The organism is Novosphingobium colocasiae, assembly GCF_014652555.1.
GTDB lineage: Bacteria > Pseudomonadota > Alphaproteobacteria > Sphingomonadales > Sphingomonadaceae > Novosphingobium > Novosphingobium colocasiae.
The window spans coordinates 1-83,567 of sequence record NZ_BMZA01000014.1 but is presented as its reverse complement, the minus strand read 5'-3'; the positions used below and the strand labels follow the sequence as shown (position 1 = coordinate 83,567).

Annotated in this window: 68 protein-coding genes; 41 read left to right on the top strand and 27 right to left on the bottom strand. The window is 62.7% G+C overall.

Annotated elements, in window-relative coordinates; genetic code table 11:
- Positions 1 to 187 precede the first annotated feature (187 nt).
- Positions 188 to 754 carry a hypothetical protein gene (locus IE122_RS15175; RefSeq protein ID WP_189622094.1) on the bottom strand — a complete coding sequence of 189 codons (567 nt, stop codon included), beginning with the start codon at positions 752 to 754 and terminating at the stop codon, positions 188 to 190.
- A gap of 221 nt (positions 755 to 975) precedes the next feature.
- Here IE122_RS15175 and IE122_RS15170 point away from each other — a divergent pair, with 221 nt between their 5' ends.
- From IE122_RS15170 to IE122_RS15075, 20 genes are all read left to right on the top strand, one after another.
- Entirely contained in the window at positions 976 to 1,737 is a 762-nt protein-coding gene (locus IE122_RS15170) for a helix-turn-helix transcriptional regulator (RefSeq protein WP_189622093.1), read from the top strand.
- Between the two features lie 16 nt (positions 1,738 to 1,753).
- Complete coding sequence (locus tag IE122_RS15165) at positions 1,754 to 2,497, top strand: LuxR family transcriptional regulator (protein WP_229814239.1); 744 nt, start codon at positions 1,754 to 1,756, stop codon at positions 2,495 to 2,497.
- Positions 2,498 to 2,569: 72 nt separating this feature from the next.
- Positions 2,570 to 3,175 carry an acyl-homoserine-lactone synthase gene (locus IE122_RS15160; protein WP_189622091.1) on the top strand — a complete coding sequence of 202 codons (606 nt, stop codon included), beginning with the start codon at positions 2,570 to 2,572 and terminating at the stop codon, positions 3,173 to 3,175.
- A 10-nt stretch (positions 3,176 to 3,185) separates the two neighbouring features.
- A complete protein-coding gene (locus IE122_RS15155) occupies positions 3,186 to 4,133 on the top strand; it encodes a phytanoyl-CoA dioxygenase family protein (RefSeq protein WP_189622090.1) in 948 nt (315 codons plus the stop codon).
- A 50-nt stretch (positions 4,134 to 4,183) separates the two neighbouring features.
- On the top strand, positions 4,184 to 4,525 hold the full coding sequence (locus IE122_RS15150) for a hypothetical protein (RefSeq protein WP_189622089.1): 342 nt from the start codon (positions 4,184 to 4,186) through the stop codon (positions 4,523 to 4,525).
- The gene (locus IE122_RS15145) at positions 4,522 to 5,190 is read left to right on the top strand and encodes a lytic transglycosylase domain-containing protein (protein ID WP_189622088.1); all 669 of its coding nucleotides are present in this window, start codon (positions 4,522 to 4,524) and stop codon (positions 5,188 to 5,190) included. Before IE122_RS15150 ends, IE122_RS15145 begins: the two co-directional genes overlap by 4 nt.
- On the top strand, positions 5,187 to 5,525 hold the full coding sequence (locus IE122_RS15140) for a TrbC/VirB2 family protein (protein ID WP_189622087.1): 339 nt from the start codon (positions 5,187 to 5,189) through the stop codon (positions 5,523 to 5,525). The genes IE122_RS15145 and IE122_RS15140 overlap by 4 nt, the downstream gene beginning before the upstream one ends.
- Positions 5,522 to 5,872, top strand: a complete 351-nt coding sequence (locus IE122_RS15135) for a VirB3 family type IV secretion system protein (protein WP_189622086.1) — start codon at positions 5,522 to 5,524, stop codon at positions 5,870 to 5,872. The genes IE122_RS15140 and IE122_RS15135 overlap by 4 nt, the downstream gene beginning before the upstream one ends.
- Positions 5,865 to 8,276 (top strand): VirB4 family type IV secretion/conjugal transfer ATPase, encoded by a 2,412-nt coding sequence (locus tag IE122_RS15130; protein ID WP_189622085.1) that lies wholly within the window; start codon positions 5,865 to 5,867, stop codon positions 8,274 to 8,276. The genes IE122_RS15135 and IE122_RS15130 overlap by 8 nt, the downstream gene beginning before the upstream one ends.
- Positions 8,277 to 8,279: 3 nt before the next feature.
- Entirely contained in the window at positions 8,280 to 8,996 is a 717-nt protein-coding gene (locus tag IE122_RS15125; RefSeq protein WP_189622084.1) for a TrbJ/VirB5 family protein, read from the top strand.
- Positions 8,996 to 9,199, top strand: a complete 204-nt coding sequence (locus tag IE122_RS15120; RefSeq protein WP_189622083.1) for an EexN family lipoprotein — start codon at positions 8,996 to 8,998, stop codon at positions 9,197 to 9,199. Before IE122_RS15125 ends, IE122_RS15120 begins: the two co-directional genes overlap by 1 nt.
- Before the next feature lie 17 nt (positions 9,200 to 9,216).
- Positions 9,217 to 10,161 (top strand): TrbL/VirB6 family protein, encoded by a 945-nt coding sequence (locus IE122_RS15115; protein ID WP_189622082.1) that lies wholly within the window; start codon positions 9,217 to 9,219, stop codon positions 10,159 to 10,161.
- 334 nt (positions 10,162 to 10,495) lie between these two features.
- Positions 10,496 to 11,194 carry a VirB8 family type IV secretion system protein gene (locus IE122_RS15110; protein WP_189622081.1) on the top strand — a complete coding sequence of 233 codons (699 nt, stop codon included), beginning with the start codon at positions 10,496 to 10,498 and terminating at the stop codon, positions 11,192 to 11,194.
- Complete coding sequence (virB9, locus tag IE122_RS15105) at positions 11,191 to 12,048, top strand: P-type conjugative transfer protein VirB9 (RefSeq protein WP_189622080.1); 858 nt, start codon at positions 11,191 to 11,193, stop codon at positions 12,046 to 12,048. The genes IE122_RS15110 and virB9 overlap by 4 nt, the downstream gene beginning before the upstream one ends.
- A 3-nt stretch (positions 12,049 to 12,051) precedes the next feature.
- The gene (gene virB10 / locus IE122_RS15100) at positions 12,052 to 13,275 is read left to right on the top strand and encodes a type IV secretion system protein VirB10 (RefSeq protein WP_189622079.1); all 1,224 of its coding nucleotides are present in this window, start codon (positions 12,052 to 12,054) and stop codon (positions 13,273 to 13,275) included.
- Positions 13,276 to 13,278: 3 nt separating this feature from the next.
- Positions 13,279 to 14,283 carry a P-type DNA transfer ATPase VirB11 gene (virB11, locus tag IE122_RS15095; RefSeq protein WP_189622078.1) on the top strand — a complete coding sequence of 335 codons (1,005 nt, stop codon included), beginning with the start codon at positions 13,279 to 13,281 and terminating at the stop codon, positions 14,281 to 14,283.
- Entirely contained in the window at positions 14,267 to 16,228 is a 1,962-nt protein-coding gene (locus IE122_RS15090; protein WP_189622077.1) for a type IV secretory system conjugative DNA transfer family protein, read from the top strand. Before virB11 ends, IE122_RS15090 begins: the two co-directional genes overlap by 17 nt.
- Positions 16,218 to 17,081, top strand: coding sequence for an LPD7 domain-containing protein (locus tag IE122_RS15085; protein WP_189622076.1), 864 nt, complete (start codon positions 16,218 to 16,220; stop codon positions 17,079 to 17,081). Before IE122_RS15090 ends, IE122_RS15085 begins: the two co-directional genes overlap by 11 nt.
- A 45-nt stretch (positions 17,082 to 17,126) precedes the next feature.
- A complete protein-coding gene (locus tag IE122_RS15080; protein ID WP_189622075.1) occupies positions 17,127 to 17,819 on the top strand; it encodes a HEPN domain-containing protein in 693 nt (230 codons plus the stop codon).
- Between the two features lie 3 nt (positions 17,820 to 17,822).
- Entirely contained in the window at positions 17,823 to 18,656 is an 834-nt protein-coding gene (locus IE122_RS15075) for a protein NO VEIN domain-containing protein (protein ID WP_229814237.1), read from the top strand.
- A 36-nt stretch (positions 18,657 to 18,692) separates the two neighbouring features.
- Here the strand turns inward: IE122_RS15075 and IE122_RS15070 are convergent, their stop codons facing one another.
- Positions 18,693 to 19,676: a helix-turn-helix transcriptional regulator gene (locus tag IE122_RS15070; RefSeq protein ID WP_189622074.1), complete on the bottom strand. Its 984-nt coding sequence runs from the start codon at positions 19,674 to 19,676 to the stop codon at positions 18,693 to 18,695.
- A gap of 104 nt (positions 19,677 to 19,780) precedes the next feature.
- On the opposite strand from IE122_RS15070, the gene IE122_RS15065 reads away from it, so the two are divergent.
- The 8 genes from IE122_RS15065 (at position 19,781) to IE122_RS15035 (ending at position 39,827) form a co-directional block, all read left to right on the top strand.
- Positions 19,781 to 23,080, top strand: coding sequence for a TM0106 family RecB-like putative nuclease (locus IE122_RS15065; RefSeq protein WP_189622073.1), 3,300 nt, complete (start codon positions 19,781 to 19,783; stop codon positions 23,078 to 23,080).
- A gap of 3 nt (positions 23,081 to 23,083) precedes the next feature.
- A complete protein-coding gene (locus IE122_RS15060; protein WP_189622072.1) occupies positions 23,084 to 24,193 on the top strand; it encodes a metallophosphoesterase family protein in 1,110 nt (369 codons plus the stop codon).
- Complete coding sequence (locus IE122_RS15055) at positions 24,190 to 26,820, top strand: AAA family ATPase (RefSeq protein WP_189622071.1); 2,631 nt, start codon at positions 24,190 to 24,192, stop codon at positions 26,818 to 26,820. Before IE122_RS15060 ends, IE122_RS15055 begins: the two co-directional genes overlap by 4 nt.
- Before the next feature lie 168 nt (positions 26,821 to 26,988).
- On the top strand, positions 26,989 to 32,103 hold the full coding sequence (locus tag IE122_RS15050) for a DEAD/DEAH box helicase family protein (RefSeq protein ID WP_189622070.1): 5,115 nt from the start codon (positions 26,989 to 26,991) through the stop codon (positions 32,101 to 32,103).
- Positions 32,100 to 34,901: a DEAD/DEAH box helicase gene (locus IE122_RS15045; protein WP_189622069.1), complete on the top strand. Its 2,802-nt coding sequence runs from the start codon at positions 32,100 to 32,102 to the stop codon at positions 34,899 to 34,901. The genes IE122_RS15050 and IE122_RS15045 overlap by 4 nt, the downstream gene beginning before the upstream one ends.
- Positions 34,901 to 38,701, top strand: a complete 3,801-nt coding sequence (locus tag IE122_RS15040) for an Eco57I restriction-modification methylase domain-containing protein (protein ID WP_229814235.1) — start codon at positions 34,901 to 34,903, stop codon at positions 38,699 to 38,701. Before IE122_RS15045 ends, IE122_RS15040 begins: the two co-directional genes overlap by 1 nt.
- A 17-nt stretch (positions 38,702 to 38,718) precedes the next feature.
- Positions 38,719 to 39,030 (top strand): hypothetical protein, encoded by a 312-nt coding sequence (locus IE122_RS18405; protein WP_229814233.1) that lies wholly within the window; start codon positions 38,719 to 38,721, stop codon positions 39,028 to 39,030.
- The gene (locus IE122_RS15035; protein WP_229814231.1) at positions 39,030 to 39,827 is read left to right on the top strand and encodes an HNH endonuclease; all 798 of its coding nucleotides are present in this window, start codon (positions 39,030 to 39,032) and stop codon (positions 39,825 to 39,827) included. The genes IE122_RS18405 and IE122_RS15035 overlap by 1 nt, the downstream gene beginning before the upstream one ends.
- 128 nt (positions 39,828 to 39,955) lie before the next feature.
- Here the strand turns inward: IE122_RS15035 and IE122_RS15030 are convergent, their stop codons facing one another.
- The 8 genes from IE122_RS15030 to IE122_RS14995 form a co-directional block, all read right to left on the bottom strand.
- Positions 39,956 to 41,011 carry a nucleotidyl transferase AbiEii/AbiGii toxin family protein gene (locus tag IE122_RS15030; protein ID WP_189622068.1) on the bottom strand — a complete coding sequence of 352 codons (1,056 nt, stop codon included), beginning with the start codon at positions 41,009 to 41,011 and terminating at the stop codon, positions 39,956 to 39,958.
- Positions 41,004 to 41,609: a DUF6088 family protein gene (locus IE122_RS15025; RefSeq protein ID WP_189622067.1), complete on the bottom strand. Its 606-nt coding sequence runs from the start codon at positions 41,607 to 41,609 to the stop codon at positions 41,004 to 41,006. Before IE122_RS15025 ends, IE122_RS15030 begins: the two co-directional genes overlap by 8 nt.
- 145 nt (positions 41,610 to 41,754) lie before the next feature.
- Entirely contained in the window at positions 41,755 to 42,861 is a 1,107-nt protein-coding gene (locus tag IE122_RS15020; protein ID WP_189622066.1) for a relaxase/mobilization nuclease domain-containing protein, read from the bottom strand.
- The gene (locus IE122_RS15015) at positions 42,854 to 43,390 is read right to left on the bottom strand and encodes a plasmid mobilization protein (protein WP_189622065.1); all 537 of its coding nucleotides are present in this window, start codon (positions 43,388 to 43,390) and stop codon (positions 42,854 to 42,856) included. Before IE122_RS15015 ends, IE122_RS15020 begins: the two co-directional genes overlap by 8 nt.
- A 251-nt stretch (positions 43,391 to 43,641) precedes the next feature.
- Positions 43,642 to 44,574 (bottom strand): ParB/RepB/Spo0J family partition protein, encoded by a 933-nt coding sequence (locus tag IE122_RS15010; RefSeq protein ID WP_189622064.1) that lies wholly within the window; start codon positions 44,572 to 44,574, stop codon positions 43,642 to 43,644.
- The gene (locus IE122_RS15005; protein ID WP_189622063.1) at positions 44,574 to 45,338 is read right to left on the bottom strand and encodes a ParA family protein; all 765 of its coding nucleotides are present in this window, start codon (positions 45,336 to 45,338) and stop codon (positions 44,574 to 44,576) included. Before IE122_RS15005 ends, IE122_RS15010 begins: the two co-directional genes overlap by 1 nt.
- A 13-nt stretch (positions 45,339 to 45,351) precedes the next feature.
- Positions 45,352 to 45,528: a hypothetical protein gene (locus IE122_RS15000; protein WP_020820482.1), complete on the bottom strand. Its 177-nt coding sequence runs from the start codon at positions 45,526 to 45,528 to the stop codon at positions 45,352 to 45,354.
- 186 nt (positions 45,529 to 45,714) lie between these two features.
- Positions 45,715 to 46,107 carry a DUF3768 domain-containing protein gene (locus IE122_RS14995; protein WP_189622062.1) on the bottom strand — a complete coding sequence of 131 codons (393 nt, stop codon included), beginning with the start codon at positions 46,105 to 46,107 and terminating at the stop codon, positions 45,715 to 45,717.
- 506 nt (positions 46,108 to 46,613) lie between these two features.
- Here IE122_RS14995 and IE122_RS14990 point away from each other — a divergent pair.
- From IE122_RS14990 to IE122_RS14970, 5 genes are all read left to right on the top strand, one after another.
- Entirely contained in the window at positions 46,614 to 49,727 is a 3,114-nt protein-coding gene (locus IE122_RS14990; RefSeq protein WP_189622061.1) for an SNF2-related protein, read from the top strand.
- Positions 49,724 to 51,487 (top strand): hypothetical protein, encoded by a 1,764-nt coding sequence (locus IE122_RS14985; protein WP_229814229.1) that lies wholly within the window; start codon positions 49,724 to 49,726, stop codon positions 51,485 to 51,487. The genes IE122_RS14990 and IE122_RS14985 overlap by 4 nt, the downstream gene beginning before the upstream one ends.
- Before the next feature lie 109 nt (positions 51,488 to 51,596).
- Positions 51,597 to 53,156: a hypothetical protein gene (locus tag IE122_RS14980; RefSeq protein WP_229814228.1), complete on the top strand. Its 1,560-nt coding sequence runs from the start codon at positions 51,597 to 51,599 to the stop codon at positions 53,154 to 53,156.
- Complete coding sequence (locus IE122_RS14975) at positions 53,134 to 55,602, top strand: phospholipase D-like domain-containing protein (protein WP_189622060.1); 2,469 nt, start codon at positions 53,134 to 53,136, stop codon at positions 55,600 to 55,602. The genes IE122_RS14980 and IE122_RS14975 overlap by 23 nt, the downstream gene beginning before the upstream one ends.
- A 131-nt stretch (positions 55,603 to 55,733) precedes the next feature.
- A complete protein-coding gene (locus IE122_RS14970; protein ID WP_189622059.1) occupies positions 55,734 to 56,279 on the top strand; it encodes a hypothetical protein in 546 nt (181 codons plus the stop codon).
- Positions 56,280 to 56,385: 106 nt separating this feature from the next.
- Here IE122_RS14970 and IE122_RS14965 read toward each other — a convergent pair whose 3' ends face one another.
- Complete coding sequence (locus IE122_RS14965; RefSeq protein WP_189622058.1) at positions 56,386 to 56,907, bottom strand: hypothetical protein; 522 nt, start codon at positions 56,905 to 56,907, stop codon at positions 56,386 to 56,388.
- A gap of 93 nt (positions 56,908 to 57,000) precedes the next feature.
- Positions 57,001 to 57,165 carry a hypothetical protein gene (locus IE122_RS14960; RefSeq protein ID WP_007682673.1) on the bottom strand — a complete coding sequence of 55 codons (165 nt, stop codon included), beginning with the start codon at positions 57,163 to 57,165 and terminating at the stop codon, positions 57,001 to 57,003.
- Positions 57,166 to 57,471: 306 nt separating this feature from the next.
- Between IE122_RS14960 and IE122_RS14955 the strand changes: the two genes are divergently transcribed.
- Entirely contained in the window at positions 57,472 to 57,906 is a 435-nt protein-coding gene (locus tag IE122_RS14955) for a thermonuclease family protein (RefSeq protein ID WP_189622057.1), read from the top strand.
- Between the two features lie 75 nt (positions 57,907 to 57,981).
- Here IE122_RS14955 and IE122_RS14950 read toward each other — a convergent pair whose 3' ends face one another.
- From IE122_RS14950 to IE122_RS14925, 6 genes are all read right to left on the bottom strand, one after another.
- Positions 57,982 to 58,389, bottom strand: coding sequence for a single-stranded DNA-binding protein (locus IE122_RS14950; protein WP_007682669.1), 408 nt, complete (start codon positions 58,387 to 58,389; stop codon positions 57,982 to 57,984).
- Positions 58,390 to 58,822: 433 nt separating this feature from the next.
- Positions 58,823 to 59,458 (bottom strand): hypothetical protein, encoded by a 636-nt coding sequence (locus tag IE122_RS14945; protein ID WP_189622056.1) that lies wholly within the window; start codon positions 59,456 to 59,458, stop codon positions 58,823 to 58,825.
- 110 nt (positions 59,459 to 59,568) lie between these two features.
- Positions 59,569 to 60,510: a DUF2493 domain-containing protein gene (locus IE122_RS14940; protein WP_189622055.1), complete on the bottom strand. Its 942-nt coding sequence runs from the start codon at positions 60,508 to 60,510 to the stop codon at positions 59,569 to 59,571.
- A 501-nt stretch (positions 60,511 to 61,011) separates the two neighbouring features.
- Entirely contained in the window at positions 61,012 to 61,968 is a 957-nt protein-coding gene (locus IE122_RS14935) for a plasmid partitioning protein RepB C-terminal domain-containing protein (protein ID WP_189622054.1), read from the bottom strand.
- Positions 61,961 to 62,860 (bottom strand): plasmid partitioning protein RepB C-terminal domain-containing protein, encoded by a 900-nt coding sequence (locus IE122_RS14930; RefSeq protein ID WP_189622053.1) that lies wholly within the window; start codon positions 62,858 to 62,860, stop codon positions 61,961 to 61,963. The genes IE122_RS14935 and IE122_RS14930 overlap by 8 nt, the downstream gene beginning before the upstream one ends.
- A complete protein-coding gene (locus tag IE122_RS14925; RefSeq protein WP_268249024.1) occupies positions 62,860 to 64,446 on the bottom strand; it encodes a recombinase family protein in 1,587 nt (528 codons plus the stop codon). The genes IE122_RS14930 and IE122_RS14925 overlap by 1 nt, the downstream gene beginning before the upstream one ends.
- A 103-nt stretch (positions 64,447 to 64,549) precedes the next feature.
- On the opposite strand from IE122_RS14925, the gene IE122_RS14920 reads away from it, so the two are divergent.
- On the top strand, positions 64,550 to 65,167 hold the full coding sequence (locus IE122_RS14920; RefSeq protein WP_189622052.1) for a DeoR family transcriptional regulator: 618 nt from the start codon (positions 64,550 to 64,552) through the stop codon (positions 65,165 to 65,167).
- Between the two features lie 228 nt (positions 65,168 to 65,395).
- Complete coding sequence (locus tag IE122_RS14915) at positions 65,396 to 66,376, top strand: competence protein CoiA family protein (RefSeq protein WP_444544222.1); 981 nt, start codon at positions 65,396 to 65,398, stop codon at positions 66,374 to 66,376.
- Positions 66,377 to 66,428: 52 nt separating this feature from the next.
- Here the strand turns inward: IE122_RS14915 and IE122_RS14910 are convergent, their stop codons facing one another.
- The 6 genes from IE122_RS14910 to IE122_RS14885 form a co-directional block, all read right to left on the bottom strand.
- Positions 66,429 to 67,352 (bottom strand): ArdC family protein, encoded by a 924-nt coding sequence (locus IE122_RS14910; protein ID WP_189622050.1) that lies wholly within the window; start codon positions 67,350 to 67,352, stop codon positions 66,429 to 66,431.
- A gap of 90 nt (positions 67,353 to 67,442) precedes the next feature.
- Positions 67,443 to 69,455, bottom strand: a complete 2,013-nt coding sequence (locus IE122_RS14905) for a ParB/RepB/Spo0J family partition protein (RefSeq protein WP_189622049.1) — start codon at positions 69,453 to 69,455, stop codon at positions 67,443 to 67,445.
- Positions 69,456 to 69,566: 111 nt separating this feature from the next.
- Complete coding sequence (locus IE122_RS14900; protein WP_189622048.1) at positions 69,567 to 73,766, bottom strand: strawberry notch family protein; 4,200 nt, start codon at positions 73,764 to 73,766, stop codon at positions 69,567 to 69,569.
- Between the two features lie 66 nt (positions 73,767 to 73,832).
- Entirely contained in the window at positions 73,833 to 74,699 is an 867-nt protein-coding gene (locus tag IE122_RS14895; protein WP_189622047.1) for a DUF7146 domain-containing protein, read from the bottom strand.
- 62 nt (positions 74,700 to 74,761) lie between these two features.
- A complete protein-coding gene (locus IE122_RS14890; protein ID WP_017183648.1) occupies positions 74,762 to 75,088 on the bottom strand; it encodes a single-stranded DNA-binding protein in 327 nt (108 codons plus the stop codon).
- 372 nt (positions 75,089 to 75,460) lie between these two features.
- The gene (locus IE122_RS14885) at positions 75,461 to 75,601 is read right to left on the bottom strand and encodes a hypothetical protein (RefSeq protein WP_189622046.1); all 141 of its coding nucleotides are present in this window, start codon (positions 75,599 to 75,601) and stop codon (positions 75,461 to 75,463) included.
- A gap of 153 nt (positions 75,602 to 75,754) precedes the next feature.
- Between IE122_RS14885 and IE122_RS14880 the strand changes: the two genes are divergently transcribed.
- From IE122_RS14880 to IE122_RS14865, 4 genes are all read left to right on the top strand, one after another.
- On the top strand, positions 75,755 to 76,843 hold the full coding sequence (locus IE122_RS14880) for a replication initiation protein (protein ID WP_189622095.1): 1,089 nt from the start codon (positions 75,755 to 75,757) through the stop codon (positions 76,841 to 76,843).
- Between the two features lie 194 nt (positions 76,844 to 77,037).
- Entirely contained in the window at positions 77,038 to 78,240 is a 1,203-nt protein-coding gene (locus IE122_RS14875; RefSeq protein ID WP_189622045.1) for an AAA family ATPase, read from the top strand.
- A gap of 47 nt (positions 78,241 to 78,287) precedes the next feature.
- A complete protein-coding gene (locus tag IE122_RS14870; RefSeq protein WP_189622044.1) occupies positions 78,288 to 79,301 on the top strand; it encodes a ParB/RepB/Spo0J family partition protein in 1,014 nt (337 codons plus the stop codon).
- Between the two features lie 64 nt (positions 79,302 to 79,365).
- Entirely contained in the window at positions 79,366 to 79,716 is a 351-nt protein-coding gene (locus IE122_RS14865) for a hypothetical protein (protein WP_189622043.1), read from the top strand.
- A 30-nt stretch (positions 79,717 to 79,746) separates the two neighbouring features.
- On the opposite strand, the gene IE122_RS14860 is transcribed toward IE122_RS14865, so the two are convergent.
- From IE122_RS14860 to IE122_RS14850, 3 genes are read right to left on the bottom strand one after another with little or no spacing between them, the layout of a single operon-like run.
- On the bottom strand, positions 79,747 to 80,430 hold the full coding sequence (locus IE122_RS14860) for an RES family NAD+ phosphorylase (protein ID WP_189622042.1): 684 nt from the start codon (positions 80,428 to 80,430) through the stop codon (positions 79,747 to 79,749).
- A complete protein-coding gene (locus IE122_RS14855) occupies positions 80,430 to 80,828 on the bottom strand; it encodes an MbcA/ParS/Xre antitoxin family protein (RefSeq protein ID WP_189622041.1) in 399 nt (132 codons plus the stop codon). Before IE122_RS14855 ends, IE122_RS14860 begins: the two co-directional genes overlap by 1 nt.
- A gap of 59 nt (positions 80,829 to 80,887) precedes the next feature.
- Positions 80,888 to 82,090: a hypothetical protein gene (locus IE122_RS14850; RefSeq protein ID WP_189622040.1), complete on the bottom strand. Its 1,203-nt coding sequence runs from the start codon at positions 82,088 to 82,090 to the stop codon at positions 80,888 to 80,890.
- A 222-nt stretch (positions 82,091 to 82,312) separates the two neighbouring features.
- On the opposite strand from IE122_RS14850, the gene IE122_RS14845 reads away from it, so the two are divergent.
- Positions 82,313 to 83,473, top strand: a complete 1,161-nt coding sequence (locus IE122_RS14845) for a site-specific integrase (RefSeq protein WP_229814241.1) — start codon at positions 82,313 to 82,315, stop codon at positions 83,471 to 83,473.
- The last annotated feature ends 94 nt before the right edge of the window (positions 83,474 to 83,567 follow it).

Below are 83,567 nucleotides of genomic sequence, written 5' to 3'. Positions count from 1 at the left end.
CGGAGGTCCATCAGCGCCGAGCTTGAATGCCGCAACACGCGGGAAGCCGTACGCTTACCTTCACCTGGATTCGGCTTGCCACGCAGGCGGAGGATCACATGCCGATAATCGACGACATGCCCGTGCGCGTCATTGCTCTTCGAGATTGTATAAGAGGGCAAATGCAGAAGGCTGGATGGAAGTCGGCTTATCCCGTGAACGCGAATTCGCGCTGGACCGGCGCTGTGGGCGCGCGAACCGCTGTACCCAGAAGACGCGCATCCCCAACCAAAGTATAGACGGCGTGGCGCTGTCCGCCGCGGTTCTGGTGGTCGACGCGATAGCCCTGATAGTGGCGGCGCAGGAATCCTGCATTCACGAGTTCGGAAACGGCGCGGCTGAGATTGCTTTTGCCCGCAGTTCGAATGCGCGCACGCATTTCCTCGGTGACCGCCCGCTGTGCATCCTGCGCATCGCGCGGAAGCAGGCCGCTTCTGACGAGGTCTCCATGGACCCGCTCGGCCAAGGCGACGTTACGCGCGCTGCGCTGGGCCATTGGCGTGAGCGCATCGCAAAGCCAGTCGCGCAGCGAAACAAGCTCGTTGTCCCGCTTGATCCACGGACCGGCGCTCCCGTCGGGGCCAGCAACCTGCGCAATCAGGTTGAGCAGCATGAAGGCGTAGCGGGGGCGGCTTGAGACCTGCGCCAATCTCTCGAGCACGGCTGCGATATCGCAGCTGCCGGAAGGCTCGAGAGGCGTGGCGGCATGAAACATAACGAGATTGAATCAAGCACATAAGTGGATCTCTGTGAATCTTAAATCCGTGTGTGGAGCGTCCTTTGTCGCCTGTGACACTCTACCAGCAGGCAAAGTGTCACAGGCGATTCATTCGGCGCAGAATTGTTGCGAATCGTTCTCAACTCATCGCGATAATGGCCGGGCTGGCCGCTTAGCGCTGGACGAGGAGTTGTCTTGGCGACGAGCTTCGACCGTCTATGGCGAACAGAATAGAAGACTGCGGCCGCCTCGACGATCTCACGCGTTTCGCAGAGCAATGCGCGCGTGTTGAAAACCTCGGCGATCTACAAGGCACCATCGATGCGACCGTGCGCGAACTTGGCTTCCGCTGGTTCACGCTGCTCCACAATGTCGATCTTCGGCACGGAGGCGGGCAGCGCCTGTTCCTCACCACCTATCCGCCGGCCTGGCTCGAGGAGGTGCTCGAGGAGCGCCACTATATCGAGGACCCCATCCATGCGGCTTGCGCCCGCACGCCATCGGGGCTCGCCTGGGATCGGGTGGGTGACGTGCTTGAGCTTTCGTCGCGCCAGCGAAGCATCCTGAAACGCGCCAGGGATCATGACCTCGCAGCGGGCTATAGCTTGCCGATCAGGACGCCGGGTGAGCCTGAGGCGATTTTCACCGTCGCCCGACCGCGCGATGAACCGCTGGATGCGGCGGAAATTTTCACCGCCCGGTTGCTGGGTTCGGTCGTCTATGACCGGGCGCGCGAGCTGCTCGGCGAAGAGATGAGGACCTTGGCGTTCGTCTCCCTCAGTCCGCGCCAGGTCGAATGCATCGCACTAGTGGCCCAAGGGAAGAGCGATTGGGAAATTGCCCAGATTCTCGGGCTTAGCCGCGACACCGTACACGAATATGTGGAATCCGCGCGCCGGCGCTACGGCGTTCGGCGCCGAACGCAGCTAGTGCTGCGCGCGGTTCGCGACGGTCATCTCAACATGGACGCGCTCCTTTGATCTCGCTTGGGCCGTGATGATCGGGCTTGGCCAATTTCAGGACTTCTGCGCGGTTGCCGCGACAATCAGGGACAGTCGAGCACTCGCCGGCCTGATGGCCGAGATCACGCGTGAGATGGGTTTTCGGTACTATGCCCTGGTCCACCATATCGACCTCAAGCCAGCGGTGAGCTCTGTCCATATCGTCGATTATCCGCCGGACTGGGTGGAGCGTTTCCAGGCGCATCGCCTCTATGCCAGTGACCCGATCCACCGTGCCAGCCACCGCACGAACGTCGGCTTTGCCTGGTCGGCGGTTCAATCCCTGATCACGCTCAGCGCTGCTGATCGGTCGATCCTGGCGGAGGCACACGATGCCGGGCTGGGCGATGGTTTCACGGTTCCTGCCCACATTCCTGGTGAGGTGAATGGGTCCTGCTCATTCGCCATGGGGTCAGGCGACGTGCTCGATCAACGACAGCTCCCGCTCGTCCAGCTGATCGGCAGCTTCGCATTCGAAGCTGCGCGCAGACTGTCCCGGCAAACTCAAGCTCCATGCGAAGGCCCGAGCCTGACTGAGCGGCAGGCTGAATGTGTGGCGCTGGTCGCGCGCGGGAAGACCGACTGGGAGATCAGCCAGATCCTCGGCATTGGGCAGGAAACGGTGATCCAGCATGTCAAGGATGCGCGTGACCGCTACGGTGTCACGAAGCGCACGCTTCTGGCGATCCGCGCCTTGTTCGATGGACAGATCAGCTTCGCAGATGTTTTCGGCCGATGATCTCCCCAAGACTGGGGATAACCGAAAGGACGCGGGCCTGATCGACTGACCGCCTCATCAAAGGAGGCTGTCATGCATATTGAAACCGGCGCTGCCCGCGCCATGGAAACCCGCCTGTTCCGTTCGATGTTCGAGGAACGCAAACGGGTATTCGTCGATCTTCTGCACTGGGACGTGCCGGTCCTCGCCGGCCGCTATGAAATCGACCAGTTCGACAATGACTCTGCCGTCTACATCGTGATAGCCGACGCTGAAGGCGAGCATCTTGCCTCGGCGCGGCTGCTTCCCACGATCGGTGACCATATTCTCGGCACCATTTTCCCCGAGCTATGTGAACAAGCGCCTCCCCGGGGTGGTGCGATCCTCGAGATCACGCGCTTTTGTCTTGCACGACGATTGCGCGCACGAGAACGCCTGGAGGTGCGCAACCGGTTGGTGTCCGCGCTCGTCGAATATGCGCTGCGCAATCGAATCCAAAGCTACACCGGCGTCGCTGAGTGGCCCTGGTTCCAGCAGATCCTAAGCTTTGGCTGGGCCTGCCGCCCCCTCGGCCTGCCCGGTTCGAAAAACTGCCTTGTCGCCTTGCAGATCGACATCGATGGCCGCACCCGTGAGCAGCTGCAGGCCAGCGGCATCTGGCGCCCGGTCGGCCTCGCCGATTTTGCCAAGGCTGCTTGAGGAGGGCGCTATGACAAATCTCTCCACCTATGGCCATGCTATCGAACCTACGGTCGATGACGATTTGCAGCGGCAAGGCTTCTGCGTGCTGCGGGGCATCGCATCCAAGACAGAGATCGCGGAGATCGATCAGGCCCTCGATCCGCGCTTTGCCGCCACACCCTTTTGCCAGGGCGGCTTCTACGGCCAGCGCACCAAGCGCTTCGGCGGCCTTTTAAAGCGCGTACCCGCTGTCGATAATCTCGTGCGCCATCCCGCGATCATGCGCTTGGTGCAGTCGGTTCTCGACCCTTGGTGCGATACCATCCAGCTCAACCTGACGCAGGCACTCGAACTGCATCCAGGAGCGCCGGCGCAGTTTCCCCACAGGGATGAGGATATGTGGCGCGGCCCGACCGGCGAGATCGAGTATCTCGTCAACGTGATGTGGCCGATTTCCCCGTTCAGGGCTAAAAACGGCGCGACATTGATCTGGCCCGGGAGCCATAATGCCGGCTCCGCGGTCGAGGATGCGCGACCCTTGGCGGTCGAGGCGGATCCGGGCTCGGCGATCCTCTTCCTCGGCTCCACTCTACACGGCGCCGGCGCGAACGTGACCGGCGCGATCCGGCGTGGCATCATCGTCAGCTATTGTTTGGGCTGGCTGAAGCCTTACGAGAATCAATGGCTGACCTATCCGCCCGAAGCGGCCCGAGCGTTCGACCCGGAGCTTGCCGCGCTTGTCGGTTATCAGCAGCACCGCCCCAATCTCGGCAATTATGATGGCCAATGCCCGTCCATCCTGCTCGAGGGTAATCCACCCGAATATTTGGCGGCGATCGACGCGTTGCGGCCCGATCAGGAAGGTGCGCTGGCCGAATTCCTGGACCAGCAAAGAGCAGGCCAACTCCCCCCGGCTGGGGGGATTGCCGAAATCGGGGCCGGGCGGAACAAAAGAGAGGTGAAATCCAACGGATAGCCGACGCCAATTCCCAACGCGGGAGGTGTCTCTCGCGGGGGAATGACCCGATGCAACGTGTGATTCTCAGCCTGGCGGTGCTCGCCATGGGCACCGCCCTTCAACCGACTCCCGCGCAAGCGAATGAGTTGGGCTGCCAGGTTCTCCTGTGCCTTTCCAATCCCGGTGGCGCGACGCAATATGCCCAGTGCGTCGCGCCCATGACCAAGCTGTGGCAGCGCTTGGCCACCGGCGGCTCTTTTCCCGGCTGTAGCGGCGGCGGAGTTGCTCGTACCAAGGTCTACGATCGCGATTCCGCAACGCACCGCCGGGTTGTCATGACCTTCAGCGATGGGAGCCGTGAAACCTACTCGCTGGCCAATATCGAGCGGTTGCAGGACGGCGGTCGATGATCCTCGACGTCGCCAGTCTCCTCGCCCTTGCAGGCTCATGCGCGCCAAGCGTGGCGCCTGAGACGCTGATCTCGATCGTTCACACGGAAAGCCGGTTCAACACGCTGGCGATCGGGGTCAACAGTCCGGGTGCGCGCAAGCCGGCGCCGGCGACGAGGGCACAGGCGATTGCCGCCGCGCGTAGCCTCATTCGTCAAGGCTACAACATCGACTTGGGCTTGGGGCAGATCAACAGCGCCAACCTCGGATGGCTGGGTCTGTCGGTGGAGGATGCCTTCGAGCCGTGCCGCAACCTTGCCGCCGCCGCGCGGGTGTTGACGACCAACTATCAGTCGGTGGCGCATTCCGCCCAGAGTTCGGACCATGCGATCGCAACAGCGCTCTCGCTCTACAATACCGGCGATCGGCGGCGCGGCTTTCGGAATGGTTATGTCGCCCGGGTCTATGCCAGCGCGTCCACCGTCATCCCCCTAATCCGCGGCAGGCGTCCAGCGCCTGTGATGCTAGGGCCTGTCCAGCTTGCCGACGCGGAGATCGCCAAACCGCAACCCTCGGCGCTCGCAGCGCCGCAGCCGGCGGGCTGGAACACCGCCGCAGAGGCCCGGCAAGCCTCGCTCATGGTCTTCGGAGACGGGGCAACTTCTCAGAAAGGACAGCATCCATGACAGCGATCACCGCCCGCCTGGGCTCCCAGCCCCAATGGGCGCGTCTTTTGCTGCGCATCGTCGGCATCGTCGGCCTGGCGGTGCTTCTCTCGTTGCTGCTGAGTGATCCTGCTCATGCGCAAGGCGCGGACGGCATCACCTCGATGGCGGAGAACATCAAGACCTGGCTGACGGGAACCTTTGCCAAGACGATCGCGGTCATCGCTGTCGTCATCGTCGGCTTCATGTTCTTCACCGGACGGGCGAGCCTTGGCCTCTTGGTGACGGTCATCGTCGGCATTTTCATCGTCTTCAGCGCGCAGTGGATCGTCGATACCATCACGGGTGGCGCGTGAAGGAGGCCGCGCCCTCGAACGAGCGGCTGCGCGAGGAAATGCTTTTCCTTGCGGTGACCCGGCCGACGATGTGGCTGGGCGTGCCGCTCGAAGCATCCTTGCCGATCGCACTTGCTGCTTGTCTCACCCTGATCGTCAGCGGCAATCCGCTTTACGCGGGGGCGATCGGTGGCGCGTGCCTCGCGGTGGCGCGCCTCATCGTGCGCCACGACGCCAATGCCTTTCGCCTGCTCTGGTTATGGACTTTGACCAAGGCGCGCTGCCGGAACCGCGGCTGGTGGGGCGGCAGTTCCTATTCGCCGCTGCCGGTCGCGGGGATGAAGCGCAAGGGCTTCGCGCGTGGCTAGCGCCGCCGCCCAGCTGCCGCCGCGCAAGACGCCCTGGCGGGTTCTGGCCCGAGAGGCGGAGCCCGGGCGCTATCTGCCCTATGGCCGCCATGTGACGCCCGATGTGATTGCGCTCGATAGCGGCGATCTCATGATGATGTTCCGTCTCGAAGGGCTGGCTTTCGAGACGGCTGATCCGATCCACCTCAATGATTGGCACGAGAAGCTCAACGGCACTTGGCGCAACATCGCCGACGATCGGCTTGCGATCTGGACCCACATCGTCCGCTCAGCCGTAGGGGACTATCCCGAAGGGCAGTTCCGCTCAAAGTTCGCCGCCGAGCTCGACGGTAAATATCGGGCGCGCGTCACCGCCAAGCGGATGTTCGTCAATGAGCATTATCTGACGCTTCTCATGCGTCCGGCAGTCGGATCGGCCGACCGGACCGGGCTGCTGCTCAAGCGGATCGCGAAAGCCAAGGCCGCAGAGGAGGAGGTCGATCCCGATGAACTGGCGCGCTTCGAGGAGAAGGCGCGCGACATCGAGAAGCTGCTCCGCCGCTGCAGTCCGGCGCGCCTTGCTCTCTACGAGCATAATGGCCTGATCTTCTCCGCCCCGCTTGAGGTGCTCGAGCAAGTGATGATGGGTGCGCGATCCAGGGTTCCGCTCGTCCGCGGTCATCTGGGATCCGCGCTTTATGGCGAGCGCGTGATTTTCGGACGCGAGACGGTCGAGATCCGCGCCCATGACGCAAGCCGCTGGCAAGGTATCTTCGGGATCAGAGAGTATCCCGCGCTGACGCGCCCGGGACAGATGAATGCCTTGCTCGGCCAGGATTTCGCCTTCGTCGTCTCGCAATCCTTCACCTTCATGGGCAAGGCGCGGGCAGCCGAACGTCTACGCCGCCGGCAAAACCAGATGGCCTCGACCGAGGATGCCGCAGCGAGCCAGGCGCTCGATCTCGCCGATGCCGCCGACGATCTGCAAAGCAACCGGTTCGTGCTCGGGGAGCATCATTTCTCGCTGGCGGTCTTCGCCGAGAGCCAAAGGCTGCTTGCCGACAATCTCTCGGCCGCGCGCGCGGCGCTGGCCGATGCTGGTTTGGTGGCGGCGCGCGAAGGACCAGCGCTCGAAGCGGCGTTCTGGGCGCAGCTGCCTGGAAATTTTGCATGGCGGGCGCGGCCGGCGGCGATCACCTCGCGCAATTTTGCTGCCTTGGCGCCGTTCCATACCTATCCCGCAGGCCGGGCCAAGGGGAACCATTGGGGGCCTGCGATCGCTATGATGAAGACGGCCGCGCAATCGCCCTATTATTTCAACTTCCATGTCGGCGATTTGGGCCACACACTGATTATTGGTCCTTCCGGCGCGGGCAAGACCGTCGTCCAGAATTTTCTGATGGCGCAGCTTGAGAAGACGGGCGCGCAGCAGATTTTCATCGATAAGGACCGCGGCGCGGAGATTTATGTCCGGTCCGCGGGCGGGATCTATCTGACGCTGAAGAATGGGGAGCCTACAGGTTTCGCGCCCCTGCGGGCGCTCGACTATGGTCCGCGCAATCTTGTCTTCCTGGGGCGCCTGATCCGGCAGCTGGTGACGCCGGTCGGAGGTCAGCTAGGGGTTACGCAGGAACGCATGATCGACGAGGGGCTAGCCTCGCTCGGGCGCCTCGCGCCGGAGGACCGTTCAATTCTCGCGCTTCGCCAGCTGCTCGGCCAGCGCGACCCGGAAGGCATCGGCGCTCGGCTGGAGAAATGGGCGCGGGGCGGTTCGCTCGGCTGGGTGTTCGACAATGAGATCGACGCTCTATCGCTCGAGGCGGCGTTTGTCGGCTTCGACATGACGGATTTTCTCGATAACCCCGAAGTCCGCACGCCGCTCATGATGTACATGTTTCACCGGATCGACGGTCTCCTCGACGGTCGGCGGCTTGTGATCGACATCGACGAATTCTGGAAGGCCTTGGGTGACGACGCCTTCCGCGCTTTCGCGCAGGACGGCCTTAAGACCTACCGCAAGCAGAATGCCTTTCTTGTCTTCGGCACGCAAAGCCCTGCGGATGCGCTGCGTTCGGACATTTCGCACAGCATCATGGAGCAGGTTGCGACCAAGATATTACTGCCCAACCCCTATGGCCGCGAGACGGACTATGTCGATGGACTGGGTCTGACCCAGGCGGAATTCAAGCTCATCCGCCACGATCTGAATCCGGAATCCCGCCGGTTTCTGGTCAAACAAGGTCACGACTCGATCGTCGTCGAGCTCGATCTTGGCGGTCTCTCCGACGAACTCGCCGTGCTCTCGGGCACCACGGAAACCGTCACGCTGCTCGACGCTATCCGCGCCGAGGTCGGCGACGATCCCGAAAACTGGCTGCCCCTCTTTCACCAGCAGCGTCGGTCTCCATCGAGCAGGAAAGGATGAGCTATGCGTAAAGGCAAAATCGCAGGGATCGGTGCGATTATCCTGGGAACAGCAGGTCCGGCCGCCGCCCAAGGCATACCGGTCTATGACAGCTCTGGCTATTTGCAGGCGCTCGCCACGGTCAAGAACACCCTGTCAATGATCGAGCAGGGCAAGGAGCAGATCGCCGAGGCCAAGCAGCTCTACGGCAGCTTCAATCAGGTCACCGACGTCAACGGCATTGCCCCGTCGCTTTCCACCGACACGATGCGCCATCTGCTGCCGCGCGAGGCCCGCGACCTCGGCAGGTTGATGTCGTCGGACAATGCCAGCCTGGGATCGCTTGGCAGTGCCGCGACCCGGATTCGCGATGCCAACCGCATTGCGCTGCCGGACCTGCGGCCAGGCGCCTCAGCCTATGAGCGCGCGTCGCGCGACACCCTGTTGCGAAATGGCGATCTAGCCGCCCGCGATGCCGCGATCGCGGAGTCAGCCTATGGCGTCTCGGCCCAACGCACAACGGGCTTGGAAGAACTGCGAACCTCGCTCGATACGGCTTCGGACGCGAAACAGGTCATGGACATCCAGGCAAGGGTAGGGGTCGAGAACGCCCACATCCAGAATGATACCCTGCAATTGCAGGCGCTGAGGATGCGCCAGGAGTCAGAACGTCGTCTTCAAATGCAGCGCGACGATGAGCAGGATTTAGCCGACCTGTCTGCAAGTTTGGGAGGCTCGTAATGCTCCGGGCCATTGTCGTAAGCGTTACTTTGGTTGGCTTGCTCGGCTGCAAACCGCCGACCGGAAAAGATGAATATCGCAGTAACACCGATCTGCGGAATCAAACGCTTAGGGACTGCGCGAATGGGACCCATCCAAGTTCCCGCGAGTGCGTAAATGCTCAGGACGTTAAAGATCTCGATGAACTGAAGCGGTCACTTTGACGGCGAGCTGACACACAATGGCGTCTACACTGTTCAACGATTTCTATATGCAGGTCGACAATCAGTTGGACCTGTTCCTCAACGAGCGTCTTCAAAACGTAGTTGAGGTCGTTCGCGGACCACTCGCCGTCGGGCTTGTCATTTATATCGCTTTGTTCGGCTACATGGTGATGCGCGGTATCATTAGCGAACCCTGGGGCGAACTGTTCTACCGGATGGTCAAGCTCTGCCTGCTGTATATTGCCGCAACGACGGTCGCCTATTCCGAGTGGATCACCACACCTCTTTTTCATGGGATGCCGGACGCACTCTCGCAGGCACTCTCCGGGCGGACCATCACCAGCGTGGGCGCCGCATTTGATGACTACTTCAATCAAGCCGACAGCATAGTTCTCATAATTCGCGCCAAAGCTGCGACGTACATTGAAATTAATCCGATGCGCTTGGTGCTGATCGCACTAGCCGTTTGCATATACGCGCTGGCAGGATTATCCGCCGCGATCGGTTTCGCAATTACTATTTTTGCCAAAATAGCGCTGGCCATCGTTATCGCCATCGGGCCAATTTTCATTGCACTTGCATTGTTCGAACCTACGCGCCGCTTCTTTCATGGATGGCTCGGGCAAGTCTTCAACTACATAGTTCTCATGGGAGTGATCATCGCGATTACGACGCTCATTTCTGATTTGGGCAGCATCGCAATCGCAGCTGCCGAATCAAAAGCTGATGTGACAATCGGTGCGGTTCTTTTCGCGGTCTATCTCTTTCTCGGGACCATATTCTTCTTCCAGGCTCCGGCCATCGCCACCGGCATTGCGGGCGGGGCCGCCGCCGGGGTTGGTGCCTTCGCCGGGACCGCCTGGGGGACGATGGCATCTCCCTTCCGACAACGCCGCATTGCGCGCAACAGCCGCAATCTGGAGCGCGCCGCTCGCCGTGGTGGCTCCATCGAAGCGGCATAGCGAGACATGATCATGACTTTGCCCTTTCCACGAAAATCGACGTTCACCATCCGTCCGGTTACGTTCTGTCTGATGGGTGCCCTCCCATTGCTGGGCCTCGCGGCATGCGCATCCGGACCCAAGAAGCTGGCCGTTTGCAACGGGCACCATCTGCGGGACGTGAATATCTATGGGAGCGTCCTGCCCGGATCGCCGGTGCCGGCGACTACAGCGCCGCGCCCTGCGCCGCCCATTCCTCCCTTGTCTCATCCGCAGGTGAGCGATCCACCGCCTCCGCCCGCGGTGCCAGCGCCTCCGGATGATAAGGTTTCCTTTGCGCCAAGGGACATTCGATATGCGAGTTGCTGACGATGGCGCGGAGGCGGTGCCTGCTTCCGGGCTCAAGCGCTATTTCCGGGAAGCGCGAAGCTGGGACCAGGACAGGGTTCGATCGGCATTGCGATCGACGCGTGTGGCGTGGACCGTGGCGGCGGTAACCTCGGTCCTTGCAGCCGCATCCATTTTTGCCGTCGCCGCGCTGGCTCCGCTCAAGACTGTCGCGCCCTATGTCATTCGGGTCAATCAGACGACAGGCGCGGTGGATGTCCAAACGGCGCTGACCCAGCGGCCGATGCGCTATGATGAAGCGGTCACCAAATACTTTCTCGCGCAATATGTGCGCACACGCGAAAGCTGGATACCGGCGGCTGCCGAGGAGAATTTCCGCTTCGTGACAATCCTGTCGCAGCCGGCGGAGCAGCAGCGCTGGGCACGCTTCTTCAGCAACAACAATGCTGCCAGTCCCCAGAACGCCTGGGGGAAAAACGCAGTCGTCCAGGCGCGGGTGCGCAACATCGCCTTCATCAATGATCGGGTTGCCAATGTGCGATTCACACGGATCGTCCAGACCGAGACGGATACGCAGAGCAGCGATTGGATCGCCACGGTCACTTTCGCCTATGCCAACGCGCCGATGGCCGAAGGTGATCGCTATCGGAACCCGCTCGGCTTCCAGGTCGAGAATTACCGCTCCGACCCGGAGGTGGTCCGATGAAAACATTGGTCGCTGCGGTTATCATCGCGTTTGCATCCCCGTCTGCTGCCCATGCGGTCGAGGTCCCGCATGGCGCTGCGTCTGACCCGCGCGTCAAGTTCGTCGATTATGAGGAAGCGCAGGTCTATCGCATCGTCGGGACCTTCCGGACAGCAACCCAGATTGTCCTCAGCGAGGACGAGACGATCCAACACGTAGCGCTGGGCGACACCGTCTCCTGGGAGGTGGCGGTGGCCGGCCACATCCTGTTCCTCAAGCCGCGCGAACGCGCTGGACCGACCAACCTTATCGTCACCACGTCTCGCGGCGGAACCTTAAGAAGCTATGCCTTTGAACTCACGGCTCGCAGTGGTCCGATCACCGGCCGCAACGGCCAGGCCTATTTCCAGGTGCGCTTCCGCTATCCGCGAGATGAGGCGGCGCGGGCCGACCGCCTGAGAGCGGCACAGATCGCGATGCAAGCGGCGGCTCTGGAGGCCCAGGCTGTTCGCGGTGCCCTCGACCATGCGGTGATCGAGGGGTCGCGCAACATGAATTATAAGGTTCAGGGTTCGAGCGATTTGCAGCCATCGGAGGTCTCCGACAATGGCCAATTCACAGTGCTGCGGTTTCCGGCGAACCGGGAAGTTCCTGCCATTTATCTGGTGAGGTCAGACGGGTCCGAAACGCTGGTTCCGTTCGACGTTCGTGACGAATTCGTCGTCGTTCATTTGGTGGCGCGCCAACTGCGCCTGCGCCGGGGCGGCGAGGTGCTGTGCATCTATAACCAGGCGCCCGAACCTTATGGCGTCGATCATGGAACGAATACCGAATCGCCTCACGTCGAGCGCACCATCACCCATCCGCAGGAATGAACCATGGCCGATGAACCGTCCCCTGTCGTGCGCCCGCTGCCAGGTGCCGATCCAACGCCCGAAAGGCACGAAATCCTTCACGAGCGGGGAATCGAGCCGATCGGCGGCACGACGCCCGCGCGGCGCAACACCGCGCTGATCTTCGCCGGCACGGCAATGGTCCTGGGTATTCTCTGGGTGAATTCCGGCACGGGCCAGCAATCCTCGTCTCGTGACCTCACCGCGCCGGCAGGTGCAGCCCGGGAACGACCCGATATCGTCGCTCGGGAAACCGTCGATTATGCTGCGGTCGCGCCTCAACGCCGGCCGCTCGGGGCAGCCGACGCGGATCCCAATGCGCCGGTGCTCAATCCTGCAGCTGGCGTTCCCGGACCTGAAGGCCAAATTGTGCCCGCCATGCAGCCGGGCGCGGCACCGAGCGGGACCAGTGCCGCTCGGCCAACGCTTGCCGAGCAGGCGCGGCGGTCCACGCTGATCGCCTATGGAGGTCGCGATCTTGGCCGCGAGGCTGGCGCGCCCACAGCTGCAGGGGCTGCCGGCGAAGCGCCCGACAACGCTGCCGGAGCGCCAGAGAGCGGCGAGGGCAGGGCGCCCAACGCGCTCGATCTTTTGCGGCAAAGCTCATCGATCGGGGAAGCGCGGGCCTCGATGCTGCCGAACCGCAACTTTCTGATTACGGCGGGCACGTTGATCCCCTGTATCCTGCAAACCGCCATCAATTCCGCGCAGCCCGGTTACACGTCCTGCCTGATCCCGCGAGACGTCTATTCCGAGAATGGCCGGGTCGTACTCATGGAAAAGGGCACGCGCGTTCTCGGCGAATATCGCGGCGGCATCCAGCAAGGGCAAAATCGCCTGTTCGTCCTCTGGACGCGAGCGGTAACGCCCCAGGGCGTGCGGATCGATCTTGCCTCGCCTGGCTCCGATGCCCTCGGCCGAGCCGGGCTTGCAGGCGCGGTCGACAGCTTCTTCTGGGCGCGTTTTGGTGGCGCCCTGCTGCTCTCGCTGGTCGATGATGCCGCCTATATCGCTGGGCAAGCCGCCTCGAGCGGCAATGGCAATTTCAACAATGTGACGCGGGCGCCGAGCGAGGGTGCGGCGATCGCCCTGCAGAACAATATCAATATCCGGCCGGTGCTGAAGAAGAACCAGGGCGAGGAGGTCGGCATTTTCGTCGCCAAGGATTTCAACTTTGCCGATGTCTACAATCTGGAACTGCGGCGGTAAGACATGCGCGATACCGCCGTCCTGCGCCACTATCTCGCGCCGCTCCTCCCGCTTCTGGAACCGGAGGATGTCACGGAGCTGGTGGTCAACCGTCCGGGGGAAGCGGGGATCGAGGACCGCCAAGGGTGGCGCTGGCAGGAGATGCCGGAGCTGGACAGCGACTGGCTGGGGACGCTCGCCGTTGCCGCGGCGAGCTTCACGCACCAGGATATCGATGGTCAGTCTCCGATCTGTTCGACGGTCCTGCCGGGCGGCGAGCGCTGCCAGATCGTCATACCGTCGGTCACCCCAAGCGGTTGCCCTTCCTTCACGATCCGCAAACCGTCGACCGTGACCCTGCCGATCGACCAACTGGCTGGGGCAGGGCTGTTCCGGATGACGCGCGCCAGCGCCAAGGGTCTCACCGATGTCGATGCGCGGTTAGTGGCGCTGCGCGACGCGGGCGACTGGCCGGAATTCTTCAAGGTCGCCGTTCCGGCACGCAAGAACATTCTGGTCAGTGGCGCCACGGGTTCGGGAAAGACGACCCTCGCGAAAGCGCTCATCCAGCTTATCCCACCGGAGGAGCGGTTGCTCACCATCGAAGACACCCGTGAGCTGGTCGTGCCTCATCGCAATGTCGTCCATATGGTCTATTCGAGCGAGGGGCAGGGCCTGGCCAAGGTTGGCGCCAAGCAGCTGCTCGAAAGCGCGCTGCGCATGCGGCCCGACCGCATCCTGCTCCAGGAGCTGCGTGACGGCACCGCATTCTTCTATCTGAGGAACGTCAATTCCGGGCATCCCGGATCGATCACGACCGTCCACGCCGGTTCACCCGCCGGCGCGTTCGAACAGCTGACGCTGCTCGTCAAGGAATCGGAAGGCGGCCGCGATCTCGCCCGCGACGATATTCGCGGACTCCTTCGCATGCTCGTCGACGTCGTTGTGCAGACACGCCGTCACGGCGGGCGGTTTGAGGTCGACGAGATCTATTTCGAGCCGAGGATGGGCGATGCTGGCGCAGCGTAGTCCCTGGGCGATTGGCCTGTGCGTGATCGGCGCAATTCTGTTGTGGGCTGTCATTACCCTGTTCGTTGCCTTGTTCGGGCTCGGGCAGATCGGACCTAATATCGATCTCGGCACTCTGCCGGCTTGGCTCTGGTATTATCGTGGTGATCCGCTGCTCGGGGATTGGATCAAGCGGGGTGCGATGGCCGGCGCAGCCGTGGTCGCGCTTCTTGTCCTGACGATCCTGCGGCGAGGCCCATCCTTGCACGGCAGGGCTCGGTTTGCACGCGAGGGCGAAATCCGACGCGAGGGGCTGCGTGCCCCGTCTGGCATTGTCGTTGGACGCAAAGCAGGGCGTTTCCTCATTTTCGGCGGAAACGAGCATGTCCTGCTCGAAGCGCCGACGCGCGCCGGGAAGGGCGTCGGTGTTGTCATCCCCAATCTGCTGACCTGGCCGGATTCGGTCGTCGTGCTCGATGTGAAGCGGGAGAATTGGAGTACCAGCGCCGGTTATCGCCAACGTGCCGGTCAATCGGTTTACCTCTTCGATCCGTTGGACCCTGAAGGGCGGACGGCACGGTACAATCCCCTGGCGCATATCCGGCGAGCCGATGACACCGAAGTCGTCAACGAGCTTCAGAAAATCGCAGTCATGCTCTTCCCCGCGCCGGAACGATCGGACCCGTTTTGGGCCGAAGCGGCGCGGGCGGCCTTCATCGGCGTCGGCGTGCTCGTTGCTGCCAATCCTGGCATGCCCTTCACGATCGGCGAGATCTATCGACGGCTCACTACTGGCGATCCCAAGAGCGATCTTCCCAAGGCCCTGGAAGAAGCGAGGGCGGCGGGACAGCGGCTAAGTCAGGCATGCGTCTCGGCAATCCAGGATTTCGCCTCGGCTTCGGACAACACCTTTTCCGGGATTAAGCAGACGATCACTGCGCGCCTCAATCTCTGGCTCAACCCCGTCGTCGATGCGGCGACATCGGCAAGCGATCTCGATCTGCGCGAAGTCCGTGCGCGGCGGATGTCGATCTATCTCGGTGTCTCGCCCGACAATATCGACCGGATCGCGCCAGTTTATAGCCTCTTCCTACAGCAGCTGGTGGATCTCAACACGCGCGATTTGCCCGATGCTGCCAGCAATGTCCCTGTCCTGATCTTGCTCGATGAATTCGCAAGGCTCGGGAAGGCCTCGGTCATCGCGGGCGGCTTTTCCTATGTCGCCGGATACGGCTTGCGCCTGCTGCCAGTGATCCAGAGCCGGGCGCAACTGCGGGCCATTTATGGTCCCGATGTTACCGACGAAATCATCGCCAATTGCGGCCTTGAGGTGGTGTTTACGCCCAAGGAGCTGAAGGTCGCGAACGAGCTTTCGGAGCGGCTCGGCTTCTTCACGATGAACGTGAAATCGCGCAGCCGAACGATTCATGGGCTGCTGGCCAATCGCAGCGTATCGGAATCCGATCAGCGCCGCGCCCTCCTGCTGCCGCAGGAGCTGATGCAGATGCCCAAGACCGAGCTCTTGTTGCTGCGCGGCGGGATCGCGCCGGTTCGTGGCAGGAAGATCGCCTTTTATCGAATGCCGCGCTTCACACGGCGCGTTTTGTCGCCACCTGTTCTGCCGTCGCGGCCTATCCCCGCCGCTGCGTCCCCAACTGTTCTGCCGCCAGGCAAGCATCAGGTGGTGTCCCCTTACAATGACGCGGAGGGACCAACGGCGAAGAGCACGGGCGGGGCCTTGCTGGAGGAGACCAAGATGCGGGAAATGACCGATGGTGAACTGGCGGGCGCGGCCGAGATTACCGATGACATGCTGGTCCTGGGCGACCTGACCGACTTGCCGCCGCCTGGCGATGAGGCAGCCGCTATCGCTTTCGTGTCGGCGATGATCGAGCGGGCGCTCGTGCAGACGGAAGGGGCGTCATCTTCATCCCTCATCCAGGAAAGGGCAGATCATGGCCGCTGAAAAACCTCTGACGCCACGTGGTATGGGCAAGCGTAGCAATACAATTGCGCAGGACTCGGGAGCCAGGTCGGCGAACGCGGCGCAACCGTCGCCCGAACCAGCCAAGAAGGGGAAGTCGTTTGATCCGTCCGTTCTTCAAGCGGCGTCGCCCGGTGACATTCCCGATGCCTTGCGAAAGCGCTATTTCTCCACGACGAGCAAATGGTCGGGCGAGCCGGCATATTTCACGACAGCGCAGGCCAAGGAACCGGCGTTCCGTGACCAGGGCAGACGGCTCATCACCTCCAGCGAGAGCGACGAGGTTGTGCGCGATCTCGTTGCTATCGCTCGCCATCGCGGATGGTCGCACGTCCATGTTACCGGCAGCGAGACGTTCCGAAGGGCCGCGTGGCTCGAAGCCAGTCGCCAAGGTTTGGAAGTACGGGGATATCGGCCGAGCGAACGGGATTTGCAGGAGCTGGACCGAGTGCGGCGCGATGCTAGTCGTAACAGCATCGCCCCTGCCGTCGCCGCGCCGGTGTCGCGCGAACCTGGGCGGGATCGACGCCAGGCTGATGAGGTGTCTAGGCAAACGCTGTCCGAACAAAGCCGGGAGAAGAATGCGCGCGCGGCACAGAGCCAGCTTCGCGTGATCGAGACAGTGGTGCGCTCGGCATTATTCGACAATCCCGATGCCGTTGCCAGGGTGATGAAGGTGGCAAACGACAAGGTGCGAACGCATCTACAAGCGGGTCGGCAGTTTCAGGCGGCCAAGGTGCGGGACACCTCGGTCCGGGCCGTTGAGCCATCAGGCCGGAACCGGCAGGAACCCGGCAAGGAACGAGCGCCGCCGCAACGATCTCGAGGCCGCTGATCGAGAGGGATTGAGCCTGACCAGCAAGGCTTTACCATATCGGTCATGGCCTATCGCTATCCGCCCGGCAGCCCGCTGCACCATGAGAACTTGAAGGCCAAGCAGCGCGAGCTGCGTGGCGATTTTCCAGAGCCGCTGACGCTCAGGGTGCATCGCGCGCTGTCGTGGCTGCGCCGTGCCGAGGCCGAGCAAACCGATGAGGATGTGCGTTTCATCCTGCTCTGGATCGGCTTCAACGCGGCCTATGCTGGCGACGTTGAAGCATCACGGGTGATTGGTATCCCCGAGGGCGAGCGGGGATTGTTCCAGGCCTTCTTCGCAACCCTTGTGGGCTTTGATGGCAAACATCGTATCTACGACATGGTCTGGCAGCGCTTCCCTCAGGAAATCCGGGTGCTGCTCGCAAACCGCTATGTCTTCCATCCCTTTTGGCAGCATCACAATGGTGCGCCTGGCTATGCGGATTGGGCAGAAAAATTGGAGCGATCTCGCGGCGCGATAGGCGCCGCATTGCGCGATCACGACACGGCCAGGATTCTCTCGATCCTGTTCGACCGGCTTTATGTGCTGCGCAACCAACTGGTGCATGGTGGCTCGACATGGAACAGCGATGTCAATCGCGCCCAGGTCAGGGATGGCGCCGCGCTGCTCGGCTGCTTGCTGCCGATCTTCATCGATCTGATGATGGACAATGCCGGGCATGAATGGCCGATGCCGAACTACCCGGTGGTGGAGTAGGGCGTGGCGGAAGTCTGGTCCGATCAGGAAATTGATCACATCGTCGCCGACTATTTCGCCATGCTCACCGACGAGCTGGTTGGTCGCTCCTTCAATAAAGCGGCGCGAAACCGCGATCTTCAGGCCGTGATCGACCGCAGCAAGGGCTCGATCGAGTTCAAGCATCAGAACATCAGCGCGGTCTTGCTCGGCCTCGGTCAGCCTTGGATCGAGGGCTACAAGCCGGCCGCCAATTTCCAGAATGCGCTGGTCGATGGCGTCCTGCGGTGGTTGGAGGCGCGGCCCGAATGGCTGGCTCCCGACAGGCTCTCACGAGCTGCCCTGAACGTACTGGAAGCGCAAGGATCACTGCGGATCGGGCCGCCGCCCACGGTGCGCAACGAACCGTCGCCCATCGATCCAGCGTTCATGGCCGCGATCGGCCGCAAATATAATGTCGCCGAGCGCGATGCGCGCAACCGGGCGCTTGGCAAGGCGGGTGAAGAATGCGTGCTGCATCATGAGCGCCGTCATTTATCTGCCGCGGGCCGCGACGATCTCGCGGACAAAGTCCGCTGGACATCTGTGCAGGATGGCGATGGTTTTGGCTTCGATATCCGGAGCTTTGAAGCGGACGGGCGCGAGAAGCTGATCGAGGTCAAGACCACCAATGGATGGGAGCGCACGCCTTTTCATATCTCTCGCAATGAGCTGGCCGTCGCCGATACGAGGCGCGAGGAATGGTGCCTCATGCGGCTGTGGAATTTCGCCCGTGCGCCGAGCGCCTTCACGCTACGCCCGCCCTTGAGCGATCATGCCCAATTGACGGCGACCAGTTTCCTCGCCGAGCTCAATTGAAAACGGCCGCCACCAAGGGCGACACAAATCGAACAATCAGGGCAGGGCCGGGAAGTCGGGACGCGCATGGCCTTCAACCAGCGCCCGGAGTCCTGCCGGTTCGAGGACTTCGACCTTGTCGCCCCACTGATAGAGATGCCAGGCCATTTCCAGCCAGCCTGCGGCCTTGAAGCTGACAATCAGACTGCCGTCGTCCCGATATTCGGCCGACTGGTTGGGGTGGAATTGGAACTCCGCCGCACGCGAGGCTGCCTCGGGAAGAAAACGCCAGACGATCTCGCCATATTGGGCGGGGTCCTGATAGGCGCCGAAGGCCTGCGCGGCATGATCGTTCAGGGAAAAGCCGGATTGGATGGGAAAACTCTCATCGAGACATTCAGCGCTATGAATGCGGTCGAGACGAAAATGGCGGAGATTCTCGCCTCGATCCGCCTGGCGCGCAACGAGATAGCTGCGCAATCCCAGCAACAACCCATGCGGCTCGACCGTCCGGGTTTCTGCGTCAGTCTCGCCATAGACAATACGCATTTTGAACGGTCCGCGCAGAGCCTCGATCAGAACGTCGGTGACCTCGGGTTTCATCGCGACCTTTGGGCCTGGCCGCGCCACTTGGCCCAACGCGGATAGGACCGCCTCCGCATCGGCTTCGGACCGCAGCGCATCACGTGGGGAGAGGCGCGTGATCAGGCTGTCTCTTAGATCTTCCAGCGCACGGGCATGGCGGAGCCGGTTCTCATCACGGGCTGCGCGAGCGGCGATTTCCAGGGCCTCGATGGTGTTTTCCTGGCGCGGTTGCAGCCGCTCGGGGATGGGACTTTGGATGCGCCAGCGGCGGCGGCGATCATCATCCTCCATGACAACGACATTCGCGAAATTATCCTCCAGCGCACTTGTCATGCGCTGCGCTGTACGGTGCGAAATACCGAATTCCTGAGAGATTTCCTCAAGACTGATGCCCAAACGCCGCGAGGCGGCGAGTTGGGCGAGGCGCAGAAGATCGTTGGCCTTGGCGAAAGTCATTATACGTCCATGTCAGAGATTGACACCCTTGCATGCTAAGGAACAGGGTAGCGCCTGTCGAGGTGATTCCCTCGTGGGTGGCGTTGGGCAATCAAGGGGGCCAAGTGAGGACGATCGGGACCACCATCCTGTTTTCAGCGACCGACCTGATGCGGTTCGTCGGCTGCGCGCATGCGACAGCGCTCGACCTTGCCTATATGCGCGGCGAGCCGCTCACTCCCCGGGAAGATACCGAGGATGCCGCGCTGCTTCAGAAACAAGGCGATGCCCATGAGGCCGCCCATTTGGAGAAGCTGAAAGACGCGGGCAACGGGGTAGTCGAGATTGCGCGTGGTGATCTTGCACAGAACGCGGATGAGACACGAGCGGCCTTGGCGCAAGGCTCGCAGATCATCTTTCAAGGGGCTTTTCTCGCCGAGCGTTGGGGTGGGTGGTCCGATTTTCTCGAGCGAGTCGAGCGACCATCATTGCTGGGGCCGTTCAGCTACGAAGTGACCGACACCAAGCTCAAGCGCAAAGCCCATCCCAAGCATGTGCTGCAGCTCGTGCTCTATTCCGACCTTTTGGCGGAGATCCAGGGCGTGATGCCGGAGCGCGCGCATGTGCAGCTAGGAGATGGCACGCGCGCGACGCTGAGGTTGGCCGACTATGCCCATTATGCGCGCGGTGCGCGGGCTAAGCTCGAGGCCTTTGTTGCTTCCCCTGAGCCAACGCGGCCGATTCCCTGCGCGGATTGTTCGCTGTGCCGATGGGCCGACCATTGCGACGCCGTCCTCACCAGCCAGGACAGCCTGTTCCAGGTCGCCAATATTACACGCGGCCAAGTGAAGAAGTTGGAGGCGTCCGGCATCGAAACCATGGCCGCGCTGGCTCGGCATGACGGCCCGGTGCGCGGCGTTGCGAGTGCGACGGCGGAGAAGCTCGTCGGCCAGGCCAGACTGCAGCACGCGCGCAAAACCGGCGAACCCGCCTTCGAGTTGCGCCCGGCACAGCCAGGCAAAGGCTTTGACCTGCTCCCTCGGCCGCAGGCGGGCGATCTCTTCTACGACATCGAGGGCGACCCTCATTATGAGGGAGGCCTTGAATATCTGCACGGCGTGTGGGCCGATGATAGTTTCCATGCCTTCTGGGCTCATGACCATGCCGCCGAAGCGCAAGCGCTCGAACGGCTGCTTGCGTTTTTTCGTGATCGCCTCACGGCTTATCCGGAGGCCCGCATCTATCATTATGCGCCCTATGAGATCACCGCGCTGCGGCGTCTCACCACACGCTATGGTATCGGCGAGGCCTTTCTCGACCGGCTCATGCGCGAACGGCGCTTTGTTGACCTCTATGCGGTCGTGCGCGGCGCGCTCATTGCTTCCGAACCGAGCTACTCCATTAAGGCGCTGGAGGCCTTTTATGGCTTGAAGCGCGAGGGCGAGGTCAAGACGGCGGGCGGGTCGGTCGTTGCTTATGAAAATTGGCGCGAGACGGGCGATCAACAAATCCTCGACGAAATCGAGGACTATAATCGGGTCGACTGCCAGTCGACCCAGCTTCTGCGCGATTGGCTAGTGGGCATCCGGCCCGATGGTCCCTGGCCCGTGCTTGCACAAGACGCGGCCGAGCAGGAGGTGGTCGAGGACGAGGAAACGACCGCGCTGCGCGATCGCTTGGCCGCATCCTCTCTGACTCCAGAGCGTCAGGAATTGCTGTTCAATCTGGGGCTGTTCCACAAGCGTGAAGCCAAGCCTGCTCAGTGGACGGTTTTCGACAGCGCGGCGCGCGATGAGGAAGAGCTTGTCGATGATCTCGACGCCTTGGCGGGACTCGAGGCGATATCCGGGATCGAACCCATCAAGCGCTCGGTGATGCGCACCTATCGCTTTCCGTCTCAGGAAACCAAATTGCGCGAAGGCGGCAAGGCCACTGTGCCCGGGATTGACGGACCGCCGTCAACCGTTGCGATTGAGGCGCTGGATCGCGATGCGTGCACGATCACCTTGAAGGTCGGCGTGGCAAGGGCCGAACTCCTCACCGATCGGCTGACCCTGCATCCGGATTGGCCGCTCGATACCAAGGTGTTGGCCGCAGCGGTGCGCGACGTCATCGAGGATCAATGCGGGCCGCGGCGCTTGTCTGCCGTCGATGATCTGCTGTCGGGCGCCGCCCCGCGCCTGAACGGCATCGACGGCGATATCCTCTGCGGCGGGGAACCGGTAGCGGGCACCTTTGCCGCGGCGCACACTATGGACCAGACGTTGCTCCCGATCCAGGGACCGCCGGGAACGGGCAAGACGCACGTCACGGCCCGGGTGATCCTGGCGCTGGTTAAAGCGGGACATCGGGTCGCCGTCGCCTCGAACAGCCATGAAGCGATCCGCAATGTCCTGCTCGGCTGCCTGCGTGCTAGCGAGGAAGAAGGTGGCACCTTTCCCGTGTCGTTTGCCCACAAGGTTTCCGGAGGCGATGATGGCTATGCCAGCGATTGTCCCGTTCACCGCGCCACGGCCAATGATGACCTGATCCTCGCCCGCGCCAATGTGGTCGGCGGCACGGCCTTCTTCTTCGCGCGCGATGAGAATGTGCAGGGCTTCGATTGGTTGTTTGTCGATGAGGCGGGGCAAGTGGGCCTCGCCAACATGGTCGCCATGGGTCGTGCCGCGCGCAATATCGTGCTGGTCGGCGATCCGCGTCAGCTGCCTCAGGTCATCCAGGGCGCGCATCCTGCGCCCGCCAACTTGTCATGCCTGGAATGGATGCTGGGCGAGTATGCCACCGTCCCTCCCGATCGGGGCATATTTCTTGCCGAGACCCGGCGGATGCATCCCGCGGTTTGTGACTTCATTTCAGACCAGGTCTATGAGGGGCGGCTAGCCAGCCATAGCGATACCGAGCGTCAGAGCGTTACCGGAACGGCCTGGCCCACGGCCGGCGCATATTGGGTTTCGGTTGCTCATGACGGTAATGCCCAGATCGCCGCTGAGGAAGTTGCGGCGATCAGCGCGGCAATCGAGAATCTCCTGCAAGGGAGCTGGACCGACAAGAACGGCGCCACGCGCCCTATCGGCCCCGGCGACATCATCGTCGTCGCCCCCTATAATGCACAGGTCAACGCGCTGCGGGCAGGGCTGCCGGGCAGCATCCGCGTCGGCACGGTCGACAAGTTCCAGGGCCAGGAAGCCCCTATATGCCTGGTCTCCATGACGGCATCCTCGGCCGACGAGACCGCCCGCGGCATGGAGTTTCTCTTCTCGCTCAACCGCATCAATGTCGCGGTTTCACGCGCCAAAGCGCTCGCGCTTGTATTTGGCAGCGACCGCTTGCGCGAGGCCAACTGCAGCAGCATCGAGCAGATGCGGCTCGTCAACACGCTCTGTGCCCTTCCTCCATTTTCTGCGCCTCTCAGTACGGGATCTTGATCCATGCGTTTCCTCCACACCGCTGACTGGCAGCTCGGCAAACCCTTCGGCCGGTTCGAGCCCGAGGTGCGCGCGGCGCTTGGCGAAGCGCGCTTCGACGCCATCGACCGGATCGGCGAGGTCGCTGCCGCCAACCAGGTGGAACATGTGATTGTCGCAGGCGACATCTTCGATACCGAGGGTCCCGAAGATAGGGTCATCGTCCAGGCAGTCTCGCGCATGCAGCGCTATCCCTGCCGCTGGTGGCTGCTCCCGGGCAATCACGACTATGCCCGCAACGGCGGACTGTGGGACCGCGTCCGTCACAAAGCCTCGGACAATATCATCCTGCTCACCGAGCCCGTCGCGCAGGAGATGGAAGCAGGGCTCTGGCTGCTACCCGCACCGCTCCTCCACCGCCACCATCTCGACGATCCGACCGAGTTGTTCGACAGCATGGAAACGCCAGGCGCGAAGCTGCGTATCGGCCTTGCTCATGGTTCGATCCGCGATTTTACTGCGCGCGGCGAGACCAAGAACCAGATCGCGCCGGATCGCGCGAAGCGGTCCAATCTCGACTATCTGGCGCTCGGCGATTGGCATGGCGCGCTCAAGGTCGATCCGCGCACCTGGTATGCCGGAACCCCCGAAACCGACGGATTTCAGCGCGATGAGCCGGGCCATGCCCTGATGATCGAGCTTGCGCCGGGAGTGGAGCCAAAGGTGGAACCCGTGCGCACCGGCCGCTTCCAATGGCTGCTCAGGGATTGGACCTTGCAGGACACGGCCGCCTTTTCGGCGGAATGCGACGTGCTGCTCTCGGCTATCGATCCTGCGGCAACGCTGCTGCGCCTTTCGCTTGCAGGCATCACGAGCCTTGCCGACCGCGTCGAGATCCTGTCGCGGCTCGAAGATGACCTGCGGCATCGTCTCCGTTTCCTGGATGTCCGGGCGGACGATCTTGTCGGCCGGCCAGGCGAGCAGGACTTGGCGGATCTCAAGGTCGAGGGATTGCTCGGCATAGCGGCTGAGAAACTCACCGAGACAATCGCAGCCGGCGGGACTGAAGCCATATTGGCGCGGCGCGCGATGGAGCGGCTCTTTGTCGAATATCATCGGGGGAGCCAAGCATGAGCCTCCAACTGCGGCGGATCAGCCTCAACAATTTTCGCAAGTTCCGCGAGCCCCTGACGATCGAAGGGCTGGGCGAGGGGCTCAACATCATCATCGAGCCCAACGAGAGTGGGAAATCCACGATCCTTGAGGCCCTGCGTGCGGCTTTCTTCGTCCGCCATGCCACGAAGAATCAGCTCGCCCAAAGTTTTGCGCCTTATGGCGAGGCGGTCGCGCCAGAAATCGAAGTCAGTTTCGATATTGGCACCGACAGCTGGAAAATCGCCAAACGCTTTCTCAAAGGCCCCCAAGTCGAAGTCACGGGGCCGCAGGGCCGGGCGCAGGGCGAGGAGGCTGAAAATCGGCTGCAAGCGCTTCTAGGGTTCGTCAAGGATAGTAGCCAGCGTGGTGACCCGGCCACCTATGGCGCGCTCGGTCTGCTTTGGGTTCCGCAGGCGCAGGCGCTCGAAGTGACGGCGCCCGGCAGCATCGTGCGCAGCAGCATCCAGGCAACGCTGGAGGCAGAGGTCGGGACGATCGTCGGCGGCGCTGCCTATGAGCGCGTCCGGAAGCGGATCGATGAGCAATATGACATTTACTGGACACCGACTGGAAAGGCGCAGTCGAAGGGGCGCTGGCAAGCGGCACGGGATCGTGACCAGCAGGCGCGCCAAACCGCTGCGGATGCGACCAAGCGGCTCGATGCGCTCGAAACGAGCTTCGGCGAGCTGGAGACCGCGCGCGGCCGACTGAAAGTTATCGAGCGGGAGCTGGCGGACGAGACCGAGCAAGAACAGCGCGCCGATCTTGTTCAGTCTCTGGAGATCGCCAGGGCTGCCGCGCAGATCCTGGAGACCCGCAAGGCCGAGCATGGGAATTTCTCTGCAAACCTCGATCGTCTCGACGATCTGCAATCGCAGCATGAGGCGGCGAAGGAAGCGCTGACGGCCGCTGGCGAATCTTTGACCGCAATCGCCGCCGATCGCGATCAGCTTGCAGATCAGCTGGAAGCGGGACGCACGAAGGTGGCTGAGGCGAAAGCAGCGCTCGACCAGGCGCGAGATGATCGCGCCAAAGCCCGTCAGGCGCTTGTGGAAGGGGAGGGACGTCTCGCTAGGCTTCAGCGCCACGCGGCCATCACCGATGCACGCCAGCGGCACACCGAACTCCTAGATCTCGAAAAGCAACTGACCAATGCCCGCAATCAGGCGGCACAGGTCATTCCAGCTGAGGCGTTCGCTCGCCTGGAGGCCAATGACCGTGCTGTCGCGGAAGCGCGGGCAGCCGTCAATGCCGGCGCTACCACTATCGAGCTTACGGGCGACGCTACGGGCATCACCATAGGCGGCGAGCCCCTGACACCAAAAAGCCCGCGCACCTTGACCGGTGAGACGCAGATTGCCCTGGGCGGGGGCATCCTCGTCATCCGTCCGCCGGCAACGGCAGCCAGTGCGGAAGCCCGCCTCGCCGAATTGCTCGAGCGACAGGAACTGGGACTGGCCGAATGGGATGTGGCCGACCTCATTGCGGCCCGGACGCGAAACGATACTGCGCGCGACGCGCAGGGGACCGTCCAACTGCTCGAAACCAAAATTACCGGCCTCACGCCGGCGCAGCCGCTGTTGGATCTCGCGGCAGGCCCCGATGCGCTCAAGCTGTTCGTGGCAGGTGTTCCAGCGGAATCACCGGCGGCCGATGAAGACGAGATCTCGACCGACCAGCTCACCCGACGCCTGGAAGAGGCGGAAACGGTCGTAGTGCGCGCTGAAACCTTGCACGACCAAGCCGTTCAGGACCTACGAGAAATAGAGGATAGGGACCGCCCGCTTGCCGCCGCGCAGGCGGGCGCGGAGCGCGATCAGACCCATGCATCGGATCGCATCGCTCAGCTCGAAGGAAAGCCCGATTTTGCCGGGCTTGCCGACGCCATCGCCAAAGCCCGGGAGGATGTTGCCCAGGCCGCTGTCAAGCTGGCCGAAGCGAAGCGCGACGCCACCGCGCATGATGTGCAGGCGATCAGCCGCAAGATCGAAACGATCGATAGCCGGGCAAGGGCTGGTCAAACCCGGCGGAGCGACCTCGAAAAGGATATCGCCCGCCTTGAGGCGATCATTGAGAGCGAGGGTGGCAAGGGCCTGGCGAGCCTGGCCGCAGCTGCAGCCGAAGAAGCCGATGCCGCAACGCAAGCGCTGGCTCGGCTCGACGAAGAGGCGGCCACGGTCAAAATGCTCAAGGATGTGCTGGACGAGGCGCGCGCGGAGGTATCTCGAACCTTCGTTGGCCCAGTGGCCCAGCGCGCTCGCGTTCATGTCGAGCGCCTTTTCCCCGGCGCCGACCTCAGCTTCGATGAAGAACTCGGTCTGGCCTCGGTCACGCGATCCGGCCTGAGCGAAGCCTGCGGAACGCTCTCAAAGGGGACGCAGGAGCAGCTGGCGGTCCTCACCCGCCTCGCCTTTGCCGACATGCTGCTGGAGCAAGGAACGCCGGTCTCGCTGATCCTCGACGATCCACTGGTCTACTCCGACGACGGCCGGCTCGATCTGATGACCGAGATCCTGGAGGAAGCCTCCCAGCGCATGCAGGTGATTTTGCTTACCTGTCGGGACCGAGCGTTCCGGCATTTGACGGCCACGCGGGTGCAGCTTTGAGCCTGCTGCCTGGCGCTCGCATTGAACGATTTAGGAGTTATGTAGGATTTGGTTCACGAGTACGGGCATTGTGCGAGAATGACAAAGGCGATGATAATTTAAGTATCGAAAAATACAGGAAAGTGCTGTTTTGGCTGAAACTTGATTGCCATGTCGCGAGGGGGACGCGTGAACGTTTTTGATCTCGATACTGACCTAATAGAGCGTTATGAAAATTTCGCGCGTTCGTTCACTTCGATCCGCGCAGACGACATTAGCGAACAGGTCAACGCGATTTACGCCGGGCAGAAATTCTGGCCCGAACCCCTGATTGGTCTGAACCCCCATTTCCTCGAAGGCCGCGGCCTCGTCGATCTTGCCAAGGACGGCGTGGTCGATCCGGATTTACCCAAGGTGTTCGCCGTAGGAGCCGGACGCAGCCCGATCAGCCTGCATCGCCATCAGGACGAAGCGCTCATGAAAGCGCTTCAGGCCAAAAATTACATCGTCACCACCGGCACCGGCTCGGGCAAGTCGCTATGCTTTTTTGTGCCGATCATTGACCGCATCCTGAAGGCGCGCCGCGCTGGTGAGGCCCAGCGCACGCGGGCGATCGTCATCTACCCGATGAATGCGCTCGCCAATTCGCAGCAGGAGGAGTTGGAGAAGTTCATCGGGGAGTGCGGTCTTTCCGATGGGATGAAGCCGACATTCGCCCGCTACACCGGCCAGGAGAAAGAAGCCGAGCGCAAGCGCGTGGCTGACGAAAAGCCGGACATCATTCTCACCAACTTCATGATGCTCGAACTGCTGATGACCCGGCAGGACGAACTCGACCAGAAGGTTATCGCCAATATGGCGGGCCTGGAGTTTCTGGTTCTCGACGAACTCCATACCTATCGCGGCCGACAGGGGGCGGATGTTGCGCTGCTGGTGCGACGGGTGCGCGAACGCATGGGAGCGAAGAAAATGCTCTGCGTCGGCACCTCGGCGACCATGGCGTCCGGGGATGAGGATGCGGGCCGCAAGGCGGTGGCGTCTGTCGGCACAACCCTTTTCGGCAGCCCCGTGCATCCGGATGATGTCATCACCGAAAGCCTGAGACGCTGCACCGAAGGCATCGCTAACGAGGCGACCCTTAAATCTGCGATCGTCAATTCCGCTGGCGTTCCATTCACCGCTGAGGCGTTCAAGGTCGATCCCCTCGCGATCTGGATAGAAACCAATATTGGGCTTGAGGTCGGCGAAACGCTGAAGCGGGCGAAACCCTCAACCCTCACCAATGCGTCGCACCGCCTGTCCGAGGAGACGGGGATCGAGGCGGAGGCCTGCCGCAAGGCTCTCCAGGATCGCCTGATCGCCATGAGCGATTTCAAGGATGACCGCGACCAGGCCTTCATGGCGTTCAAGCTGCATCGCTTCCTGTCCGGCGCTGGCCACGCCCATGCGACGCTCGAAGCTGCTGGGAAACGGCGGGCGGCACTGGCGGCGGAAAAGTTCGACCGCGACAATAGTGAGGCCCGCCTCTATCCGGTCTTCTTTTGCCGCGAATGCGGACAGGAGGTGCATAGCGTCACCATTGACGATGATGGCACTGTCATCGCGCGTCCGATCGATCAGACCCCAAGGGACGGGGTTGATGAACGCGGTGCGGAGCACGGGTTTCTCATCCCCGACGCCAAGGGTGATCTGAATTTCGCCGGTTCCATCGATGATTATCCTGATGACTGGATTGAGCTGACGGCATCGGGTGAACTGCGGCTCAAATCCTCGCATCGCGGCAAGCATGACGGCCGCCTGATGATGCTGGGCGCTAACGGGCGGCGCGATGAGCAGGGCGTTCGCTCGTGGTTCTTCCCCGGTAAATTCCGCTTCTGTCCGCATTGCCGCAATCAGCCGCCACCAGGCGCTCGCGACATCAACAAATTGGCAGGCCTCTCCGCCGAAGGTCGTAGTTCTGCCACGACGCTCATCACGTCGGTGACCCTCGACTGGATGGAACGGGGCCACATCCCGTCTGAAAAGCATCGCCGCAAACTGCTCGGCTTCACCGATAACCGGCAGGATGCCGCACTCCAGGCGGGACACTTCAACGACTTTATCTTCGTGACACTCCTGCGCGGCGCCATGCTGCGTGCCGTCCTCAAAGCCGGTGAGGATGGTCTGAGCCATGAGCAGTTTGGCGATGTCGTGCGCCGTGCGCTCGGGTTCGATCCCGAAAGCGTCGATCGCCGAGCGGAATGGATGCTCGATCCGAACCCGGCCAGCTTCGCGGCGCTGGACGAGGCCAAGAAGGCGGTAAACCGCGTGCTGGCCTATCGCCTCTGGAACGATCTGCGGCGGGGCTGGCGCTATACCAATCCCAACCTGAATCAGTTGGACCTGCTGCGCGTCGAATATCCCGGTATTACCATGCTCGCCGGCGACGATCGCGCCTGCGCCGGCATGGACCAGGAACAGCTCAATGACGGCCAGCGCCGTGGCTTCGAGCTGCTTTCGCAAATCTCCAGTGACGTTCGGCGCGAAATGTTTCGTCTGGTGTTCGACACCATGCGGCAAGGCCTCGCCGTTGCCGTCGATGCCCTCGATCTCAATGAGATTGAGCAGGTCGCGCAGAAATCCCGCCAGCTTCTCAAAGATCCCTGGGCAATCAGCCGGGAAGAAGAGAATAAGGATCTTGTGTGCCAAACGACGCTTGTGCTCGGCACACAGGGCGGCAAGGCGGACAGGATTATCCGGGTTTCCGCGCGGAGCGGCCTTGCCAAAGAATTGGCGAAGTTGGCGGGGGCGCTGCCCCTTGCCGATCGCGAACCGTTGATCGAAGCCATGTTGATGGCGGCTGCGCGCCACCAGATCGTGCGCCAGTTTTCCGCCGGTTCGCTCACCGGTTGGCGGCTCGCCCCGAGTGCTTTGCAGCTCCGTGCAGGTGAGGGGACACCAAGCCCGAGCCACGACAATGCGTTCTTCCGCCAGCTCTATAGCGACGTTGCCGCGCGCCTCGCCACACCTGGCGGGCTGCCCATGGCCTTCGAAGCGCGCGAGCATACAGCGCAGGTCGATTCCCTCCTGCGCGAAATGCGTGAGTGTCGGTTCCGGTACGGCAAGAGCGACCATGAACGCATGAAGGAAATTGCGGGCGATGCGCGCGTTCTCAATGAGAAGCGTGATTTTCTGCCCTTGCTCTATTGCTCACCCACCATGGAACTGGGCGTAGATATATCGCAGCTCAATGTCGTTTACCTGCGCAACGCACCGCCTACGCCGGCGAATTATGCGCAACGCGCTGGCCGTGCTGGCCGTAGCGGCCAGGCCGCGCTGGTCATCACCTACTGCGCCGCGCAAAGTCCGCACGACCAATATTATTTCGAACGCCGGACCGATCTCGTCGCAGGGATCGTTCGCGCACCCGCGATCGACCTCCTCAATCGCGACCTTCTTGCCGCGCATGTCCATGCCGAATGGCTCGCTGCCGCACAGGAGGGGCTGGGCAAGTCGATCCCGGAAAACCTCGATATGACCGAGACCGATCTGCCGGTCTGCGAACGGCTGCAAAAAGCTTTTGCCGTGGCCAGCGCGGACGTCGACGCCCGTGATCGTGCCGAGCGGGTCGTCGCCTCGGTCCTGCCACAGGATGGCGCAGCCGAAATCGGCGAAGCCTCGGACTTTGTCGGCCATCTCTGGAGCAACGCGGCAACGGCGTTCAACACGGCGTTCAAACGCTGGCGAACACTCTACAATTCCGCCCATGAAGAACGAAAGGCTGCCAGCGAACTCGGCAATCAAACCGGGCTGTCGGCGCAAGAACGTCAGGAGGCTCGGACCCGCTATCTAGCGGCCGATCGTCAGGTGCAACTGCTGGAAACAGGCGCATCGTCCACCAGCTCGGACTTCTATGCCTATCGCTATCTGGCGACCGAAGGCTTCCTGCCGGGCTATAATTTCCCGCGCTTGCCGCTCTACGCCTTTATCGACGGGGAGAAGTCATCGACGGTGCTCCAGCGTCCGCGCTTCTTGGCGATCGCGGAGTTCGGGCCGAATAGCCTCGTCTATCATGAAGGCAAGGCCTATCGCTGCAATCGCGCCAAGCTCCCTGCCGGAACACGGACCCCCGACAACAAACTGACGACGATGACTGTGCGATGCTGTCATTCGTGCGGCGCGGCCCATAGCGTGGAAACGCAGGAGCGCTGCATTGCTTGCGGCGATGTGCTGACCGAGGAAGGACGGCTTTCCAAGCTCTATCGGATCGAGAATGTCGATGCCGTGCCCGGTGCACGCATTACCGCCAATGACGAGGATCGTCAGAGGCGTGGCTTTGAAATCCGCACGATTTTCGAGTGGGAACCGATGCGCCAGGACCAGCTTCTGCTGAAGTCCGACGACAGCCCGCTGGCGGCACTGCGCTACGGACCGCAGACTCGCGTATCGCGCGTCAATCTCGGCCTGCGCCGCCGCGCCAAGAAGGAAGATACCGGCTTCGACATCGACACAATTTCGGGCCGCTGGCTCAAGAATGAGACGAAAGGTGAGGATGAGGGCGACGATCCCAAAAGCGCCATTCGTCAAACCATCGTGCCTCTGGTCGAGGACACGAAGAACGCGCTGCTGCTGCAATTCGATCGCCAGCTCGACCTCGATGAAGCGCAGATGGCGACCCTCCAGCACGCCCTGATCCGCGCCATCGAGACCGAGCATGTTTTGGAAACCGGCGAGCTTCTGGGCGAGCCGTTACCGACCCGCGACGATCGCAAGGCGATCCTCTTCTATGAGGCATCCGAAGGCGGGGCAGGGGTTCTCAAGCGACTGATGGACGGCGCAGAGCGGTGGCATCGCATCGCGGACGTGGCGCTCGACCTGATGCATTATCGTCGCGATAACGGCGAACTGGTCGAGGCCAACGAACCTTGTGTTGCCGGTTGTTACCGCTGCCTGCTGTCCTATTATAACCAACCAGATCATGAACTGATCGATCGGCGCGATCCTGCGGTGATTGACGTGCTCGATCGGCTAGCGCGCAGCGAGAATGACTGGCCTGCCTATGCTCCCACCGGTGCCGGGGCGCATGATCCATGGATGGCGGCGCTGGCGCAGTGGGGCGCGCCGACGCCCTCCACGGAAACCATTGGCGGCGAGACCTATCATCTTTGCTGGCCGGGGCTGATGGTCATGGCCGTGCCCAGTCCGCCGCCACCAGCACTGGTGACGCGCTGCGCCGAAATTGGCCGCGACTTGATCGCGCTGCCAGTAACCCCTGACGAAACCATGCCGCCTGACCTTGCCGCGGCGCTCGGAGTATCCGCATGAATCTGCCTGCCTTCCAGACTGGCCAGCTCCAGACGGGCGATTTGATCCAGGCCCGTGGGCGGGAATGGATCGTGCTTGGTAAGCCGGATGAACGGCTTGTTCGCGTGCGGCCCCTCTCGGGGTCCGAAGAAGACGCCATCATCATCGCCCCCAGCCTTGAACGGATGCCCGTTCGTCCCGCCACCTTCGATCTGCCGACGGCGGATCAACCCGATACGCAGGACGCCGCCCGTCTGCTCGCCGACGCGCTGCGCCTGTCTCTCCGTCGCGGCGCAGGGCCTTTCCGCAGCGCCGCGCATTTGGGCGTCGAGCCGCGCGCCTACCAGCTCGTTCCTTTGCTCATGGCGCTGAGGCTCGACGTGAAACGGCTGCTCATTGCCGATGACGTTGGTATCGGAAAGACCGTTGAGGCGGGCATGATCCTGCGCGAGATGATCGACCGGGGCGAGGTCGAGCGCTTCTCCGTGTTGTGTCCGCCGCATCTCGTGGATCAGTGGGTCGGCGAGCTGGCGGAAAAGTTCGATATTGATGCCGTGGCCGTCACATCGGCGCGCGCCCGTTCGCTGGAACGCGGACTGGCGCTCGGCGACACCATCTTCGGCATCTATCCCTACACCGTCGTCAGCCTCGACTACATCAAGGCCGACAGCCGGCGGGAAAGCTTCGCACAGGCTTGTCCTGGCTTCGTCATTGTTGACGAGGCCCACACCTGCGTTGGCGGTAGCGAGAAGGGCACACAGCAACGCTACGCTCTGCTCGAACGGCTCGCGGAAGACGCCACGCGCCACCTGCTCCTGCTCACAGCGACCCCGCATAGCGGCAATCAGGATGCCTATGCGCGTCTGCTCAGTCTGTTGCACGGCGACCTCGCTGGTGGTCCCGAGGCGGGCGATCAGAACGCACGGCGCCGCTATGCAGACCGGCTCGCCAAACACTTTGTCCAGCGTCGCCGCCCCGATATTGCCGACAAGTGGGGCGATGCGGGCGCCTTTGCGAAGTCGATGAAAGCGGATGCGCCCTACACGCTGACAGGCGATTTCCAGAACTTCCAGGAAGACGTGCTGGATTATTGCCTTGGTGTCGCAACCCGTGCCGATGGGGAACGGGCGCGGCGGCTCGCCTTCTGGGGAACACTCGCGCTAATGCGCTGCATCGGCTCGTCGCCGGCGGCAGCCCTCAGCGCCTTGCGCAACCGGCTCGGGGGCATGGCGGAGGAAGCCGCACTCGCGCCAGTCCTTTTTGATGACGACGGTGATGAACTGGCCGACACCGACATTGAACCCGCGACCGCGCTGGACCGCGAGGAGCTGGCCGAGCTCAAAGCGCTCATCATGCGCGCGGAAGGACTGGCGGCCCGCTTTGAGGATGATCCCAAATTTCGCGAACTCGTCCGGCAGGTGAAAGACCTGACGGCCAAGAAGGATGCCCGGCCCGTCATCTTCTGTCGCTTCATCACAACGGCCGAAGCTGTGGGCGAAGCGCTGCGCGCCCAGTTCAAGAAGCACGAAGTCGAAATCGTCACCGGCCGCCTGACGCCCGAGGAACGCCGTGGGCGCGTCGAGGCGATGGTGGATCATCCCAATCGCATCCTCGTCGCCACCGATTGTCTGTCTGAAGGGATCAACCTCCAATCACTGTTCAACGCGGTGATCCATTACGACCTCAACTGGAACCCGACACGGCACCAGCAACGCGACGGGCGCGTCGATCGTTTTGGGCAGCCTGAAGATACGGTCTGGTCGGTAATGATGTTCGGCTCAAACTCGATCATCGACGGCGCGGTCATCAAGGTCATCACCGAAAAGATGAAGCGCATCCAACAGGCGACTGGCGTGATCGTGCCGGTGCCGGAGGATTCCGCCAGTGTCTCCAACGCGCTGATGCAGGCGATGCTGCTACATTCCAGCAAACCGCGCGCGCAAGGTCTGTTCGATTTCGGCGACGCCGAGGAACGGCTTGAGATGGAGTGGAAGGACGCAGAGGAAAACGCGCGTAAAAGTCAGACGCGCTATGCGCAGGCTGCGCTCAAGCCCGATGAAGTTCTCCCCGAATGGCACCGCCTGCGCGAACTGCTCGGTGGCCCCGACGAAGTGGAGCGGTTCACCCGCCGGGCACTGGCGCGCATCGATACGCCGCTCGGTGCGGTCGGGAGCCACTACCGGGTCAGCTATGAGGATTTGCCGAAACAGCTTGGCGAGCGCCTTGCAGCCCGCAACCTCACCGGCACCCGCGCCATCGGCTTTGCCGACAAGCTGCAACCCGATGTGGCCCATGTCGGCCGCACGCATCCGCTAGTCGCCATGCTCGCCGAAACCATGGCCGAAGGGGCGCTCGACCCCGGCGGTGTCGAAGGCAAAGCCACGCTCGGTCGCTGCGGTGCCTGGCGCTCTGCGGCGGTGAACAAGCTTACCACTGTGCTGCTGTTGCGCCTGCGCTTCAAACTGACGACTAGCGGTCGCAAGACCCTGCTGGCCGAGGAAGCCACCGCGCTGGCCTTCGCTACAGGTGAAAATGCCGCCATTGCACAAGGTGCCGAAGCCCTGGCTTTGCTCGAACCCGATGCCAGCGGCGACATCGCACCGCCTGTCATCACCAGGCAGGTCGATCAGGCGCTCGCCCGCCTGCCCGAATATGATGCTGCGATCCGTGCCTATGCCCAGGATCGCGCCGCCCAGCTTTCAGAGGATCATGACCGCGTGAAGTTCGCCACACGGGGCGAGGGGGCCACCACCGAAGTCGAAGCCGTTCTGCCTGCCGACGTGATCGGCCTCTATGTCCTCGTGCCGGAGGCGAACTGATGGGCCGTTCCACCAGAGCCGCCGAACTTGGCCTTGTCGCCGTCACCATCGAGGGCGGGCTGATCGCGCCCGAACAGGTGCAGAAGATCGTCGCTGCCGATCGCACAGCGAAAACCGCCGAGGGCTATGGCTGCCCCAAGGGCACCGGCCTCGGCGATGAGATTTCGCGCTATTTCCGCATCGGCCAGCATATCTGGAAAGACTATGACCGGATCGATACTCCCACTGTCACACAAACCGCGCAGTTCGCCCAAACTCTCCTGACGCAGTGCTTTGGTTTCACCGATCTTGCCGGCCCGGTCGAGCATCAGGACGGCACCCGCCGCTATCGCCTGGCCTGGGAGGCCAAGGATGGCCGTGTTCCCGTCGTCGTCGCCGCGCCGGTCGTCGGCGCCGACGCCTTCAACAAAGCGCAGCCCGAGTTCGGGGACGGGGAGGGCGGACGCCCGCGCCGTAGCCCTGTTTCACTGTTGCAGGACTGGCTCAACGCCACAGACCATGCACTGTGGGGCATCGTCTTTGCCGGTGACCGTGTACGCCTGATGCGCGACAATGCCAGTCTGACCCGACCGGCGTGGATCGAGGCGGACCTTGGCGCAATGTTCCGCGACGAGATATTCGCGGACTTCACTGCATGGTGGCTGATCGCTCACGCAACACGCTTTGGTACAGCGGGCGCGCCGCCTTCTGAAAGCCCGCTGGAACAGTGGCGCGAAGAGGGGATGAAACAGGGCATCCAAGCCCGTACCGACCTGCGCCGTAACGTGGAGGAGGCGTTGTTCGAACTGGGGCAGGGGTTGGTAGAGGCCAATCCCGGACTGGTTGAACGCATTCGCTCCGGTGCGCTCCCTCTGCAATCGCTGTTCGGGGAGCTTCTCCGCACCGTCTATCGCCTGATCTTTCTTGCCGTGGCCGAGGACCGTGATCTGCTGCACCCTCGCCGCACACCGCAGGCGGCACGCAGCCTCTATGCCAACAGCTATTCCTTCACCTTCTGGCGCGAACGCTCGCGTCGCCGCGTCGCCCGCGATGGGCACCACGATGCGTGGGAGGCGATGAAGGTCACGCTTTCCAATCTGGAACATGGCCAGGATCTGCTGGGCCTACCTGCTCTCGGCGGCTTATTCGCGAATAGCGAAACGCCGGCGCTGAACGATGCGCTCATTCCCAACCGCCGCTTTCTGTCCGCGATCTTCTGTCTTGGCTTCATCCGCAAGGATGGCGTGACGCACCGCATCAACTGGCGCGACCTCAAAACAGAAGAGCTTGGCAGCGTTTACGAAAGTCTGCTGGAAATCCGCCCCCAGCTTGAATCCAACGGCGACTTCACGCTCGACAGCGGGGCCAAGGGCAATGACCGCAAGACCAGCGGTTCCTACTACACACCGGACTCACTGGTCGAAACGCTGCTCGATTCCTCGCTCGCCCCGGTGCTGGACAAGGCAGAGGCCAATGCCGATACGCCAGAGGACAAGGTCGCCGCCATCCTCGACCTCAAGGTGATCGACCCGGCCTGCGGTTCCGGCCACTTCCTGCTCGGCGCTGCCCGCCGCATGGCAGACCGGGTAGCTAAGCTGCGCAACGAGGATGCTGGCAAGGAAGAGACGCAGGCCGCACTGCGCGATGTCGTTTCCCGCTGCATCCACGGCGTCGACCGCAACCCGATGGCGGTGGAACTTGCCAAGGTGGCGCTATGGATCGAATCCGTGTCTCCGGGACAACCTTTGGGCTTCCTCGACGCTAACATCCGCTGTGGCGACGCGCTGCTGGGCGTCTTCGACCTCGCTGCGCTGGAAGAGGGCATTCCGGATGAGGCCTACAAGCCACTCACAGGTGACGACAAGGAAACCGCCACCGGCCTGCGCAAGCTGAACAAGAGCGAGCGCGATGCCGGCCTGCTTAAACTGGCCTTCGATGCGGGCAAGCTTTCGGGCGAGTTCCGCAAGTTCCACCGCATGACTGAGAATACACCGCGCGAAGTCGCCGCCCGCGCGGTCGAGTTCGATCGCATTCGCCACACGCCCGATTGGCTGACGTTGCGGCAAGCCTGCGACATCTATGTCTCTGCCTTCCTCCTGCCCAAGCCCAAGCTACCCAGCCTTGCCAAGCCGCTCGTCCCCACCACCGCCCACCTGCGTAAAACCATCTCCGGCGGCACCATGCTTGGCAACGACACGGTGGAGGGAGAACTTGCTGCGGCCATAGACAGCGCCGCCCATGCCGCCAGCGTGTTCCACTGGCCGCTTGAATTCCCCGACGTGGTTGTAGGTCGCGGTGGCTTTGACGTGCTGCTGGGCAATCCGCCGTGGGAGCGGATCAAGCTACAGGAACAGGAATTCTTCGCCGGAACCGCGATAGCCGATGCGCCCAATGCCGCAGCGCGGACTAAGATGATCCGCGAATGGTCACAAGCTGAAGAAGGCAGCCATGAGCGCGCGATGGTCGACGCCTTCGAACTGGCGAAGCGCCTTGCCGAAGCATCGAGCGTGTTCTTTACCTCGCCCAAAGATGAAGATCCGACCAAGCTGCCCGCAGGACGTAGGCCCGCTCCGTCGCGGCGCTATCCGTGGACCGGTCGCGGCGACGTCAACACCTATGCTCTGTTTGCCGAGCATTTCCTGAATCTGACGCGGGAAGGTGGAAGGGCAGGAGTGATCGTGCCGACCGGCATCGCAACCGACGCGACCACCGCCCCCTTCTTTGGTCATTTAGTGAGCAGGCAGCGGCTTGCAGGTCTGATTGATTTTGAAAACAGCGCGCCGCTGTTCCCTGGCGTCCATCGCAGCTTCAAGTTTTGCCTACTCACCATCGGCAGCGGCGTGGCATCGGCGGATTTCGCCTTCTTCCTCACCGCCCCCGCACAACTTGAAGATGAACGCCGCCGCTTTACGCTTTCACCCCCGGAAATTGCTAAGATTAACCCGAACACCAGAACCGCACCGGTCTTCCGCTCGCGCCGCGACGCGGAACTGACCGCCACAATCTATAATCGCGTGCCCGTGCTGATCGAGGAGGGTAAGGACAGCGGCAACCCGTGGGGCCTGTCGTTTATGGCGATGTTCCACATGTCCAATGACAGCGGCTCATTTCGCACCGCCGCGCAACTGGCTGAGGAAGGATTCCAGCGCGAAGGGACCAATTGGGTGAGAGAAGCGCGAGAACAAGCGGGTGTGACGGCACGCCGCCAGCTTCAAACTGACCTCCTCGCCACAGCCGAGAACGACCGCAATGACCTTCTCTCGAACCTTCAAGTTGCAGCATCGGCACCTGGGCCGGCCCGGGCGGTCGTCGCGGCAGCCCACATCGAGCGTTACGTGCCGCTCTACGAAGCGAAGATGTTCGACCAATTTAATCACAGGTACTCAGACTATTCAAGTCGAGGTGATGATCGCGGGAATCGCGTCTTACCTGAATTGACCATTCAGCAGTTAAATGACCCAGACCATGAGGTGGTGCCATTTTATTGGGTGCCGTCAAATGAAGCTACCAGTCGGAAACCCGGAGAGAAATATCTCATCGGGTATGGCGAGGCGACAACTGCGACCACGACCCGAACTATGGTCATGACAGCTTTTCCTTTTTCGGGGGTAGGACACAAAACTATCCTAATATTTTGCGCAGAGAACGCACGACGCAGGGCTGCCTTGCTGGCGAACGCCAACGCATTGATACTTGACTACGTTTGCCGAACGAAGGTCTCATATTTAACCCTCGCGCAATTTATAGCCAAACAGCTCCCCATCCTGCCGCCTACAGCGAATCCGATCTCGCCTTCATCATCCCACGCGTGCTGGAGTTGAGCTACACCAGCCATTCTATGGCCCCCTTCGCGCGCGATCTGGACTATGAGGGGCAGCCCTTCCCATGGAACGAAGACCGCCGCGCGCAGCTTCGCGCCGAGCTCGACGCCTGGTACGCCCTCGCCTACGGCCTCGCCCGCGACGAACTGCGCTATGTGCTAGACCCCAAGGACATCATGGGCGCAGACTACCCCAGCGAAACCTTCCGCGTCCTGCAAAACAACGAGATGCGCGCATACGGAGAATATCGTACGCAACGCCTTGTCCTTGCCGCCTATGACGAACTGATGGCGCAGGGTATGCGGCCAAGGCTAGAAGGGTATCGATAATGGCGCGGTCCACCAGAGTCCGCAGCCGACCCGTCCACCCGATTTACCGCTCCGAGCTACAGCAGGCGGCGTATAACCACGGCTTCCGCAAGGAAAATGGCGAGGCGGACGGGTGGCTCTATTTTCGGTCAGACGATGGTATTCCCGGAGAAATTGCGCTCGCCTCCGGCAATGAGGACGGGGGCGCGCCGTGGTTCGTCGCCGTGGAACATGCTGGCGTCGCCGCAAAGCTGTGTGGTGAGTTTCCAGTGGCACTGGCGGAACCCGTACCGGGCCGGTTCCGCGGTGCCTTCGCCTTCTCCGATCAGGCCGAGATGCGCCAGGCTCTCAGCCGCGCCTTTCATCTGGCCCGGGCGCTTCCGACCTTTCCGCTGTCCCAGTTCGAGGCCGATGTAGCGAGTCTAGGCGACACAGAGGTCGAACGGATCACCCGCGAGCGGATTGGGCAGGGCTATTTCCGGGGTGCCCTGCTCGATTACTGGAACAACAAATGCCCGCTCACGGGCATCTCCGAGCGTGCGCTGCTTCGCGCAAGCCATATCGTCCCCTGGGCACGTTGCGGAAGCGACGAGGAGAGACTGGACGTTTTCAACGGCCTGCTGCTCGCCGCACACTGGGATGCCGCGTTCGATGCCGGTCTCATCAGCTTTGATGATGGAGGCAGGGCGCTCATCAGACCAGATCTCGACCCGGCGGTGATTTCCCTGCTCGCACCACACGAGATTGCGCCTTTGCCATTGATCGATGCGCATCACCGCCAGATGGCATGGCATCGAAAGCACTTCGGATTCGAGTGAATGGAATAGCAGAAAACGTATGCAGCGAAGTTCCGCCTGACGAAGGGCTCACTCCTTGTTTGCAGGGTCAGCCCTTTCTGATTTAACATAATATATATTATCAGTTTTTTCTGTTTATTTTCAATGTATTATTCATATTCCGCGTTGATCGTCTGCTCAATGCGCGCCAGACCTTCGATCAGCGCATCAAAGGACGGAGGCGCCGTCATGAACATCTCGCCCATCGCGGCATAATCCTGGGCGAGCCGATCCACCATGCCTTCTGTCGGAGACAATCGTAGCGACCCCAGGACGGCGGTCTCATAGGACGCCGACTTGTCGGCGAACATCAGGCTTTTGTTGTGGACCACCTGCTCGAGGAGGTCTGGCCGCGCCAGGGCCTCCGTCGTGACGCCAGCTCCGTCGAGCATCAGCACGTCGTAATAGTGGCGCGAAAGCCCATCGCGCAGCTTGGCATTATGATGGAGCGCATGGAGGATCGTGACCTTCTCCCAGAAGGTGCGCTCGACCGCCAGTGTCGGCACGTCGGTTTCGGGATCCGGTAGCTCGTCGGGAAAATCCTCGGCCAGATGGGGGATGATGGGGCGCATGGCGAAGGGTTCTGTATCGCCGCGCGCGCCAAATTCGAGCTTTATGCGCGACTTGATATAGCCGCCTTCGTCCCCGCCCCCATAATTCTGACCATATGTAAAGCCGTAACCCGAACTGCGTGGATAGGCGAAGAGAACAGTCTGCTGGTCTTTGTCGTCGGGATCGAGCGACAAATCCCAGCCTTCGCTCGTGCCGAGCGCGGCTTCGATCTCACGCGCGAGCACCGGCATGGCGATCGTCGCGACATAGGCTTGTGCGGCCGCCTTCAAATCCTTGGTCCGCCGCTCACGTTCCTTGCCGCTGATCCCCGCCTCCATCGGCGAGGCCACCTTGTCGAGAAGCGGCGCCGACCGGCTGATGGTGAGGTCGATATCCTCCGAGAAGCGCTGGATGATATCATACGCCTTGGAGAGCGACGTGCCGCCCTTGAAGGTCATATGGCCCGCAAGGTCCATGGCACGAACCAGGCGTCGCAGGGTCCAGCAGACCCAGAAGTCTTTCTCGATTATGATCGGCGTGAGATCCCGACGAGCCGCCGCTTCCTCGATATAGGCGCGGCGATCCTCGGCGGGACGGCGGGCGAATTCATCCATGGCGCGCCGCCTGAATCTTCAGGACAATGTCACCCATCCAGCCCGGCATAGCCGGGCGGGCCGCGACGAGCGCACGCGTACCGGCATCGTCGAGCCGCGCGGCGAAGCGCCCGATCGCATCCGCGTCGATATTGCCCTTCCCCAGATGCGCGAGTGCCTGGACGATCGCATTCACGGATTCCGGCGCGTCGAGCACCGGCGCGCGGCTGTGCTTCAAGGTGACGCTGCGGCCGCCAGCCTTGGCGGTGCGGGTGCGACCGCTGGTGGCGTAGCTCGCCCGGGCGGGCACCTGCGTCGAGAGACCAAGGCTATTGGCCGCCGCCGCTCCCGACGGCGCGAGCGCATCGCCGCTCTGCGCGGAGAGCGCTTGGGCCACCTGCCCGGGATCCGGGCTCAGGGCACCAAGCTTGTCATGCTGGCGGGGATAGTCGTAGAGACCGCGGCCGATCCGGCGGATGTCACCGGCATGCGCGAGACGCGACAGCGCCATGTCGACCGAGCCGCGCGTACCGAAGTCGACGAACTGCTTGGGCGTAAACACCCAGCCACGGCCCTTGCCGCGCACACGCTTCATGATCCGATCAGCCACCGCAGACATGTCCAAGCTCCTGTCTGTTAGATAATAGCATGGTTTTTTCTAACAAGCTATGACCACAGAAAGCGCCAGTTCCCTCGACTTTCCAAGACATTCTAGCACATGGTAGTGGGAGCATCCCTTCGCAAGATCAGCCGCCCCATGCGAATCAACGCTCCCGCCCACGCTCGGGCGGTGGCCGCTCGGGACCAGCTCCGCCCTCCGGTTCGCGCGCCGGCTGTGTCGCTTGCCGCCCCTGCATCATCTCGCGGGCCAGGGCCAGACGTCGGGAGACCGCCGGCGGCATAGCCGCCAGGAAACCCGCAATTTCGTCGGAAAGCGCCTGGTCGTCGGCCTCGCCGGTACGTGCAAGCGCCACCGCCGCCTCCGCATAAGCACCGCGTATCTGCTTCTGGCGAACCAGCGCCATCACGTCTTGCGGCCGCCGTTCCTCATCGCGCGCGTGCGCAAAGGCCCGGGCGCGCAGCACGTTGAGTTCATCCATATTGAGCCGGCGCCCCTCCTGACCGATCCGAGCATCGAGATGCAGCGCTGCAGAGCGCACACGCTTTTGAACGTGACCGCGTGCGCGTCTGGGCGTCGCCTCAGCCGCGATGCCGCGCGCCCGTAGCTCATGCGCGAATGTCTCTCGCATATGATGGAGGTCGGCCTTGCGCGGGTTGAACCGCCTACCGTCCGCACCTTCGGTGGCCACCGTCAGATGGATGTGCGGATGATCGGTATCGGTGTGGAGCGCCAGCATATAGGCGTGATTGTCCTCGAACAGGATGCGGACGAACGCCTGGGCGGCATCCTGCAGCGTCTCGGGATCGGTCGAACCGCCGGGCATGGAAAGGACCAGCGACAGCGAGGTCGGCCGGTCGCGGCCATGCTCGTTCATCGCCTCGTCGAGCATGGCCCAGTCCTGCGCGATCTCCTTCAGCCGTTTGGGATCATCGATGATCTCGCCCTCGCTCGAGCGCACCGCAAGCTTCCCGTGCCGCGCAACATAGCCGAAATGCTCCGATAGATGATGCGCGCCATATTGCTTGCCCGAGACCTTGACCATGACCTCCGGGGCCTTGCGCACGATCCGCTCGAGCTTGGCCCGAGCCTCGGCCTGGCTCAGCGGCACGGGCCGCCCCTGCCCTCCCCGGCCCGGTGCGCCTCGTCCGATGCGGACATAGGCCCCCCGCAGTGTCCGTTTACCGCCGGTGGGCGGCCGCCATGCCTCCATGAGGCTGGGCAGCGGCAGGATGCCCTCCTCCTCAAGCATCGAGGCTATCCCAATAGGCAAGATCGCCCTTGAGCGCGGTGCCGAGACCGGCAAGCGCCATCCGGATTTCCGTCCGAAAGCTTGCCACCCGCGCCGCCTCGCGCGCGACATCGAGCCCGGATTCGACCATCACCGATGCGTTGAGCGCCCGCGTCGCCTGATTGAGATTGATGCCGATCCGGTTGAGCTCGCGCCACGCCTGAGCCACTGCCGCCCGCTCTTCGAGCGGCAGCGGTGCCGCCGAATGCAGCCTGCGGCGCACCAGCCTTGTCACCCAGTCTGTGCGCTTCATACCCAAAGCATCGGCCTCGGCATCCAGCGCGGCAATTTCTGCATCGGTCAGCCGGATCTCAAACCGCCGTGTTGCTCGCTCCCGCCGGCGGACTGGCCCCGGCGTCCCGCCCTCCTCCGCGTCCACTGCAGTCATGACGAGGCGCCGCAGCAAAGCCGAGCGGCCACCGGCGCTGTCCGCCGCAGCATCGAAGCGCTGGGCGACTTCATCGTCGAGACGGAAGGTGAAGACGGGCATGCATCAAAGGCTATTGTCATACATCCCCGGCGTCACGCCTATCCGGCCCTCACCTTCACTCAACTCATCTGATAGTCTGCTTGAGCAGACTTCGACCCTATTTGGCAAAATGCGCCTATCATTCACGCCTGATCCACGAAGGGCGGCGCCACCGGCGCCGCCCCGGCTCGAACCGACGCAAAAGGCCGCACCCCGAAAGGGGCGCGGCCAACATACACACGAACAGGATATGCGAACGCGGAGGAAGAGGGTCAGAGCATCGCGGCCTCGGGACGTCCCTCAGACGCTGTGCAAAGTCGTTCGGTCGCCACCTCTTGCCGGGAACCATCGCCGAAGATCACGACAACACGCGGGCCAAGGACAAGACGCGCGGGACGGCCATCGACTTCAACGGCAAGGCTGGCCTCTGGCGTTTGCTCCCCTGGTCGCGCGACTGGCTCAGTCCCTGCCCGCAGTTGGGGACGGGCGACGGTCACCGCCGCGGCCTGCATCGGCGCTGCCTCGATGCTGGGAACGTCCATCTTACTCTTCAGCCCGGCAATGAACCGCGCGCCTTCCGCCAATGTCGCGCCGCTCTCATCCCAGGCGCCCACATAGGCCTCGACTTCCGCAGGATAATCCCTGGCTGTGCGATGCAGGTCATAGAGCAGCCGGATCGGCGCGCGCGGGAGCACCTCCCTGAGATAGGCAGGCATGTCACCATAGGCTGCATAGAGCGAGACGAACTGCTTGGAGCGGCCCAGCGCAGCGGCGATTTCGACCTGGCTCATGCCGCCCTTGAGCATACGGGCAATCGCATGAGCGAGCTCGACCGAGGAAAGGTTCGCACGCTGATCGTTCTCAACGATCTGATCGGCGAGCAGATGGGTTCCCTCCCCCTCGGCCACGACGATCGCCGGGATCGTCACCCGGCCCGCGAGCTCGGAGGCACGAAAGCGCCGCTCGCCCAAACGGATGCGATGCAAGCCGGCGGCGTCGGCGGGCGCAACGGTGATCGGCTGCAAGACGCCACGCGCCGCTATGGAGGCCGCAAGCTCGGCCAAGGCGTCATCGTCGAAACTGCGCCGGGGATTGCCGGGGTCGGGGATGACTCGCTCCAAAGGAATATCCTCGACCCGGCGCGCCGTTTCATGGGCGCCGACGAGCAGGCCGAACTCCTCGATGCGTTCGTCGAACTTACCCATCAGACAACGATCGCTGGCGCTGAACCGAGCCGCCGTTCGATCTCGGCGAGGATCGGCCGAATTTCCTCGGCGGCCGCCTTGGCGCCGCCGCCACCCTCCATCCAGACCGGCCGATGATTTTCCGCCGCATGCTTGTAGGTCGGACGCGCCTTGATAAAGGCAGGAAACATCAGCCGCTCGCCGACTGCGTGGGCGAGCTTGACGGCATTGTCCATCTCGCGCCGATCGAACGGGTTGACCATCGACGGTAGCAATCCGAGGAAATCGATCTTGCGCCCTGCCCTTGCCGCCTCGGCCTTGCGCAGCGCGGTCAGCAGCATCTTGGCGCACTCGACCGAATCTTCGGCGACCTGAACGGGCGCGATCACTGCGTCGGCGACCGCGAGAGCGCTCAGGGTCAACTCGTCCCATTTGGGACCGGTATCGATCACGCACAGGTCAAAATGGGGCGCGAGCGCAGGAAAGCGGCCGAGAAAGTCGCGCACATCCTGCGCCGCCTTGATCATCTGCAAACGCTGGTCGGCGGCGAGCAAAGTGAGCCCGACCCGGCCATCGGCGGCAAACGCCGCCGATGGATCGAAGAGATCGGCCGCGAAGCCACCCGGCCGCTCGCGGGCCAGACGGCGCGACGAACTGCCTTGCGGGTCCAGGTCGACGAACACGACCCGGCGTCCTGCCGCTTCGGCCAGATACCAGGCGAGATGCGTGGCGAGGAAGGTCTTGCCTACCCCGCCCTTGAGAAGGCTCACGGCGATCGTTCTCATCGGTGCGGCCAGCTCAACAATAGTCGTCCGGACCATCGCGCAGATTGCGCTCATAATGGTCACGCGATGACCAGTCGCCGCCACCGCCAATGCCGGGACCGACATAGCGGAAGAGATAAACGGTGAGCGCAAAACAGCCGAACGCAAAGAGGATCGCGTGATCGGGATGGGCGGCGAAATAGGCGGACATGGCGGTAACTCCTTAAATGGTCTGATCGCGCGTCGGCTCACAGCTTTGCATCGGCCGCACGGGGGCGATGCTCCGGTGCGCCCTCCCCTCCCCGAGCGCGCTTGGCGCGTGGACATCCTTTGCGCGCAGTCTGCTCAAGCAGACTTTTCACAGCCATCCCCCCGGTCAGGGGGATGGCCGTGCCGTTCAATATTCCTCGGCGAGTAGGATCGTCAGAACCCGAGTGGTGACGAGGGGATTGGCTGGATCGGGTGAGCCCCAGGCAAGCTCGAGATCATAATAATCGATCTTCCAGTAGAGAACGGCGCTGTCATATTCGAAGCGACCAAAATCATGCTCGCCCAATGGATCGTTGTCGGAATTGAAGCTGTCATAGTTTCGCACCGTGCGCAGGATCTCGGCGCGCCTGCGAAATCCGCGGAAGAGGGACACCTCCCCGACCAGCGCGGCAACGCCAGCGGTCATGACGATCTGATTTCGGCCAGGGCTGCAAATGGATCTCCGCAGGCTGTCATTCAGTGCGGCGATGCGGTCGATCCGCTCGGCTCGGTCTGCCGATTGTTGGGAAGGCTGCGACATGGCTGTGACTCCGGTCTGGATCAGCCCCGCCCATCGGGGCCTTCCGACAGGCGCCCCAAGGGCGGCGTCATAGCGGGGTTGTGCACCCGGAGGGTCGCAACGCAGTGGAGAAGCCCGCCTATGCGGGCTTGCTCGGCCCCGCGCGCCGACCAGGAAGCCGACAACGGAAAAGGAACCGGATGGCGTTGCTCCTCCCGGTATCGCACTCAGTAGGCAGACACAGACCATCGCCGAGCCGCGCGGCCTATCGACCGCGACAGAATTTGTCACCCCTGCAAGCTATAATAGCCCCACCCAGGACGACGAAGGATCGACTCGATGAATTTCCTGCATACCCGAACGGTCCGGGAAGTTACTTCCGCCCGTCGCAAGAGAGGACGGCGCACATCTATCAATGCCAGCATCTACCAAAGTGAATGGCGCAGATTTTGAATGATTTAACATTCGCCTGACACTTGACGCTGTCGGCTTTCTATTGATCATCCTGTGAGGGGGGAAGTTTCACTATGTTCGAGGCAGGCGAGCGGGTACGACTGAAAAACGATCCGGCGGTTGTCGGTGTCGTAACCGACCGGCCGCCCGAAGAACGAGCAGGACGCACCTTCTTTCAGATTGAGCTTCCGACAGGCCGCCGAAGTCTGCCGGCAAACCAGCTCGAACATGTCCTGGCCGCCCCCGATGCGCTCGTGGATCTGCGAAACGGCAAGCTCTCCGCCCCAACCGATTTGCGACGCGCTCTGACCCATCTGCGCATGACGGGCCGCCTTGCCGACATGATCTACAGCATGGGCGCGACGAACACCGAGTTTCACGCTTACCAGTTCAAGCCGGTCCTCAAGCTCCTGAACGCGCCCTCTCGTGGCTTGCTCATCGCCGATGAAGTCGGTCTCGGTAAAACCATCGAAGCGGGGCTCATCTGGACAGAGCTGGTGGCGCGGAATCACGATTGCCGTCGACTGCTGGTGGTCTGCCCCAAGCCGCTTGTCGAAAAATGGCGGGCTGAGCTACGCAACAAATTCAATGTCGACGCGCGTATCTGCGGTGCCGCCGAGTTGCTCGACACGCTGCGTGACGACCAGGAGCGTCGCGAGGGTTTTCAGGTCATCGCATCGCTGTCCGCCATCCGTCCGCCGCGCGGGTGGGACGATCCTGACGAGCCCGCCTCGGGTGCGCGCGCAGACCTCGCGCGGTTACTCAATGATTCGGCTCAGGATTTGTTCGATCTCGCGATCTTCGATGAGGCACATCATCTGCGCAATGCTGAGACGATGAACCACAAGCTGGCAAAGCTTGTGACCGATGTGAGCGATTATTCGCTGTTTCTTTCGGCCACCCCGATCAATCTGCGCGCCAACGACCTGCGCGCGCTTTTGAAGCTCATCGATCCGGACACATTCGAACGCGAATATCTCTTCGATATCCTCCAGGAAGAAAATGTCCCGCTGGTGCGGGCTTGGGAAGCGGCACGCGACACGCGCGTGCCGATGCACGAATTGGCGGAGCTTGTCGGGGATCTCCCCGAGGGGCGGGTTCTCAAGACCGGCGAACGGCTGAAACGCCTGCGCGAAGAGCTCGAAAAAGGCATCGTTGATACCCCGGCAAACCGCGTGAAATTGGCAGCGCGGATCGAAGAGATGTCGCTGCTGGGATCCACAATCAATCGCACGCGCCGCCGCGATGTTGCGGAATTCAAGGTCGAACGCCGCCCCCAGACGGTAAAATGGCCGATGAATGAGGCGGAAGACGCCTTCTATCAGCGGGCGACACAGCGCATCGAGGCATATGCCTTTGCCAACGACATCAACGAGCGGTTCCTGCTCGCACAAACCCAGCGACTCCTCGCCTCGAGCCTGGCCACAGCCTATCGTCATTGGGGCGAGCGCAGCGGCTACCTCACGCTTGACGAGGAGGACGATGCATCGCCCCCCGGAACGTTGCCAGGCCCGCTGATTAGCGCGCTTGGCGAAATCTGCGATGACCCTGCCGTTCTAGCGGGACTTGAAGCCGCCGATACCAAGCTTGCAAAGCTGCTCGATTGGCTATGCCAGTTGCGCGAGCGGGACCCCGATCAAAAGTTCATCGTCTTCTCGAGCTTTCGTCGCACCATCAGCTATCTCGCCGCAAAGCTCCAGGCTGCCGGCTTTGCGATCATGGAACTGCATGGCGGCGTCAAAGCCGACCGCCAGGAAATCGTCTCGCGCTTTGCCGATGCTCCCGCAGGCACGATCCTGCTGACGTCCGAGGTCGGCGGTGAAGGCCTCGATCTTCAATTCTGCCGCATTCTGATCAATTGGGACCTACCCTGGAACCCCATGAAAGTGGAGCAGCGGATCGGTCGTATCGACCGTATTGGCCAGCGATCACCGTCAATCGACATCATCAATCTGATCGCCGCTGAAACGATCGAAGAGCAGGTCTATGACCGGCTCTATCTGAGGCTGGGGATCATCCAGGAGACGCTGGGCGACTTCGAGCCCATCCTGGGTGAGATCATCCGCGACATCGAATTCATCCTGACCAACCCCGAGCTTTCTCCAGAGGCACGGGCACGTGAATTCGATCGCTCTATCCAGGCTGCAGAGCAGAGGAAAATGCAGGCAGAGGAGCTTGAGCGGGAAGCCCCTGGGCTGGTGGCGCATGGCGACAGCATTCTTCAGAAGGTCAAGGAAGCCTATGCGCCGCACAAGCGGCTGACCGAAAGCGACCTGCGCGATTATATCGCCGGCATTCTGGTCAATACGTTCGAGGGCACGCGCTTCGAACCGATCAACGGCATCGATATCGAAGCATATGACGTTCGCCTGTCGCCAAGAGCGCAGGCCGAATTTGGGCACTTTCGGAATCTGAAAGCCCGGCGCTACCCGACCCGCTTTTCTCGAGACGCCGCCAGCGGCGTGAAAGCCGTGTTCGGCAGCAACCCAGACCCGCTGCGCCATCGCAATCTAGAAGCCATTCCGATGACCCATCCGCTGGCGCGCTTTTGCGCCCAGCTCCTCGACGGTCGGCAAGTCGGTGTCGCGCCCCGGCCCGTAACCGCATATCGCGTGCCTCATCAGCCGCATTGGCCTCTGCCCGCAGGCCGATATGTCGTGGCAGTCGAGCGTTGGTCGATCGATGGCCTTTTGCCTGTCGATCGCCTAGCATTCGCTGGCGTCGACTTCGCCACCGGCACAAGCTTGGAAGAAGATGCCGTCGAGCAAGTGCTGATGGAATCGCTGGCCAGCGCCCCTCAGCTCCGACATCTCGAACCGGCCGATCTACCCCATGTCGCGGATGTGATGGCATCGCACCTCTTGCCGGCACTCAAGGAACGCAGAACCGACTTCGAAGGGGCGGAAGCTGCCCGGCACTATGACGACGTCGCCACCCAGCGCGCGCTCATCACGCAGCACAAGGAACGAGAGAAAAGCAGGGCCGAAACCCAGATCCGCGAATTGCGCGCCTCGGGCAGCGCCAAGAAAATGAACATCACATATGCCATACAAGGCAAGCTGAATGCCTTTCTCGCCCGGATGGATCTCAAGCTGGAGCAGATAAACCGTAAGGAAAATGACCTGAGCTTTGATGAGCCGATGCTCGTCGGTATTGCGGTGGTCGAGGTCGCGGAGGCCAGCGCATGAGCAGAAAGGGCAAAGGCTTTGCAAGCCTGGCTGATGCCGCTTCCGCCCTGATGGACCTGCGAACTAGCCTGGCCGGAACAATTGCCCCATCCCGAAGCCCTGACCGAAAGCCCCAGGCAGCGGGCAGCGAGTTTGCCGATATCGAGCAACAAATGCTCGCGAAGCAGGCGGCAGGACAAGGCGAACCGACGGCGTGTCCTCCTCTTTCAACTTTTCCGGCGCGGAACGGGGCAGGCCAGCGAGCCTCCAAACCAGGGGCCAAAGCGCAGAAAGCAAAAAACAAGAAGGCCCAGCCACAACCCAAGTCCAAAGGTGCGAAGAAAATCATCCTCAAGGGCCCAGGGATGAAGGCCGCGTATCAGGCCATCCTGGAAGCCGAGCGGGCCGCCGCTGCTGTGAAGCAGCCTGCTCCAGTCGTAGCGGAGCCGGCCATTCCGAGGGAGACAATATTCCGCCAGATCATTGCGGCTGTTCGCAACACCACGCCGATGATCGAGCCACGTCCGGTTTCGATCACGCCCCAGAACCAGGCGGCGATCGAACGCGCAATTATTGATGGCGCGGCGCAGCTCTCGGAAAAGCCCCAGCCTGACGTCGACGACGGCTTTATCGTCGGCTTCGATTTTGGAACGAGTTCGGTCAAGCTGGCGGTGAGCCAGCCCTATCATGCGGATAACCCAACCAAGGCCATGCCCGCGCCCGAAGGCCTACAGTCCTTCGGCCATCCTTATCTTTGGCAGACCGCCATGTGGTTTGACCCCAAAACTGGCCGTTTTTCGCTTTACCCCCTGCCTGGTGCGGTAACGCTGGAGGGCTTCAAAACCGGTATCATCGGAGCCCATGGGGGCGAGCTGGTGAGGCCCGACGTCAGCATCACCCGGGTCGAGGCGGCTGCCGCCTTTCTCGCCCTTCATTTCGCGCATTTCTTCGGATGGTACAGGCAGGCCAAGCCGCTCGGTCCGGCAGGTGCGGATCAGTTCATGGCCGTGAATGTCGGTATCCCGGTTGCCGCGCATGATGATGCGAGATCTTTCTCGATCTTCAAACGGATCGTTGCCGCAGCTGTCGAGCTCGCCCCTTTTGCTTCGCAATTGACCCCAGATCTGGTGCGGCAGACACATTCTCGATCGCCGGACCGATTGCCGGCAGGCTTTTACCTCGTGCCGGAATTGACCGCAGCAGTCGCGGGCTATGCGTTCGCGCCGACCTCCCAACCAGGCTCCCACATGCTTGTCGATGTTGGAGCATCGACTCTCGATATCGTCGCTTTCAATCTCGTGGGCCGCGAGCGTGTCGCGGTGTTCTCAGCCGCCGTCGAACTTCTCGGCGCCGCTGCACTGGACAGCGCGCTTAGTCGCCAGCTGAGCGCCGGAGATTTCAAGCGCGCATGCGACCATGAATTCGAGGAGGTCTATGGCCGGGCGCGCTCGCCTGAACGCGCTCAGGACGGCTTTCACGCCGCCTACCGCAGAAAGCCGGTCCAACTGCTCGTGACCGGTGGCGGCTGCAAAACAGAAGTCCATGACCGGTTCATCGCTGAAATGCCGACGGAAAGGGTGCTGGGCGCAGCCCCGACGATCCACCCGCTCCCGCCGAAGGCCATGACCGACATGTCATGTGATCGATCACGGCTGCTGCTCGCCTATGGCCTGACCCGCGATCTACCGGATCTTCCTGAGATCAAGCTGCCATCACAAGTGCCCTCCATCACGCCGCTGGTGCGGATGGAACCCAGCTTCGTCGGGCCGGAGATGACATGATGCTCGCGCACATTCTTTGCCGAGCCACCGCCTAGAACCACGCCAATATGATTGTGGAAGTATCAAAGTGGCATTCTCCAGCGTCAATATAATGGAAAATGGGAACGAAGTGAGCGTAGCACTCGAATTATCTGAACAGGACGGCGATCCCTATTGGACGAAGACCGGCAGCTGGACGATGGGCCTCGACCCTCTTGGCCTCCAGGCGACGAGCATCAGGATTTACCAATCTCTGGTTCCGAACATCACGAACATCACCAATCGCCTCAGATATTATGCCTATTTCCCATGGTTGATTGAACTCTACGAAAAGAAGCACCACTCGGATGATCCAGCCCGCTTTGCCCGCTTCATGAGACGGGGCGAGGCGCTTTACGCGCTCGCGACGGTCGTCAATGATATGGACGGCAGCGATGGATTGGGCGGAGCAAATTGGGCCAACCAGCAGCGCGACGTAGCGCGCAGCAATGGCATCGACTTCAGGCCGTTCACCGACGACCGAACGTCCGAGAAAACCTATCTGCAAGCGACGCGGGGGAACTATGGGGCGGCTTATGCGCCCACTTTGACCGAAATGGGCTGGCTCACCGCATCCTCCGTGCCGGTCACCCAGGGTCAGGGCCAGCTGGTTTCTGCCGCTTTTGCAGGTTCGATCGGTCCGATCGCAGATGAGATCGAGACCGTCCTGCTTTCTGGAACAGCGACATCGCAGCAGCTCCAAAACATTGGTACGGTCATCCACCCTGCACACATTCCGCACGGTTCGCCCGAACAGGCCGCGTTGCGCGACTTTCTGCTCGGGCAAGGAGACCAATCCAAGGCGAGTTTAGCGCGCCGGGCGTCTATCTGGCTCGTGCTCGACCTCTATCGCAACGGCATCGAGCCTGGCGACATCAACGGGTTGCGCCAAGTGCTTTACACGCGCGCGCTTCCAAACGGGCAACGGTATCAGCCCCCGGGCAAGACCGTCGACCGATGGCGCGCCTATCAAGCCAATGAATATGGACATATTGCCCTGGAGTGCGCCCTCAATGGCCTGGTAGGCCTGCAATGCGAGAGCTACACCAACGGCATCGAACCACGACAACTCGTCGCCAAACTGGTCGATGAGGCGATCCCGCAGAACACATCAACCTGGTCGGATTGGGCGGAGGCTCTGGTCGGGCTCGCCGACAATGACGAGGCGCTTCTCGCCGAAGTCGTCCTTGAAAATCTGAGGTCGGGCTTGCAGCCAACACCGGAGACACTACTCGATGCATTCAAGCTGCTCGGCATCCTCTGGGCGAAATGGGCCGAGAACGACGGAAATGTCCGACCTATCATCGCCGCCGCAGCCGGGCGTGACGGTCGGTCGCTGGACGGCATTTTGCGCACGCTCGATACGGCACGACAGGAGCCCGTTCAGCAAGCGATCGCCGCTGTTCTGTTCAGGCATATTATCATCGATCATCAGATCATCGCCGGCCGCAAGCTTTCGGCGGCGGGCACCTTCACCTATCATTTCCTGGTTGAAGACGGACTGCTGAGCGAAGGGCGGTTGGGGGAGTATGGCTACACCACGCCCCGGCTCTTCAATCTGACCCGGGTGCTGCGCGATGCGGGATATCTGCATGCCAGCGGCGTGACAGCGGACGGGGAGGCGTTCCTTGAACAGAATCAGCCTCTTTAAGGATCTGGCGCGGACCGGATTCCATACATCGATCACAACGACCTACTCTGTAGACGCGGCATTCTATGATGGATCGCTCTATCATCGGCTGCGCAGCTATGGCTGCGACAACAACATCCTCATGGCCGATGCCAACATGCTGCAGCGCGCGATCGCGCAGACACCGGAATCCTTTGCACGAGCGGGCTCAGCCTATGCCCTGCTGCCGATTTCCGTGCCCGGCGCCTTCCATCCGAAAGTCAGCATCCGCTTGGGCAGCGATGCCGGTTGCGTGATCATCGGTTCAGCCAATGCGACGGCAGCGGGTTGGGGACGCAACCGGGAGATCGTCGGTCAAATCGAATGGTGGCGCAAACGCGACGATGAGGATGCGAACGCCAGTCGCCAGCTGATCCGCAAGGCCTTCGACTATGTCGCGCCCTGGTTGAAGGACGCTGGGCTTGAAGCGATGAAGCGCAAGCTTGATCTGATCGAACGCGATGCGGCCTGGCTGTTTGAGATAGACGCCAATGACGCGCCGCTCGCGCTAAGCGATGGCTCGCTTGTCGATTTGCTGTGCGAAGCCGGAAAAGGCGAGGCTGGCATCCTCACGCGCCTGGCTGGGCTTGTCGGCACCGTGCCCGTAACCCGGCTCATCGTCATGTCCCCTTACTGGGACGCAAATCTCGACGGGTTGCTCGGCCTGATCGATGCCATGCGCCCCCAGGAGATCATTATCGCGCTCAGCGCCCACCGGCCCGAATTCCCACTCGATGGTTTGCCGCTCATACCCGATGCCCGGTTCGCAAGCATCTTTGATGGTAATGACCGCGCGCGCTTCATCCATGCCAAGGCTTTGCTCATCCAGACCGAGCACTGGGATCATCTCGTTTATGGTAGCGCGAATTGCTCAGATGATGCCCTTGGCCTCGCAGACAAAGCGGCCCGCAACGCGGAGTGTTCGATCTATCGCCGGCTCAAGGCGGGCACCGGCCTAGGCGCTCTGGGTCTGGATATTTCGGTGCCGATTGATCGTAAGGATCTATATCCGCAAGCCAAGCAACTGACCGATACCAAGTCCGACGCGGGCATCCCTCCTGGCACGTTGGAAGCCGCCGGCAACACCATCCGATGGACACCCTCGAACCGCATTACGGAGCCGGAGGGTGCCACCCTCGTCATAGCAGAGGGTGAATTTCCATTCCATCCGACCCGCAGCCGTGGCCGGTCAGTCGAGCTACCCAGTAAGCCCCGCCCTCCTCTGATCGCGCGGGTGCGATTGGCCGATGGAACGCTGACCAGCGCCGTCATCGTCAACGATGAGGTCAGCTTGACCCATGCCGCACCTGGCATGGGCGACAAGCGCCTGCGCTCAGCCTTTGCGAAGGTCGAACTGGAGGATGGCGACTTTCTTGAACTGGCAAATCTGGCCGCCATCATATTTTCCGAGACGCCGCAGGGCCGACGAAAAGCGGTGACACCTGCCACGTCGGCGGGACGGGCAAGAACGAAGAGCAGCGGCAGCGATGCCGAGCACGAGGTCTATGATTATGATAGCCCGGAAGCTTTCCGAACGGCCATGGCAGCAAGTGTCCCGGCGACGGGCGACAGCGGGCGGCTCAATTTTGATGATCCGGACGCAGTCAATCTCCTCAGGATCATCTTGCGTGGTATCAACCAGCCCCAGCAAGAAGAGGGTGATGATGCCGACGACGATACACTCTACACCGACGAGATGCCGCAAAGCGAGGATGATCCCGGCCCGGATCATGGCGACCGCTTAGAGGATCCATCGGGTAGCGAAGACGGCAATCCGCCTGCGCGACAGCCACGGGTTTACCGCCGCGATGAGGCCGAGAGGCAAAGCCTCGACATTTTGAAGGCCCTGGATAGCTTCGAGGCCTATATTGCCCGCCTGGCCAGCGAAGAGACGCCTCCGCCACGCAAACTCACGGCCGAAGTCTGTTTCATCCTTCGGTTGATGGTCGAGGCCTGCCGCCGTCCCCTCCAGATCAAGGATGGCGATCAGCGCGACGAGCTCTTCGCGCTCGACCTCGTTCCCAAACAGCACGATCGTGAACGTGCCTTCGTCGTTCGCGCCGGGCGTATCCTTCAACGGCTGTGGCTGGGAAGCCGATCGGAAGCAGCGCTGCTATCCCGTATCTCTATCGGGCAGCATCAAACCGAGCTGCCCTATGACTGTTTCGCTCTGATCGTGCTCAGCCGGTGGGCACTTGCCCGCTCGGTAATGGCGGCCGATGGCAGCAAGCAAACGCAGCTTGCGGCATTGGTGACCCGCAGCACGGTCGCCATCTGGAAAACCACCCAGAACTGGCCCTCGCTTGACGGCAGCGCCGAACAGGATTTCGTCCGCAAGCTGGACGGTGCGCTTGGCATTGATCCAGAAGAAACCGAGCGTCTGCTGGGTCATTACAGCCAGCTCAGCCAGCAGATCCAAACAGGCTGAAGGCGTGTCGTCACCTACGGGTGGCGATCGCGGAGGCCAAGTTGATCACCCGTCCGGACTGACCGTTCCGGATCACGACGGCATCTGGGACACTTGAAGCGCGCCGCCTCATCTGATTTCAGCGACAGACTATGTACGATCCAACATCGATCCTCGCCCAATTGCTGGAGACGGCGCCCGCCCGCCTTGAGACGGTTCCGCAGGGCCAGGGCATATACGCGCTCTACGATCATGAGGGCCATGCGCGCTACATCGGCATTACCGCAAAATGCCTGACCGACAGGATTTTCAAGCGCCACGTGGGCGGTGATAACAACAGCCACAAATTTTCGACCGTCTACAATGCTGGCCGGATGTTTCACGCTCGCAACGCAGCGGCCTCCTGCCCGAGGGATGGCAAAATCGCCAAGGAATTGCGCCGTCTCTTCGTCAGGGAACATTGCCGTGCGGTAGCGATTGCGCTTCCTAGCCTTTCTCGGGCGGAGCTGCTTTCGCTTGAAGCCTATGTCCTGGCAGCGGCGCCTGCAGATGCGAAGCGTTGGAATGATGCCCGCGTGCTCAGCGCCGCTGAGCCTATAGATCAGCTCAATGCCTTTCTGGCGACGATTGAATGGCCGCCTGAAAAGCACTTGGCCGTCAATCGGCAGGCAGAGCGTTGGCAATCTCTTGCGCGTTAGGCGGGAACCGCGCGGCAGGGATCGTCACCCGAAGGGGCTGAGACTTGGAAATCCAAGGCTCAGGGCGAAGCCTAGAGCCCGGTCCGGCCATGCCGGAGCCGCCCGTTCAGCTCTTCACGGTTCGCCGGAAATTGCCGAGAACAGAGCACAGCTTCTGGCTTTTGCGCTTCAGATCGGCGAGCCTTTCTTCGGCTTCGGCTTGCTCGAAAAGCAGCATCAGGCGTTCAGCCTGCTGCCCGCGGATCGAGACATGGCGCAAGATCACGATCCATTTTCCGGTTCGCTCGAGCGCGATCTTGGCCTGACCATGGGCAAGAAACGACCGTAGGCCCTCGAGTGTGCGGAGATCCGAAAGGGCCTTGGCGGCCGCCTTGCCTTCTTGAGCGAAAGCGCCTTCTGCCTCGATAAGTTTGCTGAGGTCATCGAACCGCTGACCGATCAAATGCCGCAGCCGTACTGTCTCCCCTCTACCCGGAATGGCCTTGAGAAGGAGCAGCGTTTCGGTGACGGCCGCTTCAGCCGCCGAGAAATGCTGCAAACACGCGCCGCGCCAGGCGTTCACATCTTGGATCGCCTGGTTCCACAAGGGATCATCGTTGGCAATTTCGATTGGCGCACCGTCATCCATGCCAAATGCCTAACGCTACTGCCTTTATTTTCGTTGAATCAATGACACGCCCTCCATGGCAAAGCCGGGAGCCGTAGGCTCCCGGAGAAGCCATCAGGCGAATGGATCATATTCGGCCACCAAGGCAACGCTGCCATCCGCATCCTCGGCGGTGATGACCCCATATTGCTGCCCGATCGCGATGACGAAGGTGACCACCATGAGGCTGCGCGAGAGACTGAAGGCGTGACGACGAGCGGTTGCGATGTCGGTGAACATGTCGGGGTTCCTTTGCGCGCCGGCGGGTCCGTCCCGCTCGACTGGCGCCCGACGTGTCCGGCCGGCGGCCGCGATCACTTTTTTGGCGCAGCCCAAAAAGCCGTAGCGCAGCGACCGGACCCCTTGCGGGTTGATCGCAATAGGCCGCTGGTCGGACCAAGGATTGCGCCTGATTGAGAGCGGGTGGACCCGCCGGCCAGGACCCCATGATCCCGCCGACTTTTGCCCAGGCGGTCACCCAGCCCCCCGGATCTGACTTACGGCACGCCCATGACAAGCACGCGCCGCTGGGCTAGCGTCGCCGCGATGCTGTTCGCACTCCTGCTTGCCGCCACCGTCATTCCCGATGGCCAGGTCTTCACCTGCACACCGACGCGCGTCTGGGATGGAGACGGGCCGATCTGGTGCCGCGAAGGCATGCATGTCCGTCTCGCCGGAATTGCGGCCCGCGAGATGGACGGGAGTTGCCGGCCAGGTCAGCCCTGCCCCGAGGCGAGCGCTCTGGCCGCCCGTGACGCTCTTGTTAATCTGCTCGGCGGCGCTCAGGGGCGCACCAGCACGGGCCACATTCTGGTCGATGGCCCCACCATGCGCTGCCTTTCAACTGGCAATGCGCGTGGCAACAGGACCGGCGCCTGGTGCGCGGCGCCCTCTTTCGGCGATCTGAGCTGCGCCATGATCCGCACAGGCACCGTGCTGCGCTGGGATCGCTATGCCCACGGGCGATGCCGATCCCGCTGATCCGCTTGCCTCCTTTCCGGCCTGAGCAGGAATGGAGGCCCGGCGGCGACGCCGCCGGGCCTAATGGGACCGATTTCAGAATGGGATTTCATCATCCTCGGGCTCGTGGCCGCCGCCCGCATTGTCGTTCGCCTTGGCACGGGTGAGGAAGGTCACCTCATCGGCGATGATCTCGACGCCGTAGCGCTCGATATTCTCGTTGTCGGTCCAGCGGGTATAGTGAATGCGGCCACGGACCATGACCTTCATGCCTTTGTCGACATACTGCTCGACCGTCTTGCCGACCCCGTTGAAGCAGGTGATCCGGTGCCATTCGGTATCCTCGAGCCGGCGGTTGTTGTCGTCGCGGAGGATCTTGCCGTTGCTGTCGCGCTTCGGACGCGAGGTGGCGAGGCTGAAATGCGTGATGCGGGTGCCGCCCTGGGTGGTGCGGGCTTCGGGCGTAGCGCCGACATTGCCGGCGAGGATGACGAGATTCTGCATGGCTGGAGTTCCTTCAAACTGGGTCCAAGGGACCGTCCCTTCGACTGATCCCCGGCCAAGGCGGACAGGACGGATCATCCACCGGCAGGCGCAGCGCCGGGAAACCCCGGGACAAGGGGTGGTGCGGGCAGCCGTGGCACACGGCAACTCGGCCCGAAGGATCGCGGGTTGGATGGGCCGGACGGCCGACTTAGGGGTCAGATGAGGAGAAGGACGGCTCGTCGCTTGGCCGTGCCAAGAACCCCTCCATGGTGATCACGGGCATCCCCGACCTATAGGGCGACGCCGGTCCAACGCCTTGGCGAACCTCAAGCTCGACTTTGCCCCGCCCGCCGCCCAAGCCGCGCGGCGAAACGGACCATATCCCGGGCCGCCGTCCGGCGGAACCCAAACCATGGCATGCTCATGCTAGGGGACGGGCAAGAAGGCGCAGTTATGGCGTCGGCATCGGCAGGCTCAGTCCGGCCGCCACGGCATCGAGGAGCGAGCCCATCGCGCGCAGCACGGCCGCGAAATCGCAAACATAACCATCCGCCACCAGCGCGTCGATACGATGCCCGGCGTAGGCGGGACCGAGGCTTGTAAGCAAATCGACGAGAATACGGCCCGGGGACGGGAGGCCAAGCCGCCGCGCTTCGTCGAAGGCAGCGATGAGGTCGTGACGAATATCGCGCGCGACCTCATCGTGCGACCAGCCCCGGCTCATAAGATAGGCTTTGAGCCCCAGCTCGCAGGATATCGCCAGCAGGTGCAGCGCGGGAGCAAGGGCGACGGCAGCACCGAGACGTGCCCCTTCGTGAAACTCGCGCGCGCGATCAAGGAAGATCGAGGCGGTCTGCCGATCGCCGAGCTCCGCCAATCTCTCGATCGCGCGCCAGCGGCCTGGCGATAGCCGACCAAGCCATGCCGGGCCGGCCTGGTTGCGCAACTGGCGCAGGCAGGCGCCATCGGCCTCTTCGACGTCGCGGCCGGTCGACCACAAGAATAGCAGCTTCGCTTTCCAGCGGCGGCCATGCGCCGAGCGAAAGGCAAGGAGCGCGCGCGCCGTGGGGTGATCGGGCATGAACATGATGCAAACCTCCGGGAAACGGGACGCACCTGCCCTGCCCTCCTCCCCTCCGGCATTCGCAGCCTTTCGAAACGGGGAAAGCCGGCCGCCGAAGCGGCCGGCGCGGCGGATCAGCCGCAGGGTCGCGACGATGGCGGCGTGCCAAGCGGTCCGCGGCGATCAACGACGTGAATGCCGCGCGCCTTGGCCTCGATCACCAGCCTTTCGGTGACACCATTGCCTTGAAAGGCGATGACGTAGCGCGGCTTGACCGATAGCATCTGCTCATTGCGGCGGAACCCGGCTCGATCGCCGAGCTTGCGATCGAGCCCGAACCGCAGCTGCTGGATACCGTTCTGCTCGGCCCAGGACGCAGCCAGGCGCTCAATTCCTTTCATGTCGCCGCCATGGACGAGATACATGTCGCCCACCCGCTCGCGGACGGCATTGAGCGTTCGCAGCAGGTTATCCGTAAACTGCTTGGCCTCGTCGTCGCTGGCGAAACGCAGCCGCCCGCCGGCGAAGATCACGGGCGTACCATGGACCATATTGGCATCGCGCACCCGTTCTCGCCGCGCCTGGAGATAGGACCGGCCATCGACGATCGCCGCGGTCGTGCCGAGCGAAATGCGGTTGCCCGACGCCGGCACCCAGGAACGGCCCGTCTCGTGGAGATAATGGCGGGCCGCCGTGTCGCGCATCGTCTCATAGGCCTCCGCGGACTGCTCGATCTTGCGGGCGAGATCGATCTTGTCCTCAAGGTCGGCGGTCGCGACTTCCGAGCCATCCTGCTCGGCGAGCAGAAGCCGAATTTCGTCCGTCAGCCGATCGATCATCTGGTGCTTCTTGGCGGCTGCGCGGTGGAAGAGATTGACCAGGCCCCAGCCTAGATCCTCGATGTCGCGCTCGAGCGCACTAAAGGGAAAAAGCGCGAAAAGATCGCTCCAGACAGCGCTGACGGTTTGTTCCATGGCTTCGGCAGGTGGCGGCGCCTCTAGCGTGCGCAGGTCGCCAGTGTGATCAAGATGACCGAGTTCGAGGGCGGAGAGTATCGCCGAGAGAGTGCTGGTCATGAGTTTTGCCTTTCGTTCCACTTGGGGCCGGCGGCCCATCCGCCGGATGCGCAGCCTCCGGGCCATCGAAGGAAGCGGCGGCAGCACCGCCGGGCAAAGCCCAAGGGAAACCCGGGACAATGCCGGGTGGTGCGGGCAGGCGCGCAAGCGCCAACACGGCCGGATTGGCCCCGGGTTGCGGCCGCCAGCGCGATGGCCCAAGCATGCGCATCCTCTGGCGAGGGGCCAAGGTCTCAACGGGAAGAGCAGGCGTTTACTGCCCGAAGCGGCGACTATGCAGTGCCGCGCTCGCTCGTGCAGATGGGACGGGCGTGCCCGGCCGGTCCGTCGTCGGCACGCCCGTCTCCAACATGCGGCTCAATCACCGCACGCGGCCGGTCCATATGTCGGCCGGCCTGGTGGGCTTCCTGCGGGATCGCCGCCATTCCCACCGCCATGCTCGATCCGCCCCATCGTGCGGCGTCTCCCATGGTCCCCGCGCTTATCGGGTCCGGGTCCCCATCATCCTTCCACCTGAGCCGGCATTGTGCCGATCGCCTCGATCTCGGCGATCCGCTGAAATTCACCCAGATATTCCTGGCGATGATTGGAAAGCCACCGCGAAACCCGAGCATTGCCGAGCAGCTTGGCGATATAGCCGCGCGCCACGGTCAGGTGGAGATTGTCGATCCCGTAACTATCCTCGACCGACTTGACCTGGGTCTGCAGCGCCGCGAGCTCACGTTCCATGCGCGCGATCTGCTGGCTTGTCGGACCAGAAGCATCGGGCCTTGTCGATTTCCGTTGGGCGACAAGCTGCTCATCCGGCGTCGCGGCCAGGAGCGCGCGCGCGAACATGAGAGTGAAGTTATTCTGGCCGATCATCAGGTCCGCCGCCTCGATCTGGCGCACCGCTGACATGCGCCGCAAGATATCGAACACCTTCATCGAGCAATTGGTGTCCTTCAGCATATCGGCGGCTTCCGGGGTGATGCCGTCGAGCAAGCGGAAGCGCCGCCGGATCGACTGTACCTCAAGGCCAAGCGCATCGGCGATCAAGGCCGAGGCGACCCCGCGCTCAATGGCACGGACGATCATTCTGTGTTCCTGCACCGGCGGCAGGCGGTTGACCCTTTTGTTGTAGGTATAGGTCTCGTCATCCGTCGCGATCAGGCAATCGACGCTTTGCACTTCAAGCTGCTTGAGGGCCTCGATGCGCAGATGGCCGTCGAGCAGGAAATATTTCCCGGGATGCTGCGTGTCGGGAACAACGGCAGGCGCCTCGACAAGGCCGATCGCCTTGATCGAGCTCACGATCTGCGCGAATTTCCGGCTTTCGCGCACCCCTTCCCGCAACGACTTCAGCGCGACGATGGCATCGATCGGCACGGTTACGGTCTCGCGCTCGAAGCCAAAGCTCACGCGATTGTCGGTGCCCGTTTCGTCCAGGCCGCCGCCGTCCGATGCCCAGTCAGTCATCGTCATCTCCTGCGATCCGGAGGGCGAGCGCGCGCGGCATCGTCTCGAGGCCCTCGGCGCGCAGCAATGTCACAAACCCCTCATCGGCGAGGAGGTCTTTCATGGCCTCCACGATGAACAGCAGCCGGGTCTGGGTAAAATCGGATTTCTTGACGAGAAGGCGCTGTTTTTCAGCCTCTCGCTGGTAGACCTGCATGAGGTCGTTGGCAGTCAGCTTCCGGTTGGCATTTTTCCGGCCCAATCGCCCCTGGGACAGGGACCTGTTGCGGCCGCGCATGCGCAAATCAAGAAGGCGGCGCACAGCCGCCAGTTTCTTGCCGCGCAGCTTGCCGGTTTCATAGGCCTCGAGCAGGAGACTTTGCGCCTCCTCGGTCTCGGCGCGGGATATTTCCATGGCGAGGCTGATGGGAATGAGGCCGGTTTCGACCGCGGCGACGAGCCGCTCCTCGCCGCGCTCCAGCAGTGAAACGACCATGCTGACCCAGGAGCTGGCGACGCCGATTTTCCGTCCGATTTCCGCCTCGCTATATCCGCGATTGCGCAAGGCACCGACCTCGCGCATCACATCGATCGGGCGCTGCACCCGGCGCGCAATATTCTCGACCAGGCTCATCACGAGACATTCATTCTCGCTGGCTTCGATCACCACCGCGGGAATTTCCGACTGACCGAGCATTTGGAAGGCCTCAAGGCGGCCCTCTCCGCAGACCAGATCATAGCGCGGACCACTCGGGCCATCATGGCGGCTCACCGTGATCGGGCGCTTGAGACCGATGGTCTCGATATTGTTCACGATCTCCCGGTGCTGCCGTTTGTTTCGGGCGCGGGGATTAAGGACAGTGATCCGCGAGATCGGGATGAGCTCGATCTGCTGTGGCCGTGTGGCGGACATCAGGCTGCCTCCGCAATGGCGATGGGCGCGGCGATTTCGTACAGAAGGTCGAGGGAGTCGAAGCGGTAGGCGTCAAGACTAAGGCCATTGTCTTCGGCAAGCCGCAGACGGTCGGCAACAAGATCGAGACGCGGAAACAGATAATAGTCGAAGGCGGCCCGGTTGGCGGTATCCATGCGCACGACGATGGTGATGTCGGGCATCCGCGACGTGTCGAAGCGGATCTTCCAACGCAGCAACCCAGTGGGCGTAGGATTACAACGGACGATGACGACCGAGAGGCTGAATTCCTCGTTGACGATCACGCGGTCGGTCTGGAAGTCCTGAACGACCTCGCTGCCCATGTCGCGCAGGCCATCGAGCACTTGGCCGAGGATCTCCGGATGGAGTTTGCGCAAGGCCCGATTGATCGCGACATATCGGTAGTCTCGATCCGGCGTATATCCGACCAGATCATAAGCACGCAGCAGGCTTCCGAACCGGGAGCTGTAGGCACTGCTCGAGGGCATGCCCTCGCACTCGTCGATGATTATCCCCGATAGAAGGCCCCGGCTGTCCAAAAGGACCTTCAGCGCGCTCAGCATCTCGGTGTCCGACAATCGGAACGAACGAGCGCCGATGATCGCCTTGGCGGCTTCGAAGAGGTCACGCTCGACGATGGCATCGAACGCGCCGGCCGCTCGGATCCACATTCCCGGGTCGTTGCGAACGCGCTTCTTCTTCAGCTTGAAGGATTGGCGATTCCACACATTGTCACCCGCATATTTCTCGTTGATCAGCACCTGGTGGACGGTTCCCCGGGTCCAGGGACGGTCAAGATCGGTCGGAATGCTGCGGCGGTTGAGATCGTCGGCGATATCCTGTTCGCTGCGCCCCTCATGCACGAAGGCGTGATAGATCCCCCGAACAATGGCGACTTCTTCGGGTGGGCCAGGCGTGAGGATCACGTGGTCGGTCTGGATGCTCTTATGCTCCCCGCGCGTCAGAATGCCTTTTGGTTCGCCCCGCTCATCGACGAGGGTGCGCCGAAGCCCAAATCCTGCAGGCCCGCCCTGGCGAAAGCCCTTTTCGATGAGGCGTCCCTGCCCGGCGAACACCTTGACTGACAATTCGCGGCTATATTCTCCGGCCATGGCGCGTTTGACGCCCTTGACGATCGTCGACACCGGACTGCCATCATTGTCGAACTGCTCGGTGCAATATTCGACGGATATCCCTGAGCGTTTGCAGATATATTCGTAGTAGGCGCTTTCATCGGCGTCCTGAAACCGGCCCCAACGGCTGACGTCATAGACGAGCACCATGGTGTAATCGGCAACGCCGGTCTGAACGTCATCGATCAGTTGCTTGAGGGCGTCCCTGCCATCGATCTTGAGGCCACTTTTGCCGGCATCGGCATAGGTTCGGACGATCTCGATGCCGTGAGCGGCAGCATAGTGACGGATCGCCTCGGCCTGGTTCTCCGTCGAGTATTTCTGGTGATCGGTAGACATGCGAACATATTCGGCGGCACGCACGCACGGCGATGCCGGTTCATGGTCGGTGCCGTCTCGGGTGCGCCAGTCCTCCAAGGCTCGCCTCTCCATGGGCTTGCTGCAGCAGCCAGGGCGACCATCCGCTGCAGCACGAAACCCACGACTGCTCGCCTCTACGTTCTCATCAGCAGTGTAGCTGCGAAAGGAACGGGAGATGTTGCCGAAAAAGGGCAAGAAGTTACCGGCTTGGAAGGGGGCATTAACTGGGCGCCAGGCCTATGCGGACGTGATGGCCGACCTACTGAAAAAGGAGCACGGGGACAGCCATCGCGCCGTCAAGCTGCTCATGCGCCAAACGGACGCGAGCGAACGCACCATAAAACATTGGCTTGCCGCGCAACATGGCCCGGACACGGTGTTTTTTCTGCGGCTCGTTGCGACATCACCTGTCATCCGCGCGTTCGTCCTGGGCGTTATCGAAAGCCCTGTGATGGCCCGACAATCCTCTCGACCAATGCGCTGGGATGCCGCGCCGCTAACGCCCGATGCGGCTACTGCCAACTCGATGCCCCAGCGTCCCGCCGGAAATGACCCAATAAATGACCCTGATCATGACCCCATAAATGGCCCAATGACGGAGGGCCTCAATGAACGTCAGCGCTGGTTTCTCGACCGAGTCGGGAAGGAAACGCGCGCCAAGGCCTGGGATATCATGGCTCACTGGCAGGTCAGCCCCAAGACGGCCCGGCGCGACATCCGGGGGTTGCAGTCTGCTGGCCTGCTGCGTTTCGAAGGCGCCCGGCGCAATGGGCGATATCGGCTTGTCCAGTGATCATCCGCGCGGCTGCACTGCCCAGGCAAGACCTATCATGCTGACAATGCTGTCCCGGTGCCATGATCTGTCGGAGCGAACTTGACCTTGGTTCCCTCCAGCCAGCATGTTTGCGCCATGGCTCTCAGTTGCCTTGATGACAGCGATAATCGGCTTCAGTCGTTCGATCTGAGCGATGCGGACTGGCGCGAACTCGAAGTCAAAAACCGGCGTTTGCACCACCTGCGAATGGACTGCTGCTTGGCAACGGTTGTTCTCAAACGGTCTTCGAGGGGAACGAAATTCTTTGCCCATCGAATTGCCGGTCCCTGCACTTCAGCCGACGAAAGCGAAGAGCATCGTCATTTGAAGCTGATGGCGGTCGAGATCGCGCGATCCTCGGGCTGGCAGGCCGCAACCGAAGTGGCAGGCACAACGCCAACCGGCGAACCATGGCGAGCTGACGTCCTCGCGGTGAAGGGAAACGCGCAGGTCGCGATCGAGATACAATGGTCGGGGCAGACCAATGCGGAAACCCTGCGGCGACAAGAGCAATACCGTCTATCCGGGATTCGCGGGCTTTGGTTGCTGCGTCAACCGGGCTTCCCGATCGTCCATGATCTGCCTGCGGCCTGCATCGGCGGCTCGCTTGCCGACGGCTTTCAGGCCCTCATTCCTGCACATGAGCGCATGCTCGCGCGCCATCGTCGTCTGCCGGAAAGCTGGCGGCAGGCATTACCGATGGACGCATTCCTTCGCGCCGCGTTTGAACGAAGATTGGGGTTTCTCACGCCGTTGGAAGCCGTTGGCGAGAATGCAACAATCGTCGTCGAGACCGCGATAGCGGATTGTTGGAACGAGCGCTGCCGGGAAAAGACGCAGATCATCACGAGTATAGAAATCGCGACCGACCAGGGCGCTTTCGATTTCAGCTTGCCCGACCTTACCGATCACCCGCATCTGCTGGCGGAGATTCTGCAACGGCTGCCATCGTCTTTCGACCGCAAGGTCATTCAGAAACGCTATAGTCATACGCAACGCCGCAGCTATGTCAGCAACGGCTGCGCCAGGTGCAATCGGCTGTTCGGCGAATTCATGCTGGCCCATGATCCCTCCGAGACCGACCAAATCGCCACTTTTCCTGTCCGCCTCGATTCCCGCTGGTTGGCGCTGCTCAGTTCCCACCCCGATATCGAGATCAGCCAACCAGCATGGTGGGTCCGCGCGTGAGGAAGGGAGGACCTCCCTCACGGCCGAACATCGCGATCGCAAGTACGTGCCCTCAGGCGGCGGCCAGTTCCTCTGTCCCATCCTCGCAGGCAAGACCCGTTGCGCGGAGCAGATAGCCCGCGGCCTCCTCTGCCCGCGCCGCCGCCGTGAGCAAGGCACGATTATCCCTGCGCAGGATCGAAAGCCAGGAACCGATATAGGCCGCATGATCGTCGAGATGGGTGGTTGGGAGACCCACATCGGCGCCAACCAGCGCTGCCGTCAGTTCAGCCACCAACTCCTCGAACGCATAGGCCTGATCGCCGAAGCGCTTGCCGAAGGATCGGGCAAGCCGGTCTGGATGACCCGTCCAGTGACCAGCCTCGTGCGCGAACGTGGCCGCCCATGCAGCACACGTGTCGAACTGTTCGACGGGCGGCATCGTGATGAGGTCTGCGCGCAGGTTATAATAGGCGCGATCGCCTCCGGTCCGCAGCCGCGCCGGCAGGCGATCGACGAAGCGTTGTGCCCGCGGATCGAGCCGGTCGCCCGGTGGGACGAGCGATAACGGTTCTGGATAGAAATCGGACGGCAGCGCGTCGATCTGGTCTGCATTGAAGACCGCATAGGACCGCATCACCCGGCGATGCTCATCGACCAGCTCGCCGGGACGCTCGCTGGAATCGACCTTCTTCGAATAGGCCTTGTAGAAGATTGCAAATTGCGCCTGCTCACCGGCACGGACCTGCCCGCCAAGGGTCTGCGCCTGGCGGTAGGTCATCCAATGGCGTGACCGATAGCCGCATTGCTCAGCAGCCAGCCACAGCCAAAAGGTGTTCATGCCGCGATACGGCTCGCCATTGGCCCGCTGCGGACGCCCCTGCGCCGCACACGAACGCCAGGGCCGCACCCAGGGTCGCACACCGGCCTCGAGTCGGTCGATGATGGCGCACGTGATGGTCTCGGCCGGCGAGGGCCGGCCCGATGATCGAGTCATGGTGGATACTCCGCGAAAGAGCGGCGGCCAGCGCCGCCAATGAAGGACTGCGGGCGACGCAAAAGCGCCGCCCGCCATTAGGCGTTGGTCTCAGGCCGCTTGGTCGAGGTCATCAGCATCGCCATCGGGGGCGATCTCCCCTGCCCCGCCGTCGCTTTCGTCTTCGTCGCTGAGGAAGGCGGAATAGCTGCGGAAGCTTTCGGGCTTCTCCACCGCGCCAAACCGCATCTCGTCGGGCAGCCAGCAGAGCGCCTTTTCCCGGACTTCGGCCTCGACGATGCCCTGCCCGGAACAGAGCGCCGCGCAGGCATTGGCCAAGTCACCCTTCTTGGCGTCCTTGTAGCGGCCGCGCAGCACTGGCCCGCCGATCTCTTCAAGGGCTTCGAGCATGACGTCCTTCTTCACGCGCCCGAAAAAGTTCTGGGCATCGGGCCGCCACCATTGCGCGACATCAATGTCGAGCAGACGTCCGAGATGATCGTGGAAGCCGTTGCGGCGCCCGCCATCGTCGACGTTGAGCGTCGGTTCGAGCGTCTGCGCGATAACATGGGCAAGCCAATCGGCGCGCGCCTGTTCATCCAGTTGCCGGAAGGCATCGAAACGCGACGACAGCGTGTTCCCGCCTGCCCAGCTCACATCGAGCCCCTGTCGCTGTTCGGCCAGGACGTTGCTGGCCGCGCTGCCTTCGTCGCGGAAGCCGACGATCGGGAAGCTCGCGGCGGCCGCTTGCAGCGTCGAGTGGTCCCGGACATAGCCGCTGGCGAACACGGTCCGGTGCGCGATCAGGAATATCGCGAGGTCGAGCGCGAACCCCGCGTCCGAGGCGACATGGGACGCCAGGATCTGCCGCCGCTGGGTCGCGAGTTCGTCGACCAGCGTCGCGCTGAGCCGGGAGGTCGCGACCTTGCCGGACGGCGCCTCGGGTTCGCCGCCCTCGCCCGCCTGACGAATGGCGCGCTCGCTGAACATGCGACTGTGCACCCGCGGGGTGCCGTCAGGGGCAAGATAGATGAAGGTGCCCAGCTGGTCCTTGACCGCATCGTCGACCATCGTGCGTGCCGCCTCGATCGCATCGAGTTCCCGCTCGATGTCGGCGAGCCGCACCGAAGCCGCCTCGGCCTCGGGTGTGCCGTCCTCAAGTTCGGTTTCCAGTTCGCGGATGAGCGCATCGCCCTCATCGGAAAGACTGTCGACGCGATCCTGCTCGTCCTCGCTCAATTCGCGCATCGCCGGATGATATTCGTGGAGCTGGCACTCCATGTCATAGGGCACATGGGTCGCGAGGACCGGTGTCACGAATGCCAGCCTCTGCTCGGCAGCGAGTGTTTGTGCCGCTGCTTCGAGCTTCTGGGCGGCAAGCTGCTCGATGATCTCCACGTCGATCCAGCTCTCGTCCGCATCATCGCCGAACAGGTCGCGCTCGATCCGGCCGCCCGCACCGACATAGGCATCACGGCCAACGAACCGCGCCTTCGCATCGGTCGCCTTCACCGTCCCGTTGAGGAGCGCACGACGGACATTGTCGGGATTGTCACCATAATAGGACCGGCTCATGCTCTCGAACACACGCGCCTGGCGGTCGACATCGGGCGTGACGGCATAAGCCTGTGCGACCCCGAGCGTGATCTCGCCTGCGGCAAGCGCCGCGAAGACGACGGGAGCCAGTTCGGCAAGCCGGACCCGCTGCTCGACGAAGCGGGTCGTGACCCCGAAGCGTTTCGCCACATCCTCGCCGCTCGCCCCCCGGTCGAGGAAGTGCTTGAAGGCCGAGCATTCATCCGCCGGGTTCATCGCGACGCGATGGAAATTCTCGGCAAGGCTCGCTTCGGCCGATCCGGCATCATCCTCGAGCACCAGCACCTGAACCTCATGGTCCGCGGCAAGCCGGTTCGTCTCAATCAGGCGTTGGAGCGCCCGCAGGCGGCGGCCGCCCGCCTTGACGGTGAAGTGCCCCGCCTTTTTGAGCGGCGTGACCACGAGATTCTGCAACAAGCCATGCGCGGCGATATTGTCGGCCAGACTGTCGAGGTCGGCATCGCGATTGGATTTGCGGACGTTATCCTTTGAGAGCGAGAGGTTCTTGACCTTCACGGACTGGATCATCGGTTGTCTCCTTCGAGGGTTGCGCCGACGTCGTCGGCCGGCTTGAGCCACTCAGGCCCACCCGGCCGAAGGCCTCCTCCCCTCTCTTCGATCGCTTGACGCTGCCGCTGTTCAGCCTGCTATCTCGCCAAGGATCTCGACGGCGCGGCTCGGTGGGACGAAGAGCCGTGTGCGGTGTTGGATGATCTCGGTGAAGCAGCCCGCCGCCTTGAGATGAGGAAGGGCGTCGGACTTCCAGTCGAGCAATTCGAGGCGGTGGTCGCCAGCGACCAAGGCCCGCTTCAGCCGAAGCGACCCGATCGACATGATCTCGCCCGAGGTGCGAACGTGCTCGACCCGCGCGCCGAGGTCGATCTCGACATGGGCGGCGATGCCGAATGCGCTGGCGATCCGCTCCACCAGCGGCGCCGGAATAAGACGCCCGAGAAGTGACTGGCCGTCGTCGCTCGTCAGCCGCCAGACCTGGACATGATCGTCGGGCAGCTTTCCCCACACCGGAAGCAGCAGGCCCGTGACCAGATAGATGATCTGCGTGCGCGTCTGCGCCGCCATTGCGTCGCATTCGGCCTGCCAGGCATTGTCAAAGCTCGCGCGGTCCGCGTCGGTCCAATGGGTTTCGGCGAAGAGGTCCTGCCGGTGCCGTTCGGTGCGCGTCGGCCGCACCAGCTCATAGCGGCGCACGGTTCGCCCCTCTTCATCGGTTAGCGAGAAGGTCGGGCGGCAAATGGCGACCTTACCGGAACGTGGGTTGATCAATCGGCGCGCTTCCGGGTCGGCCAAAAGCCAATGCGCGCGCTCCAGGGTCAGCGGTCGATATCGTTCCTCGGTTTCGATGCGCAAGATTTCGGTTTCGGCGCCGCTCACGGGATCGCACCGGATCACCGTGCGGTCGAGGATCGAAATGCGGTCGGCGGTGATCGTTTCGACGCCAAGATCGAGGGTGCCAGCCTCACGGGCCTTCTCCACCCGTGCTTCGATCAAGCCCAGATATTCGTCGAAGATCGCGTTCTGCAACCCGATGCGCAGCGCCAGGATGCGGTTCAGCCACCGCTGGATCGTGGGCAATGTCTCGGCGATCCCACCGCCTTCGCCCGTCAGGTTCAACCCGGTGAGCGCCTGGAACTGATCGAAGCGCACCGATTGAAGCTTCCCCTGGAACAGCAGGCGAAACCACTGGTCGAGCGATTCCCGCGCGAAGTCGGACTCCAGATTGTCACGGGGGTCGAAAAGTCCCTGTCCGCCGGTCTGGCGCTGACCGCGGGTTAGTGCGCCGAGGCTGTCGAGGCGCCGGGCAATCGTCGAGATGAACCGCCGTTCGCCGCGGCAATCAGTGGAAACGGGCCGAAACAGGGGTGGGCAGGCTTGGTGGGTGCGGTGCGTGCGGCCCAGCCCCTGGATCGCCGCGTCAGCACGCCAACCGGGCTCGAGGAGATAGTGAATGCGGCGCCTCTGATTGAGCGCGTCGAGGCTGGCATGATAGCTCCGTCCCGTGCCGCCGGCGTCGGAAAAGATCAGGATGCGCTTTTCGCCGCGCATGAAGCTGTCGGTCTCCGCGAGGTTCGTGCGCGCGCTGCGCCGTTCGATCCGCTGACGGCCCTCGGCATCGACGATGATCCGCCGGCTGCGACCCGTCACCTCGGCCACTGCCTCCGTCCCGAAATGCCCGATGATATGATCGAGCGCCGAGCCAACCACCGGCAGCGCACAGAGTTGCTCGAGGAGCTGGTCGCGCATGGCCATCGCTTCCCGACACAGCACGGGCTGCCCGACCTCGTCGATCATCGGTTCCGAGCGCACCGTGCCGCTATCGTCGGTATAGGTGCGCATCTGGCGCACCGGAAAGGCCGCCGCCAGATAGTCGACCAGAAATTCGCGCGGGGACAGCTCGATGTCGAGCCAGGCGCGCTCCTCGGGGGACAGGTCGGCAAGGGCACGATCGAGCATCGCTTCCGACGTCGACACGAGCTGGACCACGGCGCAGTCGCCGCGCGCGAGATCGGCGGCGATCGCCGGGATCAGCGACGGCAGCTTCATCGACAGCAGGATCTGGCCGAAGAAGCGTTGCTTGGTCGATTCGAAGATCGACAATGCCGCGGCCTTCGCGCCGCTATTGTAGGTGGCACCGCTGAAACCGTCGGTGACGCGCGTGGCGGCGAGCGCGGCCTGCAGATTGTTGTGAATGATCGCCCAGGCATCGGCATAGGCATTGTAGACGGCGATCTGTTCTTCGCTGAGCCGATGCTCGAGGATGTCATATTCGACGCCGGCGAAGCTGAGCGCCCGCGCGGCATAGAGGCCCTGCGCCTTGAGGTCGCGGGCGATCAACTCCATCGCTGCGATGCCGCCGCGGCGAAGCGATTCCACGAAGGCCCGCCGGTCGGCGAAGGCCGTCTGCGGTCCCCACAATCCGAGGCGTGTCGCATAAGCGAGGTTGTTGACGTCCGAGGCGCCCGTCGCCGAAGCGTAGAGAATCCGGGCGCGCGGAGCGAGATTTTGGAGGCGGACGCCGGCGATGCCCTGTTCGGATCCTTTCGTGGCGCCGAACCGGCCCTCGCCACCGGCCACCCCGGCCATCTCATGCGCCTCGTCGAAGACGATGACGCCGCTGAAATCCTCACCCATCCATTCGATCAGCTGGCGCAGCCGCGTGCCCCTGTCACCGCGGTTGGAGCGCAGGGTGGCATAGGTCAGGAAGAGGATCCCATCGCCCAGCGCGATCGGGGTGCCGAGCTTCCACTGGTTGAGATGCTGGATGTCGAGCGGCAAGCCGCCAAGCGCCGACCAGTCGCGCCGCGCGTCTTCGATCAGCGTCTCGCTCTTGGATATCCAGAGGTGGCGGCGGTTGCCGCGCAACCACTGGTCGAGGATGACGCCCGCCACCTGCCGCCCCTTGCCGGCGCCCGTGCCATCGCCAAGGAAAAAGCCCGTCCGATAGGCATTGCCGGCCTCTGCCGGCGACAGCGAAAGCCCCTCCTCGCTAGATACGAACCGGCCCGGAAGGTCACGCTCGAACGCCGCGCCAGCGTAGATCAGCGTTTCGAGCTGCGCGTCCGAGAGCAGGCCGTCGTCCAAGATCCTGGCCGGCAGCACGGGTTCATAAGCGACCGGGGGTGCGGCGATCGATCCCATTGCCTGCGATTCGACCAGCGCGCTTGGGTGCTCACAGGCATCGGCAATCAGCAGGCGGCTCGGCCGATAGGGCAGGTAAATCCCTTGCGGTTCGCCCGCGGGCGCCGGCGCGTCGAGACGGTGATAGGCGACCGCGCGGGTCGTGGGCAGGGTTACCGCCACACGCGAGCTTACAGGGCGGGTCCGCCGCGTGAGGCCCCGGAACAATCCGCTGGGGCGGGAGATCGGTTGCGGCGTGGGGGCGCACGGGGTCGCCATCGCATCGATAGCCGCGAGCGCAGCGCCGAACGTCGTACAGGTCTGGCGTGGGACGCAATCCCCTGCCCCGCCCTTTTCGAGGAGAATGAGCTGAACCGCTTGCCCGGTGCCGTGCTTGGCATAAGCATGGGGCGGCAGGTCGAGATGCAGCCGGAGATGCGCGCCCGCGGTGGCGTGCAGCCAATCCGCGTCCCCTGTCTCGATGCGATCGGGAAGAATGACGGCGCAGCGCCCGCCTGGTGCGAGGCGCAAGAGCGCGGAGCGCAGGTGGCGAAGCGCAGCGTGGCGGTCGCGCCCCCGTCCCTGGCTCCGCGAGAAGGGCGGGTTGATGAGCACGACGCTCGGCACCAGTTGCGGATCGAGCATGTCGTCGATCAATTCGCCGTCATGCGTGCTCAATGTGCCCTCGGGAAGGGCATGACGCAGCAAACGCGCGCGCCAGGCATCGATCTCATTGAGGAGAAGGCGAGCGCCGGCAAAATGACCGTGTACGGCCAAGAGCCCGGTCCCGGCCGAGGGCTCGAGCACGATATCGCGTGCCGTGATCGCGGCTGCCCTGGCGGCAAGGAAGCCGATCGGTGCCGGTGTCGAGAATTGCTGGAACGCGACCTGCGTTTCGCTACGCACGCTGTGCGTCGGAAGCGCCGCCGTCATGGCGATCAGCTGGGCGAGCCGCACATTCGCATCTGCCGGGAGTGTTGTGTTCTTCAGATGGAGTATCTGCGCGAGTTCGAGCACATCATAGGCGTCGCGCAATGACCATGAGCCATCCGCGCTCGAGCCACCGAAGGCGGAGGTCATCCCGGCAAGGAGGTCGTTACGTGCAACCGAACGGCCTTCGGACAGCCGGTCGGCTATGCCTTGAGCAGCGGTCCGGGCGGGATCATCGAGCGGCAGCGTGAGCGCGAGGGGTTGTGTGGCCATGGGGTATCTCCGGGTCTGACACCTGGCATCAGCGCCAGGTCATCAGCCTGAAGGCCCCCTCCCCTCTCAGGCCGCCTCGGCGGCCCGGCGGACACGCCAAGCATCATTCCAATCCGCGTGCCGTTCCGGGAGGCGGAGCACCAGTTCGCGTCCATGGGCTGTGAGATGCGGCCGAGCTTTTTTGAGCATGGCGGCAGCGGCGGCACCGCGATCACCATAGACGATGATGCGTTTGACCCGTTCGGGGATGGCGACGAGTCCAAGGCGTTCGACGCCGCCCAGCGCCCAGGTTGGCGTTCCGAACCAGGCCATTGCCGAAAGGGCGTCCTCAATGCCCTCAGCAAGGCCAAGCTCCTCTCCGGCCGGCGCCAGACGGATGGCCGCGTTGCCAAGCAGGCCAAGGGCAATCTTCGGCTTTGACAGGGGCTTGTGCAAGATGTCAGCGAGATCGAGGCAGGTCCGCTGGACGGCCACGACGCCCAGATCGTTCTCGACCGCAGCGATCATCGCCGGAAAGAACCGGCGCTGGTCACCTGCCCCGACAATGGTGCGGGGATTGTAGCGCAGACAACGCGGATAGGGAGGAGCAAGACCGCGTGCGGCAAGGTAATCGCCCGCTGGCGAGCCGGCTATGGGCTGGCTTGCCTTCCATAGCCGAAGCGCGAGAGCGCGATGGTCGGCCATCGCCTTCGGGCGCGGCATGGTGAGCGGCACCGCATCGTGAAGTTTGCGCCGGCGCAGGGCAGTCAGAACGTCGCGCGTATCGCAGCCAGCAAAGCAGTGGAACAAGATCGCCCGTTCGCCCAGGCGCACTGACAGGCTGGGGCCATGATCGTCATGAGCCGGGCAACGGCATTCGCCGCGCGTCCCGCGCCACGTTCCGCCGAGGGCTTCGACAATGGCTTTGGCGCGATGGGAAGCAGCTAGGGGCATCAACTAATCCTTGCAAAGTGGTGGAGCGCCGCTGCCGGTTGCGCCCTCCCCTCTCCGCCAATTCAGCCAGGCATGCCCTTGGCTGCGAGGATACCGAATTCCTCGACGATGCGATCGGTTGTGTAATGGGTCACGCCGTCGCGTTCATAGGAGCTGTCCTTGAGCCGCCCGGCAATCCGCACCAGATCCCCGACTTGGGCTCGGTCGGCGATATGCTTGCGCTGGCCCTCGCTGAAGACGCTCACGCGGTTCCAGTGACTGTCTTCCTGCCATTCGTCATCGTCACCCTTGCGGCGGTAATTCGCGCAGACCGACAGCAGGGTGACTTTCGGTCGCGCGTCGATTTCGCCGATCCGGCCGATGATCTCGAACTTGGCGAAGTTGATCATGCACCCTCCATTCGTGACGTCCTTTGGCCAGGAAGCCTATCGTGGACGGCCAACTTCGCGTATCCCTCCAGGCAGGGGGATTGAACGTTTGCTTCAAGCGTAGCGCCAATCTCTTTCTCAAAATAAAAATATCAAAACGCCGCTGCTCGCAGCGGAAGCTTTTCCGATTCAAAAGGATTCAGATTCGGGAAGCCGAAAGCCCAGCGTTTCTGTGGGTTTGAGCAAGCCTATCCTGACCGGACGGGGGATTTTGCCTGCCCTTGTGGGGGCTCATTCCTGACCGATCGGGGGATGCAACCTGACCGGTTGGGGCTTTCCTGACCGCATGGGGGCCAGCCTCTGTTGGGCTCGATTCGCTCTCAATGCCGCTCGTCAGGGACGTTCTTCGGCCTCCGCGCGGCCGTTTGCGCGGGTCAGATCGCTTTGAAACACGACTCGGCGTACTTCCTTGTGTTTTGCCGTTTCGGGGTGAACTTCCATCCTGACCTCTTGGGGGCCGAAACCGCCGTCCATCCTGCCCTGACTTGACGCAAGAGGACAGGTCAGGCAGATTTTCTTCCACGCCGGACGAATCGGTGCAGACTTCATGGCATGGATGACGAACAAGCCCTAGACCACGCTGTAACGCCCTCCCCCGCCGGTGAAGATGCTTCTCCGGGGCGGGCGATGCGGGTGGCTGCCGCCCTGCAGGCCAAGGGCGGTGACGAGTTCGCCAAGCCCGGCAGCATCGTCGAGGTCAAGTTCGTCAAAGGCCAGTCGCTGAGCCTGACCGCTTCGCGTTTGCTTGCGCTGATGATTTTGACTGCGGGCGGTGATGCCTGGGAGGACCGCCCGCACAAGATGCGAAAGGCGGACATTCGCCGCGGCCACAAGGGCAATGAGCGCATCTCGGATATGCTCGAGGAACTGCATCGCACGCTTTTCGCGGTCGATGATAAGTCCTGGCGCGGCAAGAAGGCGACGCTGCGCTTTTCTCTGATCTCGTCATCGCGCGAAGAAGTGGAGGACGAGGAGGGCGCGGAGGCGGGGTGGATCGAGTGGGAGTTCACGCCCGAGGCTCGGAAACTGATTCAGGAATCGGAGACCTATGCGGTCCTGAACCGGCAGGCGGTGCTCGGCTTTCGGTCGACCTATGCGCTAAAGCTATACGAGATCGGGGCATTGCGGCTGCATCGACGCCAGTCGCTATGGAAGGGCGACATGACGGCCCTGCGTGCGCTGCTCGGCATCGCGCCAGACGTTTACAAGGACTTTGCGCAGCTGCGCCGCAAGGTTCTCGAAAAGGCGAAGGCCGAAATCGACCAGCTCGCTCATTTCCGTGTGGAGTGGCGGGAAATCCGTCAGGGTCGAACCGTCACCGAGATCGAATTTCGTTTTGAGGCAAAGGATGCGCCTGAGCAGATAGCAACCGTGGATGAAATTGCCCGACACTCTGCGGGGAGGAAGGCGAGGCGCGAAGACGAGGTCGAGACTGTGGCCGTCGAGGCCGTCACGCAGGCGGCGGTGGCGGCCTTGGTATCAAAGGATAAGACTGGGGCAGGGGAGGTCACCTTCCCGAACGGCACGATCCGATTTGGGTCGGACACGCTCGCGGCCATTGGCCGTTCGGCCGGCGGTGGTTGGGACATCGATCTGATTGCCGACGCCTATCGCGCGCAGATGGGTGAGAGGCTGGCGAAGCTGAAGGGCGCCAAACTGATCGCGTCTTGGACCGGGTTTTGCGAGAGCTTCCTGGCGCGGCGCGGGCGCCCTTGAGCCGAAATTGCACCGGTGCAATTTCTGGGTGGATAGCCCCCAAGAGGTCAGGTTGTAGGCGTGCACGAGAGGCTGGCGGCGCTATTCGAGGCAATTCGTCCGGTCGGGCTTACCCACTTGCGAAAATAAGCCTTTCATTGACCTAAAAGTGCAAATTGAGCTATGCCCCCTACAGTTTCGCAAGGGGGCCTCTCTTGGCTGCATCACTCGATATTGAGGGCACGCAGGATCTGCTGTCCGTCTCAACGCTTGCACAACGGACCAGCTCTGTTCTCGAGCGGCTCCGCGACTCTGCGCGTAGCGCCCGGGCGGACGAACGGCGCGAGCCCACCTTCCCGATCGGTAAAGCGGCCGAACTGGTCGGCCGAACCGCGGCGGCCATTCGCGAGGCCGAGAAGGACGGCCGCTTGCCGCCGCCTCCGCGAACCGAAAATAATCGGCGCGTCGGTTATACCCTGGCGCAGCTCAACGACATGCGGGGATTGTTCGGCACCCGGCCCTGGCGGGCTGCCACCGACCCCTGCTGCGTCATCGCGGTGCAGAACTTCAAGGGCGGGGTCGGGAAATCGACCTTGTCAGTGCATCTGGCCCAATATCTCGCGATCAAGGGCTACCGGGTGGCCCTCATAGATTGCGACAGCCAGGCGTCGGCAACAACCCTGTTCGGCTATGTTCCCGACCTCGACCTAACCGAGGAGGACACGCTCTATCCGTTCCTGCGGCACGACGACATGGAGTCGCTCGATTACGCCCTGCGCAAGACTCACTTCGACGGCCTCGAGCTTGTCCCGGCTAATCTCCGGTTGTTCCAGTCGGAATATGAAATCGCGGCGCGTATGGCGCGCGGGCAGGGGAACCTGATCGACCGCATGGCACAAGGCATTGCGAGCATAGCCGATCGGTTTGATGTCGTTGTTCTCGACCCGCCGCCGGCGCTCGGTGCGATCTCGCTTTCGGTGCTGCGTGCGGCCAATGCGCTGGTCGTGCCGGTGCCGCCGACGGTGATGGACTTCTCGTCGACTGCAGCCTTCCTCGCCATGCTCGACGAGACCATCGAGACGCTGGCCGATCGCGGCTTGGCCCCGTCGCTGCAGTTTCTGCGCTTCGTGGCCTCCAAGGTCGACGAGAACAAGTCGATGCAGAAGGAACTGCTCAACCTGATGCGGACCCTTTTCGGCCACGCGATCGTGCGCACACCGCTCAAGGATTCGGCGGAAATCGACAATGCGACGGCGCGGCTGATGACCGTCTATGAGCTTGACGGACCTGTCACCAGTTCGGCGGTGCGCAACCGCTGCCTCGCCTATCTCGACGGCGTGAACGGTGAAATCGAGGTCGACATCCGGTCGATGTGGCCCAGCCATCTGGCGCGCTTGCGCAAGGAGGGCCTCGCCTGATGCGAGCAAAATTGCACCGGTGCAATTCCGGGTAGAAGGGGTGGATGATGAGCAAGAAAAACGCCAACTTCGCGGCTGATCTGGTCGCCGGAATCGACCCAGGGGCGCAAGCCCCAGCGGCGCGGCGCCCTGGCATCGGTGCGAGCGTCCTGGCGGGTCGAGAAAGCCGACTTGCCGAATTGGCGACGGGCAGTGTCGTCTCACGCACCCATGAACTCGTTGATCCGGCACGTTGCCGGATGTGGGTCGGCCATAACCGCGAATATGCGCTGCTTAACGAGGAGCGGTGCGCCGATCTCATCGAGAGCATTAAAGCGCAGGGAAAACAGGAAATGCCCGCCATCGTCCGGCGGGTGAAGGACGATCCTGCTTTCGATTTCGAGGTGATCTGCGGCGCGCGCAGGCATTGGACGATCAGCTGGCTTCGCGCCCATAACTATCCGGATTTCCGCTTCCTCGTCGATATCCGTAGCTTGACGGACGAGGAGGCGTTCCGGCTTGCTGACCTCGAGAACCGGGCGCGCGATGATCTTACTGACCTGGAACGCGCGCGCGACTATTTGCGCGCGCTCGACGCCTATTATGAAGGGCGCCAGAAGGTCATGGCCGAGCGGATCAACGTCACGGAAAGCTGGCTCAGCCGCTATCTCGACCTTGCCCGACTGCCGGAAGAACTGATGGCGGCCTTTGCCATCCCGCAGGATTTGCGGATCAAGCATGTCACCGCGATCAAGCCTCTCTTGAAACCGGAGGATCGGCGTCAGCGGGTGTTTTCCGAGGCGACGCGGCTCGCGGAGGTGCAGGCTGAGCGCGCGGCCCCGATGCCTGTTCCCGACGTCATCCGCGCGCTCGCTTTGGCCGCTGATCCCCCCAAGAGGTCAGGATCCCCCAAGAAGTCAGGAAAGCCAGAAACGATTGTGTCCGAAGGAGGGAAACCACTGCTGAAAGTCGAGGCAGTGGATCGTAAGGGTCTCAAGCTCACCTTGCTTCCGCATGCCGGTGGTACGCGGGCTGAAGCGGAGGCCGCGTTGAAAGACCTGCTCGATCAGCATTGGAGCTAGGACAACATTCAGCGGTTATGAGGTGTGAGAGTTTTGTCTTCACATGTTGGATATGGACTGCCCAATGACTGGAGCCTTCCAGGATGACATTCGCGAGAATGAGATCATCGCGCCCCGTCGTCTGGCGGAGCGCCTGCGCTTCTCTATGGCGCATTTGGCGCGCGTTGCTCGCCTGGATCGTAAGGCCATGACCCTGTATCCCTCCGCCCCGACCGTGCAGATTAAACTGGAGGAAATAGCCCGAGTCATAACGCGAGCGGCAGAACTTGCAGGCGAAGAAGGCAAGGCGGTTATCTGGTTCAAGCATCAACCCCTTTCTGGAGTTGGGCAAACGGCTGCGGAATTGGTTGCGAATGGCGATATCGATATCGTCATGGAAGATCTCGATCGTATGGCTGCCGGGGTCTATTCCTGACAGGCGTCTCTCGATGCCGAAAGAGGACCTTTAGGCGAATGTCTTCTTCTCGTAGACGGTGACGATCGCCCGACCGTCCCAAACGTAGCACAGATGCCGCTCCTGCCGGCAGTTGGCGAGTAGGCGAGGGCGGAACACCGCGGCGCACTCACCGTCAGCGTCGCGCACGCTTTGGTATACGATGCCATCCGAACCTTGGTCACGCAGGTGTCGACCAAGCGCCTGGCCGGCGGCATAGCTGTCCGGGGCGTAGAGGGCAGGGCGTTCATCCCGCAGGCCGCGAATATCGTGGAGTATGGCGTCCAAGTCGACCGCGTAGACGCGCATGTCGAGTTCCTGCGCCGGTTCGTGAGTGTACGTCATGAACCGGGTTCGGTGATGGCTCGTTTCGGCAACCGCAGTCTCGATGGTGTTGGCAGCATAGAACAACCCGAAACTGCCGTCACAGAACCGGCTGCCATCGGGATTGAGGTGGGTGAACGCTGCCATGATCGCCGACGTCCCGGGGCCCGATACGCGGTCCTCCGCTGGGACGAGCGCGAGGTCCCCGACTTCGTCGCGAAGCCGGTCGTTGGTCATCGCCTCGATTGCATAGACCGCTTCTAAATCGGCCGGATCCGCGACGTCTTCAAACAGCGATATGGGCGGGAACCGGCTTGCGACGATCCGGTAGCACGGCTGCCACCGCACTTGAGTCGTCGTAAGGGCATCCATCAGCCGCGCTGCGCGTCGATATATTGGCGCACCACGTAGAGATCGGCGACATTGCCCGAGGCCATCCGCTCGATCGCCGGGCGTCCGGCGAACAGCGGCGCATCATTGGGTTTGCGTACCCATTCGTTGGCGGTACGGGGCAGGAGCATCTTCAGCCCCTTGTAGATCCCCATAACATAGGAGATTCGCTCCAGCGCATCCTTGGGAATCGCCGCGACGGCGCCGCGCTTCCAGGTCTGGAAGGTCGAGCGGCTGTCGAGTCCGAGAAGCTTCATCTGCTCGGCTTCCTTAAGGCCCCAGGCGTCGGCAATGCGGAAAAAGGTGCGCAGCGCCGGACCGCTTAGATCCTTGCGGCTAGGCGCTTTGGCGGGGACGCCGGAATGGGCAGCTGTGGCCATTGGCCATCTCCTTCTTTCTCTGTCTATGTATGATATCTGTACATAACGTCAAGGGGAGATCATTTTTCATACACGCCTAATGCTCGCGAGGCCGCGTCAGGATGGCCAGAACTGCCGGCGAGCAGCCGGTCGATCTCGCCCATCGCCGCGTCGAACTCGGCGAGCGCCGGATGGGGGAGCGCGAGAGCGTGGTCCAGGGGTGCCGACAAGCGATCCCTTCGCGGCGCTTCGGCTACCAGCAGAACCTTGCCCTTGATGCTCGCGCGCCGCGCGATGCCCGCTGTGACTAGCGCGTCGCCGATCGCATAGGTGCCGCGCCGGCTGATCCCGCACGCCGAGGTCATCTGATCGAGCCCGAGCGGCGCAAAACCAGCGAGCAGGATCCACACCTGCGGTGCCCGCGCGCTCGAGCGCAGGTGCCCCAGATGCTCGCGCATCAGCGCCGCGCGCTGTCGCGCTTTCGCGACCAGCTCTGCAAGCCGGGTAGCGCTCGCGTGGAGAGTTCGCGCTGAGACAAGGGCGCGTTCGCCCGGCCAGAGCTGCGGCTGAAGCGTTTCGGCGGTCACCGCGCCGGGGCAGGGGAGGGCAAGCTGCCACGCACCGCACGCGGTCAGCAGCCGCCCCAGCGAGGCATCGACCGCCCAGAGCGGGGTGCGCGGGGCGGCCTGCTCGATCGCCACCGTGCGGTTTCCAAGCGAACGGATTTGCACCGCGCGCTCCAGCGGTGCGAACAGCGGATCGGCGCGCAGCAGCGCGTAGAGGCGCGCCAGACCCGCGAAGGGCAGGGGGGGCTCGTCATCCGCGCCGGCCTGTTCCATCAGCGTGAGCGCTCTGCCGATCGCGTCGTCCGCCAGCGCATCTTCGGCTTGCATTGGGCGGTCGGCCCCGAAGCGCGCGGCCAGAGCGATGGTCTGTGCGGCGTCGGCGAGCGGTTCCCACGGATGATGGCTGAGTTCGCCCAGCAGGGCGCGGACCACGGCATAGGCGGAGCAGGCGGTGAGGGGCGTCTCTTGGGGGCCGCGATCGAGCCCGGCGAACCAGGCGTTGAACTGGTGTTCGGCGTCAGCAAATCCCGCCTGCGTCAGGGCCGAGAGCAGCACCTCGCGCAGCAGCCCTACGCAGAACAGCCGTTTTTCGGCATCGGTAAGCCCGACGAGAAGCCCGTCGAGCCGGCCGAGCGCCAGCGTGCATGTGGCCTGTGCCACGGCAAGCTCTTCGGGCGAAACATCCGCATCGGCGGCAAGGGGATGGAAGGCCTCCATGCCGGGATGTGTAGTGAAATGCAAAACACTGCACAACTACTCTGACGGTTGGTAAGTCAACATGTGATAATTGCACTTATCGCATAAACGTATTTGACGCCTCTTTATAAGGTGCGGTACAGGCGGGCCATGGACGCGAGCAGGGTAGATGGGCGCGAAAGCGCCGAAAACGGCGGTGTGGCCGCGCACGAAGGTGAGATCGTCACCCTGTCGGCCGCAACTATGCCCGACATTGCCTGGACCGTGACCCAGATGCGGGCTGGGGAACGCGTCGTAGTCAACGAAGAGCTGATCGCGGCGTATCAGGCCGCCAGCTCACCGCACTCGATCCGCGCGCTCAAATCCGATCTCGAAGCGTTCGACCTGTGGTGTCGGCGCACGGGCCGGATCGCGCTGCCGGCGACGCCCGAGATCGTCGCCGACTATCTCGACGCCCGGGCGGGGCAGGGGGCGAAGCCCGCCTCGCTCGGCCGCTACAAGGCGTCGATCGCCAAAATCCACCAATTGCTTGAGCTGAAAGATCCGATCCAAGCCGAACTGGTCAAGCTGCGGCTCCGCGCGATCCGACGCGATAAGGGCACCGCTCAGGCGCAGGCGCGGCCCCTGCGCTTCAAGGGGCCGGTGCGCGACGTCGAGCGCGATGCCCCGCGCGGCCTCAATGTGCGCGCATTGCTCGAGGCCTGCGCGGCCGATCTGCCGGGGCTGCGCGACCGCGCGCTGCTGTCGGTCGCTTACGATAGCGGGCTGCGCGCCTCGGAACTGGTCGCAATCGAGGTCGGGCATATTGTCGACGCCCTTGATCCGGAAGCGCGGCTGCTCGTCATTCCGCGCAGCAAGGGCGATCAGGATGGAGAGGGGGCCACGGCGTTCCTCAGCCCGCGCTCGGTGCGGGCGATCGCGGCATGGTGCGCGGCGGCCGGGATTGAGACGGGGCCGGTGTTTCGCCGGGTGCAGGTGCGGCGCTACAAGGCGCGCGCAGCCGTGAAGGGGCGGCGGATTGCAACGGTCACCGGCCGCGAAACCTGGGACTTGCGCAAGACGCTGTCCCGGCCGGCGGTGCCAGCGCGGGTCGAGTACGATGTGGGGCAGGGGGGCCTGCATCCGGGCTCGATCGGGCAGATCTGGCGCGCGATGATCCGGCGCGCTTACGAAAGAGGGGCGCTCGCGGATCTGACTGCAGACGATCTCGCCCGCCTGCTCAAGGGCGTCAGCGCGCATTCCACGCGGGTCGGCCTCAATCAGGACCTGTTCGCCAGCGGCGAAGATCTGGCCGGGATTATGGATGCCTTACGCTGGAAGAGCCCGCGCATGCCGCTCGCCTACAACCGCAACCTCGCCGCCGAGGCAGGAGCGGTCGGCCGTCTTGCGCGCAAGCTGGGGTGACATGCTCTGGGACAAATCCGCCGTTCCTAAGAGCCCTCTCTGATTGGGGCCTTGTGGGTCAAGCTGCTTCCTCGACTCTGTGATCGTTCCCATG

What these genes read in the sequence shown, in the direction of transcription:
- IE122_RS15175 (WP_189622094.1), bottom strand. Translation starts at nt 754, where the DNA reads ATGTTTCATGCCGCCACGCCTCTCGAGCCTTCCGGCAGCTGCGATATC.
- IE122_RS15170 (WP_189622093.1), top strand. Translation starts at nt 976, where the DNA reads ATGGCGAACAGAATAGAAGACTGCGGCCGCCTCGACGATCTCACGCGT.
- IE122_RS15165 (WP_229814239.1), top strand. Translation starts at nt 1,754, where the DNA reads ATGATCGGGCTTGGCCAATTTCAGGACTTCTGCGCGGTTGCCGCGACA.
- IE122_RS15160 (WP_189622091.1), top strand. Translation starts at nt 2,570, where the DNA reads ATGCATATTGAAACCGGCGCTGCCCGCGCCATGGAAACCCGCCTGTTC.
- IE122_RS15155 (WP_189622090.1), top strand. Translation starts at nt 3,186, where the DNA reads ATGACAAATCTCTCCACCTATGGCCATGCTATCGAACCTACGGTCGAT.
- IE122_RS15150 (WP_189622089.1), top strand. Translation starts at nt 4,184, where the DNA reads ATGCAACGTGTGATTCTCAGCCTGGCGGTGCTCGCCATGGGCACCGCC.
- IE122_RS15145 (WP_189622088.1), top strand. Translation starts at nt 4,522, where the DNA reads ATGATCCTCGACGTCGCCAGTCTCCTCGCCCTTGCAGGCTCATGCGCG.
- IE122_RS15140 (WP_189622087.1), top strand. Translation starts at nt 5,187, where the DNA reads ATGACAGCGATCACCGCCCGCCTGGGCTCCCAGCCCCAATGGGCGCGT.
- IE122_RS15125 (WP_189622084.1), top strand. Translation starts at nt 8,280, where the DNA reads ATGCGTAAAGGCAAAATCGCAGGGATCGGTGCGATTATCCTGGGAACA.
- IE122_RS15120 (WP_189622083.1), top strand. Translation starts at nt 8,996, where the DNA reads ATGCTCCGGGCCATTGTCGTAAGCGTTACTTTGGTTGGCTTGCTCGGC.
- IE122_RS15115 (WP_189622082.1), top strand. Translation starts at nt 9,217, where the DNA reads ATGGCGTCTACACTGTTCAACGATTTCTATATGCAGGTCGACAATCAG.
- IE122_RS15110 (WP_189622081.1), top strand. Translation starts at nt 10,496, where the DNA reads ATGCGAGTTGCTGACGATGGCGCGGAGGCGGTGCCTGCTTCCGGGCTC.
- virB9 (WP_189622080.1), top strand. Translation starts at nt 11,191, where the DNA reads ATGAAAACATTGGTCGCTGCGGTTATCATCGCGTTTGCATCCCCGTCT.
- virB10 (WP_189622079.1), top strand. Translation starts at nt 12,052, where the DNA reads ATGGCCGATGAACCGTCCCCTGTCGTGCGCCCGCTGCCAGGTGCCGAT.
- virB11 (WP_189622078.1), top strand. Translation starts at nt 13,279, where the DNA reads ATGCGCGATACCGCCGTCCTGCGCCACTATCTCGCGCCGCTCCTCCCG.
- IE122_RS15090 (WP_189622077.1), top strand. Translation starts at nt 14,267, where the DNA reads ATGCTGGCGCAGCGTAGTCCCTGGGCGATTGGCCTGTGCGTGATCGGC.
- IE122_RS15085 (WP_189622076.1), top strand. Translation starts at nt 16,218, where the DNA reads ATGGCCGCTGAAAAACCTCTGACGCCACGTGGTATGGGCAAGCGTAGC.
- IE122_RS15080 (WP_189622075.1), top strand. Translation starts at nt 17,127, where the DNA reads ATGGCCTATCGCTATCCGCCCGGCAGCCCGCTGCACCATGAGAACTTG.
- IE122_RS15070 (WP_189622074.1), bottom strand. Translation starts at nt 19,676, where the DNA reads ATGACTTTCGCCAAGGCCAACGATCTTCTGCGCCTCGCCCAACTCGCC.
- IE122_RS15060 (WP_189622072.1), top strand. Translation starts at nt 23,084, where the DNA reads ATGCGTTTCCTCCACACCGCTGACTGGCAGCTCGGCAAACCCTTCGGC.
- IE122_RS15055 (WP_189622071.1), top strand. Translation starts at nt 24,190, where the DNA reads ATGAGCCTCCAACTGCGGCGGATCAGCCTCAACAATTTTCGCAAGTTC.
- IE122_RS15045 (WP_189622069.1), top strand. Translation starts at nt 32,100, where the DNA reads ATGAATCTGCCTGCCTTCCAGACTGGCCAGCTCCAGACGGGCGATTTG.
- IE122_RS15040 (WP_229814235.1), top strand. Translation starts at nt 34,901, where the DNA reads ATGGGCCGTTCCACCAGAGCCGCCGAACTTGGCCTTGTCGCCGTCACC.
- IE122_RS18405 (WP_229814233.1), top strand. Translation starts at nt 38,719, where the DNA reads ATGGCCCCCTTCGCGCGCGATCTGGACTATGAGGGGCAGCCCTTCCCA.
- IE122_RS15035 (WP_229814231.1), top strand. Translation starts at nt 39,030, where the DNA reads ATGGCGCGGTCCACCAGAGTCCGCAGCCGACCCGTCCACCCGATTTAC.
- IE122_RS15030 (WP_189622068.1), bottom strand. Translation starts at nt 41,011, where the DNA reads ATGGATGAATTCGCCCGCCGTCCCGCCGAGGATCGCCGCGCCTATATC.
- IE122_RS15025 (WP_189622067.1), bottom strand. Translation starts at nt 41,609, where the DNA reads ATGTCTGCGGTGGCTGATCGGATCATGAAGCGTGTGCGCGGCAAGGGC.
- IE122_RS15020 (WP_189622066.1), bottom strand. Translation starts at nt 42,861, where the DNA reads ATGCTTGAGGAGGAGGGCATCCTGCCGCTGCCCAGCCTCATGGAGGCA.
- IE122_RS15015 (WP_189622065.1), bottom strand. Translation starts at nt 43,390, where the DNA reads ATGCCCGTCTTCACCTTCCGTCTCGACGATGAAGTCGCCCAGCGCTTC.
- IE122_RS15010 (WP_189622064.1), bottom strand. Translation starts at nt 44,574, where the DNA reads ATGGGTAAGTTCGACGAACGCATCGAGGAGTTCGGCCTGCTCGTCGGC.
- IE122_RS15005 (WP_189622063.1), bottom strand. Translation starts at nt 45,338, where the DNA reads ATGAGAACGATCGCCGTGAGCCTTCTCAAGGGCGGGGTAGGCAAGACC.
- IE122_RS15000 (WP_020820482.1), bottom strand. Translation starts at nt 45,528, where the DNA reads ATGTCCGCCTATTTCGCCGCCCATCCCGATCACGCGATCCTCTTTGCG.
- IE122_RS14995 (WP_189622062.1), bottom strand. Translation starts at nt 46,107, where the DNA reads ATGTCGCAGCCTTCCCAACAATCGGCAGACCGAGCCGAGCGGATCGAC.
- IE122_RS14990 (WP_189622061.1), top strand. Translation starts at nt 46,614, where the DNA reads ATGTTCGAGGCAGGCGAGCGGGTACGACTGAAAAACGATCCGGCGGTT.
- IE122_RS14985 (WP_229814229.1), top strand. Translation starts at nt 49,724, where the DNA reads ATGAGCAGAAAGGGCAAAGGCTTTGCAAGCCTGGCTGATGCCGCTTCC.
- IE122_RS14970 (WP_189622059.1), top strand. Translation starts at nt 55,734, where the DNA reads ATGTACGATCCAACATCGATCCTCGCCCAATTGCTGGAGACGGCGCCC.
- IE122_RS14965 (WP_189622058.1), bottom strand. Translation starts at nt 56,907, where the DNA reads ATGGATGACGGTGCGCCAATCGAAATTGCCAACGATGATCCCTTGTGG.
- IE122_RS14960 (WP_007682673.1), bottom strand. Translation starts at nt 57,165, where the DNA reads ATGTTCACCGACATCGCAACCGCTCGTCGTCACGCCTTCAGTCTCTCG.
- IE122_RS14955 (WP_189622057.1), top strand. Translation starts at nt 57,472, where the DNA reads ATGCTGTTCGCACTCCTGCTTGCCGCCACCGTCATTCCCGATGGCCAG.
- IE122_RS14950 (WP_007682669.1), bottom strand. Translation starts at nt 58,389, where the DNA reads ATGCAGAATCTCGTCATCCTCGCCGGCAATGTCGGCGCTACGCCCGAA.
- IE122_RS14945 (WP_189622056.1), bottom strand. Translation starts at nt 59,458, where the DNA reads ATGTTCATGCCCGATCACCCCACGGCGCGCGCGCTCCTTGCCTTTCGC.
- IE122_RS14940 (WP_189622055.1), bottom strand. Translation starts at nt 60,510, where the DNA reads ATGACCAGCACTCTCTCGGCGATACTCTCCGCCCTCGAACTCGGTCAT.
- IE122_RS14935 (WP_189622054.1), bottom strand. Translation starts at nt 61,968, where the DNA reads ATGACTGACTGGGCATCGGACGGCGGCGGCCTGGACGAAACGGGCACC.
- IE122_RS14930 (WP_189622053.1), bottom strand. Translation starts at nt 62,860, where the DNA reads ATGTCCGCCACACGGCCACAGCAGATCGAGCTCATCCCGATCTCGCGG.
- IE122_RS14925 (WP_268249024.1), bottom strand. Translation starts at nt 64,446, where the DNA reads ATGGAGAGGCGAGCCTTGGAGGACTGGCGCACCCGAGACGGCACCGAC.
- IE122_RS14920 (WP_189622052.1), top strand. Translation starts at nt 64,550, where the DNA reads ATGTTGCCGAAAAAGGGCAAGAAGTTACCGGCTTGGAAGGGGGCATTA.
- IE122_RS14915 (WP_444544222.1), top strand. Translation starts at nt 65,396, where the DNA reads ATGGACTGCTGCTTGGCAACGGTTGTTCTCAAACGGTCTTCGAGGGGA.
- IE122_RS14910 (WP_189622050.1), bottom strand. Translation starts at nt 67,352, where the DNA reads ATGACTCGATCATCGGGCCGGCCCTCGCCGGCCGAGACCATCACGTGC.
- IE122_RS14905 (WP_189622049.1), bottom strand. Translation starts at nt 69,455, where the DNA reads ATGATCCAGTCCGTGAAGGTCAAGAACCTCTCGCTCTCAAAGGATAAC.
- IE122_RS14900 (WP_189622048.1), bottom strand. Translation starts at nt 73,766, where the DNA reads ATGGCCACACAACCCCTCGCGCTCACGCTGCCGCTCGATGATCCCGCC.
- IE122_RS14895 (WP_189622047.1), bottom strand. Translation starts at nt 74,699, where the DNA reads ATGCCCCTAGCTGCTTCCCATCGCGCCAAAGCCATTGTCGAAGCCCTC.
- IE122_RS14890 (WP_017183648.1), bottom strand. Translation starts at nt 75,088, where the DNA reads ATGATCAACTTCGCCAAGTTCGAGATCATCGGCCGGATCGGCGAAATC.
- IE122_RS14885 (WP_189622046.1), bottom strand. Translation starts at nt 75,601, where the DNA reads ATGGACGGCGGTTTCGGCCCCCAAGAGGTCAGGATGGAAGTTCACCCC.
- IE122_RS14880 (WP_189622095.1), top strand. Translation starts at nt 75,755, where the DNA reads ATGCGGGTGGCTGCCGCCCTGCAGGCCAAGGGCGGTGACGAGTTCGCC.
- IE122_RS14870 (WP_189622044.1), top strand. Translation starts at nt 78,288, where the DNA reads ATGAGCAAGAAAAACGCCAACTTCGCGGCTGATCTGGTCGCCGGAATC.
- IE122_RS14865 (WP_189622043.1), top strand. Translation starts at nt 79,366, where the DNA reads ATGACTGGAGCCTTCCAGGATGACATTCGCGAGAATGAGATCATCGCG.
- IE122_RS14860 (WP_189622042.1), bottom strand. Translation starts at nt 80,430, where the DNA reads ATGGATGCCCTTACGACGACTCAAGTGCGGTGGCAGCCGTGCTACCGG.
- IE122_RS14855 (WP_189622041.1), bottom strand. Translation starts at nt 80,828, where the DNA reads ATGGCCACAGCTGCCCATTCCGGCGTCCCCGCCAAAGCGCCTAGCCGC.
- IE122_RS14850 (WP_189622040.1), bottom strand. Translation starts at nt 82,090, where the DNA reads ATGGAGGCCTTCCATCCCCTTGCCGCCGATGCGGATGTTTCGCCCGAA.
- IE122_RS14845 (WP_229814241.1), top strand. Translation starts at nt 82,313, where the DNA reads ATGCCCGACATTGCCTGGACCGTGACCCAGATGCGGGCTGGGGAACGC.